Below are 115343 nucleotides of genomic sequence, written 5' to 3' on the forward strand. Positions count from 1 at the left end.
AACGCGGCTTTCAGCTCACCGTTGCGAGGTCCCGTATATTACGTTTTCCTCATTCAGAGTCAAGCGTTTATTTTCACTTTTCTCTGTTGGCGTTCATCTCTGAACCCCGCTAACCCGGCGGCTTGTAAGCCGTTGTTCCGTGTCAGTGGAGGCGCATTATAGGGAGTTCTCAGACGTTGACAACCCCTCTTTTGAAAAAAACTTTCAACCGTCTCTTTTTTGCTCAAAACCGTGCTACAACGCTAGTTTTTCGAGCGTTTCAAAGCCGTAACGATGTAAAACGGGTAAAAGTTGTTCAGTCTCTTTTGTTATCGCCATACAAAAAGCGATATTGGCATCGGTAGATTTTGCATCTGGCGCTTCATGTTCAAGCAGCCAGGCGGTACGACGCGCAATTGCCGCACCGGAATCCACCAGCCGGGTCCCCTCTGGCAGAACCACCAGAAGTTCCTCCTGTAAAAGAGGGAAATGGGTGCATCCCAGAACAACGGTGTCCGGCGGCTCCGGCATCCGCAGCCACGGACGCAAAATGCGGCGCAGCTCTTCCAGCGGAACCGCGTGTCCATGCAACTTCGCTTCCGCCATTTCGACAAGTTCTGCAGAGCCGAGCATCGCAATCTGGCATTCATTAGCAAAGCGGTCGATCAGCTCACGTGTATAAGGACGCTTCACCGTGCCGCGCGTAGCCAGCAAACCGACAATCCCATTCGCCGTCAGACGAGCGGCCGGTTTAATCGCAGGCACAACGCCGACAACCGGGAACGGGAACTTTTCGCGTAATGCGGGGAGGGATACCGTACTCGCCGTATTGCAGGCAATCACTGCCAGCGCCAAAGGGTAGCGCTTTTGCACGGCAGTCACGATTTCAAGGACACGCTCAACAATGAACGCTTCACTCTTTTCACCATAAGGGAAAGCGACGTTATCGAAAGCGTAGATATAGTGGAGATTCGGCAGGAGATGCCGAATCTCATCATAGACCGAAAGCCCACCGACGCCGGAATCAAACACCAGCACGGTGGGACGCGGATCAGAAGGTGTAGCTGCCAGACAAGGTGTATTCCCGTCCTGCAGTTTGATAGCCATAAACTGTCTCGTAATCTTTATCGAACAGGTTAGCTATTTTACCACGAACTGTCAGATGAGAGGTGACAGGATATGAAACTGCGACATCCCACAGACTTACACCGCCCATTTTCACACGTTCTGACGAATAGGTATTCGGATCGATAGCAACGTCATAGCGGGTTCCCAGGTAGCGGTACGCAACGTTCCAGTCGAGGTCCCACACCTGCCAGTCCAGCTGATACTTAACCTGCTGCTTAGAGCGGCGTGCCAGTACTTCGTTGGTTTTCGCATTACGTGGGTCAACATAATCATAAGAAATCTGATGACCTACCGGTCCGGTATCGAACTGTGCCGTCGCTTCCACACCTTTAATGCGCGCTTCGTCAACGTTGTAGTAACGATACGTATGCGGATCGCTGCTAATCAGATTATCAATGTCATTGCGATAACCGGTAACGCGCCAGTTGACCGGCCCCGTCAGACCTTCAAAGCCACCTTCCCACTGCTTACTCTCCTCCGGTTTAAGGTCCGGATTACCGTAAGAGGCACTGTGGATCTGACTCATGGTCGGAGCTTTGAATGCGGTACCGTAGGAGGCAATTATGCGATAACCATCCACAAACTCCCACGCAGCGCTGGTTTGCCATGTTCCGTGGTTGCCAAAGTTGGAGTTATCGTCATTACGCGCCGCGGCTTCGAGCGTCACGCTATTGAACTGCTGCATTGCAGACAAGAACACACCAGTATTGCGCTGCTCGTAGCCTTTATCCAGATAGCCCGTGCCCGCCTGGGTTTTTTGCTTCTGCCAGTCCAGACCCGCGCCGATATTCCCGTGGCCCACTTCAACGGTGTTCAGCCACTGCGTCGTGTACTGCTTCACGTCGTCCATGGTTGCGGAATCAGCATAACGCCCTTTTTTCGGGTCATAGTTCTGATCTTTACTGCGGCCGTAACCTGCCACCAGCTGCGACTGGAAAATCCCCTGGTTATAACGCAGGCCGGTATCCCAGTTTTGGCTGTAGAGCTGGCGGGTATCCGGGCGTCCATCAACCATAAAGTTTGCGTCGTAATGATCGTAGCCGTCATACGCCGTACGGTTGTCGTAGCCAAAACCACGGAAGAAACCGCTTACGCTGTCAGTAATTTGCTGCTCCACAGAGCCATACAGTGACTTACTCATAAAGCCGTCACGATCCGGCTGGCGCGGAGCATCTTTTGCACCGATATCAAAACCGCGGGTATAGGTATAGTTACCCGCCATGGTGATTTTGGTTTTATCCAGTACCTGCTGGAAGGAGCCATCATAGGTCTGGTAGCCCTTAGACCCCACACCCGCAGAAATTTCTGCCCCCGGCTTATCGCGCCCGGTGATGATGTTGATTACACCGCCAATCGCGTCGGAGCCATACAGGGCTGAACGTGGGCCACGAATGTATTCAATACGCTGAATCAGGGACGTCGGGATTTGGCTCAGGTCAGGAACGTTGCTGATCCCTGCATTATTCAGGGGGATACCATCGATCAGCACCAGAACATGACGAGATTCAGTCCCGCGTATAAAGGTAGAAGAGGTCGCGCCCATACCACCGCTTTGCGCGATATCCACGCCCGGCAGTCGTGACATGATTTCAACAACACTCTTTGCCTGCCAGCGTTCAATATCTTCACGCGTCACAACAGATGTCGGAGCCAGAACGGTTTTTGCTGGTTGCTCAAAACGGTTTGCCGTCACCACCAACGAGTCTGCGCTATCCTGCGCCCAGCCCGAAAATGCCGTGACGGAAAACGCCGTCAACAGCGATACTTTTTTAATCATTGTAAAAGCATCCACAATATAAGAAGGATGCCGCAGGCCTCATCTATAGCACGCGATGATGAAACCAAATGCGACGTGATCCCGGCAGGTCTTCGGGCTAGGTGGCGTTTAATGGATGAAGACTTCCCGTTCTCACAGTGTCTACAACTCTCATCCCGCCAGTCTTTACCGCTGCGCGTCAGCTCCAGATTTACACTGGATTCCCTTTTCACTCTCAGGAGACCGGAAACAGAATGCTACAATTAGACACGTATAGATGTCCAGATAGCTATTAGCCATTAAATCTGGACATCCCCTGAACAATGCCTACAATCCCCGCGTAATTCTTTATCACTCAGGACGTATCATGACCCCCGAACACCTCCCGACAGAACAGTACGACGCGCAGCTGGCAGAGAAAGTTGTCCGCCTGCAAAGTATGATGACGCCTTTCAACGCGCCCGTTCCCGAGGTGTTCCGCTCGCCAGTCAGCCACTACCGTATGCGTGCGGAGTTCCGCATCTGGCATGATGGGGACGACCTGTACCACATCATTTTTGATCAGCAGACAAAATCCCGCATCCGCGTAGACAGTTTTCCGGCGGCAAGCGAGCTGATTAACCAGCTGATGACCCTCATTATGGATGGCGTGCGTAGCAACCCGGTGCTTCGCAACAAGCTGTTCCAGATTGACTACCTGACCACGCAAAGCAACCAGGCGATTGTCTCGCTGCTGTATCACAAAGCGCTGAACGACGAGTGGCGCGAGCAGGCTGAATCCCTGCGCGATGCCCTGCGTGCGCAGAATATCAATGTTCACCTTATTGGCCGTGCGACCAAAACCAAAATCATGCTCGACCAGGATTACATCGACGAGCGTCTGCCGGTGGCGGGTAAAGAGATGATTTATCGCCAGGTGGAAAACAGCTTCACCCAGCCAAACGCCGCGATGAACGTGCAGATGCTGGAGTGGGCGCTGAAGGCGACAGAAGGGTCAACGGGCGATCTGCTTGAGTTGTACTGTGGTAACGGCAACTTCTCGCTGGCGCTGGCGCGTAACTTTGAGCGCGTGCTGGCCACAGAAATCGCTAAACCGTCGGTCGCGGCCGCCCAGTACAACATTGCAGCCAACCATATCGATAACGTGCAGATCATTCGTATGGCGGCAGAAGAGTTTACGCAGGCGATGAACGGCGTGCGTGAGTTCAATCGATTACAGGGTATCGACCTGAAGAGTTACCAGTGTGAGACGATTTTTGTCGATCCACCGCGCAGTGGGCTGGACAGCGAAACCGAGAAGATGGTGCAGGCGTACCCGCGTATTTTGTACATCTCCTGCAACCCGGAAACCCTGTGCAAGAACCTGGAAACATTAAGCCAGACGCACAAGGTTGAACGTCTGGCTCTGTTCGATCAGTTCCCATATACGCACCATATGGAGTGCGGTGTACTGCTTACTGCGAAGTAATGAGGTTCCCGTAGGGCAGGTAAGCGAAGCGCCACCTGCCTACAACACCTAATTTACTTACTCTGGCAGCTCGTGCTTACGACCACGCATCCGCGAGCCAATCCAGAATACCAGCGCCACAGACAGCACCGCTGGCAGGAAGTTTGAGCCGATATCCGGGTACTCTGCGCGTACCACAGTGCTGTACAACAACACGCCTAAAATAAAGCAGGCAGCGGCAAGACCCGGCAACCCCACAGGCATCGTGCGGTTCAGATAGCGTTGATGCAGACAGTACACCGTCAGCACCAGTGCAATTAGCGGGAAAATTGAGAATGGTACGATAGAGCTGAAAACAGCCGAAAACGTGCCATTAATTGATAAGCCAGCGATCAATGCCAGCAACAACGTACCTTTATCCTGACCTGACTGTTTCATTACTCACCCTTCACTCATCGGTTTGATGTGCCAACTTTTCTTGTTCACGGCGATACCAGTAATATGCTCCTTTGGAGATCATCCTGAGTTGCAATACCAGTCGCTCTTCGAGCTGCTTGCGCTGTTCAACGCTCACATCCAGTGCTTCGGCACCCGCACTGAAGACAATTGTCACCATCGCCTCGGCCTGCGCTTCAGTGAAGGCACGCGGCATATGGTTTTCGAGTTCAAGATAGTCGGCAAGTTCCGCGATGAAATGCTGAATTTCACGCGCGACCGCGGCACGAAATGCGGCCGATGTCCCGGAGCGTTCACGCAAAAGCAGGCGAAACGCGTTGGGGTTATTGCCGATAAATTCCATAAAGGTCGATACGGACGTGCGGATCACGCTACCGCCTTTTGCGATACGCTGACGTGCCTGGCGCATCAGCTGGCGCAGCATCAGACCACTCTCATCGACCATGGTCAGGCCCAGTTCATCCACATCACGGAAATGACGATAGAAGGACGTTGGCGCAATCCCGGCCTCGCGTGCGACTTCGCGCAGGCTCAAACTGGCAAAACTTCGCTCTGCACTCAGTTGACTGAATGCGGCTTCCACCAGCGAACGCCGGGTTTTCTCTTTTTGTTGTGCTCTTACGCCCATCACGATAGTTGAATCCTTCCAAAGGCCTGATGGCACTATACCAGAGAATAAAATTAATCTGTTTGCCTGGCTTTGTGAATGATTGTTTACGCGCGGTTTGTGCTCCACTGCCCGAAAAAAGCACAACGATAATTGGGTTACTCTGGCAATGATGTTATGATTCTGTTGCTTTTATGTATAAGAACAGGTAAGCCTTGCCATGCCACACACCTACGATTACGACGCAATAGTTATTGGTTCCGGCCCCGGCGGCGAAGGCGCTGCTATGGGACTGGTGAAACAGGGAGCCAGAGTAGCGGTCATAGAGCGCTACCATAATGTTGGCGGTGGTTGCACCCACTGGGGCACCATCCCTTCCAAAGCCCTCCGCCATGCCGTTAGCCGTATTATTGAATTTAACCAGAACCCTCTTTACAGCGACCACTCCCGACTTCTTCGTTCTTCCTTTGCCGACATCCTGAATCATGCGGATACCGTCATTAATCAGCAGACACGTATGCGTCAGGGGTTTTATGAGCGTAACCACTGCGAAATTTTGCAGGGCAACGCGCATTTTGTTGACGAGCACACCTTAGCACTGGAATGCCATGACGGTTCGGTTGAAACCATCACCGCTGAAAAATTCGTGATTGCCTGCGGTTCGCGCCCGTACCATCCGGCCGATGTCGACTTCTCGCACCCACGCATCTACGACAGCGATTCCATCCTCAGCCTGCACCACGAACCACGCCATGTCATTATCTATGGCGCAGGGGTGATTGGCTGCGAATATGCGTCGATCTTCCGGGGTATGGAGGTCAAAGTTGACCTGATCAACACCCGCGATCGCCTGCTGGCCTTCCTCGACCAGGAGATGTCGGATTCCCTCTCGTACCACTTCTGGAACAGCGGTGTGGTGATTCGCCACAACGAAGAGTACGAGAAAATCGAAGGCTGCGATGACGGTGTGATCATGCATCTGAAATCCGGCAAAAAGCTGAAAGCCGACTGCCTGCTGTATGCCAACGGCCGTACCGGTAACACTGATTCGCTGGCGCTGGAAAACATCGGGCTTGAAACCGACAGCCGTGGCCAGCTGAAGGTCAACAGCATGTACCAGACTGCGCTGCCGCACGTTTACGCGGTGGGTGACGTGATTGGTTATCCAAGCCTCGCGTCAGCGGCCTACGACCAGGGGCGCATTGCGGCTCAGGCGCTGGTGAAAGGCGAAGCAACGGCGCACCTGATTGAAGATATTCCAACAGGGATTTACACCATCCCGGAAATTAGCTCAGTCGGGAAAACCGAACAGCAACTGACGGCCATGAAAGTGCCTTACGAGGTGGGTCGTGCGCAGTTTAAACATCTGGCGCGCGCGCAAATCGTGGGAATGAGTGTGGGAACGCTGAAGATTTTGTTCCATCGCGAGACGAAAGAGATCCTCGGTATTCACTGCTTTGGTGAACGCGCGGCGGAAATCATTCATATCGGCCAGGCAATAATGGAGCAAAAAGGTGGTGGTAACACCATCGAGTACTTCGTTAACACCACCTTTAACTACCCGACCATGGCGGAAGCCTATCGGGTAGCAGCACTAAACGGTCTGAACCGTCTGTTTTAACGCGCTGTCAAAATGGCCATCCATGGAACCACGGATGGCCTCAGCCAGCTGCTCATAGCGGCTGCGCAGTGGCGATCCCGGGCGATAAACCAGGCCAATGGTACGACGCGGCTCTGGTTTAATGCACGGCAGATAGACCACACCATCACGTTTACGCTCGCGCGGAACAGCCAGCGCAGGCAGCAGTGTGATACCACTTCCCGCCGCCACCATGTTACGCAGCGTTTCCAGACTGGTTGCGCGGAAATGGGTATCTTCATCCGCACCGGCCTCAAAACAGAAGCCCATCGCCTGATCGCGCAGGCAGTGACCATCTTCCAGCATCAGCAGTTTTTCACCGGCCAGATCGGCCATCGGCACGCGATCGCGGTTCGCCCACGGGTGATCTTCATAGATCGCCAACATCATCGGCTCATCAAACAGCGGCACCTCAATAAAGGCTTCGCTCTCTTTGACCAGCGCCAGAATCGCGCAATCGAGCTTACCGCTATCTAACTGCGCCAGCAGCTGATGGGTTTGCGCTTCATGCAGATACATTTCGAGTTTCGGGAATGTCTGGTGCAGCATCGGAATGATGTGCGGTAACAGGTACGGGCCAACGGTTGGGATCAGGCCAATATGCAGTGGGCCCGACATCGCTTCCCCCTGCTGGCTTGCCATTTCCTTGAGCACTTTGACCTCGCGCAGCACAGTACGCGCCTGATCCACCAGCAAAAGACCTGCCTGGGTGAACAGTACCTTACGACTGGTGCGCTCCAGCAGCATGACGCCCAGCTCATCTTCCAGCTTGCGGATCTGACCGCTCAGCGTGGGCTGGCTGACGTGGCAGGAATCTGCCGCGCGGCGAAAATGACGGTGCTCGGCTAACGCTACCAGGTATTCAAGATCACGAATATTCATTATTCATCCTCCGTCGCCACGATAGTTCATGGCGATAGATAGCATAGCAACGAACGATTATCCCTATCAAGCATTCTGTTGAATAATACACCACATAGACAGGGCGGCACGTGTTTGACCCTTGACGTCCCCGCCACCGTCTGACGAGTTTCTCTCAAAACTCGAACAACTAAAGCCAACGTGAACTTTTGCGGACCCCGTGGTCCGCATTTTTTTTGCGTAAAAAAGCCTGGCGCTAAGCCAGGCTCCGTTTTTCTCCCTCTCCCCGTGGGAGAGGGCCGGGGTGAGGGCACCAGCCCGCACTATTCAAACCAAATTAAACTAACCGTTTTTTCGCATCCGCAATCGCCTGTGCAACCTGCTTAGGCGACACGCCGCCTTTCGCCGCACGCTTATCCAGGCAAGACTGCAACGCCAGAATCGGATAGACATCATCCCCGATAACCGCGCTGAATTTTTGCAGGTCGGTAAGCGTCAGATCTTCCAGCGGTTTACCCTGACGGATCGCTTCCACTACCGCTTCACCCACAATATGGTGCGCTTCACGGAACGGTACGCCTTTCGCGACCAGGTAGTCCGCCAGTTCGGTGGAGTTGGCATAACCCTGCTGCGCAGCTTCCTGGCAACGCGGGCGTTTCACCTGGATACCATCCAGCACCAGTGCGCCCATATGCAGGCAGTCCAGCCAGGTGTCGAGCGCGTCGAACAGCCCTTCTTTGTCTTCCTGCATATCTTTGTTATACGCCAGCGGCAGCCCTTTCAGGGTCATCATCATTCCGGTCAGCGCACCCTGCACACGGCCACACTTACCGCGGATAAGCTCCAGCGCATCCGGGTTTTTCTTCTGTGGCATCAGGGAAGAGCCAGAAGTTACACGGTCAGACAGCTCAACAAAGCCGGCTTCACCGGAGTTGAAGAAGATCAGATCCTCTGCGAAACGCGACAGGTGAACCATGCCGATAGAAGCATTGGACAGCAGCTCCAGCACGTGATCGCGGTCAGACACGCTGTCCAGGCTGTTACGGGTGGCAGAAGCAAAGCCCAGCCAGCCTGCCAGCTGTTCACGATCGATTTCATACGCTGTACCCGCCAGCGCACCGCTACCCAGCGGGCTCACGTCCAGACGTTTCAGGGTATCCTGAAGACGGCTTTCATCTCGTGCCAGCATTTCTACATAGGCCAGGCTCCAGTGCGCAAACGTCACCGGCTGGGCACGTTGCAGGTGGGTGTAACCCGGCATGACCGCATCCTGGTTGTTCTGCGCGGTTTCCACCAGTGCAGCCTGTAACTGACGGTTTGCTGCCAGCAGCTCCACCACGGTGTCTTTACACCACAGTTTCAGGTCAGTCGCGACCTGGTCGTTACGGCTACGGCCGGTGTGCAGCTTTTTACCCAGCTGACCGACTTTATCGATAAGCTTACCTTCCACCCAGCTATGGATATCTTCGGCATCGCTTTTCAGGATCTGCTGCGGGTCCAGACGTACCTCTTCCAGCAGGTTGTTCAGCGCTTCTTCCAGCTGCTGTTGCTCATCTGCGGTCAGTACACCTACGGTAACCAGCGCTTTGGACCAGGCCACAGAGCCGACGATATCTTGTTCGGCCAGGCGGTAGTCGAAGCGCAAAGAGTCGTTAAACTGTTTGAACCGTTGATCCGCTGCCTGTGTAAAACGCCCACCCCAAAGTGCCATAACATGCTTCCTTAATATCTTTGATTTTCATTGCCCGGTGGCGCTGCGCTTACCGGGCCTACAAAACAATAAATCGATTACGCCAGAATACGCGTGCCAATCGGCGTGCCGTTAAACAGCGCCGGGAGTTGCTCCGCGTGACGCCAGGAGGCGATATCCACCGGGCGACCGAGCGTGCGGGCAGCATCCAGCGCTGCGTTCACTTTCACGATCATGCCGTCGGTAATGATGCCCTGCGCAATCAGCTGTTCGGCTTTCGCTGCCGTCATTTCCGCAATACGCTGGCCTTTACCGTCCAGAATACCGCTCACGTCAGAGAGCAGGATCAGGTCTGCACCCAGGGTTGCCGCCAGTGCGGTTGCCGCCTGGTCTGCATTCACGTTCATCAGCTCACCCTCTTCGGTGACACCGATTGAGCTCACCACCGGCAGGAACCCCCCTTCCAGCAGCGTGTTAATCAGCTTAGGCGAACCTGGCTGTGCCAGTCCAACATGGCCGAGCTCTTCATCGAGCTGGGTCACTTTTACGCTATCACCATCGCCCAGATAGAGGCCAACGGAGGCGATATGGTGTTTCTTCGCCCATGCCAGCAGCGTTTTGTTCGCCGTACCTGCCAGCGCACCGGTAATGATGTCAATCTGATCGGCAGGCGTGACGCGCAGGCCATTTTTCTTTTTCACTGGCAGGTTGAGTCCTTTCATCAGCTCATCCACCACGCAGCCACCGCCGTGGACAATCACCAGCGGACGTTGGTGTGATTCACGATAGTTAACCAGTGCGGTAAAAAGACGCTCCAGCGCTTCTTCGCTGTCCAGCAGTACACCACCGAGCTTGATAATTAATGGGTTCATCATCACACCTTAAATAAGAGACTGCGTTTCAGCGAAGCCAAAACGAATGTTTGCACACTGCATTGCCTGGGCGGCAGCGCCTTTGAGTAAGTTATCTTCTGCGGCGACCACAATCAGGTGTTCGCCCTGCACGGCAAAGCCGATATCGCAGAACGGCAGACCGACCACGTTTTTCAGTGCCGGAACGCCTTTTTCATACAGACGCACCAGCGGTTTGTCAGCGTATGCCTGAGTAAAGACCTCGTTCACCTGTTCTTTGGTCACACCCGGTTTCAGACGGCAGGTAATGGTTTCGAGGATCCCACGCGGGAAGCTACCCAGGTGCGGGGTAAAAATGACATCCGCGCCCAGATGAGTGGTGATTTCAGGATGATGACGGTGATTAAACACGCCGTACGGCTGGAGGCTCACTTCGCAGAAGCTATTGGAAATGGCCGCCTTACGCCCTGCACCGCTCACGCCACTGGTGGCGTTGATCACCGGCCACTGATTCAGATCCAGCAGGCCTGCGTCGATCAAGGGCTTCAGGGAGAGCTGCGCCGCCGTTGGGTAGCAACCCGGCACGGCAATCAAATCCGCTTCTTTCAGTTTGTCTGCACTCCACTCCGCCAGGCCATAGACCGCTTTTTCAAGCAGATCCGGGTGCTGATGGGTGAAACCGTAATATTTTTCGTAGAACGCGCCATCGTTAACACGAAACGCACCGGAGAGGTCGAACACGACACAACCGGCCGCCAGGAATTGCGGCGCCAGGTCGTGGCTGACTTCGTGCGCCGTGGCTAAAAACACCACGTCGACGCCGTCGGTGAACTCGCTGATGTCAGACATCGGCTGCAAAGGCATATCGACAATGCCTTTAAGTTGCGGATGTAAATCGGAAATTAACTTTCCTGCATCATTGCTTTGCGCTGACACGGTCAAAGCGGTTATGGTCATATGTGGATGGCGATTCACGTAGCTTACAAGCTCTGCGCCCGCATAACCGCTAGCGCCTACAATCAGCGTATTCAACATCGGGTTCCTTTATGCTCAACGTTAATGTATTTTTATTCACATTTATTGCATGAATATTGATACTATCACGACCTAAGGTGTGTCAACAATGAAAATGAACTTACCGCCATTTATCGAGATTTACCGCGCCCTGATCGCCACACCGTCCATCAGTGCAACCGAAGAAGCGCTGGATCAGAGCAATGAGTCTTTAATCAATCTGCTGGCGGGTTGGTTTAGCGATCTTGGGTTTAACGTTGAGGTTCAGCCTGTCCCCGGAACACGTCATAAATTTAACCTGCTAGCCAGTACCGGACACGGCGCGGGTGGGCTGCTGCTCGCAGGTCATACCGACACCGTTCCATTTGACGACGGCCGCTGGACACGCGATCCGTTCACCCTGACCGAACACGACAACAAGCTCTACGGTCTGGGCACTGCCGACATGAAAGGGTTCTTCGCTTTTATCCTCGACGCGCTGCGTGACGTGGACGTGACAAAACTGAAAAAACCGCTCTATATTCTGGCGACCGCCGATGAAGAAACCAGCATGGCGGGCGCACGTTATTTCTCTGAAAACACCTCTATTCGCCCGGATTGCGCCATCATCGGCGAGCCAACGTCTCTGCAACCCATTCGTGCACATAAAGGCCATATTTCTACCGCAGTACGTGTTCTGGGCCAGTCCGGCCACTCCAGCGATCCGGCGCGCGGCGTGAACGCCATTGAGCTGATGCACGATGCCATCGGCCACATCATGCAGCTGCGTGATTCCCTGAAAGAGCGCTATCACCATGATTCGTTCACCGTTCCTTACCCGACGCTGAACCTCGGTAGCCTGCACGGCGGGGATGCCTCTAACCGTATCTGCGCCTGTTGCGAACTGCATATGGATATTCGCCCGCTGCCGGGTATGACGCTGAGCGACCTGAACGGTTTACTGACAGAAGCCCTGGCGCCGGTAAGCGAACGCTGGCCTGGCCGCCTGACGGTTTCCGATCTGCATCCACCTATTCCGGGCTACGAGTGCCCGCCGGATCACCAGCTGGTCGAAGTGGTGGAAAAACTGCTCGGCGAGAAAACCGACGTGGTGAACTACTGCACCGAAGCGCCGTTTATTCAGACCCTGTGCCCAACGCTGGTTCTTGGCCCGGGCTCCATCAACCAGGCCCACCAGCCGGATGAGTATCTGGAAACCCGCTTTATCAAACCTACCCGCGAACTCATTACCCAGGTTGTGCATCACTTCTGCTGGCATTAATGACCTTTCCCCTCTCGAATGAGAGGGGAAAATCTCGCGATCTTCGTCACATTCCCATAAGCATCACTTATCTGACGCGAAGCGAATTAAATTTCGTAAATTACCCACATTTATTCGTTTGCTGAACCGTTTTCGCAGCAATTGACGACAGGGGTTTTACGTGGCTTTATAAAGGGAGATGACAAAATATTGTCCAAAAGATTTTCGATTGGGCATAAACAAAAATGATGGGGTGACTGGGTTTTTATGAACGAACAATATTCCGCGTTGCGTAGTAATGTCAGTATGCTCGGCAAAGTGCTTGGAGATACCATCAAAGATGCGTTAGGGGAAAATATCCTCGACCGCGTTGAAACCATCCGCAAGCTGTCCAAATCTTCCCGTGCAGGTAACGAGGCCAATCGTCAGGAGCTGCTTACCACCTTGCAGAACCTGTCTAACGATGAGCTGCTGCCTGTTGCACGCGCATTCAGCCAGTTCCTGAACCTGGCGAACACCGCTGAGCAATACCACAGCATTTCGCCAATGGGCGAAGCTGCCAGCAACCCGGAAGTTATTGCCCGTACACTTCGTAAACTGAAAGACCAGCCAGACCTCAACGAAGCGACCATCAAAAAAGCGGTGGAGTCGCTCTCTCTGGAGCTGGTACTGACCGCTCACCCAACCGAGATCACCCGTCGTACGCTCATCCACAAAATGGTGGAAGTGAACAACTGCCTGAAGCAACTGGAAAACAAAGACATCGCCGACTACGAACGTAACCAGCTGATGCGCCGTCTGCGCCAGCTGATTGCCCAGTCCTGGCACACTGACGAAATTCGTAAGAACCGCCCAAGCCCGGTTGATGAGGCAAAATGGGGCTTTGCGGTGGTGGAAAACAGCCTGTGGGAAGGTGTTCCTAACTACCTGCGCGAACTGAACGAACAGCTGGAAGAGAACCTGGGCTACCGCCTGCCGGTGGATTTTGTGCCGGTACGTTTCACCTCCTGGATGGGTGGCGACCGCGACGGTAACCCGAACGTAACCGCAGAGATCACCCGCCACGTGCTGCTGCTAAGCCGCTGGAAAGCCACCGACCTGTTCCTGAAAGATATTCAGGTACTGATTTCCGAGCTGTCGATGGTTGAAGCGACACCAGAACTGCGCGAACTGGCCGGTGAAGAAGGTGCCAGCGAGCCGTATCGCTATCTGATGAAAAAGCTGCGTGGTCAGCTGATGGCAACTCAGGCCTGGCTGGAAGCGCGCCTCAAAGGCCAGCGCCTGCCGAAGCCGGAAGGTCTGCTGAGCCAGAACGAACAGCTCTGGGATCCGCTGTACGCCTGCTATAAATCCCTGCAAGCGTGCGGTATGGGCATCATCGCCAACGGTGAACTGCTCGACACCTTGCGCCGCGTGAAGTGTTTCGGCGTGCCGCTGGTGCGTATCGATGTTCGTCAGGAAAGTACCCGTCACACCGAAGCGCTGGGTGAACTGACCCGCTACCTGGGAATTGGCGACTACGAAAGCTGGTCCGAGGCCGACAAACAAGCCTTCCTGATCCGCGAACTGAATTCCAAACGTCCTCTGTTGCCGCGCAACTGGGAACCTAGCAACGAAACCCGCGAGGTACTCCACACCTGTAAAGCGATCGTTGATGCACCGAAAGGATCGGTTGCGGCCTATGTGATCTCGATGGCGAAAACGCCATCAGATGTGCTGGGTGTTCACCTCCTGCTGAAAGAAGCCGGTATCGACTACGCCCTGCCGGTAGCACCGCTGTTTGAAACCCTTGATGACCTGAACAACGCCAACGATGTCATGACGCAGCTGCTGAACATCGACTGGTATCGCGGCTTTATTCAGGGCAAACAGATGGTGATGATTGGCTATTCCGACTCCGCAAAAGACGCGGGCGTGATGGCGGCATCCTGGGCTCAGTACCAGGCGCAAGACGCACTGATCAAGACCTGTGAGAAAGCCGGTATCGAACTGACCCTGTTCCACGGTCGTGGTGGTTCCATTGGCCGTGGCGGTGCGCCAGCTCATGCGGCACTGCTTTCTCAACCGCCGGGCAGCCTGAAAGGTGGCCTGCGTGTAACGGAACAGGGCGAGATGATCCGCTTCAAGTACGGTCTGCCGGAAGTCACCATCAGCAGCCTGTCGCTCTATACCAGCGCCATTCTGGAAGCCAACCTGCTGCCACCGCCAGAGCCGAAAGAGTCCTGGTGTCATATCATGGATGAGCTGTCAGATATCTCCTGCGATCTGTACCGCGGCTATGTGCGTGAAAACAAAGACTTCGTGCCTTACTTCCGTTCAGCGACGCCTGAGCAGGAGCTGGGTAAACTGCCTCTGGGTTCACGCCCGGCCAAACGTCGTCCGACCGGTGGTGTGGAGTCTCTGCGTGCTATTCCGTGGATCTTCGCCTGGACGCAAAACCGTCTGATGCTGCCAGCCTGGCTGGGTGCCGGTGCGGCGCTGCAAAAAGTGGTGGAAGATGGCAAACAGAGCGAGCTGGAAGCCATGTGCCGCGACTGGCCGTTCTTCTCCACGCGACTTGGGATGCTGGAAATGGTCTTCTCCAAAGCCGACCTGTGGCTGGCGGAATACTACGATCAGCGTCTGGTGAAACCTGAGCTGTGGGCGCTGGGCAAAGAGTTGCGCGAACTGCTGGAAGGCGACATCAAAGTGGTTCTGGATATCGCCAACGACTCGCACCTGATGGCAGACCTGCCGTGGATTGCCGAGTCTATCCAGTTGCGTAATATCTACACTGACCCGCTGAACGTTCTCCAGGCTGAGTTGCTGCACCGCTCACGCCAGGCCGAAGAGGAAGGTAAAGAGCCTGATCCTCGCGTTGAGCAGGCGTTGATGGTAACAATTGCAGGCGTTGCGGCAGGGATGCGTAACACCGGCTAATGCTTGATACCAGGCGGCGCTGCGCTTGCACGGGCCTACGAAAGTAGACCGGGTAAGCGCAGCGTCACCCGGCAATATCTCGGTATCCACACCATGCACCACGACATTACTCAGATCCTGGCTGACCTGATTAACGGTACATTACCGCTGGGTCAGGTGCATTTCTTAAACCAGGCATCCAGTGCACCCGAACTTGCCTTACAGGTCGATTTTCCGCGCCTGGAGATTGTTCTTGAAGGGTCTGTTGAAGATTGCGCGGCCTCCGTTCTACAGCCACGTGATGTCCTCTACGTTCCGCCAGGAGGCTGGAATGACCCGCAATGGCAAAAACCCGCGACAACGCTGAGCATACTGTTTGGTAAACAACAGCTTGGGTTTAGCCTTTTGCACTGGGACGGCGTTGAAATCCGTAATCTGGCGAAGCAACATGTTGCCCGTCGTGGCCCCCGGATTGGCTCCTTCCTGCTGCAAACACTCCATGAAATGCAAATGCAGCCAAACGAGCAACAAACTGCAAGACTGATTGTTGCTAGCCTGCTGAGTCACTGTGTCGACCTGCTGGGCAGTCAGATCCAGACAGCCTCCCGCAGTCAGGCCCTGTTTGAAGCCATTCGTATTTATATTGATGAACATTACGCCGCACCGCTCACCCGTGAATCTGTCGCCCAGGCGTTTTACATCTCACCAAATTATCTGTCGCATCTTTTTCAGAAAACAGGTGCAGTGGGCTTTAACGAATACCTGACTCACACCCGGCTGGAGCACGCACGTCAGTTATTGAAAGGGTATGATTTAAAAGTGAAAGAGGTGGCTCACGCCTGCGGATTTGTCGACAGTAACTACTTCTGCCGGTTATTCCGTAAAAATACGGAGCGCTCACCGTCAGAATATCGCCGCCAGTACCACAGCCAGCTCACCGGAAAAGTGGCTAGTCCAGAATGACCTGAGTATGCTGCGGTGCTGATAACATTTTACGCACCGCAACCATGACCCTCTGCGGATCGCGCAGAAAAGCGTTAATCCCGCACTTCACATAGCGGGTATGTTCAAAACGTTCGCTTCCCGCCAGTTCAATATCAGTGATGAGTAACACCACATCCGCACGGCGAATATCGTCTTCCGTGAGCGCACTTTCAACGCCCAGGGCGCCCTGGGTCTCAATGTGAACGTTCCATTTTTCCTGCTGACATAACTTTTCCAGCCGTTCTGCGGCCATATAGGTATGTGCAACACCGCTGACGCAGGCAGTCACCGCCACCAGATAACGCCCCGTTATCACTGTCATTACTAACCTCCCACGGTGACCTGGAACCCTTCACGTTCAGCCATTTGACGCATCGATGCAACCTCATCTTCTGTCGGAGGAACCACCTGCCGCATCCCCCACTCCTGCCCCAGCAGACGGTATTTTGGTTCTCCGTACTGATGGAAAGGAAGCAGATGCAGTTGCCGTATCCCTGAAGGTATCAGAAACGCGAGCACACGCGCCATGTTGGCGCCGTTGAGCGTATACCCTGGAATAAGAGGCACGCGGGGGATTACGTTCACACCTGCTGTCACCAGTTGTAAGAAGTTATCCAGAACTCTGGGCAAATTGATTGCCAGCAAGGCATGTGCCTGATCGGGGTCCATCATCTTCAAATCAAACAGCACTTCATCGCACTGTCGGGCCAGAGGCAGTAACCGTGACAAAGGCGCATCACCTGCGGTTTCAATGGCGGTATGTACACCATAGCGACGCAGTCGCTGGAAAAAATGGGTTGCAAAAGAGGCCTGCATCAGAACTTCGCCACCGGAAAGCGTGACCCCACCGCCCGAAGAGCGAAAGAAGACATCGTCCTTCATCACCTCATGTTCAAGCTCATCCAGCGTCACATCCCTACCGATACGCTCAAACGCACCTGACGGGCACTCTTCAGCATCACGCAGACAGGGGACACAATGCAGACACTTACTTTCCCGGCGTACCGTCTCGATTTTCGGCGAGATTGATTCCGGATTAGCGCACCAGGGGCACCGGTGCGGGCAGCCTTTAAAAAAGACGACCGTGCGGATACCGCGTCCATCATTTAACGAATAGCGTTGGATGTTGAAGATGCGCGCCACATCGGCGCGCGCTTCCACCACGTTACAGCTGATGCGCTGTACGACGGATAATGTCATCCTGGATCTCCTTCGACAACTCAACAAAGAAGGCGCTGTATCCGGCAACGCGTACCACCAGCCCGGCGAAATCCTGCGGGCGTGACTGCGCTTCTCGTAATGTGTCCGCATTCACCACGTTGAACTGAATATGCTGCAACTTAAGCTGAGTGAATGCTCGCAGGAAGTCAGCCAGCTTTTGCAACCCGGCATCACCTTCCAGTGTCGCAGGGGTAAACTTCACGTTCAACAACGTACCGTTAGATAACAGATAGTTATCCAGCTTACTCACCGATTTCAGTACCGCCGTTGGGCCTTGCATATCTTGCCCGAGCATCGGCGAAAGACCGCCATCTGCCAGTTGCTCACCGGCATAACGGCCATCCGGCGTGGCACCAACGACCGCCCCCAATGGTACATGTGCCGACACGGTATAAGATCCCGGCGTGAACTGCCCACCGCGCGGATTCCGGTATTTTTCAACCTCTTTACAGTAGTGGCGCAGCAGTTCAGCGCTGATGTTATCGACATCATCGATATCATTACCATATTTCTCGAAGCGATTGATCAGGCGGGCACGTACTTTTTCCCCCTCTTGGGTGGCAAAGTTAGCTTTTAACACCGCCAGAAGTTCATCAAAACTTAAGCGCTGCTGTTCAAAGACCAGTCCTTTCAGGGCATGAAGCGAATCGCTTAGATTCGCTATCCCGATCCCCTGAACACCAGAGAAGTTATAGCGCGCCCCACCCTCAGTAATGTCTTTTCCTTTATCCAGACAATCACTTATGAAGGAAGAGAGCAGCGGTACCGGCGCCCAGTCACGATGGCCAATATCACAGATATTGCTTCCCTCAACCATCAGCGCAATGTAGTGATTAATCTTCACGCGAATGTGCTCAAGCAACTCCTCATAAGTCAGCCCGGTATTTCCCTCATTGTCCTGCATGGCAATTTCCATCACTTTCAGCAGGTTAAACATGGCAATATCGTGCAGACCATACGTTTTACCCGGAATCGATAACTCAACACAGCCGACAACCGCGTAATCACGCGCATCCTCAAGCGACACTCCACGATTCAAAAAGGCAGGAACAACAACTTCGTCGTTAAAAATCTGCGGGATACCGGTGCCCAGGCGGATTGTCTCGGCGGTTTTGAGCAGAAATGGCCTGTCAATAAGCTCATTCACCCTTACGCCAAGGTTCGGCTGCGGAAGCTGAATGCTCTGGTAGGCATCCAGACACAGGAAAGAAAGTACGTTAACGGCACTTCGCCCGTTCTCGGTCAGCCCGCCCAATAGCGCGGTATAGCCAGTCGGGAAACCAGCGAAATAACGGGCGCTACTGGTCGAACGTAAGAGCACCACGTCATTGCACTTCACCCACAATGATTCCAGTAGTTCTTTAAGGAATGCAGGCTCTTCGCCCTGCGAAAGTGATGCCTGATAAAACGGCAGCATATACTGGTCAAAACGCCCGATTGAGAGGGAACTGGCGTTGGATTCGTACTGTAAAATGACATTCATATACCAGAATAGCTGACACGCTTGCCAGAAGGTTTGCGGCTTATGATGTGCATTATGACGCGAGATTTCGGCAATCTTCAGTAACTCTTCACGCCGGGTGGTTTCACTGAGTTCGGCCGACTCCTCAGCCAGTAATGCATAACGTAAAATATGACGCTGGGACGCTTCAAGAAGGATTAGCGCCGCAGCATAGAAGGTGTTCCTGGTATCACGGGTGCAGTGATCACGCATTTCTGCCACCAGTGCATCCAGGCCGTTATTCAACAGGCGCGGGTAATCAATAATGATATGCCCCTGCCCTTTATCCGTCTGGTTAACGCTAAAAATCTGCGTCCCCACCGCGGCTTTTACCTCGTCCGTCATCTGGCTGTTGATAAAATCCTTCATCGACCGCTTTTCCCAGTAGGGATAGAGCAGTTCCCGGTAGGTCTGCTTATCTTCATCACTGATGTCGAAGCGGTCCTGTGGCCGGGTAGCAAACTGATCCAGTTCCTGAAGGAGCCAGTAAGGATCCATCTCAGGCGACATAATACCTGCACGCGGTTTGACGGTACGGTTCCCGGCAATCAGTTCCTCATCACGAATCGCGATTTTCACGTGGTCAAGAATGTACGCCGTGGCTTTCGCGCGCCTGATAATCGCTGGCTCACCTTCCGTCTGCTGATGGCTGGCAGTGTAGAGCAAAGCACGTTCTAGTGAGATTTCACGCGGGTTGGAAAAGAGTGCGTCTTTCAAACGCTGGGTACGATTCGTCATGAGGGAACTCCTGTAACGGGAAACCAGCCCGCCCCAAAGGGCGGGAGATCATCAGGCGGTTTGTGCCAGATGGGCATCAATTTTGTGCATGATGGCGTCGGCGCGTTTGACTGCGTCACTGATATTGACGCGAACGATAGTCTTCCCGGCAAAACGCTCTTCAAATTTAATGCCGATATCTTTGGTCAGGATAACCATATCCGCCGCGGCAATATCTTCACTCGTCAGCTCGTTCTCAAGACCAATCGACCCCTGAGTTTCAACCTTCACCTCCCAGCCTTTGGCTTTAGCTGCGCTCTCCAGCGCTTCAGCAGCCATGTAGGTATGGGCAACGCCAGACGGACATGCTGTTACTGCAATAATTCGAGCCATGTTCTCTTCCTCACTCAGTTAATTTCAAAATCCAGATCCAGGTCGTCCTCTTTTACTTCGCCCTGTTTCGTGTTCTTACGGGCAATGCTTTTCAGCACGTTGACGCTGATTGCTGTCACAACTGAACCCACCGCCACCGCAGCGATATAGCCCAGCTTGCCCTCCACCACAGGAAGTACGATCAGCCCCCCCCAACCGGCATAACACTGCGCGCCCATCACCGCCGCCGTTACAGCGCCACAGGCCGAGCCGAGCATGATGGAAGGAATCACGCGCAGCGGATCGGCAGCCGCAAATGGAATCGCGCCTTCGGTCACGCCGACACACCCCATAACCAGCGCGGCTTTACCCGCTTCGCGCTCTTCACCGGTAAAGTTCTTACGGTTAATCAGCGTCGCCAGACCTAAACCCAGAGGTGGCACGCAGATACCCACCGCAGCAATCGCCACCACGGTATAGACTCCCTGCGCAACACAGATGAGCATGAAGGCATAAGCGACTTTGTTGATTGGGCCGCCCATATCAAAGGCCAGCATGAGCCCCATAATGACCGCCAGCACCACAATGCTGCCCTGCTGCATTCCCTGCAGCCACTGGGTTAGGCCCGTCGTCAACGCCCCCACAGGTTCACCCAGCCCCCACATCATGATCCCTGCGGTGATAAAGGTGCCAATGACAGGAATGATGAAAATAGGCATGACCGAACGCAGGACTTTCGGGACCGGCAGTTTTTTCAAATACCAGACAACAATCCCGCCAAGTATCCCGGCAATAATCGCGCCAAAGAAACCCGCACCGAAACTGTTGCCTACCCACGCGGCAATGGCACAGGGCGCCAACGCGGCACGTTCAGCAATGGAATAACCAATATAGGCAGCCAGGAAAGGCACCATCAGCGTTAACCCGGCAACACCGATGTCGAAGAGTTTTTTCAGGTTCGGGTCGGTTGCCGCATCCGGTACCGCGCCTTTGCCGTACAGCATGACCGAGACCGCCAGCAAAATACCACCCGCGACCACGAACGGGATCATATGCGACACCCCGGTCATCAGATGCTGCCGCGTGTTCTTGAGAATATGCACCAACTCTTTCATATGCCGCTCCTGGACTATATCCATAAAGATGTTGTGGCAAACAATAGGCAATCAGGAAGAGGCCGGACAGGAGACAAAAAGGCCATTTACTGGATTTTTGTAATGTCGAAATAAAAATGCGATCCGCCTCGACATTTCAGACCCAGGTCTTATTACGCAAACTGTCACAACCTGTGAGTCAAATCTCACTTTCGGAGGGATATTACATTTGTCCAGCTTTTGGCAGATTTGTCACATGGCGCTCTTCATCACCACACTCGTATGCTGTCTGCAATAAATGACTATTGGTTTCAGGAGTGTGTGTATGGCTCTGGTAGTGGAATTTACCTGTGAACTGCCTAACGGCGTTCACGCGCGTCCGGCAAGTCATGTTGAAACGCTGTGCAATACGTTTATCTCGCAAATTGAGTGGCACAACCTGCGAAACGACCGTAAAGGCGATGCCAGGAGTGCACTGGCTCTTATTGGCACCGATACCCTGGCAGGCGATGCCTGCCGTCTGATTATCCACGGTGAGGATGAACAAAGCGCTCATCAGCGGCTTGCACAGTGGCTGCGGGATGAGTTTCCGCACTGTGATGCCCCGCTTGCTGAAGCCATCAATACCGAACTTGACCCATTGCCAGAATCACTCACCCGCCTTAACCCCACGCTGTTCCGTGCCCTGCCCGTATGCAGCGGCAGTGCACAGGGTATCCTGACATTATTAACGTCGCTGGATCTCAACGCCCTGTCCGATTTACCCGATGCAAAAAGCCCGGAAGAAGAACAGTCTGCACTGGATAGCGGCCTGACTCTGCTGGTGAAAAACATTGAGCTGCGTGCGCTGGACACAGACAGTACTGCCAGCGCCATTCTGGAAGCACATCGTTCACTGGCTACGGACACGTCGCTGCGCCAACACCTGCTGGCAGGAGTGAATCAGGGGTTGAGTTGTGCGATGGCAACTATCGCAACAGCAAACCATTTCTGTGGCGAGTTCTCCCGTTCCAGCAGCAGTTATTTGCAAGAACGTGTGCTGGATGTCCGCGATGTCTGCTATCAGCTTTTACAGCAGATCTACGGGGAACAGCGTTTCCCGACGCCAGGACAACTCATTCAGCCGACCATTTGCCTTGCGGATGATCTGACGCCCGGCCAGTTTCTGGAACTTGATAAAACCATGCTCAAAGGGCTGCTGCTAAAAAGCGGCGGAACAACCTCGCATACCGTGATCCTTGCGCGTTCTTTTAATATCCCGACGCTGGTCGGCGTTGATAGTGAAAGCTTGCTTCAGTGGCGTAACCAGCCTGTCTTTGTGGATGGCAATGCTGGCGCGGTTGTGGTCAACGCCAGCGATGCAGTGGCACGCTACTACCGCCAGGAAGAGCGCGTGCAACAAAAGATAAGCGAGCAGCAAAGTCTCTGGCTTAGCCGTGAGGCCAGAACAGCCGATGGACTGCGAATCGAGATTGCCGCCAACATTGCCCATGCGGCAGAGGCTCAGGCGGCATTCGGTAACGGCGCAGAAGGGGTTGGCCTGTTCCGCACCGAAATGCTGTACATGGATCGCACCAGCGCACCCGGCGAAAACGAGCTATACAACATTTTCTGTCAGGCGCTTGAATGTGCAAACGGGCGCAGCATTATTGTGCGAACCATGGATATCGGCGGCGACAAGCCGGTGGATTACCTGAACATTCCGGCAGAGAACAACCCCTTCCTCGGCTACCGTGCCGTGCGCATTTATGAAGAGTACTCTGTGCTTTTCGCTACCCAGCTGCGGGCAATCCTACGTGCCTCCGCGCATGACAAATTAAAAATCATGATCCCGATGATCTCCTCCATGGAAGAGATCCTGTGGGTAAAAGAAAAACTCACCGAAGCGAAACAACAACTTCGCGCTGAACATATTCCATTTGATGAGAAAATCCCTCTCGGCATCATGCTGGAAGTGCCATCAGTGATGTTCATCATTGACCAGTGCTGTGAAGAGATTGATTTCTTTAGCATCGGCAGCAATGACCTGACGCAGTATCTTCTGGCTGTCGACCGCGACAACGCCAAAGTCACACGCCATTACAACAGCCTGAATCCAGCATTTCTTCGGGCGCTGGATTACGCCGTGCAGGCCGTTCATCGCCAGGGAAAATGGATTGGCCTGTGTGGTGAATTGGGAGCGAAAGGCTCGGTGCTGCCACTGCTGGTTGGCCTGGGGCTAGACGAACTCAGCATGGGCTCGCCTGCCATCCCTGCCACCAAAGCCCGTCTGGCACAACTTGATAGCCGCGCCTGTCGGCAGCTGCTGAACCAGGCGATGGCTTGTCGCACTTCACTTGAAGTAGAACATTTGCTGGCGCAGTTCCGCATGAATCAACAGGACACGCCATTGGTGACGCCGCGCTGCATTTCACTGCATAACGACTGGAACAGCAAGGAAGAGGTCATGAAAGGAATGACCGACAACCTGCTGCTCGCAGGGCGTTGCCGCTATCCCCGTAAGCTGGAGGCCGATTTGTGGGCACGGGAGGCCGTATTCTCCACCGGGCTTGGCTTTAGTTTCGCCATTCCGCACAGCAAATCCGAACATATTGAGCAATCCACCATCAGCGTTGCACGCCTGAAATCCCCGGTTATGTGGGGCGATGAAGAAGCGCAATTCATCATTATGCTCACACTGAACAAACATGCCGCAGGCGACCAGCACATGCGTATTTTCTCCCGTCTGGCTCGTCGCATCATGCATGAAGATTTCCGCAGCGCACTGGTTAACGCCAGCTCAGAAGAGGCAATCGCCTCTCTGTTACAACACGAATTAGAACTTTAACGAGGAAGAGTAATGGAACTGTATCTGGATACCGCCAACGTGGCGGAAGTTGAACGCCTGGCGCGCATCTTCCCGATTGCGGGTGTGACAACCAACCCAAGTATTGTGGCCGCCAGCCGTGAATCCATCTGGGACGTGCTACCACGTCTGCAAAACGCCATCGGACCGGAAGGTACGCTGTTCGCCCAGACCATGAGCCGTGATGCAGAGGGCATGGTGGCGGAAGCCAAACGCCTGAGTAACGCCATACCGGACATCGTAGTGAAAATTCCGGTTACCGCTCAGGGACTTATCGCGATCAAAGCACTGAAAAAAGAGGGAATTACCACACTGGGTACCGCTGTTTATAGCGCCGCGCAGGGCTTACTGGCGGCGATAGCGGGGGCGAAATATGTCGCACCGTATGTTAACCGTGTTGATGCACAGGGCGGGGACGGCATTCGTATGGTCCAGGAGCTGCAAACCCTGCTGGAGCTACACGCGCCAGAAAGCATGGTGCTGGCCGCCAGCTTTAAAACACCACGACAAGCGCTGGACTGCCTGCTGGCCGGATGTGAAGCAATCACACTTCCTTTAGATGTAGCGCAACAAATGCTCGGCACTCCGGCGGTAGAGTCAGCTATAGAGAAGTTCGAGCAAGACTGGAAAAACGCGTTTGGTAACCTCAACCTCTAAGGGAGAAATGTTATGGACCGTATCATTCAATCGCCGGGGAAATACATCCAGGGCGCTGATGTTCTCACCCGTCTGGGCGACTATCTGAAACCGCTGGCAAAACGCTGGCTGGTGGTTGGCGATAAATTTGTGCTGGGTTTTGCCGAAGAGACCCTGCGTGAAAGCTTCAAAAAAGCGGAACTGCACGTCGAAATTGCACCATTTGGCGGCGAATGTTCGCAAAATGAAATCGACCGTCTGAAAAAGCTGGCCGATAGCGCCGACTGCCTGGCGGTTCTGGGTATCGGCGGTGGTAAAACGCTGGATACTGCTAAAGCGCTGGCCCACTTTATGGACGTGCCGGTTGCTATCGCCCCAACCATTGCCTCCACCGATGCCCCTTGCAGTGCCCTTTCCGTTATATATACCGACAGCGGTGAGTTCGATCGCTACCTGATGCTGCCACACAACCCAAACATGGTGATTGTCGACACCAAAGTGGTGGCGGGCGCACCTGCGCGACTGCTGGCTGCGGGTATTGGCGATGCATTGGCCACCTGGTTTGAAGCACGCGCCTGTTCACGCAGTGGTGCAACCACTATGGCAGGCGGCAAATGCACCCAGGCAGCTTTAGCGCTGGCGGAACTGTGCTACAACACGCTAATTGAAGAGGGTGAAAAAGCGATGCTGGCAGCGGAGCAGCACGTCGTGACACCTGCTCTGGAACGCATCATCGAAGCCAATACGTATCTCAGCGGTGTCGGTTTTGAAAGCGGCGGACTGGCAGCTGCACATGCCATTCATAACGGGATGACGGCAGTACCAGAAGCGCATCATTTCTATCACGGTGAAAAAGTGGCGTTCGGTACACTCACGCAGCTGGTTCTGGAAAACGCGCCGGTTGAAGAGATAGAAACCGTTGCCGCACTTTGCCACAGCGTCGGGCTGCCAATCACCCTGGCGCAGCTGGATATCAAAGAGAATATTCCGGCGAAAATGCGTCTGATCGCTGAGGCGGCTTGTGCAGAAGGTGAAACCATTCACAACATGCCTGGCGGTGTGTCGCCGGATCAGGTTTACGCCGCACTGCTGGTTGCAGACCAGTACGGACAGCGGTTCTTGCAGGAGTGGGAGTAACGAAAATTGCCGGGTGGCGTAGGTCGCCCCCGGGCAAAAAAATCCCCGCCGAAGCGGGGATTTTTATTTACTTCAGGTCAAAACGATCCAAATCCATCACTTTCGCCCATGCCGCAACGAAGTCGCGAACGAACTTCTCGCTGGCATCGCTGCTGGCGTAAACTTCAGCCAGTGCGCGCAAGACAGCGTTAGAACCGAAGACCAGGTCGGCGCGGGTTGCCGTGTATTTCACGTCACCGCTGGTGCGATCGCTACCGGCAAACAGCTCTTTTGACTCATCCGTCGCTTTCCACTGGGTATTCATATCCAGCAGATTCACGAAGAAGTCATTGCTCAGCACACCTTCACGGTCAGTGAACACGCCGTTTTTGCTGCCATCAAAGTTAGCACCCAACACACGCAAACCACCCACCAGCACCGTCAGTTCAGGCGCAGTCAGCGTCAGCTGCTGGGCTTTATCAATCAGCAGCGATTCTGTTGTCGCAGCGTCTACCTGCGCACGATAGTTGCGGAAGCCGTCAGCAATCGGTTCAAGCAGGGTAAACATCTCGATATCCGTCTGGTCCTGACGCGCATCAACGCGGCCCGGCGTAAACGGTACGGTCACGTAAACCCCTGCGGCTTTCGCCGCCTGCTCAACACCTACCACGCCCGCCAGTACGATGATGTCGGCCAGTGAGGCTTTATTGGTGGTGCGCTGAATAGCTTCCAGCGCTGGCAGGGCACGAACAGCAGCAGCGTTAACATCCCAGTCGCGCTGTGGTGCCAGCGCCAGGCGTGCACCGTTGGCACCGCCACGCTTATCACCACCACGGAAGGTCGATGCAGACGCCCAGGCAACAGAAACCAGTTCACTGATGGACAGCCCGGATGCCGCGATTTCCGCTTTCAGGCTCTCAATGTCTTCTTTCGAAGGATTGAACACCGCCTGCGGCAGCGGATCCTGCCAAATCAGATCTTCTTTCGGAACTTCCGGGCCAATGTACCGTGATTTTGGCCCCATATCGCGGTGAGTCAGCTTGAACCACGCACGGGCAAAGGCTTCATTGAAGGCCTGCGGATCGTTGAGGAAGCGACGAGAGATCTTCTCGAATTCCGGGTCAAAACGCAGGGTCAGGTCGGTGACCAGCATGGTTGGTTTGCGTTTTTTTGACGGGTCGAACGGGTCAGGCATAATGTCTGGCGCGTTAACGGCTTCAAACTGAATCGCCCCCGCCGGGCTGCGGGTCTGCACCCACTCGAATTTGAACAGGTTCTCGAAGAAGTAATTACTCCACTGGGTCGGGGTTTGCGACCAGATAACTTCCAGGCCGGAGGTGATGGCGTCAGCGCCAACCCCGGTGCCGTGCGTACTGGCCCAGCCCAGCCCCTGCGCTTCAATTGGTGAGGCTTCCGGGTCAGTGCCGACGTGCGTTGCTTCACCGGCACCGTGTGTTTTACCCAGCGTATGGCCGCCAGCAATCAGGGCGACAGTCTCTTCGTCGTCCATTCCCATGTTGCCGAAGGTTGCGCGAATAGCCGCAGCCGCTGACAGCGGTTCGCCGCTGGCATTTGGCCCTTCCGGGTTGACGTAAATCAGGCCCATTTCAGTGGCAGCCAAAGGACGTTTTGCCAGCGCTTCAGGATCGCGGTGGGTCAGCCAGGCTTTTTCATCGCCCCAGTTCACATCCTGATCTGGCTCCCAGACGTCTTCACGCCCGGCACCAAAACCAAAGGTACGGAAGCCCGAGTTTTCCAGCGCCACGTTACCCGCCAGGATAAACAGGTCAGCCCAGGAAATTTTCTGCCCATATTTCTGTTTGATAGGCCACAACAGGCGGCGTGCTTTATCCAGGCTCACGTTATCTGGCCAGGAGTTCAGCGGCGCAAAGCGCTGTTGACCGCGTCCTGCACCACCGCGTCCGTCAACGGAGCGATAAGTACCAGCACCGTGCCAGGCCATGCGAATAAACAGGCCCGCATAGCTGCCCCAGTCGGCAGGCCACCACGGTTGAGAGTCGGTTAAGAGTGCTTTGAGATCGCCCTTGAGGGCTGAGTAATCGAGTTTGCTGAATTCTTTGCGGTAGTCGAAGTCTTCACCCAGTGGGTTAGAACGGCTGGAATGTTGATTCAGAAGATCGACACGAAGTTGCTTAGGCCACCACTCTTTACTGCCGGTGCCAGCACCTGCGCTAAGATCAACGCCGCCCTGATGGAACGGACACTTACCGGCTGATGCCGCTTTATTGGTATCGTCTGACGTGCTCATCGTTGTGCTCCCTTTACAGTATTACAGTTACGATATACGCCCTTATTGATAAGGTATAGTTGGGATAACCCACAGATTCGATAGTTAATTCCGTTTAATTTCACATGGAAAATATGTGACTTTTGTACGTCAAAGGCAGCATTGCTGAAATGGCAGGAAAATAAAACCCTTATAAATCAAAAAACCCTCCGAAGAGGGCTTTTTTTTGTTACACGCCAGGTCGAACACCGAGCGTGTGGCAAATGGCGTAACTCATTTCCGCGCGGTTCAGAGTATAGAAGTGGAAGTCCTTCACCCCTTCACGACTTAAGATCTTCACCATGTCCATCGCGATATTTGCGCCCACCAGCTTGCGTGTTTCCGGGTCATCGTCCAGCCCTTCGTACATTTTAGACATCCAAAGCGGAATGCGCACGTTGGTCATATCCGCGAATTTTTTCGCCTGTTTGAAGTTAGATACCGGCAAAATGCCTGGAATGATTTCAACGTCGATGCCCGCAGAAACGCAGCGGTCACGAAAACGCAGATAACTTTCTACGTCGAAGAAGAACTGGGTAATGGCACGGTTTGCCCCGGCATCCACTTTACGTTTCAGGTTGAGCAAATCCGCCTGCGCGCTTTTCGCTTCCGGGTGAACTTCCGGGTACGCAGCAACGGAGATATCAAAGTCTGCCACCTCTTTCAGCAGCGTCACCAGGTCTGCCGCATACATTTCAGGTTTACCGCTGCCCGGAGGCAGGTCGCCGCGCAGGGCGACGATATGCCGAATACCGTTGTTCCAGTAGTCCTGGGCGATGGCGCGCAGCTCATCTCGGGTAGCATCGATGCAGGTCAGGTGCGGAGCCGCTTCCAGACCGGTTCTGTCTTTAATGCCCTTGATAATGCTGTGCGTGCGGTCACGCTCACCGGAGTTTGCCCCGTAGGTCACGGAGACAAATTTCGGTTTCAGGCTGCTCAGGCGATCGATAGAGCTCCACAAGGTTTGCTCCATTTCACTGGTGCGCGGCGGGAAAAATTCAAAAGAGACGTTAATCTGGCCGTTTACTTCGGCCAGGCTCTGATTCAGGGCTTCCCGCTGGTTGGCGTGAAAAAAGCTCATACCTTACCTCATCAATCGCGTGTCGTTGTTTGTTGTGATTCGAACTTCTATACGTTTAGACGTCCAGATGTAAAGATGACGGAAAAGCGAAGTGGCGTCAACAGAAATAATCAACAATAACGGTGAGGAATGCTCAGGGAAGATGAGGGTAATTCATGATGGAGGGTGAGAAGGCCCCTCACCCCGGCCCTCTCCCCAAAGGGGCGAGGGGGGAAAATACCGCACCGAGCAGTCCCCTCTCCCCTTTGGGGAGAGGGTTAGGGTGAGGGGTTACAGCAGCTTAGCCAGACGGTTGATGTCAGACTGGATTGCACCGGCGGTCACATCACGCCCAGCGCCCGGGCCACGGATCACCAGCGGGTTATCGCGATACCAGCGGCTTTCAATCGCAAAAACGTTGTCGCACGGCAACAGCGCCGCCAGCGGGTGCTCGGGACGTACCGCCTCGACACCAACACGCGCTTTACCGTTCGCCTCGAAGCGCGCCACATAGCGTAACACCAGGCCCATTTCTTGCGCCGCTTCCAGACGTTGCACCATCTGGTCATTCAGCTCATCACCGTTTTCGAAGAAGTGGTCAACAGAGCCTTCTTCACAGCCCGCAGGGACCAGCGACTCTACACGCACCGCGCCAGGCTCGATGTCATAACCCGCTTCACGCGCCAGGATAACCAGCTTACGCATAACGTCTTTCCCGGAAAGGTCAACACGCGGGTCTGGCTCGGTCAGCCCTTGTTGCCACGCCTGATCCACCAGGTCAGTAAATGGAACGGTGCCATCAAATTGCAGGAACAACCAGGAGAGCGTACCGGAGAAAATACCGCTCAGCGCCAGAATGCTGTCACCGCTTTCAATCAGATCGCGCACGGTATGGTTAACCGGCAGACCCGCGCCAACAGTGGCGTTATACAACCAGTGACGGCCCGTTTTCTCAAACGCGTCATGGATTTGACGGTATTTATCCGTGCTGCTCGCGCCCGCCAGTTTATTGGCACTGATGACGTGGAAACCGTGGCTGGCGAAATCCAGATACTGATCGGCAAGCTGTTCACTGGCCGTGACGTCCAGCACCACCAGGTCATCATACGGGTGCGCACGCATCCACAGGAACAGTGATTCTTCATCCTGTTCAACCGCTTCATCATTAAAGAACGCAAGCGCGCGGCTGGCATCCAGGCCTTCGTAGTTCAGCAAGCTACGGCGGCTGTCCACCACGCCCGCGAGAATAAATTCAAACCCGGTACGCGCTGAAAGCGTCTCTTGTTCACGCGCGAACAGTTCCAGCCAGCGAGAACCGATATTCCCTTTGCCGAACAGCACCAGGCCGATACGCTTTTCCGCGCGGAACAGGGAGGTGTGCAGACCCTGAATCAGGCTTTCCGTTGGCCCTTTACGCAGAACGGCCACCAGGCTGATGCCCTCTTCCGACTGCCAGGTAAACTCAACCGGCTGGCCTTTCAGCTGCTGCCAGAAACGGTGGCAGTGCAGCGGGTTACGGGTGACGCCCGCGCCCACCATCGCCACCAGCGCCAGCCCCTGACGCAGGCGAAGTTCACCCGGCAGGCCAGCTTCATCAAGAATTTTCAGTGCGCTATCGGCAACTTCTGCGGTATAGCAGAATTGCAGCAGCTGGCGATCGTTATGCACGCCAATGGCTAACGGACGCACCTGCGCACGTTTCAGAATAAGGTCGATGTCTTTGTGTGCCAGTTTGAAGTCCTGGCCGGCTGGCACCTGGAACTCAATCAGGCAAATGTCGTCATGGCTGGTGACGATACGCGCGCCCGTGCCGGAAGCCAGCACACGCTCAATGCGGGTAGACCCTTGATCCGGGGTGTAGCTACAGCGCAGTTGCAGGTCAATATCACTGCCCGAAACAGGCTGAAGCGTACGGGCGTGCAGTACCGGAGCGGCCAGACGTGCCAGCTCGCTGGCTTCATCCAGACGCAGCAACGGCAGCAAGCAGGCATCTTTCACTTTGCGCGGGTCAGCGCTGTAGACACCTGCGACGTCACTCCAGATAGTCACACGGGAAACACCGGCCAGCGCACCAATTTGCGTTGCAGAGTAGTCAGAGCCATTGCGCCCCAGCAGCACGGTTTCGCCCGCGTTACTGCGGCTGATAAAGCCCGTCACCACAATGCGTTTGCCCGGATGCTGCACCAGCAGCTGTTGCAGCAGCGGATAAGACAATCCTTCATCTACCTGCGGCTGGGCAGCACGTTCGGCGCGCAGGAAATCACGCGCGTCGAGCCAGGCTGCTTCAACCCCCAGATGTTGCAGTACTGCAGCCATCAGGCGTGCAGACCACACTTCACCGTGACCCACCACTTCGGCATACACCGCATCGGTAATTCCGCTGTCCAGCAGTGCAGCCAGACGTTCAAGATCGTGAGTGAAGGCGCTAATCAGCCCGTCCGCCACGTCTGCAGGCAGCAAACCGGCAATCAGCTCGCTCTGGTAACGACGTAAAGACTGTTGCACCTGATGCGCAGAAAGGCGATCGGTCTGGCTCAGTTTCAGCCAGCTAATCAACTGGTTGGTGGTGCTGCCCGCCGCCGAGACAACCATCATGTCACCCGGCTGTGAATACTCGGTCATGATCCCTGCGACACGCAGGTAACACTTCACATCAGCAAGACTACTACCACCAAACTTGTGCAGTTGACGACCCTTCGCCCCTGCCTGCGCTATCACACTCATGATTACCCCTTGGCTGCGACCCGGAAGCCATTTTCCAGATCGGCAATTAAATCTTCAGAATCTTCAATACCGGTCGAGATACGCAGCAGCGTCTCTGAAATACCGGCGGCGGCACGCGCTTCCGGTGCCATACCTGCGTGCGTCATGGTTGCGGCGTGGGAGATTAAGCTTTCAACCCCACCTAATGATTCCGCCAGCGTAAACAATGACAACCCGCTCAGGAAGCGACGCAGCGTTTGCTCGTCACCTTCCAGTTCAAAACTTAACATCGCGCCAAATCCTTTCTGCTGACGCGCAGCAATCTCGTGTCCCTGGTTTTCCGGCAGCGACGGGTGGTAGAGCTTCTTCACCAGCGGCTGGGTTTGCAGGAAATCAACAATCGCCTGGGCATTGCGCTGCGCGACTTCCATGCGCGGCGACAACGTGCGGATGCCGCGTAACAGCAGATAGCTGTCAAAAGCGCCCGCGGTGACGCCAATGTTATTGGCCCACCATGCCAGTTCGGTGACAACGTCGGGATCTTTTGCAATCACCACGCCCGCCACCACATCAGAATGACCGTTCAGATATTTAGTACATGAATGCAATACCAGATCTGCACCCAGTGCCAGTGGGTTCTGAAGGGCCGGACTGAGGAATGTATTATCCACTACACTTATCGCTCCCGCATCCCTTGCGAGCTGACAAATTTTCGCAATGTCGACAACGCGCAACAATGGATTGCTTGGACTTTCCACCAGAACCAGCTTCGGCTGCTCTGCCAGCGCCTGTTTTAGCGCCTGTTCGTCGTTTTGATCGACAAACAGCACGCGATAACAGCCGCGCTTTGCCAGGCTATCAAACAAACGATAGCTACCGCCGTAGCAGTCGTGCGGCGCAACCAGCAGGTCGCCAGGTTTCAGGAACACCGTGGTCACCAGGTGAATGGCAGACATCCCTGTATTGGTCAGGACGGCTCCCGCACCGCCTTCCAGTTCCGCCAACGCGCGCTGGGTAACATCACGCGTAGGGTTACCACGACGCGAGTAGTCGTGCGCACGGGGTTCATTAAATCCGGTGAAATTGTAAGTACTGGAAAGATGAATCGGCGGGACAACACAGCCGTACTGCTCGTCATCATTCAATCCGCTACGCACTGCGATGGTGGCCTGTTTACGCGTCATGGTGAAGGCTTCCTGGCTTATTAGGTGAAAAGTCAGGCATCAGAGTAAACATTGAAAGTATGGACGTCAATACATCTGGACATCTAAACTTCTTTGCGTATAGATTGAGCAATGCGCAAATAGCCGTTAAAATTATATGCTTTAGTGCACGCTGCAGCGGCAATATCCGTGCCACGGTATCGTCTCTACGGTAAACTAGGCAAGATTACGGTTCGAAACTGGCAGTTATCGGTTTTGCACCTTTAGATAAATGACTGAGAGGATTAAAGGTATCTCATGGCTGAATGGAGCGGCGAATATATCAGCCCATACGCTGAGCACGGTAAGAAGAGTGAGCAAGTAAAGAAAATTACGGTTTCCATTCCTCTGAAGGTGTTGAAGATCCTCACCGATGAACGTACGCGTCGTCAGGTGAACAACCTGCGTCACGCGACCAACAGTGAACTGCTTTGCGAAGCGTTCCTGCATGCGTTTACTGGTCAACCGTTGCCGAACGATGAAGATCTGCGCAAAGAGCGCAGTGATGAAATCCCGGAAGAGGCGAAGGTGATCATGCGTGAACTGGGTATCGACCCGGATACGTGGGAATACTAACGCTACGGCGGACTCCCGCTGAGTGTGCTCAGCGGGATGGTTTCTTAGAAGTTGTACCCTAACCCGACACGCAGACGCGTCTGGCGATCGTCACTGGTGGCGGTGTTATAGCCCGAAGAGACATTACCCACTTCCACAAACGGGATCCACGAGTCGATGTTATACGCCACGCGGAAGTTATATTCGTAATCTTCTTTTTTATTGTTGTACAGATCTTCATTATCGGCAAACTTATAAATACCGTTTAACTCGAACATCCAGTTATCAATATTATAACCCAGCCACATTTCCGGGCGATAAACCATACGGTCGTCTTTGCCATCCGCATTACGACGGGTGTATTCAGTACGGTAACGGAACGCCGTCCACCAGCTATCATTAATATTATATTGTACGCGCAAATACGGCTTATAGATGGCCATATCATCGCCCATTTCCACGGCAACACCTGGCTGCCAGATAAAACCCTGCCAGGTGAATTGGTAACTGGCAGTATATTCATTACTGTTACTTTCCATATTATTAAGCGCATCGTTCGATTGCGCATTATCGGAACGCGAAACTGCCTCTACTGCCACACCAAAGCCGGTGCCAAAGCGGTGCGACATGTACACACGATCATAGTTACGCCCATCGTCATAATACTCGTGTCGGTAATCTACGTATCCCGCCTGTGCCGCACAGGATATTAATGGCAGCACAAATAAAAGGTGCTTCATTTTCATAACATTTCCCTCGAAGTAAACACGCCCTGAAAGCCATTATGAATAAAATGGCAAATACGAATTTAAGACGAGCGAAGTGTAATTTTACAAACAGAGGGAAACCTTTTATTTTTTGACACACAAAGAAAAACAGTGGCAAAGAATTAAAGATAATGAAGATGCAGTTCACTATCCACCAAAGAATAGACCAGACAAATATATTTAATACAACAGCGGGTAATTAATTATTCTTAGATAATTTGAAATACTAATTTCAGCGATAAATATAATATTGAGATTTATTGAGATGGGATATTGCAGGCACAAAAAAACCGCCCGAAGGCGGTTTCTTCTGGATGCTTATTTAGCGCCCGGGATGCTGAAACGCTTGTTGAAGCGGTCAACACGGCCACCGGTTGCAACATCACGCTGCTTACCAGTGAAGAACGGGTGGCATTTACCGCACACGTCCAGGTTCAGATCGTGACCCACGGTGGAGCGGATCTGGATAGAGTTACCGCAAGAGCAGTTTGCAGTAATCATTTCGTATTTCGGGTGAATATCTTTTTTCATGGGAGAACCTCAGTTAAGGCCGCGTCGCTCTTCCAGCCCTAACGCCAGACACCACGCGATGTTAATAGTATAGGTTTTGACGCTGCATAAAGCGCATCAAAGGCGGCGAATCATACAGAATTTGACCTGTGTATGCAAACTGATCCGCACGCCGCTTTTACTAATGTGTATACTAACGCGCCACTTTTCAAGTCAGGAAGATTCGATGCCCGTCGCTCACGTTGCCCTGCCCGTTCCGCTTCCCCGTACCTTTGACTATCTGCTGCCCGACAGCATGAATGCCAAAGCCGGCTGTCGCGTGACCGTGCCCTTTGGCAAGCAGCAGCGCGTGGGGATTGTGGTGTCCATCAGTGATAAAAGTGAGCTTCCCGTTAATGAGCTGAAAGCCGTTGCCGAAGTGCTGGATACCGAGCCGGTCTTCTCAACGAGCACCTGGCGGCTGTTACTGTGGGCTGCAGAATACTATCACCACCCGATAGGTGATGTGCTGTTTCATGCCCTGCCGATTTTACTGCGCCAGGGGAAGAGCGCCAGCCACGCGCCGATGTGGTACTGGTTCGCCACCGAACAGGGACAAGCGGTAGACATTAACAGCCTGAAGCGTTCTCCTAAACAGCAACAGGCGCTGGCCGCCCTGCGCCAAGGGCGTATCTGGCGTCATCAGGTTGAAGAGCTGGACTTTAATGACGCAGCACTTCAGGCACTGCGTAAAAAAGGATTGTGCGAGCTGGCAAGCGAAGCACCCGCCCTTTATGACTGGCGCGACAGTTTTTCCGTTTCCGGGGATCGCTTACGCCTGAATACCGAACAGGCGACCGCGGTGGGGGCGATCCACAGCGCCGCTGACCATTTCTCCGCCTGGCTGCTGGCGGGTGTGACGGGCTCCGGCAAAACTGAAGTCTATCTTAGCGTGCTGGAAAATGTGCTCTCCCAGGGCAAGCAGGCGCTGGTTATGGTGCCGGAAATTGGCCTTACGCCGCAAACCATCGCCCGGTTTCGTGAACGTTTTAACGCGCCGGTGGAAGTGCTGCACTCCGGTCTGAACGACAGCGAGCGACTTAGCGCGTGGCTCAAAGCGAAAAACGGTGAAGCCGCCATTGTCATTGGTACGCGCTCGTCGCTGTTCACCCCGTTTAAAAATCTGGGCGTCATTGTCATAGATGAAGAACATGACAGTTCCTATAAACAGCAGGAAGGCTGGCGCTACCATGCCCGCGACCTGGCCGTTTATCGCGCCCACAGCGAGCAGATCCCGATTATTCTCGGCTCCGCCACGCCTGCGCTGGAAACGCTGCACAACGTTCGCCAGCGTAAATACCACATGCTGCGCCTGACGCGCCGCGCGGGGAATGCCCGTCCGGCCATTCAGCATGTGCTGGATTTAAAAGGTCAGCAGGTGCAGGCCGGATTAGCACCGGCGTTGATCACCCGGATGCGCCAGCATTTGCAGGCCGGAAATCAGGTGATCCTGTTCCTGAACCGACGCGGATTCGCCCCGGCGCTGCTGTGCCACGACTGCGGATGGATTGCGGAATGCCCGCGCTGTGACCACTACTACACGCTTCATCAGGCACAACGTCATTTACGCTGCCACCACTGCGACAGCCAAAGGCCTATCCCGCGCCAGTGCCCGTCGTGCGGTTCGACGCACATGGTGCCGGTCGGTCTGGGGACGGAACAACTGGAGCAAGCGCTGACACCGTTCTTCCCGGATGTCCCCATTTCCCGTATCGACCGGGACACCACCAGCCGCAAAGGCGCACTGGAGCAACAGCTCGCGGAAGTGCATCGCGGCGGCGCACGTATATTAATTGGGACTCAGATGCTGGCCAAAGGGCACCACTTCCCGGATGTCACGCTGGTCGCCCTGCTGGATGTGGATGGCGCGTTGTTCTCTGCCGATTTCCGCTCCGCCGAACGTTTTGCTCAGCTCTATACCCAGGTGGCGGGCCGCGCCGGTCGCGCCGGGAAGCAGGGAGAAGTGGTGCTACAAACTCACCACCCGGAACATCCTTTGCTGCAAACCTTGCTGCATAAAGGGTATGACGCGTTTGCCGAACAAGCGCTGGCTGAGCGTCAGACTATGCAGCTGCCGCCGTGGACCAGCCACGTGATCATCCGCGCAGAAGATCATAATAATCAGCAGGCGCCGCTGTTCCTCCAGCAGCTCCGCAATCTGCTGCAAGCCAGCCCCCTGGTGGATAACCAGCTGTGGATTTTAGGGCCTGTTCCTGCCCTGGCACCCAAGCGGGGCGGGCGTTTCCGCTGGCAAATTTTATTGCAGCACCCCTCGCGTATACGCTTACAACATATTGTCAGCGGCACGCTGGCATTGATAAATACCCTGCCGGAAGCGCGTAAGGTTAAGTGGGTCCTGGATGTTGATCCCATTGAAGGCTAAGCCTCTGTTGCGAGACGGATCGAAAAAATTCAACCTTCCTCACACTTTTTATGAAAATTCTGTAACCGCTCTCATAAACTATCTGTAAAAATGAGGTGTCAGAAGTTCGGTGTTCATGCGAGGAGAAGACGTGAAGTCCAGGAAAGAGGTTGCCACGGCGACCATGAAAGACGTTGCCCAGAAAGCTCAGGTATCTACGGCAACCGTGTCCCGCGCATTAATGAACCCGGATAAAGTCTCCCAGGCGACCCGCAATCGGGTAGAACAGGCGGCGCTGGAGGTCGGCTATTTCCCGCAGGCAATGGGACGTAACGTTAAGCGCAATGAATCGCGCACGATACTGGTGATAGTGCCGGACATCTGCGATCCCTTCTTTAGCGAAATCATCCGTGGCATTGAAGTCACCGCTGCCGAACAAGGCTATCTGGTGCTGATTGGCGACTGCGCTCACCAGAATCAGCAGGAAAAAACCTTTATCGACCTCATTATCACCAAGCAGATCGACGGTATGTTACTGCTCGGCTCGCGCCTGCCTTTTGATGCCAGCATTGAAGAGCAGCGCAATTTACCGCCGATGGTGATGGCGAACGAATTTGCCCCTGAGCTGGAACTGCCGACGGTGCATATCGACAACCTCACCGCAGCCTTTAACGCGGTGAACTATCTTCAGGAGCTGGGGCACAAACGTATTGGCTGTATCGCCGGGCCTGAAGAGATGCCGCTGTGTCACTACCGCTTGCAGGGCTACGTTCAGGCACTGCGCCGTACCGGCGCAACGGTCGACCCACATTATATTGCGCGCGGTGATTTCACCTTCGAAGCCGGTGGGCTGGCCCTGGAAAAACTGCTGGCGCTGCCGGAACCGCCAACGGCAGTGTTCTGCCACAGCGATGTGATGGCGCTGGGTGCACTTTCTTATGCCAAACGCCGCGGTCTGCGCGTGCCAAAAGATTTGTCGATCATCGGGTTCGATAATATTTCTCTTTCAGAATTTTGCGATCCGCCACTCTCAACCGTCGCGCAACCCCGCTACCAGATTGGCCGAGAAGCGATGCTCCTTCTGCTGGATCAGCTGCATGGTCAAACAGTTAGCAGTGGGTCACGTTTGCTGGATTGCGAACTGATTGTGCGCGGCACAACCCAGGCATTGACTTAAAGTAAATACCTTTAGGACACCCTTATCTGGTCAAAGCCCCGCCGCTTAAGTAACATGGCGGGCTGACGAACGAATAAATACAGCGAAACGATAGTGGCACAACGAGATTATGTACGTCGCGGCCAGCCGGCACCTTCGCGACGCAAAAAGAGTAGCTCAAGGAATAAGCAACGTAGCCTGCCTGCTGTCTCCCCGGCGATGGTCGCTATTGCCGCGGCCGTAGTGGTAGCCTTTATCGGTGGCCTGTACTTTATTACTCACCATAAGAAAGAAGATTCCGAGGCGCTTCAGGGCAACAAGGTTGCCGGTAATGGCTTACCGCCAAAACCTGAAGAGCGTTGGCGTTATATCAAAGAACTGGAAAGTCGCCAGCCGGGCGTACGCGCACCGACTGAGCCTTCTGCCGGTGGCGAAGTTGTGAACGCGAATCAGCTGACTGATGAACAGCGTCAACTGTTGGCTCAGATGCAGGCCGACATGCGCCAGCAGCCGACACAGCTGAACGAAGTGCCGTGGAATGAACAAACGCCAGCGCAACGCCAGCAAACGCTGCAACGTCAGCGCCAGGCACAGCTGCTGAGCCAACAGCAACAGCAGCAGCAACCACAACAGCAGTGGACACAGACTCAGCCGGTGCAGCAGCCTCGCACGCAACCGCGTGTGACCGAGCAGCCTTACCAGCAGCCGCAGCAGCAAACGCGCACCGCACAGACGCAACCTGTTCAGGCGCCTAAAGCTCAAACGCAGAAGCAGGCGACGCAAGCCCAGGCGTATCAGGATCTGTTGCAGACGCCTGCGCACACCACGGCACAGCAGCCGAAGGCGCAACAGGCGGCCCCGGTCACGAAAGAGACGGAAGCACCTAAGCAAACGGCTGAGAAAAAAGACGAGCGCCGCTGGATGGTTCAGTGCGGTTCGTTTAAAGGTGCAGAGCAGGCCGAAACGGTACGTGCTCAGCTGGCATTTGAAGGATTTGATTCACGCATCACCACCAACAATGGCTGGAATCGCGTGGTGATTGGCCCGGTCAAAGGCAAAGAAAATGCCGATGGCACTATCTCCCGATTGAAGGTTGCCGGTCACACAAACTGCATTCGACTCGCTTCCGGGGGTTGAAACCCCCAAATTCCCCCCCATCTATCATTCTATTCAGCCCTGAGCACAGGCTCAGGGCTACTGTTTCCCGAATCTGTAACCAGGGGGTCTGCTCGTGACAACAATAGTAAGTGTACGCCGTAACGGCCAAGTGGTAATCGCCGGTGATGGCCAGGCCACGCTGGGTAATACCGTCATGAAAGGCAACGTGAAGAAAGTCCGTCGTTTGTACAACGACAAAGTGATCGCCGGTTTTGCAGGCGGCACCGCTGATGCCTTCACGCTGTTTGAACTGTTTGAACGCAAACTGGAAATGCACCAGGGTCATCTGGTGAAAGCCGCCGTTGAGCTGGCGAAAGACTGGCGTACCGACCGGATGCTGCGCAAGCTCGAAGCCCTGCTGGCTGTGGCCGATGAAACCGCTTCGCTGATTATCACCGGTAACGGTGACGTTATTCAGCCCGAAAATGACCTGATTGCTATCGGCTCTGGCGGCCCGTACGCCCAGGCAGCTGCCCGCGCGCTGTTGGAAAATACCGACATGAACGCACGCGATATCGCGGTGAAGGCGTTGGATATTGCAGGTGATATCTGCATCTATACCAACCACAACCACACCATCGAAGAATTGACCTCCAAAGCGTAAGGATCTCCCATGTCTGAAATGACCCCACGCGAAATTGTCAGCGAACTGAACAAACACATTATCGGCCAGGATAACGCTAAGCGTTCCGTGGCGATCGCCCTGCGTAACCGCTGGCGTCGTATGCAGCTCGATGAAGAGCTGCGTCACGAAGTGACCCCAAAAAATATTCTGATGATCGGTCCGACCGGTGTCGGTAAAACCGAAATCGCCCGCCGTCTGGCGAAACTGGCCAACGCACCGTTCATCAAAGTTGAAGCGACCAAGTTCACCGAAGTGGGCTATGTCGGCAAAGAAGTGGATTCTATCATCCGCGATCTGACCGACTCCGCAATCAAGATGGTGCGCGTCCAGGCCATTGAGAAAAACCGCTATCGTGCCGAAGAGATGGCCGAAGAGCGCATTCTCGACGTGCTGATCCCACCGGCTAAAAACAACTGGGGCCAGGCTGAACAGCAGGCTGAGCCATCCGCCGCACGCCAGGCATTCCGCAAAAAACTGCGTGAAGGCCAGCTGGACGACAAAGAGGTTGAGATCGATCTTGCTGCCGCGCCGATGGGTGTTGAAATCATGGCTCCTCCAGGTATGGAAGAGATGACCAGCCAGTTGCAGTCCATGTTCCAGAACCTGGGCGGCCAGAAGCAGAAAGCGCGTAAGCTGAAAATCAAGGACGCGATGAAGCTGCTTATCGAAGAAGAAGCGGCAAAACTGGTGAACCCGGAAGAGCTTAAGCAAGATGCTATCGATGCGGTTGAGCAGCACGGTATCGTGTTTATCGACGAAATCGACAAAATCTGTAAGCGTGGCGGCAACAGCTCCGGTCCGGATGTGTCTCGTGAAGGTGTCCAGCGCGACCTGCTGCCTTTGGTTGAAGGCTGCACCGTCTCCACCAAGCACGGCATGGTGAAAACTGACCATATCCTGTTTATCGCCTCAGGCGCATTCCAGGTTGCCAGCCCGTCCGATCTGATCCCGGAATTGCAGGGTCGTCTGCCAATTCGTGTCGAGCTTCAGGCACTGACCACCGAAGATTTCGAACGTATCCTGACCGAGCCAAACGCCTCTGCTACCGTACAGTACAAAGCGCTGATGGCGACCGAAGGGGTGAACCTTGAGTTCACCGAAGACGGTATCAAGCGTATCGCCCAGGCCGCATGGCAGGTGAACGAAACCACCGAGAACATCGGTGCGCGTCGTCTGCACACCGTGCTGGAACGTCTGGTGGAAGATATCTCTTATGATGCGAGCGACCTGAACGGTCAAAGCATTACCATTGACGCAGAATATGTGAGTAAACATCTGGATGCGTTAGTGGCAGATGAAGATCTGAGCCGTTTTATCCTATAATCGCGGTTACTGCATTCTCATCACTGTTAATGGGGCTGAAAAGCCCCATTTTTATTGGCTAAATAACTATGACTGATATCAGCCGTACTCAGGCGTGGCTCGAAAGTCTGCGCCCTAAAACGCTTCCTCTGGCCTTTGCCGCGATTGTCGTGGGTTCCGCCCTCGCCTGGTGGCAGGGTTATTTCGATCCGCTTGTCGCTGGCCTGGCACTCATCACCGCCGGCCTGCTGCAAATCCTCTCTAATCTCGCCAACGATTATGGTGATGCCGTAAAAGGCAGCGATAAACCCGATCGCATTGGGCCGCTGCGCGGGATGCAAAAGGGGGTGATCACTCAGGCACAGATGAAACGCGCGCTGATTATTACCGTCGTACTGATTTGTTTGTCTGGCCTGGCACTGGTGTCTGTCGCCTGCAAAACCACGGCTGATTTCATTGGTTTTATGGTGTTGGGTTTACTCGCCATTATTGCCGCCATTACCTACACCGTCGGCACCCGCCCTTACGGTTATATTGGCTTGGGTGATATTTCCGTGCTGGTGTTCTTCGGCTGGCTTAGCGTAATGGGAAGCTGGTATTTACAGGCGCATACGCTCATCCCTGCTCTGTTCCTGCCTGCTACGGCATGTGGCCTGCTGGCGACAGCGGTACTCAATATTAATAATCTGCGCGATATCGACAGTGACCGTGAGAACGGAAAAAACACCCTGGCGGTTCGCCTGGGGCCGGTTAATGCACGTCGTTACCACGCCTGCCTGCTGATTGGCGCGCTGGTGTGTCTGGCGTTGTTTAACCTGATTTCACTGCACAGCCTGTGGGGCTGGATGTTTATTCTGGCCGCACCGATGCTGGTAAAACAGGCACGATTTGTCATGCGCGAACATAACCCGGCCGCAATGCCGCCCATGCTCGAACGCACGGTAAAAGGGGCGTTACTCACTAACCTGTTGTTCGTAGTGGGTATTATTATGAGCCAGCTGCTCCGTTAACTGACAAATATCAATTAACAATTGATGATTTTGCCAACAACGCATTTCGCACGATATACTGAACACATTCGCAGCAACAGAGCGTTAACCCTATGAAATACGATACCTCCGAGCTTTGTGACATCTACCAGGAAGATGTCAACGTCGTTGAACCGCTGTTTTCCAACTTTGGTGGACGGTCGTCGTTTGGCGGACAAATCATCACGGTGAAATGTTTCGAGGATAACGGGTTGCTGTACGATCTGCTCGAACAGAACGGTCGTGGTCGTATCCTGCTGGTCGATGGCGGCGGTTCAGTGCGCCGTGCCCTTATTGACGCCGACCTTGCCCGCCTGGCCATGCAAAACGAGTGGGAAGGGATAGTGGTGTACGGCTCAGTGCGCCAGGTCGATGACCTGGAAGAGCTGGATATCGGTATTCAGGCCATCGCAGCTATCCCGGTGGGTGCTGCGGGTGAAGGCATCGGTGAAAGCGACGTTCGCGTCAATTTCGGCGGCGTGACCTTCTTCTCCGGCGACCATCTCTATGCCGATAACACCGGCATTATCCTTTCCGAAGACCCGCTGGATATCGAGTAATAAAATCGTAATTGTGAAGCATAAAAAAACCGCCAACAGCAATGTGGCGGTTTTTTTGTCCCTCGGGATTCGCGGTCCGTTGGGAGGATTTACAGCTCCACACCAGGGACTTTTATCATACCCCTCAATAAACACCAGGCAATCCCTTAGACCCTTTATAAAATCCTAATTTTCTCTGAACATCTTAACGGCGTGGTTGATGTTAATTATGATGCTGCGTCCCTTTCCGCCATCTCGCAAATGGGCATCGGTCCAGGGAAAGGTGTATCAACGCCGTAAACAGCCCACACCGGGGCTTGTGTCCACTGGTTTATCACCGGTGGTGAACGGTGGAGCGGTTAGTCGCAGGGACCGCATAATGAAACGCTATATATGCATCGCGTTCATTGTCGCCAGCGTGCTCGTTGTAAAGAGTGATGAACCGAATGTGTTTGTTGCTTTTGTTACGATAGCGCAGGACAAGTAGCGTTAAGGCCGCCTCGTGCGGCCTTTTTTATGGCTTATCCACGGTGAGTAACAACCATAAAAAAAGCCGGGTAGCGATAACGCCATACCCGGCCTGTTCAGTTCATTCCCGACAGGAATTAAACTTCTTCCATACGTCCCAGCAGTGCCTGTAAGCGATCCTGCCAGCCGTTCTGCTGTTCGCGCAGCTGGTTGTTTTCGCGTTCCAGTTCTTCACGGCCGTGCTGAGCGGTCTGAACTTCCTGTGCCAGGCTGTTGTTCTTCTCTTTCAGCTCTTCAATTTCCATTTGCAGCAGCGTGATGGTGTCAATCGCCTGCTGTACTTTCGATTCCAGTTTCTCAAACACTTCTAAAGACATGATCCTACCTCTCCTGAATTGCAAGGCGACGCTTTAACGTAAACGCGCACAACATATATGCCGATTGTATGAAGCCCCGCCGCCCCTGTCCAGCGACATGCCGCGCAGATCGCGGTTTGCAACACTTTTCGGCCTCGTCCTGGTGCGTTCGCGGCATATACCCCTAAATTGTTAACTCTTTAGTTAATGAAATGATTCAGCTCTCATTTCGCTGTTGCGTTAAAAATGCGCTTTGTGGCGCGAAAACGCTCATTTTATTGACGAAGTACACACATTTTGATTTCGATATTTCTCGTTTTTGCTCGTTAACGATAAATTAACACTATGTCTACAGGACATCGTGGCTGTCACGGGCGGCCATGCTAACAATAAACATTCATTTTTCTTCAGGATTCCGATTATGAGTCAGACATCAACCTTAAAAGGCCAGTGCATCGCCGAGTTCCTTGGTACCGGGTTGTTGATATTCTTCGGAGTGGGCTGTGTCGCTGCACTGAAAGTGGCGGGTGCCAGTTTTGGTCAGTGGGAAATCAGTATCATCTGGGGTCTGGGCGTGGCGATGGCCATTTACCTGACCGCAGGCGTTTCTGGTGCACATCTTAACCCGGCGGTGACTATCGCGTTGTGGCTGTTCGCGTGCTTCGATGGACGCAAAGTTGTCCCTTTCATCATTTCTCAATTTGCTGGCGCGTTTTGCGCAGCAGCATTAGTTTACGGGCTTTATTACAATCTTTTCATCGACTTCGAACAGACGCATCATATGGTGCGCGGCAGCGTCGAAAGTCTGGATCTGGCTGGCATCTTCTCAACCTACCCGAACCCGCATATCAATTTTGTGCAGGCGTTCGCAGTTGAAATGGTGATTACCGCTATTCTGATGGGCGTCATCATGGCGCTGGGCGATGACGGCAACGGCATTCCGCGTGGCCCACTGGCACCGCTGCTGATTGGCCTGCTGATCGCCGTCATCGGTGCTTCTATGGGCCCGCTAACCGGTTTTGCGATGAACCCGGCGCGTGACCTGGGGCCAAAAACCTTCGCCTTCTTTGCAGGATGGGGCGACGTGGCCTTCACCGGTGGCAAAGATATTCCTTACTTCCTGGTGCCGCTGTTCGGGCCAATCGTAGGGGCGGCGCTGGGCGCATTCGGCTACCGCAAATTAATTGGTCGCCACTTACCGTGCGACACCTGTGTGGAAGAAGAGAAAGAAACCACTTCCGCCACGCAGCAAAAAGCTTCGCTGTAATCTGACTACGGGACTCAAACCATGACCGAAAAAAAATATATTGTTGCGCTCGACCAGGGCACTACCAGCTCCCGCGCTGTCGTAATGGATCATGACGCGAATATCGTCAGCGTGTCACAGCGCGAATTCGAGCAAATCTATCCTCGTCCAGGCTGGGTTGAGCACGACCCAATGGAAATCTGGGCAACGCAAAGCTCCACGCTGGTAGAAGTGCTGGCGAAAGCCGATATCAGCTCCGACGAAATTGCCGCCATCGGTATCACCAACCAACGTGAAACCACCGTGGTGTGGGAGCGCGAAACCGGCAAGCCGATTTACAACGCGATCGTCTGGCAGTGTCGCCGTACCGCAGAAATCTGCGAACAGCTCAAGCGCGACGGCATGGAAGAGTACGTGCGAAGCGCAACCGGCCTGGTGGTTGACCCGTATTTCTCCGGAACCAAAGTGAAATGGATCCTCGACCACGTGGAAGGCTCACGTGAACGTGCGAAACGCGGCGAACTGCTGTTCGGTACCGTCGATACCTGGCTTATCTGGAAGATGACCCAGGGACGTGTCCACGTGACCGACTATACCAACGCTTCGCGCACCATGCTGTTCAACATCAACACCCTGGAGTGGGATGACAAGATGCTGGACGCGCTGGACATCCCCCGCGCCATGCTGCCAGAAGTGCGTAAGTCTTCAGAAGTGTACGGCCAGACCAACATCGGTGGTAAAGGCGGCACGCGTATTCCTATCTCCGGTATCGCCGGTGATCAGCAGGCGGCGCTGTTCGGCCAGCTGTGCGTCAAGGAAGGGATGGCGAAGAACACCTACGGAACAGGCTGCTTCATGCTGATGAACACCGGCGAGAAAGCGGTGAAATCAGAAAACGGTCTGCTGACCACCATCGCCTGCGGCCCACGCGGTGAAGTGAACTATGCGCTGGAAGGTGCGGTGTTCATGGCGGGTGCGTCAATCCAGTGGCTGCGTGACGAGATGAAGCTTATCAGCGATGCGTTCGACTCCGAATACTTCGCCACCAAAGTGAAGGACACCAACGGCGTGTACGTGGTGCCTGCGTTCACCGGCCTCGGTGCACCATACTGGGACCCGTACGCTCGCGGCGCGATTTTCGGCCTGACGCGTGGTGTGAACTCCAACCACATCATCCGCGCCACGCTGGAATCCATCGCCTACCAGACACGCGATGTTCTGGAAGCAATGCAGGCTGACTCCGGTATTCGTCTGCACGCCCTGCGCGTGGACGGTGGCGCGGTTGCCAACAACTTCCTGATGCAGTTCCAGTCCGACATTCTGGGTACCCGTGTAGAGCGCCCGGAAGTCCGTGAGGTGACTGCACTGGGTGCGGCATACCTGGCGGGCCTGGCGGTGGGCTTCTGGCAGAACCTGGACGAGCTTCAGGAAAAAGCGGTAATCGAACGTGAATTCCGTCCTGGCATCGAAACCACCGAGCGTAACTTCCGCTACAGCGGCTGGAAGAAAGCGGTGAAACGCGCCCTGGCGTGGGAAGAGCACGAAGAGTAAGACAAACACCCCCTCACCCTAACCCTCTCCCCTTTGGGGAGAGGGCCGGGGTGAGGGGCTCAGACCGCACCACCCCGCACCCTCCCCACTCTGTGATAAACTTCGTGCAATTCCTTTTGATTGCACGAGTACCTCATGAAACGTGAACTTGCTATCGAGTTTTCCCGCGTAACCGAAGCCGCCGCGCTGGCGGGCTATAAATGGCTGGGTCGTGGCGACAAAAATACCGCAGACGGTGCGGCTGTCCATGCCATGCGCATTGTGCTTAACCAGGTCAATATCGACGGCACCATTGTGATTGGCGAAGGCGAGATCGACGAAGCGCCGATGCTCTACATCGGTGAAAAAGTCGGGACCGGCAAAGGCGATGCCGTGGATATTGCGGTCGACCCTATTGAAGGCACCCGCATGACGGCCATGGGCCAGGCCAACGCACTGGCCGTACTGGCGGTGGGTGATAAAGGCTGCTTCCTTAACGCGCCCGATATGTATATGGAAAAGCTGATTGTCGGCCCCGGTGCGAAAGGCGCTATCGACCTCAGCCTGCCGCTGGACGAGAACCTGCGTAATATCGCTGCCGCTCTGGGTAAACCGCTCAGCGAGCTCACCGTCACCATTCTGGCGAAACCACGCCACGACGCCACCATTGCGCAGATGCAAAAGCTTGGCGTGCGCGTGTTCGCCATTCCGGACGGCGACGTTGCCGCCTCCATTCTGACCTGTATGCCGGACAGCGAAGTGGATGTGCTTTATGGCATCGGCGGCGCGCCTGAAGGCGTAGTGTCCGCTGCGGTGATCCGTGCGCTGGATGGCGATATGCAGGCCCGACTGCTGCCGCGCCATGACGTTAAAGGCGATAACGCGGAAAACCGTCGTATTGGCGAAGAAGAACTGGCTCGCTGTGAAGCCATGGGTATTGAAGCCAATAAGATCCTGGCGCTGGGTGAAATGGCCCGCAGTGATAACGTGGTCTTCTCCGCAACCGGGATCACCAAAGGCGACCTACTGGACGGCATCACCCGCAAGGGAAATATGGCCACCACCGAAACGCTGCTGATCCGGGGCAAATCGCGCACCATTCGCCGTATTCAGTCCATTCATTATCTCGATCGCAAAGACCCGGACGTGCAGACCCACATTCTGTAAAACCGTTTGATCGATAGAGCTTTCCGGCCCGAACGGGCTGGAAATTTTCGCCACAAGTACGGAAGATAGAAGAGAGAAACAGCACAGGAGAAGACCATGGCGGACTGGGTAACAGGTAAAGTCACTAAGATACAATTCTGGACCGATGCGCTATTTAGTCTCACCGTCCATGCCCCTATCCACCCGTTTACGGCCGGGCAGTTTGCAAAGCTGGGGCTAGATGTCGATGGCGAACGCGTGCAGCGCGCTTACTCTTACGTCAACGCGCCAGATAACCCGGATCTTGAGTTCTATCTTGTCACCGTCCCGGACGGCAAACTCAGCCCACGTCTTGCTGCGTTGAAACCCGGCGATGATGTACAAATTGTGAGCGAAGCGGCGGGCTTCTTCGTGCTGGACGAAATCCCGGAGTGCGACACTCTCTGGATGCTGGCCACCGGCACGGCAATTGGCCCCTATCTTTCTATCCTGCAATACGGCAAAGATCTGGAGCGCTTTAAAAATATCGTGCTGGTTCATGCCGCGCGTTATGCCGCTGATTTAAGCTATTTGCCGCAGATGCAAGAGCTGGAACAGCAGTATGGCGGGAAACTGAAAATTCAGACCGTAGTCAGTCGCGAAACTGCAGCAGGCTCGCTCACCGGGCGGGTTCCGGCGTTAATCGAAAGTGGCGCACTGGAAGAAGCGGTTGGTTTGCCGATGAACACCGAAACCAGCCATGTGATGTTGTGTGGTAACCCGCAGATGGTCCGGGATACGCAACAGCTTCTGAAGGATACCCGGCAGATGACGAAACACCTTCGCCGCCGACCGGGCCATATGACTGCCGAACACTACTGGTGATCAGCGGTACTTCACCTCAAGGGTGTCTTTCCCGTACTTGTTCTCGCTCTGGGTGCCGATAAACGCGCCCAGATCGACAATCATCATGACAAAGATAATGGATGGCAACAGCCGCCCCACAACCCAGGGGAGGATAGACGGCAGAATCGCCCAGTTACCGGCCACCAGCATCCACGCCAGAATAATCAGAAATGCCCATGCGCCGGAGCGGCCACGATCGTGCAGGCGTTTTACCACCACGGCCGCTGTTGGCCACAACAGACAGACCAGGGCAAATGCCGCGGTTTGGGTGCTCAGCCATGCATTGTAGGCAACGAAAAACAGAAGCAGCATGGCAACGACCCACGTCACCATCCAGATCCAGAAATCACGGCGTCCAATACGCCCTTTGAATGAAAACAGCCACTGCTGTATGGTCATGTAAGGTTCCTTCATTATTATATAGCGCGCATTTTACCCTGGAGTTGTGACCTTTTGACAAGCCGACCAGATATCGTTTTAATCATGAGCAATTACGGCCAGGGGCAATATTGATGAAAATTTCGGCTTACTCCCTTTTATTATGTTTAGCCATGCCAGGCGCCAGCCTCTCTCTGCACGCCGCCGAAACCACTGCTCCTGCCACTGCACCGTATCTTCTGGCGGGGGCACCGTCGTTCGACCAGTCGATTAGCGAGTTTCGCGAAACCTTCAACCATAACAACCCAACGCTGCCACTGGATGAATTCCGCGCGATTGATAGCGCTCGCGATACGCCAACGCTGACACGCGCCGCCAGTAAAATTAACGAAAATCTGTATGCCTCTACTGCGCTTGAGCGTGGCACGTTGAAAATCAAAAGTATGCAGATAACCTGGCTGCCAATTCAGGGGCCAGAGCAAAAAGCGGCAAAGGCCAAAGCGCTGGAGTACATGAGCGCCATCCTGCAAGCCTTTACCCCTGCACTGACAAAAGCGCAAAGCCAGCAAAAGCTGCAAAAACTGCTGACTGCCGGTAAAAACAAGCGCTATTACGCCGATACGGAAGGCGCTATTCGCTATGTTGTCGCAGATAACGGCGAAAAGGGACTGACCTTCGCTGTTGAACCGATTAAGCTGACACTATCTGACTCACTCGGAGGGGCGAATTAATGACAAAAAGCAAAGCCTTTCGAGGGAAAATCTCTATACTGATTCACAGACCATGCTGCCCGTGAGGGTGGCCATATTCCTTAATTCGCTTATTTAGCGTGGAGAATTGAAATGCGACATCCTTTAGTGATGGGTAACTGGAAACTGAACGGCAGCCGCCACATGGTAAACGAACTGGTTGCTAACCTGCGTAAAGAGCTGGCTGGCGTAACTGGCTGCGCGGTTGCTATCGCTCCGCCTGATATGTACCTGGATCTGGCTAAACACGCGGCTGACGGCAGCCACATCGTTCTGGGTGCACAGAACGTTGACGTTAACCTGTCTGGCGCATTCACCGGTGAAACTTCCGCTGAAATGCTGAAAGATATCGGCGCGAAATACATCATCATCGGTCACTCAGAGCGTCGTACCTACCACAAAGAATCCGACGAGTTCATCGCGAAGAAATTCGCTGTGCTGAAAGAGCAGGGTCTGATCCCGGTTCTGTGCATCGGTGAAACCGAAGCAGAAAACGAAGCAGGCAAAACTGAAGAAGTGTGCGCACGTCAGATCGACGCAGTGCTGAAAACTCAGGGCGCGGCAGCGTTCGAAGGCGCAGTCATTGCTTACGAGCCAGTCTGGGCTATCGGTACCGGCAAATCAGCAACCCCTGCGCAGGCTCAGGCTGTTCACAAATTCATTCGTGACCACATCGCTAAAGCAGACGCGAAAGTGGCTGAACAAGTCATCATTCAGTACGGCGGTTCCGTAAACGCGGCTAACGCTGCTGAGCTGTTCACCCAGCCAGACATCGATGGCGCGCTGGTTGGCGGCGCATCCCTGAAAGCTGACGCTTTCGCGGTGATCGTTAAAGCAGCAGAAGCGGCTAAACAGGCGTAATTGCCCTTATGTTTTGTGGCGGGTGGCGCTTCGCTAACCCGCCCTACGGTTCTGTAGGCCCGGTAAGCGCCAGCGCCGCCGGGCTTTTTTACAGCCGTCCCAGCAAGCTAAACCACAGATAATCCAGCGGCAGCAGCACCAGATACGTTGCAATCGCCAGCGCCAGACAGAGCAGCATCCCCGCCCTTGCAGGCACCTTCCCTAACCCCATAGCCACCACAATCGGCGATGCCTGATACGGCAGCAACGGCGTGGAATAGCCCAGCACCTGAATCATAATTACCGACAGCAGCGGGAAGCCGGTTGCGTCCGAGAAACTCTGCGCCAGCGTGGTATACAACGCCGGCACGCCGTTGGCGGTCATGATGAAGTTGAGCGCCGTGGTGATCCCCGTCAGCGCCAGGAAACTGGTGAAGGGTTTATCGGCATCCAGCGGCATGACCCGCAGCAAGGCTTCGCCAACGGCGGTGCCAATCCCGGTCTGCGTCACGACAATCGCCAGCCCAAGAATGCCCGCTACATAAATACAGGTGCGCATATTCACACCTGTCGAAAACTCTTCCCCGGTGATAAAGCCAACGCGCGGCAGCAGCACAATCACCGATGCCGCCAGCCCCGTCCAGGCTGGCCCAATACCGTGCCAGCTCTCGGTAACCCACATGACCAGCACCACCGCCAGCAGCCAGGCGAGACGCTTTTCATCCCGCCCCATCGGTTCAGACGGCGTCATATCCCGCGCGGGTTTTGGGCTCCCCGGGAATAACCAACAGATAAGGGCAATCAGAATTAACCCTTTCAGAATACCGAGCACCGGCGTATGCAGCAGCAGATACGGCACATAGTTCAGATGAATACCGTATGAGCCTTCGGCCGCACCGCTCATCACCAGGTTCGGCACGTTAGCCGGCAAAATGGTGGCAGAAAGCTGGAAGGTACCAAACCCAACGGCCAGCGCCAGGCCAAACCACGCCCGCGAACCGTCAGCGATACTCGCCCTTTTTGCCATCGCGGCAACGATAGGCATCAGCAGCGCGATTCGCCCCATATTCGACGGCATAACAAACGCCAGCGCGTAACTCAGCAACACCACGCTTGCCACCATCAGCACCCAGGAATCGGTCAACTTTGCAGAAAGCGCCCGCGCGGCCCTGTCAGCCAGACCGGTTTTACGGATCGCCACGCCGAGCACAAAACCGCTGAACACCAGCCAAAACGCCGACGAAGCAAAGCCGCCGAAGATCACCTCCGGCGGGGCAATTTTGGCGGTCATCGCCGCCGTGAAAAACAGCAGCGCGGTGATAAATTCCGGCAGTAGCGACGTCGCCCACAGCACGATGGTGACGCCAACAATCAATGAGGGAAGAAGCAGAGGGTGAGCTAACCAGAGCGACATACCTGTCTCCTGTAGATTTTTTCAGCAAGTCTACGGCGACAGGCAGGCCGAGTAAACGCTATTTATGGTGGGGTCAATTCAGGATAGCGCATTGATGATCCTGGAGTTCTTCGGCCGATGCGCGATTAAGGGTGAGCAGATTGCGCTCGGTCGCCAGCAGAACGAAAGATCCGTCGGACTGTTGCGCCATCGCCAGTGCAAAGCGCCCCATATGATCGCGCGCTTCTGGCAGCTCTTCCGCCAGCATCATAAACGGGCTGCGCTTTACCAGTTCGTTCTCCGTCACTCTGCGGGCCAGATACTCATGCCCTTCCAGCCCGCCGGGGAACGGCAGCCATTGGGTGCCAATCTGCCCCTGATTCGCATTGAGCTTTTCACGTACGTCTGCACGCAGGCAGGAAATATGGATATGAAAATGGTTCTGCGTGCGCCCGGTTGGGGAGTTGATGGTCAGCGAAATTGCGCTGTCCGGCACGTCAGCACCACGTCTGAGAGCCATAAAGCTACGCGACTGCCACGCCAGCCAGAAGAAATTCGGCGTGTGAGGCTCAGTTAACAGCGGGCTTTCCGTGCCGTTGATCCGGTACGTTGGCATCAGCAGATATTGCAGCGGCCCATTGCGATCTTTAAACACCACGTATCCCGCATCCGGCTTCACCTGCGCACAGGGCGCCGGGTTTCGATGTTGTATCTGGTTAGGCACACACTGATCAAGAACGATATGGCGTAAGGCGTCCGGGTTACCGGACTTCATCCAGAACCAGCCACCCGCAGCAAGCGCGAGGACAATCAGCACCAACAGAATGATTTTTTTCACAACGCGTTCCCTGTATCCATATGAAGTGAAAGAGTAACGCAAAATGATGACCAAATAAAAAACCCGGTGGATTTCTCACACCGGGTCACCGTGTCGTTCTTTGCGAAACGCTTAGCGCTTGCTGATCTGATCGAAGGTACCGCCGTTAGAGAAGTGCTCTTTCTGCGCTTTCGTCCAGCCGCCGAACTCGTCATCAATGGTGAAGAGCTTCAGTTTCGGGAATTCGTTTTCGTATTTCTTCGCGACAGCCGGGTCACGTGGGCGATAGAAGTTTTTCGCCGCAATTTCCTGGCCTTCTGGCGAGTAGAGATACTTCAGGTAGGCTTCAGCCACCGCTTTGGTATCTTTCTTCTCAACCACTTTGTCGACCACAGAAACGGTCGGCTCCGCGAGGATAGATTCGCTTGGGGTCACAATTTCGAATTTGTCTTTACCCAGTTCGTTGGTGGCCAGCAGGGCTTCGTTTTCCCACGCAATCAGCACATCACCAATACCGCGCTCAACGAAGGTGTTGGTTGCGCCACGCGCGCCGGAGTCCAGCACTTCGACGTTTTTAAACAGCGCTTTCACGAACTCCTGCGCTTTCGCCTGGTCACCGTTGTTGTGGTGCAGGGCATAGCCCCAGGCTGCCAGGTAGTTCCAGCGTGCACCACCAGAGCTTTTCGGGTTCGGGGTGATGACAGAAACGCCCGGCTTAATCAGGTCGTTCCAGTCATGAATTTGTTTCGGATTGCCTTTACGTACCAGGAAAACGATGGTCGAGGTATATGGCGCGGAGTTGTCCGGCAGGCGTTTGATCCAGTTTTTATCAATACGGCCACGTTCAGCAATCGCGTCAACATCATAGGCCAGCGCCAGGGTGACCACATCAGCTTCAATACCGTTGATAACCGAGGTTGCCTGTTTGCCGGATCCGCCGTGAGACTGGCGCACCACGACGTTGTCGCCGGTTTCCTGTTTCCAGTGTGCCGCAAATGCCTTGTTGTACTGCTCGTAAAGTTCACGCGTCGGGTCGTATGACACGTTCAGTAACTGGATGTCCTTAGCCAGAACGCTGGTCGATGCCAGCAATAATGTTAAACCCACGCCCCATTTATTCATCGCCCAGCTCTCTTGTGTAGTGTTTTGATGAATGCAGCGTGCCAGAAAGATAACCAATGATTAAAGAATAAAAAAAGATTGGCTATAACGTAGAGGAATAAAAAGAAGCATGAGCGGCCTGATGCCCTCACCCCAACCCTCTCCCACGGGAGAGGGAGCAAACAAAAAAAAACGGCAACCCAAAGGTTACCGTTTCGCATTTACCTTGCCGCCACCCGGCACGATACACACGCCGATCAGTACAGTTTTTTCGCGCAGTCCAGCCAGTCACCTTTGAACGGACGCTTCATGTTCTCAATGGCATCGATGATGTCATGGTGAACCAGTTTTTCGTTCTGAATACCGACGCAACGGCCGCCAAAGCCCTGCAACAGCAGCTCGATAGCATATGCACCCATACGGGATGCCAGGATACGGTCGTACGGGCCAGGGGAACCACCACGCTGAATGTGACCCAGTACAGTTGCACGGGTTTCACGTTTGGTTTCGGTTTCGATGTATTTCGCCAGCTCGTCAACGTCACAGATGTGCTCGGTGATGGCGACGATCGCGTGTTTCTTACCTTTCGCGATACCGGCTTTGATTTCGTTAACCAGGTCTTCACGGCTGAATTCCACTTCAGGAACCACCACGAACTCACAACCACCGGCGATAGCCGCAGCCAGAGTCAGGTCACCACAGTAACGGCCCATCACTTCAACGATGGAGATACGCTGGTGGGAAGAAGAGGTGTCACGCAGACGGTCAATCGCTTCAACAACAGTACCCAGCGCGGTGAAGTAACCGATGGTGTAGTCAGTGCCTTTGATGTCGTTGTCGATAGTACCTGGCAGACCGATGCACGGGAAGCCCATCTCAGTCAGACGTTTTGCACCCATATAGGAGCCGTCACCACCGATAACAACCAGTGCGTCCAGGCCGCGTTTCTTCATGTTCTCGATAGCCACTTCACGAACGTGTTCGTCGCGGAATTCCGGGAAGCGTGCGGAACCGAGGAAAGTACCGCCACGGTTAATCATGTCTGACACGCTGTAGCGGTCGAGCTGTACCATGCGGTCTTCATACAGACCCAGATAACCGTCATAGACGCCAAAAACTTCCAGACCTTCCGTCAGCGCTGCACGGACAACACCACGAATTGCCGCGTTCATGCCCGGCGCATCACCGCCGCTTGTCAACACACCGATTTTCTTAATCATGACTACCTCTGAACTTAGGAATGCAAAATTGAAATCTGTTGCTGGAAGAAATTGTTCGACCAACGAATACTGCAAATAGTATATCAATCACTTCCAGCTGAATTGATTCAGGTCAGACCAAATGGCGGTAATTTATACACAAAATGCCGGTCTGGCTCACTTTTTTACAACGAATTACGAAAGCTCAAAATGTCTGGGTACAACCGAGCAGGGATCCTGGTGAATGATGACGTCTGAACCAGGAAAACGCTGCAAAATTGCCTGCTCGACTTGCTCAGCGATGACGTGAGCCTGAACCAGCGGCAGGTTGTCTTCCATTTCCAAATGAATCTGAATAAAGCGGGTCGGCCCTGACTGCCGCGTACGAAGATCGTGCGCACCGCTGACGCCAGGCCAGGAGGTCACGATAGTAAAAATTTCATCACGTTCTGCATCGGGAAGTGCGCGATCAAGCAGCGATTGCACCGCTTCGTACCCCATCCGCAAGGCGCTATATAAAATATAGATCCCAATCCCTAACGCGAATAACGCATCGGCACGATGCCAGCCATACCAGGCAAGGCCGAGCGCAATAAGAATAGCGCCATTCATCATAACATCAGACTGATAATGAAGCATATCTGCCCGTACTGCCTGACTTTGCGTTTTGCGAACCACCCAGCGCTGGAATGTGACCAGAACCAGCGTACTGATAAGCGCAATCACCGTGACGGCCACACCCACACCCGGATCGTTCATTTGCGTGGGGGAAACCAGATGCTGAATGCCGGTTAAAAACAGAAACAGCGCAGAGCCTGAAATAAACATGCTTTGCGCCAGCGCGGCCAGCGATTCCGCCTTACCGTGCCCAAAGGTATGTTCTTCATCTGCCGGTTGCAGCGAATAGCGCACCACCAGCAGGTTCGTCAGCGAGGCGGCAATATCGACCAGCGAGTCCACCAACGCCGCCAGAATACTGACCGACCCGGTGTACCACCACGCGAAAATCTTGATTATCAGCAAACACGACGCCATGACCGTCGCCGCAATCGCTGCCCGGCTAACCAGCCGTCCATAGGATTGATTCATAAACACTCCTGTCATGCCATGCCGCTAGTATAACGGATGCTTAGGGAGTCAAAGGATGAATAAACGGTTAACAACGGTGATTGAAGGGCAAAAAAAACCCCCACATCATGTGGGGGAAGACAGGGATGGTGTCTATGGCAAGGAAAACAGGGTTTACTGGTTACTACGGGTATTGCTACTGAAAAGCGTCATTTCTGAGCTTCGTTGCATCCGTGCAACCTCACGCAACTGGTCCATTCGTTGCTGATGTTTCTCGTTCAAAACCGCTTGCTGCTCAGGGGATAACAGGTGGAACATTTGGTTGCGAACCCTGGCCATCTCGACCTGGCGGGCAACCTGTATTTGTGCCATTTTTTCTGCCTGAGCGCGTACAGCGCTTTCGTCAAAATTTTCTGCGGTGACAAGGCGGTGCATTGTCTCCATTTCGCTAACATTAACAGGGGGCTGATCTTGTCTTGCCCTCTGCATCAGATCTCGCATCTGTTGACGCTGATGTTCGGTTAAACTTATGCCGTCAAACATATGGCTTTGGCCGCTGTGCTGCGCTTCACTCTCTCCAGAGAGTCCGTTGTCGCCGATGATAGCTACGGCAGCCTGGCTAAACGCACTGAACGCCAGCGTTGAGGCCATGACGGCAGCGGTAACTTTGCGCATCACTTGCTCCCAAAATCTTTCGTGTCGCGATTCAACGAGAGACAGTCTACGATTCAGGCTGCAAACATGCGTCAGGGGGTGTAAAACAACGTAAAGTCATGGATTAGATAGCCTTGATGTCGTAATTTCTGCCTCGGAGGTATTTAAACAATGAATAAAATCCTGTTAGTTGATGATGACCGAGAGCTCACATCCCTTTTAAAGGAGTTGCTCGACATGGAAGGTTTCAACGTTCTGGTTGCCCATGATGGCGAGCAGGCGCTGAGTCTCCTTGACGACAGCATCGATTTACTTTTGCTCGACGTCATGATGCCGAAGAAAAACGGCATTGATACGTTGAAAGAGCTTCGCCAGACACACCAGACCCCCGTCATTATGCTGACCGCACGCGGCAGTGAACTTGACCGTGTACTCGGCCTTGAGCTGGGCGCGGATGACTATTTACCGAAACCGTTCAACGACCGTGAACTGGTTGCCCGTATTCGCGCTATCCTGCGTCGTTCCCACTGGAGCGAACAGCAGCAGAATACTGACAACAGCTCGCCAACGCTGGAAGTGGATTCCCTGAGCCTGAACCCAGGCCGCCAGGAAGCCAGCTTCGACGGCCAGACGCTGGAACTGACCGGCACCGAGTTCACCCTGCTGTATCTGCTGGCGCAACATCTGGGCCAGGTGGTATCGCGTGAACATTTAAGCCAGGAAGTGCTGGGCAAGCGCCTGACGCCGTTTGACCGTGCTATCGATATGCATATTTCTAACCTGCGTCGTAAACTGCCGGAACGCAAAGATGGTCACCCATGGTTTAAAACCCTGCGTGGTCGTGGTTATCTGATGGTTTCCGCTTCATGATAGGTAGCTTAACCGCCCGCATCTTCGCCATCTTCTGGCTGACGCTGGCACTGGTTTTAATGCTCGTTTTGATGTTGCCAAAACTCGACTCACGCCAGATGACGGAGCTTCTCGACAGTGAGCAACGTCAGGGCGTGATGATCGAGCAGCACGTAGAAGCCGAGCTGGCAAACGATCCGCCGAACGATTTAATGTGGTGGCGCAGGCTGTTTCGCGCTATCGACAAATGGGCGCCACCGGGGCAACGCCTGTTGCTGGTCACCAGCGAAGGCCGCGTCATTGGGGCCGATCGCAATGAAATGCAGATTATCCGCAACTTCATTGGCCAGGCAGATAACGCCGATCACCCTCAGAAGAAAAAATATGGTCGGGTAGAAATGGTTGGCCCCTTCTCCGTGAGAGATGGGGAAGATAACTACCAGCTCTATCTGATTCGTCCTGCGAGCAATTCCCAGTCTGACTTTATCAACCTGCTGTTTGACCGTCCGCTGCTGCTGCTGATTGTCACGATGCTGGTCAGCTCACCGCTGTTGCTCTGGCTGGCGTGGAGCCTGGCAAAACCGGCGCGTAAGCTGAAAAATGCCGCCGACGAAGTGGCTCAGGGTAACCTGAGGCAGCACCCTGAGCTGGAATCCGGGCCGCAGGAGTTCCTTGCCGCAGGTGCCAGTTTTAACCAGATGGTGAGCGCGCTGGAGCGCATGATGACAGCGCAGCAACGGCTGCTCTCGGATATCTCGCACGAGCTGCGCACACCACTCACGCGACTCCAGCTTGGCACCGCGCTGCTGCGTCGCCGCAGCGGTGAAAGCAAAGAGCTGGAACGAATCGAAACGGAAGCGCATCGTCTGGACAGCATGATCAACGACCTGCTGGTAATGTCGCGTAATCAGCAGAAAAATGCGCTGGTCAGCGAAACGGTGAAAGCCAATCATCTGTGGCATGAGGTGTTAGACAATGCCGCATTTGAAGCAGAGCAGATGGGCAAATCGTTTACCGTCAACTTCCCGCCGGGGCCATGGCCGCTGTACGGTAACCCCAACACGCTGGAAAGCGCGCTGGAGAATATCGTGCGGAACGCCCTGCGCTATTCGCATACGAAGATTGAGGTGGCGTTCTCGGTGGATAAAGACGGGATCACCGTCATTGTCGACGACGACGGTCCAGGCGTAAGCCCGGAAGATCGCGAGCAGATTTTCCGTCCGTTCTACCGTACCGACGAAGCGCGTGACCGTGAATCTGGCGGTACAGGGCTGGGTCTGGCAATTGTTGAAACCGCCATGCAACAGCACCGCGGTTGGGTGAAAGCCGACGACAGCCCGCTGGGTGGGTTGCGGTTAACGCTCTGGCTGCCGCTGTACAAGCGTTCGTAACCCCCTCACCCCGGCCCTCTCCCCAAAGGGGCGAGGGTGAAAAGAGCGCACAGAGCCGTCCCCTCTCCCCTATGGGGAGAGGGTTAGGGTGAGGGGCTGTTATTTCCCCCACAATCTCCGCGAATTATCCTCGATCTCACCGCTAATGCGGCGCTTCTGCATCGTTCTGGTCCAGCTGGTCGATAACCCCGCTGCCGACAGCAGGCGATGATATTGTTCATCGTCGAACGGCATATGCCAGGCAATCGCACAGGCGTCGTACACCGAGACATCACTCAGGCGTGACGCCAGCTCCAGCGGCGCGTCGGCAGAAACCTGCCCTGCCAGCACCACGCGGTACAGCCAGCCGGTTTTGCCCGCCGTTTGCAATCGGGCCGACATATCGCTGATGCCGAAATGGTAATTCAGTTTGAAGCACGGTGAACGCGGTTGCGTCACCTGAATCAGGGCATCGCCCCAGCGGAAAATATCACCGATAAAGACGTTGTTCTCGGTCAGCCCTTCGGTCGAGAGGTTCTCACCAAACGCCGGTGCCACAAACAGATCTTCCTGTTCGGGGAACTCGGTAATCCAGTGCTGATAGTGTTCGCGCGGATAGTGGCACAGCGCGCGCTCAGGCCCGCCGTGGATTTTCTTTTCGGCCTGCTCGTCACCCGCCAGCCCGAGGTCGGTTAGCGTCAGTTCTCCGTCAACCTGTACCTTGGCGATGGCGCTCGGACGGCTGCCATCGTAATCCCTTACCTTGCCTGTAAATACATTCACCGGGTAGTGCATCCTGGCTCCTTTATATGCCCTAAATAATTCGAGTTGCAGGAAGGCGGCAAGAGAGTGAATCCCCAGGAGCTTACTCAAGTAAGTGACTGGGGTGAGCGAGCGCAGCCAACGCACCTGCAACGTGAAGTATGACGGGTATACAGATACAAAAAAAGCGAGTCATCAGACTCGCTTCTCACAGGCGTCAATGCAACCTTATTTTTTAGCGGCGAAACGCGCTGCAGCTTCGTCCCAGTTAACCACATCCCAGAATGCTTTGATGTAGTCAGGGCGACGGTTCTGGAATTTCAGGTAGTAAGCGTGTTCCCACACGTCCAGGCCCACGATTGGGAAGCCGGATGCGCCAGAAATTGCTTCACCCATCAGCGGGGAGTCCTGGTTTGCGGTAGAGACAACAGCCAGTTTGTCGCCTTTCAGTACCAGCCACGCCCAGCCAGAGCCGAAACGGGTAGCAGCAGCTTTTTCAAACTCAGCTTTGAAGTTGTCTACAGAGCCGAAATCGCGCTCGATAGCTGCTTTCAGGTCGCCTTGCAGGGTCGTGCCGGTTTTCAGGCCTTTCCAGAACAGGCTGTGGTTAGCATGACCACCTGCGTTGTTACGCAGAACGGTTTTCTTGTCAGCTGGCAGCTGGTCAAGTTTGGTGATCAGCTCTTCAGCAGACAGGTTTGCGAATTCTGGCAGGCTTTCCAGCGCTGCGTTCGCGTTGTTCACATAAGTCTGGTGATGTTTAGTGTGATGGATTTCCATCGTCTGCTTGTCGAAATGCGGTTCCAGTGCGTCGTAGGCATACGGCAGGGATGGCAGTGTATAACTCATAATCCTCTCCATTAGTGTCGGGCGGCACAGCTGTTAATGCCGCGTAAGCAGTTGGTTCATTATAGTTAATTAAATGATATTGAAAATGATTATCAATGCCGTAGTTTTTATAAGGTTATTCGCCTTTCGCAACAATCCCGAAATTGTGAGTCTGCTCACGCGGTTAACGCGTTCATTGCCATTTAAAACCAAATTGCGGCAACCTTCTGAAGGTTCCCAAACCGCCTAATTTTTACACTCATCAAGTCGGCGGGAAGCCTCCGACATATAAAAACGATGAGGATGTAAAAATGAATCATGCGATTACGATGGGTATTTTCTGGCATCTGATAGGCGCAGCCAGTGCAGCCTGTTTCTATGCCCCGTTTAAAAAGGTTAAACACTGGTCGTGGGAAACCATGTGGTCCGTTGGGGGGACCGTCTCCTGGCTTATCCTGCCCTGGACCATCAGCGCCATATTGTTGCCCGATTTCTGGGCTTACTACTCTTCTTTTAACGCCTCCACGCTGCTGCCGGTGTTTCTGTTCGGTGCGATGTGGGGTATCGGTAACATCAACTACGGCCTGACCATGCGCTATCTCGGTATGTCGATGGGCATTGGCATTGCCATCGGTATTACGTTGATTGTCGGTACGCTGATGACGCCGATCCTCAACGGCAATTTCGATGTGCTGATCCACACTCAGGGCGGGCAGATGACGCTGCTTGGCGTGCTGGTTGCGGTGATTGGCGTGGCTATCGTGACCCGCGCGGGCCAGCTCAAAGAGCGCAAAATGGGCATTAAGGCCGAAGACTTCAACCTGAAGAAAGGTCTGGTGCTGGCAGTGATGTGCGGCATTTTCTCCGCAGGCATGTCCTTTGCCATGAACGCGGCCAAACCGATGCATGAAGCTGCTGCCGCGCTGGGTGTAGACCCGCTGTACGTCGCGCTGCCAAGCTACGTGGTGATCATGGGCGGTGGCGCACTGGTAAACCTGGGCTTCTGCTTCATTCGTCTGGCAAAAGTGAAGAATTTGTCGGTAAAAGCAGACTTCTCGCTGGCAAAACCATTGATCATCACCAACGTGCTGCTTTCTGCTCTCGGTGGCCTGATGTGGTATTTGCAGTTCTTCTTCTACGCCTGGGGCCACGCCAGTATTCCAGCGCAATATGACTACATGAGCTGGATGCTGCACATGAGCTTCTACGTGCTGTGCGGCGGGCTGGTGGGTTTGATCCTGAAGGAGTGGAACAATGCCGGGCGTCGTCCGGTGGGTGTACTGAGCCTGGGTTGCGTGGTGATTATTATCGCCGCCAACATCGTTGGCCTCGGCATGGCGAACTGATTACGCCGCCTTTCGACTGCGATGACGCCACTGAACCGGCGTCATCCCCACTTCACGGTTAAACACCACCGAAAAGTAGTTACTGTCCTCAAAGCCACAACGCATCGCCACTTCGCTCACCATCAGCTCCGTGTGTTGCAGCAGATACTGAGCATGGCAGATGCGCAGCTGACGCAGATAGTGGTTCACCGTCATCCCCGTCTGAGTGCGAAACTGCTGGCGCAGCGCGCGCTCGCTGCACTGCTCCTGCTCGCAGAATTTCTCCAGCACAAAGCTCTTGTTCAGGCTGCCCGCCAGGGTAGTAATCAGCTTATCCAGCAGCGCTTCCTGTTCACTCGCAGAAGGGTTATCAGTGGCGTAGCGATAGCGTTTGAGCGTCATGACCAGCTGGGCGAAAAGCAGTTCCGCCATCTGGTTGGCAAGCGGATCGGCCTTCTGACTCTCTTGTTCTAGCTGGGAAATCACCTGCCGCACCGGGTTCATACCGTTGCTGCTTAAACGCCAGTGAGGTGTGCTGTTGGCATTGTTAAACCCGGGGATATGCGCAGCCCAGTCGACGTTGAGCTTGAGCCTGTCAGGGCAGTAAATCACGTTCTGCAACACCAGATCGTTTACTGAAGCGTAGGAGTGTTTGTCTTCGGCGCGGATATAAAACAGGTCACCGCGCGTAATGCGGTAAGGGCGGTCGTTGAGAACGTGTAAGCCATTTCCCCGCCACACCAGCACCAGCTCGCAAAACTCATGCGTGTGTTCGGCAAAAACATTTTGCGGATAGCGATCGGCCACCGCAACAGACTGGCTGGCGGAGGCAAAAAAATCATTTTTGCGAAGGATTAACTGAGCAGCCACACCACAACCTCAACGGCGAATAACCTGACATTATTAGCCTTTTTGCGGCATAAAAACGGTGACTGCCCTCGCGTTACTGAAGTGATGCGTCCTTACCCTGGCGAATATCGCGCGGCGACCAGTTAAATTCCCGGCGAAACAGGGTCGAAAAATGATTACTGTCGCCGAAACCGCAGCGATACGCGATATCCGTAACGCTTTCGTCAGTGTGGCGCAGCAGGTGCCGTGCTTTGATCAGGCGCAGGCGGTTGAGGTAGCGCTGCGGCGTGAGTCCGGTGTGATGTTTGAGCTGACGATGCAGCGTCCGCAGCGATAACGAGAAATCATCTGCCAGCGTTTCCCAGCTAATATCCTCGGCAAAGTGATCTTCCAGCCAGGCCATCAGTTGATTCAGCCGCGCGTCGTTATTTTCCAGCCCTTCCACCAGGCTACTGCGGCGCAGGAGGACCAGTAACTGCATAAACAGCATCTCGCGGGTGGCGATGACATGTGTCTCGTGCCCGTCTTCACTTTTTTCCATCTGATTAACCAGCTGGCGCACCTGTTGCAGCGTGGCCTGATTCACCCGCCAGTGCGAAGGATAGTGTCCGTCCTTCTCCTGTGGCAGCAGCTGGTTAAGCCCTGAAAGAAACTGGAACGCATCCGGTGAACGGTAAAGAACATTGGTCAGACACAGGTTGTCCGTATGTTCATACAAGTGCCTGTCGTGGTCACGCACAAAGCACACCGTACCGCCGCTGATGGTGTACGGCTGGCCGTTAAACACGTGGATCCCCGTGCCGTGTTCAACAATCACAATTTCATGGAAATCATGATAATGCTCCGGAAATGCAGCCTGTGGGAGCCGTGGTTCAATTGCAACAGGCGAACTGCCCGAAGGAAAAAAATCCACGCTGTGTAGTACGGTCATAGCAGCCCCCACCGATGAGAAATGTTCTCAAAATAGTAATTAAGGCTCTTCAGACTCACCTTAAATTTTCGGCAGCAAACCTCGCAAAAGCTGTCCGTTTTTCAAGAAACAGATGGAAAGATCAGGAAATGCGGCAAGCGTCACATTGCCTGCAAAGCCCGCCATTACTGGAAACTGTGAACTCCCTCACGTTCATCTTTGCTTTCTTGCCAGCCCCGGTTTTCGCCTGTCAGTAACGAGAAGGTGACTTTTTCTTCCCTTTCTTACACTCATCCCCAATGACTTAAAGAGGGACCCGAACATGACATTTCGCCATTGTGTGGCAGTCGATTTAGGCGCATCCAGCGGCCGCGTAATGCTGGCCACATATGACTGTACCCAGCGCACACTTTCGCTTCGTGAAATGCACCGCTTTGTTAACTGCCTGCAAAAGCAGGATGGTTTTGACACCTGGGATATTGACGGCCTGGAAGCCGAGATCCGCATCGGGCTGACGAAAGTCTGCGATGACGGGATCCGTATCGATAGCATCGGCATTGATACCTGGGGCGTGGATTATGTGCTGCTTGGCAACAACGGCGAGCGTGTTGGCCTGCCCGTGTCGTATCGTGACAGTCGTACCGATGGCGTAATGATGCAGGCCATCGAACAGCTCGGCATGGCGAATATCTATGCCCGCTCAGGCATTCAGTTCCTCCCTTTCAATACGCTCTACCAGCTGCGCGCGCTAGTCGGCATGCAGCCGGAGCTGGTAGCAAATGTCGCCCATGCTTTGATGATCCCGGATTACTTCAGCTACCGCCTGACCGGCAACATGAACTGGGAATACACCAATGCCACCACGACTCAGCTGGTCAACATCAATTCCGATAACTGGGACGAGCACCTGCTGAACTGGACGGGCGCATCCGCATCCTGGTTCGGCACACCAACCCATCCCGGTAATGTGATCGGTCAGTGGATGTGCCCGCAGGGAAATAAAATCCCGGTGGTGGCCGTTGCGAGCCACGATACCGCCAGCGCGGTGATTGCCTCGCCGCTCGCCAGTAAGGATTCTGCCTACCTCTCTTCCGGCACCTGGTCGCTGATGGGCTTTGAGAGCAAAACGCCGTATACCAGCACCGCCGCTCTGGCGGCAAACATCACCAACGAAGGCGGTGCGGAAGGCCGTTATCGGGTGCTGAAAAACATCATGGGTCTGTGGTTGCTTCAGCGCGTGCTGAAAGAGCAAAACATTACCGACCTGCCGCGCCTTATCGCCGATACCGGCGCGCTGCCGGCATGTCACTTCCTGATTAACCCGAACGATGACCGTTTTATTAACCCGGCGCACATGAGCGCGGAGATCCAGGCCGCCTGCTTCGAGGCCGGACACGCCGTGCCATCCAGCCCCGCTGAGCTGGCGCGCTGCATATTCGACAGCCTGGCGCTGCTGTATGCCGATGTGCTGAGCGAGCTGGAAGCCCTTCGCGGTAAGCCATTCAGCCAGTTACACATCGTGGGTGGTGGCTGCCAGAACCAGCTTCTGAACCAGCTTTGCGCCGATGCCTGCGGCATCACCGTGGTGGCAGGCCCAGTTGAAGCCTCCACGCTCGGCAATATCGGCATTCAGCTGATGACGCTGGATGAGCTATCAAACGTTGACGATTTCCGCTCGGTGGTGACGGCGAACTACAGCCTGACCACCTTCACACCCAATCCCTGCAATGAAATTGCCCGCTACCGGGCCCAGTTTCAGCAAAAACGACTGACTAAGGAGCTTTGCGCATGACCACTCAACTTGAACAAGCCTGGGACCTGGCTAAACAGCGTTTCGCCGCCGTTGGCGTGGATGTCGAAGAGGCGCTGAGCCAGCTCGACCGCTTGCCTGTCTCTATGCACTGCTGGCAGGGCGATGACGTTGCTGGTTTCGAGAATCCAGGCGGTTCCCTGACGGGGGGCATTCAGGCGACCGGTAACTATCCTGGCAAAGCGCGTAACGCGACCGAACTGCGTGCCGACCTGGAGCTGGCGCTGAGCCTGATCCCGGGGCCAAAACGCCTGAACCTTCATGCGATTTACCTCGAATCAAGCGAGCCGGTTGCGCGTAACGAGATCAAACCAGAGCACTTTAAGAACTGGGTTGAGTGGGCGAAAACCAACAAACTGGGGCTGGACTTTAACCCGTCCTGCTTCTCGCACCCGCTGAGCGCCGATGGTTTTACCCTCGCCCATGCGAATGATGAAATTCGTCAGTTCTGGATTGACCACGTGAAGGCCAGCCGCCGCGTCTCGGCTTATTTCGGTGAACAGCTTGGCACGCCCTCGGTGATGAACATCTGGATCCCGGACGGCATGAAAGATATCACCGTTGACCGTCTGGCTCCGCGTCAGCGCCTGCTGGCCGCACTGGATGAGGCTATCAGCGAAAAACTGAACCCGGCGCACCATATCGACGCAGTAGAGAGCAAGCTGTTCGGCATTGGCGCAGAAAGCTACACCGTTGGCTCTAACGAGTTCTACATGGGTTACGCCACCAGCCGCCAGACCGCGCTGTGCCTGGACGCCGGTCACTTCCATCCAACAGAGGTGATCTCCGACAAAATTTCCGCCGCCATGCTTTACGTGCCGCGCCTGCTGCTGCACGTGAGCCGCCCGGTTCGCTGGGACAGCGACCACGTGGTGCTGCTGGATGACGAAACCCAGACCATCGCCAGCGAAATCATTCGCCACGATCTGTTCGACCGCGTGCACATTGGCCTCGACTTCTTCGATGCCTCCATCAACCGCATCGCGGCATGGGTTATCGGTACCCGCAACATGAAGAAAGCGCTGCTGCGTGCGCTGCTGGAACCAACCGATGCACTCAAACAGCTGGAAGCCAACGGCGACTACACTGCCCGTCTGGCCCTGCTGGAAGAGCAGAAATCCCTGCCATGGCAGGCGGTCTGGGAGATGTATTGCCAGCGTAACGATGCTCCGGCAGGCAGCCAGTGGCTGGACAACGTGCGGGCGTATGAGAAAGAGATTTTGAGCAAACGTGGATGAGTCATCCCGGCAAGAACCGACTGCACCAGGTAAACGCCCGGTGCAGTCGGCGTGAGATCTGTACCAATAAAAACATCGCGTCCCGCTGATTCAGACGGGACGAAAACCACCTGCAATCCCTACAACTAACTCAATTCAGTGGAGTAAAAGCAATGAAAATAAAGACAAGCTTGATCCTCACCGTTGCCGCTCTGGCGTTGTCCAGTTCCGCTTTAGCAGAAGTCAAAATCGCCCTGGTGGCGAAATCACTAGGAAATGGATTCTTCGAGGCAGCGAACGTTGGCGCGCAGGAGGCAGCCAAAGAGTTAGGCGATGTAAAAGTCATTTATACCGGCCCAACCACAACCACCGCTGAGGCGCAGATCGAAGTGCTGAACGGGCTGATCGCCCAGGGCGTTGATGCGATCGCAATTTCCGCGAACGATCCGGATGCGCTGGTGCCGGTACTGAAGAAAGCGATGCAGCGCGGGATCAAAGTTGTTTCCTGGGATTCCGGCGTGGCAAAAGCCGGACGTCAAATCCACCTGAACCCGTCCAATAACGCCCTGATTGGCGAAACCAACGTCAAGCTCGCTGCCGATGCGCTAAAAGCGCTGAACGTGGATAAAGGCGAGGTGGCCGTGCTGAGCGCCACGCCAACCTCCACCAACCAGAACACCTGGATTGCAGAGATGAAAAAGGTGCTGCCGCAGTACCCGTCCGTCAATCTGGTGACCGTGGCGTACGGTGACGATCTCTCTGACAAGAGCTACCGCGAAGCGGTCGGCCTGCTGAAAACCTACCCGGATCTGAAAGTGATTGTTTCGCCATCGTCTGTCGGCATTGTGGCCGCAGCGCAGGCGGTCAAAGACCAGGGCAAGATTGGCAAAGTGTACGTCACGGGTTTAGGGCTGCCGTCTGAAATGGCAGGCGCGGTGAAATCGGGTGCCAGCAAAAGCTTTGCCATCTGGAACCCCATCGATCTGGGCTACGCAGCAACCTATTTAGCGGATGACCTGGTGAAAGGAACAGCAACAAAAGACGAAGCCAGCATGGGTAAACTGGGCAAAGTGAAGCTGGATGCCGACGGTAACGGGGCGATGGCTGAGCCGTTCGTCTACGATGCCAGCAATATTGATAAGTTCTCGAAGATCTTTTGATCCTTTCCCCCCCCCCTCTCCCCAAAGGGGCGAGGGGCTCGATCGGTTCCCTCTCCCCTCCGGGGAGAGGGTTAGGGTGAGGGGTAATCTATGGAGAACTATCATGACCCCATTGCTACAGCTTTCCGGCATCACCAAGGTTTTCCCTGGTGTGCGTGCCCTTGAGAACGTCCAGCTTGAGCTCTGGCCCGGCAAAGTCACCGCCCTTATTGGTGAGAACGGTGCGGGCAAGTCAACGCTGGTCAAAGTGATGACCGGCATTTACCAGCCTGAAGAGGGCGAAATCCTCTATAAGGCAATCCCTATTCAGCTCCCGACGCCGGAATCGGCGCACAAGGTTGGGATCACCGCCATCCATCAGGAAACCGTCCTGTTCGATGAACTGTCGGTCACCGAAAACATTTTCGTCGGGCAATACCTCTACACAGGCTTTTTCAAAAAGCTCGACTGGCCAGAGATGCACCGCCGGGCGCAGGCCATCCTCACCCGTCTGGAAGTCCCAATCGACCCACGCGCCACGCTGAAAACCCTGAGTATCGCCCAGCGTCATATGGTGGCGATAGCTCGCGCGCTGTCGTTTGAGGCGCAGGTGGTTATTCTCGACGAACCCACGGCGGCGCTATCGCAACACGAAATCCTCGAGTTTTACCAAATCGTTGAGCGCTTAAAGCAGGAAGGCAAAGCCATCCTGTTTATTTCGCACAAATTTGACGAGATCTTTGAGCTTGCCGATCACTACACCATTTTGCGCGACGGCGTCTTTGTGGGTGCTGGTGCGATGAGCGAGATAACCGAAGAGCGGATGGTATCGATGATGGTCGGGCGCGCCATTACCCAGACCTTCCCGAAAGTCGACTGCGAAAAAGGCGCAACGGTGCTGGAGGTAAAAGACCTGTGTCACCCGACTGAGTTCGCCAATATCAGCTTCTCCCTGCGGAAAGGGGAAATTCTTGGCTTCTATGGGCTGGTGGGCGCCGGTCGTACCGAACTGATGCAGGCGCTTTCCGGCGTCACGCGGCCGTCGTCGGGGGAGATTGTCCTGAACGGTCACGCCCAGCACTTCCGCCAGCCTGCCGATGCCATCAAAGCCGGTATCGTCTGCGTACCGGAAGAGCGTCAGAAGCAGGGTGCGATTATCGAATTGCCGATTGCGCAGAACATCAGCCTGCCGCAACTCAGCAAGCTCAACCCGAATGGCGTGCTGCACGATGACCGTGAATGGCAACTGGCCGACGAGTACGCAAAGCGTTTGCAGGTCAAAGCCTTTAGCTGGAAACAGGCGGTTGAAACCCTCTCCGGCGGCAACCAACAAAAAGTGGTGATCGGCAAATGGCTGGCCACGCATCCTGACGTGATCATCCTCGATGAGCCAACAAAAGGCATTGATATCGGCTCAAAAGCGGCCGTTCATCAATTTATGTCCGAACTGGTTGGGCAGGGGCTGGCGGTGATTATGGTGTCGTCCGAGCTGCCGGAAGTGATGGGCATGGCAGACAGAATAATCGTCATGCACGAAGGGCTGATGGTGGCGGAATACCAGGCGGGCGACGCCACGGCGGAAACCATCGTCAGCGCCGCCAGCGGTGCAAAACAGGAGGCAGCGTAATGTTGAACTCACTGCTTAAACACCGTGAAGCCCTGCTGGGGGCGGTCATTATCCTGATGGTGATTGCCATTGGCAGCCGCGTGCCGTCGTTTATCGCGCCGGGAAACCTGGTGGAGATGTTTAACGACACCTCCATTCTGGTGATCCTCGCACTGGGGCAGATGATGGTGCTGCTGACCAAAGGCATTGATTTGTCGATGGCGGCGAACCTTGCATTGACCGGAATGATAGTCGCGCTGATTAACTTCCATTACCCGGACGTTCCCGTCTGGACGCTGCTGATCCTCGCCACCGCGCTGGGCCTGCTGATGGGCGTCATCAACGGCCTGCTGGTGTGGAAGCTGGGCATTCCGGCGATTGTCGTGACGCTGGGCACCATGAGCATTTACCGCGGGATCATCTTTTTGCTCTCCGGCGGCGGTTGGGTCAACTCCAACCAGATGGGGGCAGATTTTCTCGGCCTGCCGCGCGCCTCTGTGCTGGGGTTACCGGTGCTGAGCTGGTGTGCTATCGCCGCACTGCTGCTGGTGGGGTATTTCCTGCGCTACAGCCGCACAGGACGGGCGCTCTACACCGCGGGCGGTAACGCCACAGCGGCCTACTACACCGGGATCAACGCCGGAAAGATGCAGTTTGTCAGCTTCTGCCTGTCGGGGCTGCTGGCCGGGTTCTGCGGCTATCTGTGGATTTCACGTTTCGCAGTTGCTTATGTCGATGTTGCCAACGGCTTTGAGTTACAGGTAGTGGCGGCGTGCGTCATTGGCGGGATCAGCACCATGGGCGGTACCGGGCGAGTGCTCGGCTGTCTGTTTGGGGCCCTGTTCCTCGGCGTCATCAACAACGCCCTGCCGGTGATTGGCGTCTCTCCATTCTGGCAAATGGCGATTTCCGGCACGGTTATCGTGATTGCGGTTCTGCTTAACGAGCGCGGCAATAAACGTAAAGGCCGCCTTATCCTGCGCGACGCCGCGCTGGCACGTCAGAAAATGGCGGTGAAATCATGAGCAAAATGATGACCTCTGAAGAGATCAAAAACGAGCCGGCTCCGGCGGGCATTTTCCAGCGCCTGCTGTGCTGGGAAGGTTTTCTGCTGGCGGTCACGCTGGCGGTGTTTGTGGTGAATGCCCTCGCCTCGCCTTATTTCCTCAACATCTGGAACCTCTCGGATGCGACATTCAACTTTACCGAAAAAGCGATCATCGTGCTGCCAATGGCGATGCTGATTATCGCCCGGGAAATTGATCTGTCGGTGGCCTCCACCATCGCGCTCAGCTCCACGGTAATGGGCTTTTGCGCGGCGGCGGGCGTGGATACGCCACTGCTGGTGTGCGTGGGGTTAGGCGTGGGGCTGCTGTGCGGGTTATTCAACGGCATCCTGGTGACGCGCTTTAACCTGTCGTCCATCGTCATCACCATCGGCACCATGAGCCTTTATCGCGGTATCACTTACATCCTGCTCGGCGATCAGGCGCTGAACAGCTACCCGGACAGCTTCGCCTGGTTAGGGCAAGGCTATGTCTTTGGCGCGCTGTCCTTTGAGTTTGCCCTGTTCATCGTGCTCGCGGCGGTGTTTGCCTTTGTGCTGCACCGTACTAACTTTGGCCGCCGCACCTACGCCATCGGCAATAACCCCACCGGCGCGTGGTATTCGGGCATTAACGTCAAACGCCATAACCTGATCCTGTTTGCTCTGGTGGGGCTGATGTCCGGTCTGGCATCGGTGCTGCTGACCTCGCGTCTGGGCAGTACCCGCCCGACGATTGCGATGGGTTGGGAGCTGGCAGTGGTGACGATGGCGGTGCTCGGTGGGGTCAATATTCTGGGTGGGTCCGGCAGCATGGTGGGCGTGATTATCGCCGCCTTCCTGATGGGTCTGGTGACCTTTGGCCTGAGTCTGCTTAACGTGCCCGGCATCGTGATGTCGGTGATTATCGGCGCGATGCTGATCGTGGTGATTTCACTGCCCATTATTACGCGCCGGATGATGCAACGAAGACGGATTTGAGTTTCGCAATATCAATATTAAGGAGAATTATCATGAGCTTTATGTTGGCACTTCCAAAAATCAGCCTGCACGGTGCGGGCGCAATCGGCGATATGGTTAATCTGGTGGCAAACAAACAGTGGGGTAAAGCACTGGTTGTCACCGACGGCCAGCTGGTAAAACTCGGCCTGCTGGATAGCCTGTTCTCCGCGCTGGACGCCCATCAGATGTCATATCATCTGTTTGACGAGGTATTCCCGAACCCGACGGAAGCCCTGGTGCAAAAAGGATTTGCCGCTTACCAGGACGCAGAGTGTGATTACGTGATCGCTTTTGGCGGCGGTAGCCCGATTGATACCGCCAAAGCGATCAAGATCCTCACGGCTAACCCTGGCCCGTCAACCGCGTATTCTGGCGTGGGCAAGGTGAAAAACGCGGGCGTGCCGCTGGTGGCGATTAATACCACCGCCGGTACGGCGGCAGAGATGACCAGTAACGCGGTCATCATCGATTCCGCGCGCCAGGTGAAAGAGGTGATCATCGACCCGAACATCATCCCGGATATCGCCGTGGACGATGCCAGCGTAATGCTTGATATTCCTGCCTCCGTCACCGCTGCTACCGGTATGGATGCGTTAACCCACGCCATTGAAGCCTATGTCTCCGTTGGCGCTCACCCACTGACCGACGCCAATGCGCTGGAAGCCATTCGACTGATCAACCTGTGGCTGCCAAAAGCGGTCGATGATGGTCATAACCTGGAAGCGCGCGAGCAAATGGCGTTCGGTCAGTATCTGGCGGGCATGGCGTTTAACAGCGCCGGTCTGGGTCTGGTTCACGCCCTGGCGCATCAGCCGGGGGCAACGCACAACCTGCCACACGGTGTGTGCAACGCCATCCTGCTGCCGATCATCGAAAACTTTAACCGCCCTAACGCTGTCGCACGCTTTGCCCGCGTGGCGCAGGCGATGGGTGTCGACACGCGCGGCATGAGCGATGAAGCGGCCAGTATGTCGGCCATTCAGGCGATCCGCGACCTGAGCTCCCGGGTTGGCATTCCGTCTGGTTTCAGCCAGCTTGGCGTGACCAAAGCGGATATCGAAGGCTGGCTGGATAAAGCCCTCGCCGACCCGTGTGCGCCATGCAATCCACGCACTGCCAGCCGCGATGAAGTCCGCGAGCTGTATCTGGAGGCATTATGATCCGTAAAGCCTTTGTGATGCAGGTTAACCCCGACGCGCACGAAGAGTATCAGCGTCGCCATAACCCCATCTGGCCGGAGCTGGAAGCCACGCTGAAAAGCCACGGTGCGCACCACTACGCCATTTATCTCGACAAGGTTCGCAATCTGCTGTTTGCGACCGTAGAGATTGAATCGGAAGAGCGCTGGAACGCGGTGGCGAACACCGACGTTTGCCAGCGCTGGTGGAAACATATGCGAGACGTGATGCCGTCGAACCCGGACAACAGCCCGGTGAGCGCGGAATTAAAAGAGGTGTTTTACCTGGACTAATACGTTAACGCTGCCGCATTCGCGGCAGCGTCATTTGCCTAGTTAGCCTCCACCGTATTACTGCGCGCGGCAATCTCCTGCCTGCTGCTCAGCGTAAACGCCGACACCACCGTAATCGCCAGCACAAAGCAGCCCAGCATCAGGTAAGTATCCTGGAAGCCGATCCGGTCATACATATTTCCGGCAAAGGCGGACAGAAAAATGGCCGCCGACTGTTTCGCAAACTGGAAGCCAATCAGATAGATAGTGGCAGACAAGCGGGTATCGAACACCCCGGTGATGTACTTGAATGCGCCCACCAGCAGGAATGGCACCTCCAGCGCGTGCAGCATCTTCAGGGCAATCACTTCCACGGCGGTGGTGGCAAATGACGAGCCAATAATGCGCGTCGCCATAATCAGCCCGGCAATCAGCAGCGTATTTTTCGCGCCAATGCGGTTAATGATCCACGGCGAACAGAACATGATGATGGCATTACAAATTTCCCCTGCCGTGGTGGCAAAACCGAATGCACGCGTCCCTTCCTGCGGTGTGGCAAAGAAGGTTTTGAAGAAGGTCGCGAACTGCTGGTCGAACACGTCATACACGCAGGCCACGCCAATCACATACAGAATGAACATCCACATTCTGCGCTGGCGGAACAGATTGAAGACGGTTTTCGCCGTGATTTGCGGCTGATTGGCACCCAGAGCATTCATCACCTGGGCGGTTTGATTCGGTTTCGGTTTTGCGACCACCAGCAACAACATAAGCAACAGCGCCGCTGCCGACCCCATCCAGAAAACATATGATGGGTCGATGCCAAACAAGATCCCGCCCGTCGAGGCACACAGCCCCCAACCCAGACAGCCGAACATGCGTGCCTTACCGTATTCAAAGAAGCTGTTGCGGCTCACGCGTTCAATGTAAGCCTCAATCGCCCCAGATCCCGCCGAGAAGACGAACCCGATGAACAGCCCACCGCTCAATGCCCCCAGCCAGATATTCGCTTTAAGCAGTGGCGCAAAGACGAACAGGAAGAAGGGTGCGAATAAAAACAGCAGCACCGCGATAATCCACAGCAGATGTTTTTTCAGCCCCAACTTATCTGAGATAACCCCCAGCACCGGCTGAAATGCGATAGCCGAAAGCGAAATGCAGGAGAACACAATCCCGGTATGGGTTTTGTTCAGGCCGATGATGTCCGACAGCCAGATCGGCAGGAACGGAAAGCAGGTGGCCATGATGAAGAAGTAGAGAAAGAAGAACAGCCCGAAGATCCAGAAATTAGGGTTGTCTTTGTGGGTACAGGTTGTTGTGTTCATTATTTTTATCCTCAACGGAGGGCCGGTTGCCCGGCCCATCACCCTTATACGCGTTCTACGCCAATCAGAATGGCGGTTTCCGGGTCCAGGATCGGCAGCGCGATCCCCGCCTGCATCAGCCACTCGCCGCTCACCGTTTGTGGTGTTTCCATCCATACCGGCAACTTGCGCATGGTGTGCCCACCCTTGCCTGTGATTTGAATGTTTGGGTGATCGAGCAGAGTGATGCGATATTGCGCGCTGGCCTCCAGCCCCGGCATTCGCAGCGGCATCATCAGGGCGTAATCCGGCATTGCCAACTGGCTGACAATAAACAGCCCCTGCGTTTTGTCTTCGCTCACTATACCCTGCGCCAGGGTGCTGCTGTCCGGCATATCCACCCGCCACTGGGTACCGTGATGGATAACCTCGCGCCACTGTTTATGCAGCGCCGCGTAATGGCGATACCCTTCGCGCTCCTGTTCATCGACGGTGAGCGGATCCAGCTCCAGCCCCATATGGCCAAACAGCGCAGTCAGGCCACGGAATGCGATGCTGTGCTGGCGGAAGGTGGCATGGCATTTATGATGACCGATATGCGCGCCCATCACCTCCGGCGGGAAGAAATAGCTCATGCCGCGCTGAATGGTGTTGCGCTCCAGCGCGTCGTTATTATCAGAAGCCCAGAAACGGTGGCTGCGGGTCAACACCTCATAGTCGATGCGTCCGCCGCCTGAAGAACAGGATTCAAATTCAATATGCGGGAAGCGCCCACCCAGCACATCCAACAGACGATAGAACTGGCGCGTTTGTGCATCGGCGGCCGCTCTACCTTTGTGCCCCGGCTGCACCAGCTCGCGGTTCATATCCCATTTCACGTAGTCGACCGCATGTTCACCCAGCAGCCAGCTCATACGTTCTACCAGATAATCAAAAGCTTCAGGGATGTTGAGATTAAGCACGAGTTGATGGCGCCCCGTCGCTTGCGTGTAACCCGGTAGCGCCAGCACCCAGTCTGGATGTGCACGGTAAAGATCCGAATCAGGGTTAATCATCTCCGGCTCAACCCAGATACCAAATTCCATGCCGAGACTTTTCACATGGTTAATCACCGGTGCCAGCCCGTTCGGGTATTTCTTCTCGTCCAGATACCAGTCACCCAGCGCGGCATGGTCATCGTTACGGCCTTTGAACCAGCCGTCGTCGATGATAAAGCGCTCGACGCCCAGCGCGGCCGCTTCATCAGCCATCCGCATGATGTAGTCTGGGTCGTGGTTGAAGTAGATCCCCTCCCAGGTGTTGAGATGCACCGGGCGCGGTTTGTTTTCCGGGAAGCGGATAATGTTGTCACGCAGGTAGCGATGAAACTGCTGGCTCATGCCGTTCAGCCCTTTCGCGGAGTAACTCGCAAACAGGCGCGGCGTCCAGAGTGTTTCCCCTTCGTTAATCGCCATTTCCCCTGGCAGATAGAGCGCTTCGGCCTGGAGATAACGGCGTCCGTCCGTTTTGGCTTCGGCACGCAGACGGTGGTTACCGCTCCAGCCCAGATGTACGCCCCAGACGTCACCCTGCATTTCACTGAAAGACGAGGTGCCTGAGATCAGCGCCGGGAAATGCTCATGGGATGTTTTTCCGCGACGGTTTTCTATCACAAAACTGTTGTGCTCAAGCGTTACGCGGTGTGGCTGAAATTCGTGGATCCAGCGCCCGTGGAAAGCCATAACCTCCTGCGCACGCTCGGCCACCGGCAGCGTCACGGCGAAGCGATCCACCTGCCAGGGCTGCGCTTTCAGGTTAGTCAAACCATGACGCACCACCAGCACGCCACTGGCATCCAGCGCCAGCTCACTGGTCAGACGCAGGCCTGCGTGTTCATCTTCTGCGGTCACCGTCAGGGTTTGCCCCTGTAGTTGCACATCAGAGGTCTTGAATACCGGGGAGCCGTCCAGCCCCTGCCGATGCCCCTCAATCCCGGGCGAGCCAAATAAACCGTGGCCCAGCTCCGCCATCAGCGTGACAGGGGAATCCACATCCAGCCTGCCGTTGGCCACCGGTCGCGAGAGACTTGCGACATCCTGTGGTGAAAAGTGGCCAAGATGCGGCCCCCAGTAGATAATTTCGGCGAACGGGTGAGTTTTGATCACCACGTCAACCGTCTTGCTTTCGAGTCGTAAAATGAAATCTTGCATCAGACATCTCCTGTCATCGGGATGTCCTGAGTGTTGATCCGAAACGTTTCGGATGAGAACCAAAACGTTTCGGATTTGTGATCGGGTTTGGAAATTTGCTGTATTTAGGCCGTCTGACCTGGGGAGAATTCCGGCTGCCAGAGCACCTGAAGCTGAGCGATATCGTCGCCGTTAATCAGCTGGCGCACCATATCTGCAATCTGTATTCCCACGCCCTGACGCGTTGACTGAATAACCGATGCCACGTCGATCTCCACGATGCTGTCCTGCGGCAAACCGTCGTAGACCACCAGCGACACAGCGTTTTCGCCTGTTAAGCGGCCACGCTGTGCCAGTGCCATGGCCGCGCCGTCGCCGTGGGTGTTGCAGTCGGTAATGATGGCTGTAGGCGGTTGTGGCAAAGAGAGGAGTTCATTCGTGGTGGCATAACCCACGCGGCGCGATGGCGGCATGGCACGTAGCCATTCGCTGGAAAGGCCTGCTTCCCGCAATGCGTCCAGAAAGCCCTTCCGACGCTGCGTAATAAAAGCCTGATTGTTGCTCTCGCCCAAAAACGCAATCCGCTGATGGCCCTTTTCGATAAGCCAGCGTGTCGCCTGATACGTACCGGCATAATTGTCGAAATCAAACCATGCATACGGCTGCGGCAACTGGCTACGCCCGAGGGCCAGGAAGGGGAACCCGGCGGCCTGGAGCTGCTCCAGACGCGGGTCATGATCCAGCGTGTGCGCCACAATTAACGCATCCACGCGGCGGCTTTGCACCATGCGCATGTAGCTGTGCTTATCGGCCAGGTCGTCATCGGCAATCAGCAGGAGATCGATTTCATGTCGCGCAAGTTCATGGCTAATCTCGCCGACCATGTCCATAAATACGCTGTTATTGAGCGGAACAGGATGAACCGGAAACACCAGGCCGACGGCATCGATTTTACCCATCTTCAGACGTCGGGCGAAGGTATTCGGCCGGTAGCCCCGGCGCTGGGCCTCCGCTTCAACGCGGGTGCGCGTTTCACTGGAGACGTCGTCATATCCGTTCAGGGCACGGCTGACGGTGGTAACAGACAGCCCCAGTTCTTTGGCAATGGCTTTAAGCGACATGATTTTCCGTAACTTCGTTAGTTTTGTTCCGCAACCAGCAGCGCATGGGTATCCGGCTCCAGCGCCTTAAATATGTGCGGCAAATCGGCGGGATAACAAATGTAATCCCCCGGCCCCAGCTCCTCTGGCGCATCCGTCAGGCCAACCAGCGCCCGGCCTTGCGTCACAATAATATGCTCAACCGAACCCGGCGGATGCGGCTGTGAAATGCGGTCCGCGCCTGGCTGCGTCAGCAGTAAATAGACATCCCGACGAGCGCCCGGCGGGCACGCGGCCAGCAAAATCGCCTGATAGTTTGCCTGTTCAGCAATCACTTTGGTGCCTTCACCACGGCGGATGACCTGCGTGGTGGGTTGTTGCGGCTCCAGCAAGCGGGCAAACGGAATGCCCAGGGCAACACACAACGACCAGAGCGTCTCCAGGCTTGGGTTACCGTTACCGGATTCCAGCTGCGAAAGCGTGGACTTGGCGATCCCGGCACGGCGGGCAATCTCCGCCAGTGAAAGCCCGGTTCGCAGGCGTTCTCGCACCAGACTTTTGGCGATCACGCTGATTGGCTGCGTCATAAAACGGCCTCTGTTCTATAAATCGAACGAATCGTTCATCTTGAAAAACGATCCTGATGCGTTCATTATAATGGAAACACGTTCGATATGGCTAAAATTGTATGAAGCATCACCTCTCCTGTCTTAAAGGCGACACGATAAAAGCAATCATCCTGGTGTGCCTGGCCGTTGGCGTTGTCGGGATGTCATACGGCTCGCTGGCGATGGCGTATGGTTTCCCGGTCTGGGTGCCGTTTGTGCTCTCTATCACCGTGCTGGCGGGCGCGTCTGAATTTATGTTTATCGGCATTGTGGCCAGTGGCGGTAATCCGCTGGCGGCGGCCGCTGCGGGCTTACTGGTCAACGCGCGCCATGTCCCGTTTGGCGTAACAGTGCGTGAACTGGTGGGTAAGCGCGGCCTCAGCCTGCTCGGATGCCACATCATGAACGATGAAAGTGTGGTGTTTGGCCTGTCGCAAAAAACGCCTGAACAACGAAAAGCCGCCTACTGGTTGTGCGGCCTTGGCGTGGCGCTCATCTGGCCGCTTGGCGCGTTGCTGGGGGCGATGGTGGGCAAACTCTTACCCGCACCGGAAACCATCGGGCTGGACGCCGTGTTCCCGGCCATTTTACTGGCGCTGGTGGTTCCGGCATTTAAAAACCGCACCACGCTTATCCGCGCCTGTAGTGGTGCAGTGTTGTCACTGGCCGCCGTGCCATTTGCGCCGGTCGGTTTGCCGGTTCTTCTTTCTTTACTGGGCCTGGCGGCGAGGAAAAAATAATGGGAAACATGACATTCTTTATTCTGGGTATCGCCATCTTATCGGCAGGGACGTATCTAATGCGTCTTGGCGGTGCGAAACTGGGCAGCCGGCTGGCACTGTCAGAGCGTTCACAGGCGCTGCTTTCTGACGCGGCAACGGTCTTACTCTTCTCCGTGGCGCTGGCGACAACCTTTTATGAAGGGGAACACTTTGCGGGAATGGCGCGCGTTCTGGGCGTGGCGTTTGCCGTATTCCTTGCCTGGCGCAAAATGCCATTAATTGTGGTGATCGTTGCGGCTGCGGTGGTGACAGCGCTGCTGCGCCTGGCGGGGATCCAATAAAAAAAGCGCCCCGGGGGCGCTCTTTCGACGGTAAAGCGGGATTATTTGTTCAGTTCAGCCGTCATATGTACGCGGTTACCCGAGAATGCCTGAGTAATTTTGTAAGATGACGCGCCAGCTTCCTGGGCCTGTGCTGCGATTTTCGCTTCTGCGCCATCGATGGTAGAGGCGGTTGCGGTAACAGTCTGTGCAGCAAAAGAACCGAAAGAAGTAGCCAGTGCGATTACTGCGACAAAAGTTTTGATGCTTTTCATGATGTAAACCCTTTCATTTAGTTGTTTAGGTAAGGCGCCGTGCATTGATGAGATAAATACTAGACCTCATCACGAACAACTAAAAGCGGAAGGATTTGCTAATATCATTCAAAATTACTGATCAACAATTAACCGCTGAGGATGGGTATAAATCGTCGCCCTTCCCGGCTTACAGAATCCGACCAGCGTCAGGTTACAGCGCTCTGCCACTTCCACAGCCAGCGTGGTCGCCGCTGACACCGCAAACAGAATTTCAATGCCGCACATCGCCGACTTCTGCACCATCTCATAGCTGGCCCGGCTGGACACCAGCGCTGCACCCTGTTTCCAGATATCGCTCTCGCGCGCCCGGCGGCCCAGCAGTTTATCCAGTGCCACATGGCGACCCACATCCTCATGCCCACCAGCAATTTTACCTGATGGCAGCACCCAGGCCGCGGCATGTGTACACCCGCTCAACTGGCCAATGGGCTGGACATCGTTCAGGTGCTCAAGAGCGTTATCGAGATACGCCAGGTTAAATGTCTGGGTAAACGGCAGCGGGGATATCGGTTTGCCAATATCGTTAAGCTGCTCAACGCCGCAGACTCCACAGCCTGTGCGGCCTGCCAGTGCGCGACGGCGCTCTTTCAGCCCCATAAAGCGGCGACTGGAAAGCTCGATTTGCACTTCAAGACCATTACAGGCCTGAACCACGTCCATGCCGTAGATATCCTGCGGGTGCTCAATGATGCCTTCCGAAAGGGAAAAGCCGATGGCGAACAGGTCGAGATCTTTGGGCGAGGCCATCATCACAACGTGCGAGATACCGTTGTAGACCAGGGCAACAGGGACTTCCTCCGCCAGAAAATCGGGAGTGACGCGGGTAATGTGGGGCGGTCTGTGTACCGACAGTTCCACAATGCCCGCAGGCAGTGGCGACGCGTGGGTAGCACGGTTTTGTTTAGACACAACGGTATTCCTGAACAACCACAGAAGCAGGTCTGCTATTGCAGCATAAACGGCAGACCTTACGCATAGTATGGATCAACTTTTCAGCACCCATCCTCATCAAGTTTATCTACTCATTCAGGAGGGGGGCAACCAAAGCCATGATACACCCCTTTAACATGGGTGGCCGATAATGTGATTAATATCACACTTTATAATCAATACAGTGATAATACGTTCACTTTGTATTAACGCAGTTCAAACAGGCTTACCAACATTGTGGTATTCTGATGATATCCCTCGCGGAATTGAGGGATTAACTCAAATTTTCTTCTTTGCGGGCAAAAAACGACCGCGAAGTTAAGACTCTATAAGTAAGCAATGTCGAAACAAGGAGTGACCCATGCAGGTCAGCAGAAGGCAGTTCTTTAAGATCTGCGCTGGCGGTATGGCAGGCACCACGGCAGCGGCATTGGGCTTTGCGCCCGGTGTAGCGCTGGCGGAAACGCGGCAGTACAAACTGCTGCGTACCCGTGAAACCCGTAATACCTGTACGTACTGCTCTGTCGGTTGCGGGCTGTTGATGTATAGCCTCGGCGACGGTGCGAAAAACGCCAAAGCGTCTATCTTCCACATCGAAGGCGATCCGGATCATCCGGTCAACCGCGGTGCGCTGTGCCCGAAAGGCGCAGGTCTGGTGGACTTTATCCACTCAGAAAGCCGCCTGAAATTCCCCGAATACCGCGCTCCAGGCTCCGACAAATGGCAGCAAATCAGCTGGGATGATGCGTTTGACCGCATCGCAAAACTGATTAAAGAAGACCGCGATGCCAACTTCATCGACAAGAACGCCGACGGCGTCACGGTGAACCGCTGGCTCTCTACCGGGATGCTGTGTGCCTCTGCCTCCAGCAACGAAACCGGTTATTTAACCCAGAAATTTACGCGTGCACTCGGTATGCTCGCGGTCGACAACCAGGCGCGTGTCTGACACGGACCAACGGTAGCAAGTCTTGCTCCAACATTTGGTCGCGGTGCGATGACCAACCACTGGGTCGACATCAAGAACGCCAACCTCATCGTGGTGATGGGCGGTAACGCCGCTGAAGCGCACCCTGTCGGGTTCCGCTGGGCGATGGAAGCCAAAATCCACAACGGCGCAAAATTGATTGTTATCGATCCCCGCTTTACGCGTACTGCGTCAGTGGCGGATTTCTACACCCCTATTCGTTCAGGTACTGACATCACTTTCCTGTCAGGCGTATTGCTGTACCTGATGACCAACGAAAAATATAACCGCGAATACACCGAAGCCTATACCAACGCCAGCCTGATCGTGCGCGAGGATTATCACTTCGAAGATGGCCTGTTCAGCGGTTATGACGCCGAAAAACGCAAGTACGACAAAACCAGCTGGAACTACGAGCTGGATGAGAAAGGCTTTGCGAAGCGCGACACCACGCTGCAACACCCGCGCTGCGTGTGGAACCTGCTGAAGGAGCACGTTTCCCGCTACACGCCGGATGTGGTTGAAAACATCTGCGGTACGCCGAAGGCGGACTTCCTGAAAGTCTGTGAGCTTATCGCCGAAACCAGCGCGAAAGATAAAACCGCGTCGTTCCTGTATGCACTCGGCTGGACGCAACACTCCATCGGTGCGCAGAACATCCGTACTATGGCGATGGTGCAGTTGCTGCTCGGTAACATGGGGATGGCAGGCGGCGGCGTAAACGCCCTGCGCGGTCACTCCAACATCCAGGGTCTGACCGACCTCGGCCTGCTGTCTCAGAGCCTGACGGGTTATATGAACCTGCCAAGCGAGAAACAGCCTGACCTGCAAACCTATCTGACAGCCAGCACACCAAAACCGCTGCTGGAAGGCCAGGTGAACTACTGGGGCAACTATCCGAAGTTCTTCGTCTCGATGATGAAAGCGTTCTTCGGCGACAAAGCAACGGCTGAAAACAGCTGGGGCTATGACTGGCTACCGAAGTGGGACAAAGGTTACGACGTTCTTCAGTACTTCGAGATGATGAACCAGGGCAAGGTCAACGGCTATCTGTGCCAGGGCTTTAACCCGGTTGCCTCGTTCCCGAACAAGAACAAGGTTGTTGCATCCCTGTCAAAACTGAAGTTCCTGGTAACGATTGACCCACTCAATACCGAAACCTCGACCTTCTGGCAGAACCACGGTGAATCGAACGATGTCGATCCATCGAAGATTCAGACCGAGGTGTTCCGTCTGCCATCAACCTGCTTCGCGGAGGAGAACGGTTCTATCGTTAACTCCGGGCGCTGGTTGCAATGGCACTGGAAAGGCGCAGACGCCCCGGGGCTTGCCATGAACGATGGCGAGATCCTGGCTGGCATCTTCTTACGCCTGCGTAAGATGTACGCAGCCGAAGGCGGCGCCAACCCGGAACCGGTTCTGAACATGTCCTGGAACTACTCAACGCCGGAAAATCCATCTGCGGAAGAAGTGGCGATGGAAAGTAACGGTAAGGCGCTGGCGGATGTTATCGACCCGGCTACCGGTGCGGTTCTGGCGAAGAAAGGCGAACAGCTCAGCACCTTCGCACACCTGCGTGATGACGGTACAACATCCAGCGGTTGCTGGATCTTCGCTGGTAGCTGGACGCCGAAAGGCAACCAGATGGCCAACCGCGATAACGCCGACCCATCGGGTCTGGGTAATACGCTGGGCTGGGCATGGGCATGGCCGCTTAACCGCCGCATTCTGTATAACCGCGCCTCAGCAGACCCGCAGGGTAACCCGTGGGATCCGAAGCGTCAGCTTCTGAAGTGGGACGGAGCGAAGTGGGGCGGCGTGGATATTCCGGACTACAGCACTGCCGCACCAGGCAGCGATGTCGGGCCGTTTATCATGCAGCCTGAAGGGATGGGACGTCTGTTTGCTATCGATAAGATGGCAGAAGGGCCGTTCCCGGAACACTACGAGCCGTTTGAAACGCCGCTGGGTACCAACCCGCTGCACCCGAACGTGGTCTCTAACCCGGCAGCCCGTATCTTCAAGGGCGATTTCGAAGCGCTGGGTAAAAAAGACAAGTTCCCGTATGTGGGTACAACCTATCGTCTGACCGAACACTTCCACTACTGGACCAAGCACGCGCTGCTTAACGCCATCGCGCAGCCGGAACAGTTTGTGGAGATCGGCGAGAAGCTGGCGAACAAGCTCGGCATTGCCCACGGCGATACCGTGAAAGTCTCCTCTAACCGTGGCTATATCAAGGCCAAGGCAGTGGTGACCAAGCGTATTCGCACGCTGAACGTTCACGGTCAGCAGGTGGACACCATTGGTATTCCTATCCACTGGGGTTACGAGGGCGTGGCGAAGAAAGGGTTTATTGCTAACACCCTGACGCCGTTCGTCGGTGATGCGAACACGCAGACGCCGGAGTTTAAGGCCTTCCTCGTGAACGTGGAAAAGGTGTAACGGAGACGACTTATGGCTTATCAATCGCAAGACATTATTCGTCGTTCCGCGACTAACGGTTTCACTCCCGCGCCTCAGGCGCGGGACCACCAGCAGGAAGTGGCGAAGCTTATCGACGTGACCACCTGTATCGGCTGTAAAGCCTGTCAGGTGGCCTGTTCGGAGTGGAACGACATCCGTGATGAAGTCGGTCACAACGTCGGGGTGTACGACAACCCGGCGGACCTGACCGCCAAGTCCTGGACGGTAATGCGTTTCTCGGAAGTGGAGCAGAACGACAAACTGGAATGGCTTATCCGCAAAGACGGCTGTATGCACTGTGCGGATCCGGGTTGCCTGAAGGCGTGTCCGTCAGAAGGCGCTATCATTCAGTATGCCAACGGTATCGTCGACTTCCAGTCTGAGCAGTGCATTGGCTGCGGCTACTGCATTGCCGGCTGCCCGTTCGACGTGCCGCGACTGAACCCGGAAGACAACCGCGTCTACAAATGTACGCTGTGTGTTGACCGCGTAAACGTCGGCCAGGAGCCAGCCTGCGTGAAAACCTGCCCAACTGGGGCTATCCACTTTGGTTCCAAAGAGGATATGAAAACGCTGGCGGCAGAACGCGTGGGTGAGCTGAAAACCCGTGGTTACGACAACGCAGGCCTGTACGATCCGGCCGGAGTTGGCGGTACGCACGTGATGTACGTGCTGCACCACGCCGACAAGCCGAATCTGTATCACGGCCTGCCGGAGAACCCGGAAATCAGCGCGACCGTTAAGTTCTGGAAAGGCATCTGGAAACCGCTGGCAGCGGTCGGTTTTGCTGCCACCTTCGCGGCAAGCATCTTCCACTACGTCGGTGTCGGCCCGAACCGCGCGGAAGAGGAAGACGACAACCTGCATGAAGAGAAAGACGAGGTGCGCAAATGAGAAAACGTGACACCATCGTGCGCTATACCGCGCCGGACCGAATCAACCACTGGGTCACCGCCTTCTGCTTCATGCTGGCGGCGATAAGCGGACTGGGGTTCTTCTTCCCGTCCTTCAACTGGCTGATGCAGATCATGGGGACACCACAGCTGGCGCGTATACTGCACCCGTTTGTTGGCGTCATCATGTTCGCGTCGTTCATCATCATGTTTTTCCGATACTGGCACCATAACCTAATCAATCGGGATGATATCTTTTGGGCGAAGAATATTCGTAAGATCGTCGTCAACGAGGAAGTGGGTGATACCGGGCGTTATAACTTCGGCCAGAAATGCGTATTCTGGGCGGCGATTATCTTCCTGGTGCTGTTGCTGGTGAGCGGTGTGATCATCTGGCGTCCGTATTTTGCGCCTGCTTTCTCAATCCCGGTGATCCGATTTGCGCTGATGCTGCATTCATTTGCCGCAGTGGCGTTAATTGTGGTTATCATGGTGCATATTTACGCCGCCCTTTGGGTGAAAGGCACCATTACCGCGATGGTGGAAGGATGGGTAACCAGTACGTGGGCGAAGAAACACCACCCGCGCTGGTACCGTGAGGTCCGCCAGAAACAGGAAAAGTCATCTGAATGAGTATTCGCATAATCCCGCAAGATGAGCTGGGTTCGAGCGAAAAACGTACGGCGGAATATATTCCGCCGTTGTTATTCCCCAGACTCAAGAACCTCTATAACCGCCGCGCAGAGCGTCTGCGCGAGCTGGCAGAGAACAATCCTCTGGGCGACTTTTTGCGCTTTGCCGCGCTGATTGCCCACGCACAGGAAGTGGTGCTGTACGACCACCCTCTGCAAATGGATCTCACCGCGCGCATCAAAGAAGCCAATGAGCAGGGTAAACCGCCATTGGATATTCACGTGTTGCCGCGCGACAAACACTGGCACAAGCTGCTGCATTCGCTGATTGCCGAGCTGAAGCCGGAGATGAGCGGCACTGCGCTGGCAGTGATCGAGAACCTGGAAAAAGCGTCTGACATGGAGCTGGAAGAGATGGCGAGCGCGCTGTTTGCTTCCGATTTTACGCTTGTCAGCAGCGATAAAGCCCCGTTTATCTGGGCTGCGCTGTCGCTTTACTGGGCGCAAATGGCCAGCCTGATCCCGGGTAAAGCCCGCGCTGAATACGGCGAAGCGCGTCAGTTCTGCCCGGTGTGCGGTTCAATGCCGGTGTCCAGCATGGTGCAGATCGGTACGACCCAGGGGCTGCGCTACCTGCACTGCAACCTGTGCGAAACCGAATGGCACGTGGTGCGCGTGAAGTGCAGCAACTGCGAGCAGACCCGCGATCTGAACTACTGGTCGCTGGAAAACGAAGAAGCGGCAGTAAAAGCCGAAAGCTGCGGCGACTGCGGCACTTACCTGAAGATCCTGTATCAGGAAAAAGACCCTAAAGTCGAAGCGGTTGCCGACGATCTCGCCTCGCTGATTCTGGACGCAAAAATGGAGCAAGAGGGCTTTGCCCGTAGCTCTATCAACCCGTTCCTGTTCCCGGGTGAAGGGGAGTAATCTCCTGTGACAGTGCCGGGCGGCGTAAGCTTGCCCGGCCTACAGATGATAGGGTGAGATAACCCCAACAATTCCCGCAAAATCTTTCGTATTACGTGAAATCAATGGGCAATTTCTACTCTGGGCTGTGGCCAGAATGATGGCATCAGGCAGTTTCATCCCGTGTTCCTCACGGAGTAAAACGCTTCTTTCCGCGATATCACGCGACACATCGATAATCTCAAAAGCCCTCATCACAGCCGCCGTTTTTGCTTCATGACCGTGCCTGCGCGCACCGACCATCACTTCCATCCAGGTAATCAGGCTGATCGCCCGGCGCGATGCTGTGTTTTCAATCGCATTCGCTGCCTCAGTGCGATTATTAAAGAGATCGATAAGAATGTTGGTATCAAACACGGCCATGTGTTCCACAATTACCACTCCTCACGCAGCTTGCGTTCGTACTCAAGCCCATCTTCTTGCTGGTTCCCCCACAGACCCAGCGCATCACGAATAACCGAAGTGCTTTGCTGGTCGAGATACTGTTCTATCGCTTCGCGCAGCAATTCGGCACGAGGTTGATTCCGCAGCTGTTTGAGGTTATCCAGCCGTTGAATGACATCATCCGACAAATCGATCAGTATTCTGCCCATATCAAGGTTCACCAAAAGACTCATATATCATCCTAGTATATCATCAATGGTTAATTTTCAGACAAAATACTCCTTATCATTTTAAGGTCAAAGCTCATTTTAAAAATCGCGACCACTTTTGCGAACCGCTTTCCAGAATACACTTCCCATGTAAATCCTCTGTTTTCTTCTGCGATAATCCAGGTTATAACACTGTATATCCATACAGATTAAAGGTATTCACATGGCGCTGGAAAAGGGGATAGATAAACTGGTTCAGGATTTTATTGCCTCAGGAAGGCCCTCTTCGAGTAGCCAGAGTATTGATGACCGGAGGGAGGGATATCTCGCCAGTACGGTGCTCGCCGGGGAGACAGAAACGCGCATAACGGTTGAAAAACTTGAACGTGAAGGTATGACTTTCCAGGTCTACTCACCACGTAACGCGGCCAAATTACTGCCCACCGTTATTTATTATCACGGTGGCTGTTTTATCAGCGGCGGGTTTGAGACACATGACAATCAGCTCCGCCAGCTGGCGTATTACGGTAACTGTCGCGTGATTGCCATAAAATACAGGTTGGCGCCAGAACATACCTTTCCGGCAGCACATGATGATGCGGAAAAAGGGGCAAACCTGGTACGGAAGTACGCGGATACGTTTGGGGTGGATACAAACCGGATCACCCTCTGCGGAGACAGTGCAGGTGGCCATCTGGCACTGGTGACGTCACTACGGCTCAAGAAGGCCGGAGTCTGGTTACCCGCACAGCTGATTCTTATCTACCCCATGCTTGATGCTACCGCCAGGTCTGAAAGCTACACCCGCAATGGCATGGATTATGTCATCACCCGCGATACGCTGTTGAGCGGCTTTGAAATGTATCTGGCCGATACCGAAAAACTTCATCCTGAAGCCAGCCCGCTATGGCGAGATGATTTGAACGGTCTGCCGCCTGTACACATTATTACTGCCGAATTTGACCCGCTATGCGATGAGGGAGAAACACTCTATCAATATCTGACAGAACAAGGCGTGGTGTGTACGGCTCAGCGCTGGTTGGGCGTGATCCACGGCTTCTACCAGCTTGGCGGTATCAGCCAGTCAGCACGGGATGTCATACGAGATATCGCACGGCGAATTCATTCAGCCCGGCAATAAACCGGGCTGAATGAGGTTACTCTTCCTCGTTCCCACCCTCTTCATACGCGCCAAACGGCTTCGCAGGGAGAACGATGTAAGTACCTTCAAATACCGCACCCGATGTTTCGTCACCAAAAAGCTCAACCTGCATCTGCACGCGGGCTTTGCGGCCACGTGCCAGGCGGTCAAGATCGCCGCCGAGTGACCCCAGATCGGCAACGGCACTTGGCTTGCCGCTTATTGGGGCGCTATAGCGAATGTGGGCATCAGCAAGAATGATGGTGCCACCAAGATGGCGCTCGCGCAGCATCAGCCAGATAAGCCCCCAGCCAGTGAGCGTGGCCAACGAGAAAAGGCTGCCAGCAAACAGCGTATGGTGTGGGTTTTGATTGCCGATTTCCGGCATCGTGGTGATGAATTTTTGCCCCGTATACTGCTGGATACGAACACCCATTTTTTCACTCAGCGGGATGTGCTGATACCAGGCCTGTTGTAGCTGCCCGCACCAGTCTGCGCGATGCAAAATATCATCCAGCGTGGCAACGGGTTTAATCATCAGGAAATGGCGAACCGGAGTGGTTTGTGGTGTCGTGATTTCACCCTGGTTAACAAAACCCAGCTTAGCGAAAAACTCCACGGCATCTTCACGGGCGCTGCAGGTCACGCGCTTTACACCTTCCTGACGGGCGACGGACTCCAGCGTCATCGCCATCAGCGTGCCCAAACCTTTATCCTGTACTGAAGGATGCACTGCCATAAAACGAATGGAGGCTTCATTATCGGCGTTAATGTACAAACGCCCAACGGCGACGAGGTTACCCTCTTCATCCACCACCATCTGGTGATGCGCCATTGCATCCCAGGCGTCACGTTCAGAGCCCTGAGGCTGATGTAATGGCTTACGTAGCATTTCCCAGCGGAAATGGTAGTAAACGTCTAACTCTTCTTCTGTTTGCGGTACTCGAAGGTGATACATAGCTGTACTCTCTCTTGTTACCCGCGGCCACGCCGCCAGCTGGCTCATACCTGGAGCCAGAAAGTGACGGGGCCATCGTTCACCAGCGAAACCTGCATATCCGCAGCGAATCGTCCGGTTTGCGTATTCATTTCCTGTTGGCGACAACGCTCAACAAAGTACTCATAAAGCGCTTCTGCACGATCCGGTGCTGCTCCTCTGGAGAACCCCGGACGCATTCCGCGCTCGGTGTCCGCAGCAAGCGTAAATTGCGACACCACCAGCACGCTGCCTCCCGCCTGCTGGACATTGAGATTCATCTTCCCTTCTGCATCGCTAAAGATGCGGTAGCCCAGCACACGCTCACACAAGCGGTTGGCTTTTTGTTCGTCATCTTCCTTTTCGACACCTAACAACACTAAAAGTCCAGGGCCAATTTCACCCGTCACCTCTCCCTCCACGGTGACGCTGGCACGGGTTACGCGCTGAATCAATGCAATCATGGTTGGTCTGCTTCTTGTTGTTTTTCAGCTTCTGCTGTTTTTTTGAGTTCGCGATATATTCCGAGAGTGACAGTTATTTCGGCGCCAAGCAAGACGATACACCAGGTCCAGTACACCCAGACAAACAAAATGGGGATCACCGCCAGCACACCGTAGATCAGCTGATAAGACGGGAACATGGTGATATAGAGAGCAAATCCTTTTTTCCCCAGTTCAAAAAGCACTGCCGCCACCAGCGCGCCTAACACGGCATCGCGATTGGGTACGCGTGTGGTCGGAACCACGCTGTACAGCAGCCAGAACGAGAGCCAGGACAATATCAGCGGGAAAAGCCGCAGCGCATTGTCGATAACACCATTTAGCTCACTGGCCCAGCGCAACGAGAGCAGATACGAGCTTATCGCCAGGCTCGCCCCCGCAAGCAGCGGCCCAAGTGTCAAAATCATCCAGTAAACGGCAAAAGAGTACACTCTGGGTCGAATCCGCTTACTGCGCCAGATAGTGTTCAGCGCACTATCAATGGCATACATCAGCAGTAACGCCGTCACTATCAACCCACAGGCCCCAACGGCGGTCATCTTGTTGGAATTAGCAACAAACTGCTCGATGTAATTCTGAATCACATCCCCGGTGGCCGGAATAAAGTTAGCAAAGATGAAATGACGCAGCTGTAGGCTCACATCTGCAAACATCGGGAATGCAGAAAAAAGGGCAAAAACAACCGCCACCAGCGGCACTAACGAGAGCAACGACACGTAGGCAAGGTTGCCCGCCAGTGTCGTCATGTTGTCCTCATCAATGCGATGCCAGAGAAGTTTCAGCCACGACCTGAGCGGGCGGGTATGGTGAGCGGCTTTTTGATGAACGTTTTTTAGCATAACTGCTTCGCGAAATAGTTGGGTATCGTCTCTTTTCCGGTCACCAGAATTGACGTGATACCTAACTGGTTAGCTCCCTCTATATTATCGGCGTTGTCGTCAAAAAAGACCGCATCCGCCGCTGAGTATCCTTCTGCCTGCAATACAGCCTGATAAATTCGCGCCTCAGGTTTGCGCATTCCCATCTCCTGGGAGAGATAGACGTGATCCGCTGCGGCATTTACCTCAGGGTATTCATCTGGCCAGAATGTCGTGTGCAGACGGTTGGTATTTGACAGGACCACCACACGGTGCCCTTGTTTGCGAAGTTTGTTCATGATGTCTGTGACTTCCGGGCGGATCGCCACAAAGACAGCCTGCCAGCCGTGAGCAAACTGCTCGTAACTTAATGACAGGTCCATTTCGTGACAAAAGCGCTCGGCAAACTCTTCATCACTGATTTCACCGCGCTCATGCTGATGGAAAGTCTCACTCATCGCGAAGCTCTGTTTTAATGTCGCCAGCGGAACGCGGCTAAAGTCGCTCCATGCGCCCAGCACCCGATTAAAATCGATATCGACGATTACATTTCCTAAGTCAAAGATATAAAGCATGTTTATCTCCTTTCGCCGTGGAAAAGTAACTGTAGCGGGAAAGATAAGCTTTGGCTATGCGCCAGATTCAGCTTAGAGAAAGGAACAGCCCAAACCTGAACGTCGGGCTGTAGAAGGATTAATCCACCTGCTATTCGTCGTTTGAAATGACTTCAACGATTTCAACTTTGCTGGATTTAAGATGATTTTGCAGGGCTGAACCTGGAAGTTCATCAGTAAAGAGGGCCGTCGCCTGCGCCACATTACCAATTTCAACAGCGGCAGACGCGTGATATTTCGTATGATCAGCCGCCAGTAAAATATGCCGCGAGTGAGCCATCATGGTTTTCACTACGCTGGCTTCGTTGACGTCAAACTCCATCATTGCGCCGTCGTGTTCAATTGCTCCCACACTGGTCACCAGGTAATCAGCGCGGAAACCAGACACAAACGTAGTCGCCGCAGGCCCGATAATGCCCCCATTGTGCGGTCGCAGTGTGCCGCCAGGCACCATCACTTCAAAGCGCGGATTCTTATAAAGAATGTGCGCAACCCGTAGGCTGTTGGTGATGATGCGCAGATGATTATGGTTAAGCAGCGCGCGCGCAACATGTTCCACCGTGGTACCAATAGTGATGAATATTGTGGAACCATCAGGAATGTAGTCGGCAATGGCTTCAGCAATCGCCTGTTTTTCTTCCGTCAGTGAAACCTCGCGCTGCTCGAAGGCGGTATTCACCACACTAGATGCCCTGCCCGCGCCACCGTGGTGGCGGGTTATCAGCCCCTGCTCGCTCAACTTACGGATATCCCGACGCACCGTTTGCGTTGAGACATCCAGCAATTGTGCCAGTTCATCAATGTTCATATAGCCACGTTCAGCAATCAGCGTAAGCAACTGATCGTGCCGCGGGTTGCCTGTCATCTCGGTAAGGCTCATGGGCTGTCCTCTGAATACCATCACGCCCCGCATTTTATACAAAAAGTGACAAAAAAGAGCGGGTTTGATCACAGTCGGGTATACCTGCGCGTCCTCCAGGTTTTGTGCATTTCAGTGCTGCGACAGCACTGGCGAAACGCACAGCATCCCGTGAAGGCTCCTGTTGCCCCAGGCTGACAGCCAGCGCACCGTGAAAAACATCACCGGCCCCCGTAGTATCAACCACTTCAACGGTAAATCCGGGCTGATGGCAGAGCTCATCATTTTCCAGCCAGTAGCATCCTTCCCGGCCCTGCGTGACATAAACATGTCCATTTGTGAGCGTTTGTGCTTTTTTCAGTGCATCGATGGGATTATCCATCTGTGTCAACCGCTGCAGTCCCGGTGCGGAAAAGGCCGCGTGATCGCTTAACGCGATGAGTTCCGCGATATCTTGCGGGGTGACATCCGCATCAAGTAAGGTCTGCACGCCCTGCAGGCGCGCAAGGGTGAATGCCTGTTTTGCACCGTCATGCCAGCGCACATCGGCAAGTACAATATCCCATTGAGAGAAGTCGATATCCTGGAGCCAATCCGCCTCTGCAGGCAGATCGGGGCTGGGGTAGTTAGCAATCACACGCTCCCCACTAGCATCCACCATGACAGCGGATTGCGAAGAACGCGCACCTTTAATAATACGAGTGTATCGGGTATTCACCCCCAGGGATTCCAGCTCCGTGAGCAGTCTTGCCCCGGTATCGTCATCACCCACTCGGCCAATAAAATCCACTTTTGCCCCCAACTTTGCAGCAGCCACTGCTGCAGTTGCCGCAGGGCCGCCGCCCACTTCCGTATAGTCTTTTGCGACATACTTTCCACCTTCTTTCGGTAATTCATCGAGATACCAGATGCGATCCAGCACAGTGATGCCGACACAAACAATGCGAGTCATGGTGATTCCTTCTGCGTTTTCTGATGCTCTCATTTTAATTTCACAAAATGTTTAAAAAGTGACCCGTGTCAATTTTTTGACCATAAATTACAAATACGATCAAAAACAGACAATACAAACGCTCAATAATTGACACGATGTGACAGTACAGGAGAAAGGCATGTCAGCAATCGCATTTATCGGTTTAGGGCAGATGGGCGCGCCAATGGCGAAGAATCTGCTGAAACAGGGCCACCAGCTACACGTCTTTGATGTGAACCCGCAGGCGGTAAAGGTTCTGGTAGAGAGTGGCGCACAAGCGGCGGCCACACCCGCACAGGCAGCCACGGATGCTGAATTTGTTATCACCATGCTGCCAAACGGCGACCTGGTTCGTGCAGTTCTTTTCAGCGAGCATGGTGTCTGTGAAGGGTTATCCCGCGAAGCGCTGGTCATTGATATGTCGACCATTCATCCACTTCAGACCGATGGACTGATCCAGGAAATGGCGGAACGGGGCTTCAGCCTGATGGACGTCCCTGTAGGGCGCACGTCGGACCATGCTATCGCCGGAACGCTACTCCTTCTGGCAGGCGGTACGTCGCAGCAGGTCGAACGTGCAACACCTGTACTCATGGCGATGGGTAATGAGCTAATTAACGCTGGCGGGCCAGGTATGGGTATCCGCGTGAAACTTATCAATAACTACATGAGTATCGCCCTGAACGCACTTTCCGCAGAGGCGGCCGTGCTGTGCGAAGCCCTTGGCCTCTCCTTTGATGTGGCGCTAAAAGTGATGAGCGGTACCCCAGCAGGCAAGGGCCACTTCACGACATCATGGCCGAACAAGGTGCTGAAAGGCGATCTCACCCCGGCCTTTATGATCGACCTTGCGCATAAGGATCTCGGGATCGCACTGGACGTGGCAAATCAGCTTCATGTCCCAATGCCGCTCGGTGCAGCCTCCCGCGAAGTCTACAACCAGGCACGTGCCGCCGGACGCGGGCGTGAAGACTGGACAGCCATTCTTGAACAAGTTCGCGCATCCGCCGGGCTGAAATAATCAAACAGATAAGTAAGGAATAAGGAATGACGATGTACTCCCTGAAAGATATCACCCGACCTTCCGGCGGTTTTGCGATGCTGGCCGTTGACCAGCGCGAAGCAATGCGCCTGATGTTTGCTGCAGCAGGTGCACCTGTACCCGTCACCGATCAGCACCTCACGGATTTTAAGGTGAACGCTGCCAAAATCCTGTCGCCGTATGCCTCCGCCATTCTGGTCGACCAGCAGTTCTGCTATCGCCAGATTGTCGAGCAACAGGCCGTCGCCAAAAGCTGCGCGATGATTGTTGCCGCCGACGAGTTTATTCCGGGGAACGGTATTCCGGTCGATAGCGTGGTGATTGATAAAAACATTGATGCCCGGGCGGTCAAACGTGACGGCGGCAAGGCACTGAAGCTGCTGGTGCTGTGGCGCAGCGATGAAGATCCGCTGCAGCGTCTGGAGATGGTGAAAGCGTTCAACACGCTGTGTCACGACAATGGGCTGCTCAGCATCATTGAACCCGTGGTGCGTCCACCGCGTCGCGGTGCCACGTTTAACCGCGAGCAGGCCATTATTGATGCCGCCAAAGAGCTGGGTGACAGCGGGGCGGATCTCTACAAAGTGGAGATGCCGCTGTTGGGTAAAGGCACGCAGCAGGCGCTGCTGGCCGCCTCGCAAAAGTTGAACGAGCAGATCAACATGCCGTGGGTGATCCTCTCTTCCGGCGTGGATGACAAACTCTTCCCGCGGGCGGTGCAGGTTGCCATGCAGGCAGGCGCTTCAGGCTTTTTAGCCGGTCGTGCCGTCTGGTCGTCCGTGGTGGGGCTGCCGGATACTGAAATGATGCTGCGCGACGTCTCTGTGCCGAAACTGCAGCGTTTGGGTGAGATCGTCGACGAAATGATGGCCCGCCGTTAAGAAAGGACCCGAACATGAAATGGTTTAACACCCTGAGCCATAACCACTGGCTCGAACAAGAGACCGACCGTATTTTCGATTTCGGTAAAAACGCCGCCGTGCCGACCGGCTTTGGCTGGCTGGGCAATAACGGCCAGGTGCGTAGCGATATGGGCACCCATCTGTGGATCACCGCCCGTATGCTGCACGTGTACTCGGTGGCGGCGAACATGGGGCGTCCCGGTGCGTATGCTCTGGTTGAGCATGGCATCAATGCCCTCAACGGCCCTCTGCGCGACAAGCAGCACGGCGGTTGGTACGCCTGCGTAAACGATGAAGGCGTAATTGATGCCTCCAAGCAGGGCTATCAACACTTCTTCGTGCTGCTGGGCGCGGCGAGCGCCGTCACCACCGGCCATCCGCAGGCACGCAGGCTGCTGGACAACGCCATCGAGGTGATTGAGCGCTACTTCTGGAGCGAGGAAGAACAAATGTGCCTCGAATCCTGGGACGAGGCCTTCAGCAAAACCGAGGATTATCGCGGTGGTAACGCCAACATGCACGCCGTGGAAGCCTTCCTGATCGTCTATGACGTGACCCACGATCGTAAATGGCTCGACCGCGCCCTGCACATCGCCTCGGTGATTATTCACAACGTGGCGCGCAAAGGTGAGTACCGCGTTAACGAGCATTTCGACGCCAACTGGAACCCGATCCGCGATTACAACATCGACAATCCTGCACACCGCTTCCGCGCCTACGGCGGTACGCCGGGCCATTGGATTGAGTGGGGCCGTCTGATGTTGCACCTGCGCGCCGCGCTGGAAGCCCGTTTTGAAACCCCGCCTGAGTGGCTGCTTGAGGATGCGAAGGGTCTGTTCCACGCCACCATCCGCGACGCCTGGGCGCCAGACGGGGCCGATGGTTTTGTCTACTCCGTGGGCTGGGACGGCAAGCCTATCGTGCGCGAACGCGTGCGCTGGCCGATTGTCGAGGCAATGGGCACCGCCTATGCGCTGTACACCGTCACAGGAGAGGCGCAGTACGAAACCTGGTATCAGAAGTGGTGGGATTACTGCATTAAGTACCTGATGGATTACGAGAACGGTTCCTGGTGGCAGGAGCTGGATACCAATAACGAAGTGACCACCAAGGTCTGGGACGGCAAGCAAGATATTTACCATCTGTTGCACTGCCTGGTGATCCCGCGTTTGCCTCTGGCGCCAGGGTTAGCCCCTGCCGTTGCCGCCGGGTTACTGGATAGTCAGGCCAAATAATAAAGACGGAGATCTTATGCGTACCCTACACAATATTATTCTGAAAAATAACGAAAATGGTTTCACCCTGAGCTGGCAGGACCGCCTGATTTTGTCTCACTCCATTGATGCTCCTTGCCTGTGGATTGGCGCAGGTACTGCGGACATCGACATGTTCCGCGGCAACTTCAGCATCAAGGATAAGCTCAACGAAAAGATTGCGCTGACGAAAGCCACCGTCTCGCAGCAAGGCACTGGCTGGGCGATTCGCTTCACCCGAGGCGACGCGGTGAGCGCCACATTGCGGGTGGGTCTGGACAATGAAGGCCGGCTGGAGCTGAAACTAAAAAACGATGCTATCCACCATAATCGCATCTGGCTGCGACTGGCTGCTCAGCCAGACGACCATATTTACGGCTGCGGAGAGCAGTTCTCTTACTTTGACCTGCGCGGCAAGCCCTTCCCCCTATGGACCAGCGAACAGGGCGTGGGACGTAATAAGCAGACCTACGTGACCTGGCAAGCTGACTGCAAAGAGAATGCGGGCGGCGATTACTACTGGACCTTCTTCCCGCAGCCCACGTTCGTGAGTACACAGAAATACTACTGCCACGTTGATAACAGCTGCTACATGAATTTCGACTTCAGCGCGCCGGACTTCCACGAGCTGGCCTTCTGGGAAGATAACGCCACACTGCGCTTCGAATGTGCTGAAACCTACGTCGATCTGCTGGAAAAACTGACGGCACTGCTGGGCCGCCAGCCCGAGCTTCCGGACTGGGTTTACGGCGGCGTTACGCTGGGCGTTCAGGGTGGCACCGAGGTCTGTCAGCAGAAGCTCGACACCCTGCGCAATGGCGGAGTGAAGGTAAATGGTATCTGGGCGCAGGACTGGTCCGGCATCCGTATGACCTCCTTCGGTAAACGCGTGATGTGGAACTGGAAATGGAATAGCGAACTTTATCCGCAGCTTGATGAACGTATTGTGCAGTGGAAACAAGAAGGTGTGCAGTTCCTCTCCTACATCAACCCTTATGTCGCCAGTGATAAAGATCTCTGCGAAGAGGCAGCCAAACGCGGCTATCTGACCAAAAACGCAGAAGGTGAGGACTACCACGTTGAGTTCGGCGAATTCTACGCGGGCGTTATCGACCTGACCAATCCTGAAGCCTACGGTTGGTACAAAGAGATCATCAAAAAGAACCTAATCGAGCTGGGCTGCGGGGGCTGGATGGCCGATTTTGGGGAATATCTGCCGACTGATACTTTCCTGCACAACGGCGTTAGCGCAGAGATCATGCACAACGCCTGGCCAGCCCTGTGGGCCAAATGTAACTACGAGGCACTGGAAGAGACCGGCAAACTTGGCGAGATCTTGTTCTTTATGCGTGCGGGTTATACCGGCAGCCAGAAGCACTCAGTGATGATGTGGGCTGGCGATCAGAACGTCGACTGGAGCCTGGACGACGGTCTGGCGTCGGTAGTTCCGGCTGCACTGTCTCTAGCGATGACCGGACACGGCCTGCACCACAGCGATATCGGCGGCTATACCACGCTCTTTGAGATGAAACGCAGTAAAGAGCTGCTGCTCCGCTGGTGTGATTTCAGCGCTTTTACACCGATGATGCGCACCCATGAAGGCAACCGTCCTGGCGATAACTGGCAGTTTGACGGCGATGCGGAAACCATCGCGCACTTCGCGCGTATGACCACTGTTTTCACCACCCTGAAACCCTACATCAAAGCTGCCGTCGCACAGAATGCGAAAACCGGCCTGCCGGTGATGCGCCCGCTGTTCCTGCACTACGAGGACGATGCGCGCGCCTACACGCTGAAATACCAGTATCTGTTTGGCCGCGATCTGCTGGTAGCGCCCGTTCACGAGGAGGGGCGCACCGACTGGACGCTCTATCTGCCGCAGGATAGCTGGGTGAATGCGTGGACCGGGGAATGCTGCCAGGGCGGAGACGTGACCGTAGATGCCCCGCTCGGCAAGCCGCCGGTCTTCTGGCGCCAGCACAGCGAATGGGCAGATCTGTTTAGCACCTTACGTCATATCTGATAAGGCTCGCCCGCAGGGAAACCTGCGGGCAGACGGAGAACAATAATGAGTCAACATACTTCCGATCCGGCAACCCTGCGCCTGCCGTTTAAAGAAAAACTCGCCTACGGGATGGGCGACCTCGGCTCTAACATCCTGCTGGATATCGGCACGCTGTATCTGCTGAAGTTTTACACCGACGTGCTGGGCCTGCCGGGCACCTACGGCGGGATCATCTTCCTGATTGCGAAGTTCTTTACCGCCTTTACCGACATGGGCACCGGGATCATGCTCGACTCCCGGCGCAAGATTGGCCCGAAAGGAAAATTCCGCCCGTTCGTGCTGTACGCCGCCTTCCCGGTGACCCTGCTGGCGATAGCCAACTTCGTCGGCACGCCGTTTGAGATCACCGGAAAAACAGTGATGGCAACGGTGCTGTTCATGCTGTATGGCCTGTTCTTCAGCATGATGAACTGCTCCTACGGCGCGATGGTGCCAGCCATTACCAAAAACCCAGACGAGCGCGCCTCGCTGGCCGCCTGGCGTCAGGGCGGTGCCACGCTGGGCCTGCTGCTCTGTACCGTGGGCTTTGTTCCGGTGATGAACCTGATCGAAGGCAATGATCAGCTTGGGTATGTCTTTGCCGCCACCCTCTTCTCGCTGTTCGGACTGTTCTTTATGTGGTGGTGCTACAAAGGCGTGACCGAACGTTACGTCGAAACGCAGCCCGCCAATCCGGCGCAGAAGCCTGGACTACTGCAGTCGTTTCGCGCCATCGCCGGAAACCGACCGCTGTTTATCCTGTGTATCGCCAACCTGTGTACGCTAGGCGCTTTCAACGTCAAACTCGCCATTCAGGTTTACTACACACAGTATGTGCTTAACGACCCGATTCTTCTGTCGTATATGGGTTTCTTCAGCATGGGCTGTATTTTTATCGGCGTCTTTATGATGCCCGGTGCGGTACGGCGCTTCGGTAAGAAAAAGGTCTACATCAGCGGATTGATGATTTGGGTGGCTGGCGATCTGCTCAATTATTTCTTCGGCGGCGGATCGGTGAGCTTTGTGGCGTTCTCCTGTCTCGCGTTCTTCGGCTCCGCGTTTGTGAACAGCCTGAACTGGGCGCTGGTCTCCGACACCGTGGAATACGGTGAGTGGCGCACCGGCGTGCGCTCAGAGGGAACGGTCTATACCGGCTTTACCTTCTTCCGCAAGGTATCCCAGGCGCTGGCGGGCTTCTTCCCGGGCATCATGCTCACTCAGATCGGCTATGTGCCCAACGTGGTGCAATCCGCCGGCACGGTTGAAGGGCTGCGGCAGCTGATATTTATCTACCCGAGCCTGCTGGCGGTCATCACCATCGTGGCGATGGGCTGCTTCTACAACCTCAACGAGAAGATGTACGTGCGCATTGTGGAAGAGATAGAACTGCGCAAGCGTCCGGCCTGAATGACTTTAAAATAGCGCCCGACGGGGCGCTATGAGGATCGACCATGAACCACAACACAGATCCGTTAACCCTGAAGCTGAGCCTGCGTGAGAAGTGCGCCTATGGGATGGGCGATTTTGGCTCAAACCTGATGCTCTGTATTGGCACGCTGTACCTGCTGAAGTTTTACACTGACGAACTGGGCATGCCCGCGTTCTATGGCGGCATTATTTTCCTTGTCGCTAAATTCTTTACCGCGTTTACCGACATGCTGACCGGCGTGCTGCTGGACTCCCGGCGTAACATCGGTGCGAGGGGAAAATTCAGGCCGTTTATTCTTTACGCCTCCGTTCCGGTGGCGCTAGTCGCGACGGCGCAATTTATGGCCAACGACTTTAGCCTGACGGTGAAAACGGCCCTCGCTACTGTGCTCTTTATGCTGTTCGGGCTGTGCTATAGCCTGATGAACTGCGCATATGGCGCGATGGTGCCCGCCATCACCAAAAACCCCAACGAGCGCGCGCAGCTGGCGGCGTGGCGTCAGGGTGGTGCAACGGTCGGGTTGTTGCTCTGCACCGTCGGCTTTATGCCCATTCAGGCGCTGTTCGTCCACCAGCCCTCTCTCGGCTATCTGGTTGCCGCGCTGATTTTCGTTACGGGCGGACTGTTCTGCATGTGGTGGTGCTACAGCGGCGTGAAGGAGCGCTACGTGGAGGTCACGCCCGATCATCACAAACCCGGCATCCTGAAATCGTTCTGCGCGATTTTCCGCAACCCGCCGCTGCTGGTGCTGTGCATCGCCAATCTGTGCACCCTCGCCGCGTTTAATATCAAGCTGGCGATTCAGGTCTATTACACCCAGTACGTGCTCAACGATCTCCATCTGCTGTCCTGGATGGGTTTTTTCAGTATGGGTTGCATTCTGGTAGGCGTGTTTCTGGTGCCGAGCGCGGTTAAGCGTTTTGGCAAGAAGCCGGTTTATCTGAGCGGGCTGGCGCTGTGGGCGGTAGGCGACGTGCTGAACTTCTTCTGGGGAACCAGCTCCCTGCTGTTCGTGCTCTTTTCCTGCATGGCCTTCTTTGGCACGGCGTTTGTGAATAGCCTCAACTGGGCGCTGGTGCCGGATACCGTCGACTACGGCGAGTGGAAAACGGGCATCCGCGCCGAAGGGTCGGTGTATACCGGCTATACCTTCTCGCGCAAAATCTCCGCAGCCCTCGCCGGGTTCCTGCCGGGAATTATGCTGACCCAGATTGGCTATATTCCCCATGCCGTGCAGAGCGCTGGCACGCTGCTGGGCTTACGTCAGCTTATTTTCCTTTGGCCTTGCGGCCTGGCAATTGTCGCCGCCATCACTATGGGACTCTTTTATAAACTCAACGAAGCGCGCTTCGCTTTCATAATAGAGGAGATTGGTAAACGGAAAAAACAACCCGCAAATACCTCAAAGATAACAACCAACAATAAAGCGTCAGCAGTCACTTTATAACAATAAATCCGGCCACGACTCCCTTCCTGTTTACAGGAGGGGCGGCCCTTCTGTACCTGATACATGGATAAATTATGAAAAGAATTGCAACTGCACTGATCGCGTCGTCTGTGTCCTGTTCGTCATTTGCCGGTGCCTATGTCGAAACGCGTGAAGCTTATAATACGGCTTCAGAGCTACACGAAGTTATTCTGCGCGCAGGCTATAACTTCGATATGGGTGCGGGGCTGATGTTTACCAACGCCTATAACGTCGGGAAATGGGATGAACTTAAGCACAGCTATAACGAAATAGAGGGGTGGTATCCGCTCTTTAAGCCCACTGACAAACTGACCTTCCAGCCCGGTGGGTTAATTAACGACAGCAGCGCGGGCTCCGGCGGTGCCGTTTACCTGGACACCAATTATAAATTCATCGACTGGTTCAATCTGACGTTTCGCTATCGTTATAACCACAACAATTACGATACGCCGGACTTTAACGGGCAGATGGATAAAAACGATACGCACGAGTTTGCTAACTACTGGAATTTTAAAGTCACGGATGCCTTTTTCTATACCTTTGAACCGCACTTTTTCCAGCGCGTGAATGATTACCACAGTAAAAACGGCAAAGATCATCACTGGGAAATCACCAATAAATTCAGCTATAAGATCGACAAAAACTGGCTACCGTATCTCGAGCTACAGTGGCTGGATCGGTGGAATGATTACAACCGCGAGCAGTACCGCATTCGCTTAGGATTGCGGTATTCGTTCTAATAAAAAAGCCGCTGAATATCAGCGGCTTTTTACTTGCCGGGTGAAGCTTACGCTTACCCGGCCTTCGGATGGACCGTATTAGTCTTCTTTAGGACCGCGCATCGCACGTTTACGATCGTTCTCGGTCAGGTGACGTTTACGGATACGAATTGACTGTGGCGTCACTTCTACCAGTTCGTCATCATCGATGAATTCCAGAGCTTGCTCCAGGGTCATCTTGACTGGTGGAACCAGAACCGTTGCTTCGTCAGTACCTGACGCACGCATGTTGGTCAGTTTCTTACCGGTCAGGCAGTTTACAGTCAGGTCGTTAGAACGACTGTGAATACCGATGATCTGGCCTTCGTAAACTTCAGCACCGTGACCCAGGAACAGCTTACCGCGGTCCTGCAGGCTGAACAGTGCAAACGCAACCGCTTTACCCTGACCGTTGGAGATCAGAACGCCGTTGTTACGCTGGCCCACGTCGCCTGGACGAACGTCGTCGTAGTGGCTGAAGGTGGAGTACAGCAGACCAGTACCAGAAGTCATGGTCATGAACTCTGAACGGAAGCCGATCAGACCGCGGCTTGGGATCACGTAGTCGAGACGTACGCGGCCTTTGCCATCTGGATTCATGTTTTTCAGGTCGCCTTTACGCTCACCCAGAGCCTGCATCACAGAACCCTGATGCTGCTCTTCAACGTCCAGCGTTACGTTTTCGAACGGCTCTTGTTTGCGGCCATCGATTTCGCGGAAGATAACTTTCGGACGGGAAACCGCCATTTCGAAACCTTCACGACGCATGTTTTCGATAAGAACAGACAGGTGCAGCTCACCACGACCGGAAACGCGGAATGCGTCTGCATCCGGAGTTTCTTCAACGCGCAGCGCAACGTTGTGCACCAGCTCTTTGTTCAGGCGGTCAAGGATCTGACGAGAGGTAACGAACTTACCTTCTTTACCACAGAACGGAGAGGTGTTGACGTTGAAGAACATGGAAACGGTTGGTTCATCAACGGACAGTGCTGGCAGCGCTTCAACGTTCTGCGGATCGCAGATGGTGTCGGAGATGTTCAGCTCACCCAGACCGGTGATGGCGATGATGTCGCCAGCTTCAGCAACGTCACTCTCGATACGCTCAAGACCCAGGTGAGTCAGTACTTTACCGACTTTACCGTTACGGGTTTTGCCTTCGCTATCGATGATAGTCACCTGCTGGTTAGGCTTAACTTTACCGCGCTTGATACGACCAATGCCGATTACGCCAACATAGTTGTTGTAGTCGAGCTGAGAGATCTGCATCTGCAGGGTGCCGTCGAGATCAACGCTTGGTGCAGGAACACGGTCAACAATCGCCTGGTACAGCGGGGTCATGTCTTCAGCCATGTCTTCATGGTCCAGACCGGCGATACCGTTCAGCGCAGAAGCGTAAACGATAGGGAAGTCCAGCTGCTCGTCGGTCGCGTCGAGGTTTACGAACAGGTCGAATACCTGGTCAACAACCCAGTCAGGACGCGCGCCAGGACGGTCAACTTTGTTAATTACAACGATTGGCTTCAGACCGTGGGCAAATGCCTTTTTGGTCACGAAGCGCGTCTGCGGCATTGGGCCATCCATTGCGTCAACGACCAGCAGAACGGAGTCTACCATGGACATTACACGTTCAACTTCACCACCGAAGTCGGCGTGCCCTGGGGTATCAACGATGTTGATACGGTAGTCATTCCATTTAATCGCGGTGTTTTTCGCGAGGATGGTAATCCCACGCTCTTTCTCCAAATCGTTGGAGTCCATCACGCGTTCTTGGGTTTCGGCACGAGCATCAAACGTACCGGATTGCTGCAGCAGCTTATCAACCAGGGTAGTTTTACCATGGTCAACGTGCGCGATGATGGCGATGTTACGCAAATTTTCGATCACAACTTTGCCTCAGGCATTTAGAAATAGCGCGTTATTGTACACGGATTAATCGCACTACAAAACAGGATCACAAACATCCCCCGCAAACAAGTATTGCAGAGATGCTTTGTGATCGCTTTCACGGAGCGGTAAAAGGGCTCTTTAACGTAAATTGCACCAATATGGTGCTCAATGTTCACATTGAAGCACTATACTGGTGCAACAAATCCATTGTGGTGCAGCCCTTTTGCACTATGGTGCGCATGATAACGCCTTTTTGGGGTGTTTTAAAAGTTGGCACAGATTTCGCTTTATAAAAAACATGGCAACACAGCCAGTACAAGACAGAAATTGAAGACCTCGTTACCACGACGACAATGACCAATCTGGAGAGTTAAGTATGTCCGCTGAACACGTTTTGACGATGCTGAACGAACATGAAGTGAAGTTTGTTGATCTGCGCTTCACCGATACCAAAGGTAAAGAACAGCACGTCACTATTCCTGCTCATCAGGTGAACGCCGAATTCTTTGAAGAAGGCAAAATGTTTGACGGCTCCTCCATTGGTGGCTGGAAAGGCATTAACGAATCCGACATGGTTCTGATGCCGGACGCTACTACTGCGCTCATTGACCCGTTCTTCGAAGAGCCAACTCTGATCATCCGTTGCGATATCCTCGAGCCAGGTACACTGCAAGGTTACGACCGTGACCCACGCTCTATCGCTAAGCGCGCAGAAGAGTACCTGCGTTCTACCGGCATCGCAGACACCGTTCTGTTCGGGCCAGAGCCAGAATTCTTCCTGTTTGACGACATCCGTTTTGGTGCTTCAATTTCTGGTTCCCACGTTGCTATCGATGACATCGAAGGCGCATGGAACTCCTCCACCAAATACGAAGGTGGTAACAAAGGTCACCGTCCAGGCGTGAAAGGCGGTTACTTCCCGGTTCCTCCGGTCGATTCTTCACAGGACATCCGTTCTACCATGTGTCTGATCATGGAAGAGATGGGCCTGGTTGTTGAAGCTCATCACCACGAAGTGGCAACTGCTGGCCAGAACGAAATCGCAACCCGCTTCAACACCATGACCAAAAAAGCGGATGAGATTCAGATCTACAAATACGTTGTGCACAACGTTGCGCACCGTTTCGGTAAAACCGCGACCTTCATGCCAAAACCAATGTTTGGCGACAACGGTTCCGGTATGCACTGCCACATGTCTCTGTCCAAGAACGGTACCAACCTGTTCTCTGGCGACAAATATGCGGGTCTGTCTGAGCAGGCGCTGCACTACATCGGTGGTGTTATCAAACACGCTAAAGCGATCAACGCCCTGGCGAACCCAACGACCAACTCCTACAAGCGTCTGGTCCCAGGCTATGAAGCACCAGTAATGCTGGCTTACTCTGCCCGTAACCGTTCTGCTTCTATCCGTATCCCGGTGGTTGCGTCTCCGAAAGCACGTCGTATCGAAGTTCGCTTCCCGGACCCGGCAGCTAACCCATACCTGTGCTTCGCAGCTCTGCTGATGGCTGGTCTTGACGGTATCAAGAACAAGATCCACCCAGGCGAAGCAATGGACAAAAACCTGTACGACCTGCCGCCAGAAGAAGCGAAAGAGATCCCACAGGTTGCCGGTTCTCTGGAAGAAGCACTGCAAGCGCTGGACGCAGACCGCGAGTTCCTGACTGCGGGTGGTGTGTTCACTGATGAAGCTATCGATGCTTACATCGCGCTGCGTATCGAAGAGAACGACCGCGTGCGTATGACTCCGCACCCAGTTGAATTCGAACTGTACTACAGCGTTTAAGTTTTAACGGGTTTCGCGCGACCTTTTCCGCGCGAATCCGAAAGCTGTTTTTTTGTTGCCGTGGAAACTTTCAGCCCATCTTCGGATGGGCTTTTTTCTCCACCAACAAACTGATCTCACGCGCTTTTTACGCCGAAAAAGCTATACTGCACTAAATTAGTGCAAACAACTCCAGGAGACTGCTGAATGGCAACTGGCACGCTGCCCGATGCTGGGCAGATCCTCAATTCTTTAATTAACAGTATCTTGTTGGTCGACGACGAGCTGGCCGTGCATTATGCCAACCCGGCGGCGCAGCAACTGCTTGCCCAGAGCGCACGCAAACTGTTTGGTACACCGCTCCCGGAATTGCTGAGCTACTTTTCACTGAATATTGGCCTGATGCAGGAAAGTTTGCAGGCCGGTCAGGGGTTCACCGATAACGAAGTGACGCTGGTGATAGACGGGCGTTCCCATATTCTTTCGCTGACGGCACAACGCCTGCCTGAGGGGCTTATTCTGCTCGAGATGGCGCCGATGGATAATCAGCGTCGCCTTAGCCAGGAACAGCTCCAACATGCCCAGCAGATCGCTGCCCGGGATTTGGTGCGCGGCCTGGCCCATGAAATCAAAAATCCGCTGGGTGGTTTGCGCGGAGCGGCGCAGCTGTTGACCAAAGCACTCCCCGACCCTGCGCTTGCCGAGTACACCAACGTCATCATTGAGCAGGCAGATCGTCTGCGCAATCTGGTCGACAGACTGCTTGGGCCGCAGCAACCGGGAATGCATGTATCCGAAAGTATTCATAAAGTGGCCGAGCGGGTGGTGAAACTCGTGTCGATGGAGCTTCCTGAAAACGTCACGCTGGTGCGCGATTACGATCCAAGCCTGCCAGAACTGGCGCACGACCCTGACCAGATTGAACAGGTTCTTCTGAATATCGTGCGTAATGCCCTTCAGGCGCTGGGGCCTGATGGCGGTGAAATTATTCTGCGTACCCGCACCGCTTTCCAGTTAACACTGCACGGCGTGCGCTACCGACTGGCTGCGAGAATCGACGTTGAGGATAACGGGCCTGGCATCCCATCGCATCTCCAGGACACCTTGTTCTACCCGATGGTGAGCGGCCGCGAAGGCGGTACAGGGCTGGGGTTATCCATTGCCCGTAATTTGATCGATCAACACTCTGGCAAAATTGAATTTACCAGTTGGCCAGGTCATACCGAGTTTTCGGTTTACCTGCCAATTAAAAAATAAAGGTGACGTGTATGCAACGAGGGATAGTCTGGGTAGTCGATGACGATAGCTCCATCCGTTGGGTGCTTGAACGCGCACTCACGGGAGCGGGATTAAGCTGCACGACGTTTGAGAGCGGCAGCGATGTGCTTGATGCACTCACCACCAAAACCCCGGATGTTTTGCTGTCAGATATTCGGATGCCGGGCATGGACGGGCTGGCGCTCTTAAAGCAGATCAAACAACGCCACCCAATGCTTCCGGTCATCATAATGACAGCCCACTCCGATCTGGATGCCGCCGTCAGCGCGTACCAGCAAGGGGCATTCGATTATCTGCCAAAACCATTTGATATCGACGAAGCGGTCGCTCTGGTTGAGCGCGCCATCAGCCACTACCAGGAGCAGCAACAGCCCCGCAATGCGCCCGTTTTTGGCCCGACGACGGACATCATTGGCGAAGCGCCTGCCATGCAGGATGTTTTTCGCATTATCGGTCGCCTGTCTCGCTCTTCCATCAGCGTATTGATTAACGGTGAATCGGGAACCGGTAAAGAGCTGGTCGCCCATGCGTTACACCGGCATAGCCCGCGGGCGAAAGCGCCGTTTATCGCCCTGAATATGGCGGCAATCCCGAAGGATTTGATTGAGTCAGAGCTGTTCGGTCATGAAAAAGGGGCCTTTACCGGCGCGAACACCATTCGCCAGGGTCGCTTTGAACAGGCCGACGGCGGGACACTTTTCCTGGATGAAATCGGCGATATGCCACTGGATGTTCAGACCCGCCTGCTTCGCGTGCTGGCTGACGGGCAGTTCTACCGTGTGGGGGGTTATGCTCCCGTAAAAGTAGACGTGCGTATTATTGCCGCCACGCACCAGAACCTGGAGCAGCGCGTTCAGGAAGGTAAATTCCGTGAAGACTTGTTCCATCGTCTGAACGTGATCCGCGTACACCTGCCGCCGCTGCGCGAGCGTCGCGAGGATATTCCTCGTCTGGCACGCCACTTCCTCCAGGTTGCTGCGCGTGAGCTGGGTGTGGAGGCTAAACAGCTCCACCCGGAAACCGATGCCGCCCTCACCCGCCTGGCCTGGCCGGGCAACGTGCGTCAGCTTGAAAATACCTGTCGCTGGTTGACGGTCATGGCCGCCGGCCAGGAAGTGCTGATTCAGGATTTACCGGGCGAGCTGTTCGAAGCCACCGCCCCGGAAAGCAGCACCGGACACGCGCTGCCAGACAGCTGGGCAACACTTCTGGCGCAATGGGCAGACCGCGCGCTGCGTTCCGGTCATCAAAACTTGCTTTCAGAGGCTCAGCCAGAGATGGAGCGCACGCTGTTAACCACTGCGCTTCGTCATACTCAGGGCCATAAACAGGAAGCGGCTCGTTTACTGGGATGGGGACGCAATACCCTGACACGTAAGCTGAAAGAGCTGGGAATGGAGTGATTTTTACCGTTGTGTAAAGATGACTAATTGAGCGCAAATTGCTGTTATTTTGCGCTTTACTGTTCCGATGAGTTTTGTATGATCGTGCCCGGAAATGGGGGGATCATCATGCTGGAATCATTAGTGAATTTGCTCTCGAGCGGAGCAGCCGAAAGCCACACGCCGCAAACTGCCGTTGCTGCGGTATTGTGTGCGGCGCTGGTTGGGCTGTTGAGCTAGCGAGTTTGAACGTAAAAGCCGGGTGGCGGCTACGCCTTACCCGGCATACGTTCCAACGCAATGCTGTGCGTATTAAATCACCCGCGAGAACTGTTGCAGACGCGCCTTCTGACGCAGGTACGCGTCGAAGCACATGCAGATATTACGAATCAACAGACGCCCTTTTGGCGTAACCTCAATCGCACTCTCCGAGACATCCACCAGCCCATCTTTCGCCAGCGGAGCAAGCAGCTTCAGGTCTTCGGCAAAGTAATCGCTAAATTGCAGATCCCATTGCGCTTCCACGTCGCTAAAGTCGAGACGGAAGTTACAGATAAGCGCCTTAATCACATCACGGCGAATACAGTCATCGCGGGTTAGCGCGATGCCGCGCCACAGGGCATTACCGGTTTCATCCACCTGCTGATAGTACTGCTTTAACTCTTTCTGGTTCTGCGCGTAGCAATCACCAATCATGCTGATGGCTGAAACGCCCATCCCCAGTAAATCGGTATCGCCCTGGGTGGTGTAGCCCTGGAAGTTGCGGTGCAACACGCCTTCACGCTGGGCAATCGCCAGCTCATCGTCCGGGCGGGCAAAGTGATCCATACCAATAAACTGATAACCGGTATCGGTCAGCGAAGTGATGGTTTCCTGCAAAATATCCAGCTTCTGCTGGGCGGAAGGCAGATCCGCATCCTTGATTTTGCGCTGCGCGGCAAACAACGTCGGCAGGTGCGCATAGTTAAAGACGCTGAGGCGATCGGGATTGAGCTCGGCCACACGCTTCAGCGTAAAGGCGAAGCTCTCTGGCGTCTGTTTTGGCAGGCCATAAATCAGGTCAATGTTGGTCGACGTAAAGCCGATTTCACGCGCATGGTTCAGCAAGGCAAAGATAAAGTCTTCATCCTGCTCACGGTTCACCAGACGCTGCACTTCTTTGTTGAAATCCTGCACGCCCATACTCAGGCGGTTGAAACCTTCAGCGCGTAAGTGATCCAGTACATCCAGCTCAATTTCACGCGGATCGACTTCGATCGAGATTTCAGCGTCATCGTTAAAACTGAAGTTGCCGCGCAGCAATGTCATCAAACGGCTGATTTGCGCTTTATTGAGATAGGTTGGTGTACCGCCGCCCCAGTGCAGCTGGCTGACGTGGCGTCCGGCAAAGAGAGGCGCACGATGCAGGATTTCCTGTTCGAGCGCATCCAGGTATTGATCGGCCTTGTGCTGCTGGCGGGTAACAATTTTATTGCAGCCGCAGAAGTAGCAGAGCTTATGGCAGAACGGAATATGGACGTAGAGCGAAAGCGGGCGCTCAGGATAGCGCGCAACGGCCTGAAGAAATTCAGGTTCGCCGAAGGTATCGGTAAACTCCAGCGCGGTTGGGTATGACGTATAACGTGGCCCGGAATAGTTATATTTCTGGATTAGGGCCAAATCCCAGTCGATAGATGGTACAGACATGCTCACTCCTTCCGTTGGTGTCGCGTTCGTATACGGCGGCCCGTTCTGGCCCCGTTGTGGGCCATCATTCGGGTGCGCAGCCACTTATGTCGCCGCGACAACCGCCGTAGTTTAACGAATAACCACACCAGATAACATATAACCGGAAGGGTTATAAGCAGGACTATCGTACCTGCCGGGTGCAAATGTTAGTTTCCACCCTTCAGAAGACGCATCATATCTTCCTGCTTTTCTTCTTCTTCTTCGTCATCTTCATCGTCGTAAGACAGACCAAGTTTCTGCATCAGCTCATCGATACGATCCAGTTTGGCATCAACCCAGGACTGCTCTTCAGCGGTCAGGGCTTCTCCCTCTTCAAGACGTTCCAGCAGCGCATCCAGGCGCTCATCGTTCTCCAGCATATCCAGCTCAGCCTGCGGTGAAAGCATAGGTTTCTCGCTCTTTGGTTTGTGCTGCTTAGTGACCGGGGTGTCTGTCACGCCCAGTTGAATGGGAGTTTTACTGCCGATACGCGGATCTTTCTGCTGCTTGTTTTTCGCAGAAGAAGACGATGCACCGCTACCGCTCGCACGGCTACCCGCAGCGTGACCACGATGCTTTTTATCGCGTTTGCGATCGCGCGCTTCCTGGTTCAGTTCTTCGCGCGTTTTACGGCGTGCTTTTGCAGGACGTTTAGCGCCTGCTGCGGAGGTCGGTTTTTTCATGGTGTATTGTCTTTAAGCCGTTTTCATCAGTATAGAATTGCGGCGAAATCTAGCAGAAAGCAAGCAAAGAAAAAAGGCGACAGAGCAATCTGTCGCCTTTTTTCCTGACTCACAACCCTTAACGGGTCAGACATTCCATGTTTGCCAACAACAAACCCTGTTTATCCTTTGGCTGATACCGTCCGTGATACGGTTCCCTTTCCTGTTTTAAACGCCTCCAGGCGCTCGTCATCCTGACAATCCTGAGTCTTCGCCTCCTGGCGCTCCTGACCCTTATCCTTAAGTCGTTATCCTGTTGGCATCCTCGCCTTGCCGCACACTTTACCTTGTTCCATTAAACTAACAAGCAACAGAAAGGTACAAAAGTGGATTTTAAGAAAATTACCTATATTTAACTTTATGATTTTAAATAGTTTGTGTTTTTTCACACCTGCGATTTCTCTGAGATCTCCCATAGCATCTATGGCAGATTTCCTACACGTGTTGTGGTTATGGCCTACAGGGTTATCACGATGAGAAAAGCCTTTTGCCCGCATTCAGGTATAATCCCCCACAGATTACGACTTTTGGAGACGACCACGTGACTACCTGGAACTACCAACAGACGCATTTTGTCACCAGTGCGCCTGATATTCGCCACTTACCTTCTGATACAGGTATTGAAGTGGCATTTGCTGGCCGCTCCAATGCGGGGAAATCCAGTGCCCTGAATGCGCTGACCAATCAGAAAAGCCTGGCGCGTACGTCAAAAACGCCTGGCCGTACTCAGTTGATTAACCTGTTTGAAGTGGCAGACGGCAAACGTCTGGTCGACTTGCCAGGCTATGGTTATGCGCAAGTACCGGAAGAGATGAAGATCAAATGGCAACGCGCGCTGGGTGAATACCTGGAAAAACGCCAGTGCCTGAAAGGTCTTGTGGTACTGATGGATATTCGCCATCCACTGAAAGACCTCGATCAGCAAATGATCGACTGGGCTGTAGCGAGTGAAATTGCAGTGCTCGTGCTGCTGACGAAAGCAGACAAACTGGCGAGCGGCGCACGTAAAGCACAGGTGAACATGGTTCGCGAAGCGGTGCTGGCGTTCAATGGCGATGTGCAGGTTGAGCCATTTTCCTCGCTGAAAAAGCAGGGTGTCGACAAACTGCGTCAGAAGCTTGATAGCTGGTTCAACGAGCTGGAGCCCGCGACAGAAGCGGAAGAAGAGTAATAAAGCGCGCGGCAATGTCCGCGCTTTTTTTTGCCCGTAATTTTCTTTGGCGCAATAAAAAACGCCCCAGTCATTACTGACTGGGGCGGCTAAAATATTCAGCCAAATCCGATTACGTGAAGTAAAAGGTCTGAAAGATAGAACATCTTACCTCTGTACCCTACGTCGTTAACTCTACTCTTTTTTTAGCGATCGAAAAAGCACTTTTCGTAGTTTTTTTTCATTCTTTACATAGGGAATTCTAATGATCATCACAAAACGCACCTGGTTATGTTGCTAAGTTACATAAAAAGCGCGTTATTCGCCTGACCCTTAGTGAGCTTGATCCCAGTTTTCCCCACTCCCCACTTCCACCAGCAATGGCACATCCAGCTTCATGCTGCTTTCCATCAGTTCGTGGATCTTTTTCGAGACAGCGGCAAGGTCATCTTTATGCACTTCGAACACCAGTTCATCGTGCACCTGCATGATCATACGCACACGCGGTTTCTCGTGTTCCAGCCAGGCATCAACGGCAATCATTGCCCGTTTAATGATGTCAGCCGCTGTACCTTGCATTGGGGCATTGATCGCTGCACGCTCTGCTCCGGCACGGCGGGCAGCATTGCTGGATTTGATGTCTGGCAGATAAAGACGACGGCCTTCCAGCGTTTCAACGTAGCCTTTCTCTTTCGCCTGGGCGCGGGTACGCTCCATATAGTCCAGCACACCCGGGTAACGCTCAAAGTAGAGATCCATATACTTCTGCGACTCTTTACGCGGAATGTTGAGCTGACGTGAAAGCCCGAATGCGCTCATGCCATAAATCAGACCGAAGTTGATCGCTTTTGCACTACGGCGCTGCTCGTTGGTCACGCTTTCCAGCGGCAGGCCAAACACCTCTGCTGCGGTAGCGCGGTGGATATCCTTCCCTTCGGCAAACGCAGTCAGCAAACCTTTGTCACGCGACAGATGCGCCATAATACGCAGTTCAATTTGCGAGTAGTCCGCAGAGACAATCAGGTAATCATCCGGGGCGATAAACGCCTGGCGAATACGACGCCCCTCTTCATTACGAACCGGGATGTTTTGCAGGTTTGGATCGGTCGATGAAAGTCGCCCGGTCGCCGCAACCGCCTGGTGGTAGGAGGTATGCACGCGTCCAGTTTTCGGGTTAATCATCAGCGGCAGCTTATCGGTATAGGTCGATTTAAGCTTCGCAAGCCCACGATACTCGAGGATCACTTTCGGCAACGGATAATCCAGCGCCAGCTCCTCAAGCACTTCTTCAGAGGTCGATGGTGCGCCGCCTGGGGTTTTCTTCAATGGCTTGATACCCTGTTTTTCAAACAGGATCGTTTGCAGCTGTTTAGGCGATGAAAGGTTAAACGCCTCGCCGGCCAGCTCATGCGCTTTTTGCTCAAGCTCGGTCAGACGTTGCGCCAGCTCACCCGAGTGGTTATGCAGCACCGTTGGGTCAATTTTCACGCCGTTGCGTTCAATACGGGACAACACCGGTACCAGCGGCATTTCGATATGCTGGAATACGTTCAGCGGGCCTTCGTTCTTCTGGAGCTTTGGCCACATCTTCAGATGCAGTTGCAGCGTTACGTCGGCATCTTCTGCCGCATAGCGGCCTGCTTCTTCCAGCGCAATCTGGTTAAAGGTCAGCTGGTTTTTACCCTTCCCGGCAATCTCTTCAAAGGTAATGGTTTTGTGCTTCAACCAGCGATCGGACAAGGAGTCCATATCATGACGGCCTGCAACGCTATCCAGAATGTAGGATTCCAGCATGGTGTCGAAGGCGATACCGCGCAGCTCAATACCGTAGTTTTGCAGGATGCCACGGTCATATTTGAGGTTTTGCCCCACTTTAAGGGCTTTTTCGTCTTCAAGGAGAGGTTTGAGCAATTCCAGCACGCGCTCGCGAGGAATTTGATCCGGTGCGTCCAGGTAGTCATGCGCCACAGGAACATACGCCGCCAGACCCGGCTCCGTTGCAAACGAGAGACCCACCATATTGGCTGAGATGTTGTCGAGGCTGTCCGTCTCAGTATCGAACGCGAAGACCGGAGCCTTCTTCAGCTTTTCAATCCATGCAATTAACTGTGCTTCTTCAAGCAGGGTTTCATAGTGTTCAGAAGACAGGGCGTTCACCTGCTCTTCTTCCACTTCAACCTCAACCTCGATGGTTTCTTTTGGTTTTGCCGCAGGTTTAGCACCCTTCGCCTGCATCCATTTACCTGCTTCTACGTCTGTCGTCCAGCGTTTGAATTCGTATTTTTTAAACAGACTGAGCAGATCGTCCGCTGATGGTTGCTGCACTTCAAGTTGCTCGCAGCCCAGCTCCAGCTCAACGTCCGTTTTGATGGTTGCCAGTTTATAAGAGAGGTAAGCCAGATCTTTATTTTGCTCAAGCTTAGCCGCTATCGTCTTCGCGCCGCGGAATGTCAGGCTCGCAATTTTATCTGATTCGCCGTAAAGCGTGTCCAGCCCGCCAAGCCCTTGCAACAACGCCTGAGCCGTCTTTTCACCCACACCCGGTACGCCCGGAATGTTATCGGAGGAGTCGCCCATTAAAGCGAGGAAATCGATGATCAACTCTGGCGGCACACCGTATTTGGTGACCACTTCTTCCGGCCCCAGAATGGTGTTCGTCATGGTGTTAATCAGGGTGATCCCTGGGGTCACCAGCTGCGCCATATCTTTATCGCCGGTGCTGATAAGCACAGGACGGCCCAGCTTTTCGGCCTCACGCGCCAGCGTGCCGATAACGTCATCAGCCTCTACCCCGGACACCGCCAGCAGCGGCAAACCCATCGCTTTCACCATTGTGTGCAGCGGCTCTATTTGTGCGCGCAGATCGTCAGGCATTGGCGGACGATGAGACTTGTAGTCTTCGAATAATTCATCACGGAAGGTTTTCCCCTTCGCATCAAAAACAACGGCCGCATGGGTTGGTTGATACTGAAGGATCAGGCTGCGCAGCATGTTTAACACGCCGTACATCGCGCCGGTAGGCTCTCCTGCGCTATTGGTCAGAGGAGGAAACGCATGATACGCCCGATAAAGGTAAGAAGAGCCGTCGACGAGAATAAGAGGGTTTTCTGGGATCTGAACCATAATGTCCGTGCCTTTAATCAATTTATGGGTAAAGGATGCCACAGAAGGATGAAAACATCAGTTTTTAGCGCCGATTACAGAAAAAGATTTTGCGATCGTGAGGATCGCTCGCAAATTTCAATCTGTGGATAAGTTTGTGCATATTTTTGCTTCATATGAATAAGAGCCATAAAAATTATATCCAGCA

General features: G+C 54.5%; 102 protein-coding genes and 1 riboswitch. Of the genes, 52 read left to right on the forward strand and 50 right to left on the reverse strand.

Annotated elements, in window-relative coordinates; translation table 11 throughout:
• Positions 1–234 precede the first annotated feature (234 nt).
• Positions 235–1086 (reverse strand): glutamate racemase, encoded by an 852-nt coding sequence (gene murI, locus M987_RS05095; RefSeq protein WP_014072315.1) that lies wholly within the window; start codon positions 1084–1086, stop codon positions 235–237.
• Entirely contained in the window at positions 1031–2884 is a 1854-nt protein-coding gene (btuB, locus tag M987_RS05100; RefSeq protein ID WP_014072316.1) for a TonB-dependent vitamin B12 receptor BtuB, read from the reverse strand. The genes murI and btuB overlap by 56 nt, the downstream gene beginning before the upstream one ends.
• Positions 2885–2950: 66 nt before the next feature.
• Positions 2951–3126, reverse strand: a riboswitch (cobalamin riboswitch).
• Positions 3127–3230: 104 nt separating this feature from the next.
• Between btuB and trmA the strand changes: the two genes are divergently transcribed.
• Complete coding sequence (gene trmA / locus M987_RS05105; protein WP_014072317.1) at positions 3231–4331, forward strand: tRNA (uridine(54)-C5)-methyltransferase TrmA; 1101 nt, start codon at positions 3231–3233, stop codon at positions 4329–4331.
• A gap of 57 nt (positions 4332–4388) precedes the next feature.
• On the opposite strand, the gene M987_RS05110 is transcribed toward trmA, so the two are convergent.
• Together M987_RS05110 and fabR are read right to left on the reverse strand one after the other, a co-directional pair.
• Positions 4389–4748, reverse strand: a complete 360-nt coding sequence (locus M987_RS05110) for a YijD family membrane protein (RefSeq protein ID WP_014072318.1) — start codon at positions 4746–4748, stop codon at positions 4389–4391.
• 10 nt (positions 4749–4758) lie between these two features.
• Complete coding sequence (gene fabR / locus M987_RS05115; RefSeq protein ID WP_014072319.1) at positions 4759–5397, reverse strand: HTH-type transcriptional repressor FabR; 639 nt, start codon at positions 5395–5397, stop codon at positions 4759–4761.
• A gap of 196 nt (positions 5398–5593) precedes the next feature.
• Here fabR and sthA point away from each other — a divergent pair, with 196 nt between their 5' ends.
• On the forward strand, positions 5594–6994 hold the full coding sequence (gene sthA, locus M987_RS05120) for a Si-specific NAD(P)(+) transhydrogenase (protein ID WP_014072320.1): 1401 nt from the start codon (positions 5594–5596) through the stop codon (positions 6992–6994).
• Here the strand turns inward: sthA and oxyR are convergent.
• The 4 genes from oxyR to argC all read right to left on the reverse strand — a co-directional run bounded on the left by oxyR (position 6968) and on the right by argC (position 11449).
• Positions 6968–7894: a DNA-binding transcriptional regulator OxyR gene (oxyR, locus tag M987_RS05125; RefSeq protein WP_014072321.1), complete on the reverse strand. Its 927-nt coding sequence runs from the start codon at positions 7892–7894 to the stop codon at positions 6968–6970. The two genes, sthA and oxyR, sit on opposite strands and share 27 nt — an antisense overlap.
• Before the next feature lie 316 nt (positions 7895–8210).
• Positions 8211–9584 carry an argininosuccinate lyase gene (gene argH, locus M987_RS05130; protein WP_014072322.1) on the reverse strand — a complete coding sequence of 458 codons (1374 nt, stop codon included), beginning with the start codon at positions 9582–9584 and terminating at the stop codon, positions 8211–8213.
• A gap of 77 nt (positions 9585–9661) precedes the next feature.
• Complete coding sequence (gene argB, locus M987_RS05135) at positions 9662–10438, reverse strand: acetylglutamate kinase (RefSeq protein ID WP_098946274.1); 777 nt, start codon at positions 10436–10438, stop codon at positions 9662–9664.
• 6 nt (positions 10439–10444) lie between these two features.
• Positions 10445–11449 (reverse strand): N-acetyl-gamma-glutamyl-phosphate reductase, encoded by a 1005-nt coding sequence (argC, locus tag M987_RS05140; protein WP_014072324.1) that lies wholly within the window; start codon positions 11447–11449, stop codon positions 10445–10447.
• A gap of 88 nt (positions 11450–11537) precedes the next feature.
• Here argC and argE point away from each other — a divergent pair, with 88 nt between their 5' ends.
• From argE to M987_RS05155, 3 genes are all read left to right on the forward strand, one after another.
• Positions 11538–12689 carry an acetylornithine deacetylase gene (gene argE / locus M987_RS05145; protein WP_014072325.1) on the forward strand — a complete coding sequence of 384 codons (1152 nt, stop codon included), beginning with the start codon at positions 11538–11540 and terminating at the stop codon, positions 12687–12689.
• A 246-nt stretch (positions 12690–12935) separates the two neighbouring features.
• Positions 12936–15587, forward strand: a complete 2652-nt coding sequence (ppc, locus tag M987_RS05150) for a phosphoenolpyruvate carboxylase (RefSeq protein WP_014072326.1) — start codon at positions 12936–12938, stop codon at positions 15585–15587.
• Between the two features lie 93 nt (positions 15588–15680).
• Positions 15681–16529, forward strand: a complete 849-nt coding sequence (locus M987_RS05155) for a helix-turn-helix transcriptional regulator (RefSeq protein WP_014072327.1) — start codon at positions 15681–15683, stop codon at positions 16527–16529.
• On the opposite strand, the gene M987_RS05160 is transcribed toward M987_RS05155, so the two are convergent.
• The 5 genes from M987_RS05160 to M987_RS05180 are packed head-to-tail and all read right to left on the reverse strand — an operon-like array spanning position 16516 to position 21476.
• Entirely contained in the window at positions 16516–16872 is a 357-nt protein-coding gene (locus M987_RS05160; RefSeq protein WP_014072328.1) for a PTS fructose-like transporter subunit IIB, read from the reverse strand. The two genes, M987_RS05155 and M987_RS05160, sit on opposite strands and share 14 nt — an antisense overlap.
• A gap of 2 nt (positions 16873–16874) precedes the next feature.
• Positions 16875–17750 carry a [formate-C-acetyltransferase]-activating enzyme gene (locus M987_RS05165; protein WP_014072329.1) on the reverse strand — a complete coding sequence of 292 codons (876 nt, stop codon included), beginning with the start codon at positions 17748–17750 and terminating at the stop codon, positions 16875–16877.
• Complete coding sequence (locus M987_RS05170; protein WP_014072330.1) at positions 17716–20010, reverse strand: formate C-acetyltransferase; 2295 nt, start codon at positions 20008–20010, stop codon at positions 17716–17718. The genes M987_RS05165 and M987_RS05170 overlap by 35 nt, the downstream gene beginning before the upstream one ends.
• 51 nt (positions 20011–20061) lie before the next feature.
• The gene (locus tag M987_RS05175) at positions 20062–20382 is read right to left on the reverse strand and encodes a PTS fructose-like transporter subunit IIB (protein WP_014072331.1); all 321 of its coding nucleotides are present in this window, start codon (positions 20380–20382) and stop codon (positions 20062–20064) included.
• 14 nt (positions 20383–20396) lie between these two features.
• Positions 20397–21476: a PTS fructose transporter subunit EIIC gene (locus tag M987_RS05180; RefSeq protein WP_014072332.1), complete on the reverse strand. Its 1080-nt coding sequence runs from the start codon at positions 21474–21476 to the stop codon at positions 20397–20399.
• Positions 21477–21780: 304 nt separating this feature from the next.
• Between M987_RS05180 and ptsP the strand changes: the two genes are divergently transcribed.
• The 3 genes from ptsP to gldA are packed head-to-tail and all read left to right on the forward strand — an operon-like array spanning position 21781 to position 26073.
• Complete coding sequence (gene ptsP, locus M987_RS05185; RefSeq protein WP_014072333.1) at positions 21781–24282, forward strand: phosphoenolpyruvate--protein phosphotransferase; 2502 nt, start codon at positions 21781–21783, stop codon at positions 24280–24282.
• A gap of 12 nt (positions 24283–24294) precedes the next feature.
• On the forward strand, positions 24295–24957 hold the full coding sequence (fsa, locus tag M987_RS05190) for a fructose-6-phosphate aldolase (protein ID WP_014072334.1): 663 nt from the start codon (positions 24295–24297) through the stop codon (positions 24955–24957).
• Positions 24958–24969: 12 nt separating this feature from the next.
• The gene (gldA, locus tag M987_RS05195; protein ID WP_014072335.1) at positions 24970–26073 is read left to right on the forward strand and encodes a bifunctional L-1,2-propanediol dehydrogenase/glycerol dehydrogenase; all 1104 of its coding nucleotides are present in this window, start codon (positions 24970–24972) and stop codon (positions 26071–26073) included.
• A gap of 67 nt (positions 26074–26140) precedes the next feature.
• On the opposite strand, the gene katG is transcribed toward gldA, so the two are convergent.
• The 4 genes from katG to metB form a co-directional block, all read right to left on the reverse strand.
• Positions 26141–28321: a catalase/peroxidase HPI gene (gene katG / locus M987_RS05200; protein ID WP_014072336.1), complete on the reverse strand. Its 2181-nt coding sequence runs from the start codon at positions 28319–28321 to the stop codon at positions 26141–26143.
• 208 nt (positions 28322–28529) lie between these two features.
• Entirely contained in the window at positions 28530–29420 is an 891-nt protein-coding gene (gene metF / locus M987_RS05205; RefSeq protein ID WP_014072337.1) for a methylenetetrahydrofolate reductase, read from the reverse strand.
• 270 nt (positions 29421–29690) lie between these two features.
• Positions 29691–32123, reverse strand: a complete 2433-nt coding sequence (locus M987_RS05210; RefSeq protein WP_014072338.1) for a bifunctional aspartate kinase/homoserine dehydrogenase II — start codon at positions 32121–32123, stop codon at positions 29691–29693.
• Positions 32124–32125: 2 nt separating this feature from the next.
• Positions 32126–33286, reverse strand: coding sequence for a cystathionine gamma-synthase (metB, locus tag M987_RS05215; RefSeq protein ID WP_014072339.1), 1161 nt, complete (start codon positions 33284–33286; stop codon positions 32126–32128).
• Positions 33287–33562: 276 nt separating this feature from the next.
• Between metB and metJ the strand changes: the two genes are divergently transcribed.
• The gene (gene metJ, locus M987_RS05220; protein ID WP_007369220.1) at positions 33563–33880 is read left to right on the forward strand and encodes a met regulon transcriptional regulator MetJ; all 318 of its coding nucleotides are present in this window, start codon (positions 33563–33565) and stop codon (positions 33878–33880) included.
• A gap of 44 nt (positions 33881–33924) precedes the next feature.
• On the opposite strand, the gene M987_RS05225 is transcribed toward metJ, so the two are convergent.
• Together M987_RS05225 and rpmE are read right to left on the reverse strand one after the other, a co-directional pair.
• Complete coding sequence (locus tag M987_RS05225; protein WP_014072340.1) at positions 33925–34605, reverse strand: oligogalacturonate-specific porin KdgM family protein; 681 nt, start codon at positions 34603–34605, stop codon at positions 33925–33927.
• Positions 34606–34944: 339 nt separating this feature from the next.
• A complete protein-coding gene (gene rpmE / locus M987_RS05230; protein ID WP_014072341.1) occupies positions 34945–35157 on the reverse strand; it encodes a 50S ribosomal protein L31 in 213 nt (70 codons plus the stop codon).
• Between the two features lie 205 nt (positions 35158–35362).
• Between rpmE and priA the strand changes: the two genes are divergently transcribed.
• From priA to rraA, 7 genes are all read left to right on the forward strand, one after another.
• A complete protein-coding gene (gene priA, locus M987_RS05235) occupies positions 35363–37558 on the forward strand; it encodes a primosomal protein N' (RefSeq protein ID WP_014072342.1) in 2196 nt (731 codons plus the stop codon).
• Positions 37559–37688: 130 nt separating this feature from the next.
• A complete protein-coding gene (gene cytR, locus M987_RS05240; protein ID WP_014072343.1) occupies positions 37689–38714 on the forward strand; it encodes a DNA-binding transcriptional regulator CytR in 1026 nt (341 codons plus the stop codon).
• Between the two features lie 93 nt (positions 38715–38807).
• A complete protein-coding gene (gene ftsN / locus M987_RS05245) occupies positions 38808–39830 on the forward strand; it encodes a cell division protein FtsN (RefSeq protein ID WP_014072344.1) in 1023 nt (340 codons plus the stop codon).
• A gap of 94 nt (positions 39831–39924) precedes the next feature.
• On the forward strand, positions 39925–40455 hold the full coding sequence (gene hslV / locus M987_RS05250; protein ID WP_014072345.1) for an ATP-dependent protease subunit HslV: 531 nt from the start codon (positions 39925–39927) through the stop codon (positions 40453–40455).
• A gap of 9 nt (positions 40456–40464) precedes the next feature.
• Positions 40465–41799 (forward strand): ATP-dependent protease ATPase subunit HslU, encoded by a 1335-nt coding sequence (gene hslU / locus M987_RS05255; RefSeq protein WP_014072346.1) that lies wholly within the window; start codon positions 40465–40467, stop codon positions 41797–41799.
• A gap of 62 nt (positions 41800–41861) precedes the next feature.
• A complete protein-coding gene (gene menA / locus M987_RS05260) occupies positions 41862–42788 on the forward strand; it encodes a 1,4-dihydroxy-2-naphthoate polyprenyltransferase (RefSeq protein WP_162271216.1) in 927 nt (308 codons plus the stop codon).
• Between the two features lie 92 nt (positions 42789–42880).
• Complete coding sequence (gene rraA, locus M987_RS05265; RefSeq protein ID WP_014072348.1) at positions 42881–43366, forward strand: ribonuclease E activity regulator RraA; 486 nt, start codon at positions 42881–42883, stop codon at positions 43364–43366.
• Between the two features lie 584 nt (positions 43367–43950).
• Here rraA and zapB read toward each other — a convergent pair.
• The gene (gene zapB / locus M987_RS05270; RefSeq protein ID WP_014072349.1) at positions 43951–44190 is read right to left on the reverse strand and encodes a septal ring assembly protein ZapB; all 240 of its coding nucleotides are present in this window, start codon (positions 44188–44190) and stop codon (positions 43951–43953) included.
• A gap of 400 nt (positions 44191–44590) precedes the next feature.
• On the opposite strand from zapB, the gene M987_RS05275 reads away from it, so the two are divergent.
• From M987_RS05275 to fpr, 4 genes are all read left to right on the forward strand, one after another.
• Positions 44591–45436 (forward strand): MIP/aquaporin family protein, encoded by an 846-nt coding sequence (locus M987_RS05275; RefSeq protein WP_014072350.1) that lies wholly within the window; start codon positions 44591–44593, stop codon positions 45434–45436.
• A 21-nt stretch (positions 45437–45457) separates the two neighbouring features.
• A complete protein-coding gene (gene glpK, locus M987_RS05280; protein ID WP_014072351.1) occupies positions 45458–46966 on the forward strand; it encodes a glycerol kinase GlpK in 1509 nt (502 codons plus the stop codon).
• A gap of 135 nt (positions 46967–47101) precedes the next feature.
• Entirely contained in the window at positions 47102–48112 is a 1011-nt protein-coding gene (glpX, locus tag M987_RS05285) for a class II fructose-bisphosphatase (RefSeq protein WP_014072352.1), read from the forward strand.
• 96 nt (positions 48113–48208) lie between these two features.
• Positions 48209–48955, forward strand: a complete 747-nt coding sequence (fpr, locus tag M987_RS05290; RefSeq protein ID WP_014072353.1) for a ferredoxin--NADP(+) reductase — start codon at positions 48209–48211, stop codon at positions 48953–48955.
• Here fpr and M987_RS05295 read toward each other — a convergent pair whose 3' ends face one another.
• On the reverse strand, positions 48956–49375 hold the full coding sequence (locus tag M987_RS05295; protein ID WP_014072354.1) for a DUF805 domain-containing protein: 420 nt from the start codon (positions 49373–49375) through the stop codon (positions 48956–48958).
• Between the two features lie 113 nt (positions 49376–49488).
• Here M987_RS05295 and M987_RS05300 point away from each other — a divergent pair, with 113 nt between their 5' ends.
• Both M987_RS05300 and tpiA read left to right on the forward strand, forming a co-directional pair.
• A complete protein-coding gene (locus M987_RS05300) occupies positions 49489–50085 on the forward strand; it encodes a DUF1454 family protein (protein ID WP_014072355.1) in 597 nt (198 codons plus the stop codon).
• A 111-nt stretch (positions 50086–50196) separates the two neighbouring features.
• Positions 50197–50964, forward strand: a complete 768-nt coding sequence (gene tpiA / locus M987_RS05305; protein WP_010436926.1) for a triose-phosphate isomerase — start codon at positions 50197–50199, stop codon at positions 50962–50964.
• Between the two features lie 88 nt (positions 50965–51052).
• On the opposite strand, the gene M987_RS05310 is transcribed toward tpiA, so the two are convergent.
• From M987_RS05310 to cpxP, 6 genes are all read right to left on the reverse strand, one after another.
• Complete coding sequence (locus M987_RS05310) at positions 51053–52357, reverse strand: SLC13 family permease (protein ID WP_014072356.1); 1305 nt, start codon at positions 52355–52357, stop codon at positions 51053–51055.
• A gap of 73 nt (positions 52358–52430) precedes the next feature.
• Positions 52431–53174 (reverse strand): CDP-diacylglycerol diphosphatase, encoded by a 744-nt coding sequence (locus M987_RS05315; protein WP_014072357.1) that lies wholly within the window; start codon positions 53172–53174, stop codon positions 52431–52433.
• Between the two features lie 111 nt (positions 53175–53285).
• Positions 53286–54275 (reverse strand): sulfate ABC transporter substrate-binding protein, encoded by a 990-nt coding sequence (locus M987_RS05320; protein ID WP_014072358.1) that lies wholly within the window; start codon positions 54273–54275, stop codon positions 53286–53288.
• Positions 54276–54511: 236 nt separating this feature from the next.
• On the reverse strand, positions 54512–55474 hold the full coding sequence (gene pfkA / locus M987_RS05325; RefSeq protein ID WP_014072359.1) for a 6-phosphofructokinase: 963 nt from the start codon (positions 55472–55474) through the stop codon (positions 54512–54514).
• 174 nt (positions 55475–55648) lie between these two features.
• The gene (fieF, locus tag M987_RS05330) at positions 55649–56542 is read right to left on the reverse strand and encodes a CDF family cation-efflux transporter FieF (protein ID WP_014072360.1); all 894 of its coding nucleotides are present in this window, start codon (positions 56540–56542) and stop codon (positions 55649–55651) included.
• Between the two features lie 153 nt (positions 56543–56695).
• Entirely contained in the window at positions 56696–57196 is a 501-nt protein-coding gene (gene cpxP, locus M987_RS05335) for a cell-envelope stress modulator CpxP (RefSeq protein WP_014072362.1), read from the reverse strand.
• 150 nt (positions 57197–57346) lie between these two features.
• Between cpxP and cpxR the strand changes: the two genes are divergently transcribed.
• Entirely contained in the window at positions 57347–58045 is a 699-nt protein-coding gene (gene cpxR / locus M987_RS05340; protein ID WP_006179159.1) for an envelope stress response regulator transcription factor CpxR, read from the forward strand.
• Positions 58042–59415, forward strand: coding sequence for an envelope stress sensor histidine kinase CpxA (gene cpxA / locus M987_RS05345; protein ID WP_014072363.1), 1374 nt, complete (start codon positions 58042–58044; stop codon positions 59413–59415). Before cpxR ends, cpxA begins: the two co-directional genes overlap by 4 nt.
• Positions 59416–59514: 99 nt before the next feature.
• On the opposite strand, the gene yiiM is transcribed toward cpxA, so the two are convergent.
• Positions 59515–60189 (reverse strand): 6-hydroxyaminopurine reductase, encoded by a 675-nt coding sequence (gene yiiM / locus M987_RS05350; RefSeq protein ID WP_014072364.1) that lies wholly within the window; start codon positions 60187–60189, stop codon positions 59515–59517.
• Positions 60190–60384: 195 nt separating this feature from the next.
• Complete coding sequence (sodA, locus tag M987_RS05355; protein ID WP_010436906.1) at positions 60385–61005, reverse strand: superoxide dismutase [Mn]; 621 nt, start codon at positions 61003–61005, stop codon at positions 60385–60387.
• 290 nt (positions 61006–61295) lie between these two features.
• On the opposite strand from sodA, the gene rhaT reads away from it, so the two are divergent.
• Positions 61296–62330: an L-rhamnose/proton symporter RhaT gene (rhaT, locus tag M987_RS05360; protein ID WP_014072365.1), complete on the forward strand. Its 1035-nt coding sequence runs from the start codon at positions 61296–61298 to the stop codon at positions 62328–62330.
• Here rhaT and rhaR read toward each other — a convergent pair whose 3' ends face one another.
• Both rhaR and rhaS (M987_RS05370) read right to left on the reverse strand, forming a co-directional pair.
• Positions 62331–63179 carry an HTH-type transcriptional activator RhaR gene (gene rhaR / locus M987_RS05365; RefSeq protein ID WP_014072366.1) on the reverse strand — a complete coding sequence of 283 codons (849 nt, stop codon included), beginning with the start codon at positions 63177–63179 and terminating at the stop codon, positions 62331–62333.
• Positions 63180–63252: 73 nt separating this feature from the next.
• Positions 63253–64089, reverse strand: a complete 837-nt coding sequence (gene rhaS, locus M987_RS05370) for an HTH-type transcriptional activator RhaS (RefSeq protein ID WP_014072367.1) — start codon at positions 64087–64089, stop codon at positions 63253–63255.
• A 301-nt stretch (positions 64090–64390) separates the two neighbouring features.
• Here rhaS (M987_RS05370) and rhaB point away from each other — a divergent pair, with 301 nt between their 5' ends.
• The 8 genes from rhaB to rhaM all read left to right on the forward strand — a co-directional run bounded on the left by rhaB (position 64391) and on the right by rhaM (position 73358).
• Positions 64391–65860: a rhamnulokinase gene (rhaB, locus tag M987_RS05380; protein WP_014072368.1), complete on the forward strand. Its 1470-nt coding sequence runs from the start codon at positions 64391–64393 to the stop codon at positions 65858–65860.
• Positions 65857–67116, forward strand: a complete 1260-nt coding sequence (gene rhaA / locus M987_RS05385; protein WP_014072369.1) for an L-rhamnose isomerase — start codon at positions 65857–65859, stop codon at positions 67114–67116. The genes rhaB and rhaA overlap by 4 nt, the downstream gene beginning before the upstream one ends.
• Positions 67117–67268: 152 nt before the next feature.
• Positions 67269–68255 (forward strand): rhamnose ABC transporter substrate-binding protein, encoded by a 987-nt coding sequence (gene rhaS / locus M987_RS05390; RefSeq protein WP_014072370.1) that lies wholly within the window; start codon positions 67269–67271, stop codon positions 68253–68255.
• A gap of 103 nt (positions 68256–68358) precedes the next feature.
• Entirely contained in the window at positions 68359–69861 is a 1503-nt protein-coding gene (locus M987_RS05395) for a sugar ABC transporter ATP-binding protein (RefSeq protein ID WP_014072371.1), read from the forward strand.
• Positions 69861–70865 (forward strand): ABC transporter permease, encoded by a 1005-nt coding sequence (locus M987_RS05400; RefSeq protein ID WP_014072372.1) that lies wholly within the window; start codon positions 69861–69863, stop codon positions 70863–70865. The genes M987_RS05395 and M987_RS05400 overlap by 1 nt, the downstream gene beginning before the upstream one ends.
• On the forward strand, positions 70862–71866 hold the full coding sequence (locus M987_RS05405) for an ABC transporter permease (RefSeq protein WP_041162158.1): 1005 nt from the start codon (positions 70862–70864) through the stop codon (positions 71864–71866). The genes M987_RS05400 and M987_RS05405 overlap by 4 nt, the downstream gene beginning before the upstream one ends.
• 32 nt (positions 71867–71898) lie before the next feature.
• Positions 71899–73047, forward strand: coding sequence for a lactaldehyde reductase (fucO, locus tag M987_RS05410; RefSeq protein ID WP_014072374.1), 1149 nt, complete (start codon positions 71899–71901; stop codon positions 73045–73047).
• Positions 73044–73358: an L-rhamnose mutarotase gene (rhaM, locus tag M987_RS05415; protein WP_014072375.1), complete on the forward strand. Its 315-nt coding sequence runs from the start codon at positions 73044–73046 to the stop codon at positions 73356–73358. The genes fucO and rhaM overlap by 4 nt, the downstream gene beginning before the upstream one ends.
• A gap of 38 nt (positions 73359–73396) precedes the next feature.
• On the opposite strand, the gene M987_RS05420 is transcribed toward rhaM, so the two are convergent.
• From M987_RS05420 to M987_RS05435, 4 genes are all read right to left on the reverse strand, one after another.
• On the reverse strand, positions 73397–74662 hold the full coding sequence (locus M987_RS05420; protein WP_014072376.1) for an MFS transporter: 1266 nt from the start codon (positions 74660–74662) through the stop codon (positions 73397–73399).
• A gap of 44 nt (positions 74663–74706) precedes the next feature.
• On the reverse strand, positions 74707–76830 hold the full coding sequence (locus tag M987_RS05425) for an alpha-galactosidase (RefSeq protein WP_014072377.1): 2124 nt from the start codon (positions 76828–76830) through the stop codon (positions 74707–74709).
• A 104-nt stretch (positions 76831–76934) separates the two neighbouring features.
• Complete coding sequence (locus M987_RS05430; protein ID WP_014072378.1) at positions 76935–77930, reverse strand: LacI family DNA-binding transcriptional regulator; 996 nt, start codon at positions 77928–77930, stop codon at positions 76935–76937.
• Between the two features lie 17 nt (positions 77931–77947).
• Entirely contained in the window at positions 77948–78496 is a 549-nt protein-coding gene (locus tag M987_RS05435; protein WP_014072379.1) for a helix-turn-helix domain-containing protein, read from the reverse strand.
• 101 nt (positions 78497–78597) lie between these two features.
• On the opposite strand from M987_RS05435, the gene M987_RS05440 reads away from it, so the two are divergent.
• Positions 78598–79257, forward strand: coding sequence for an AzlC family ABC transporter permease (locus M987_RS05440; RefSeq protein ID WP_014072380.1), 660 nt, complete (start codon positions 78598–78600; stop codon positions 79255–79257).
• Positions 79257–79580, forward strand: a complete 324-nt coding sequence (locus M987_RS05445; protein WP_014072381.1) for an AzlD domain-containing protein — start codon at positions 79257–79259, stop codon at positions 79578–79580. The genes M987_RS05440 and M987_RS05445 overlap by 1 nt, the downstream gene beginning before the upstream one ends.
• 41 nt (positions 79581–79621) lie before the next feature.
• Here the strand turns inward: M987_RS05445 and M987_RS05450 are convergent, their stop codons facing one another.
• Entirely contained in the window at positions 79622–79834 is a 213-nt protein-coding gene (locus M987_RS05450) for a YdgH/BhsA/McbA family protein (protein ID WP_014072382.1), read from the reverse strand.
• A 114-nt stretch (positions 79835–79948) separates the two neighbouring features.
• Entirely contained in the window at positions 79949–80785 is an 837-nt protein-coding gene (gene fdhD, locus M987_RS05455) for a formate dehydrogenase accessory sulfurtransferase FdhD (protein ID WP_014072383.1), read from the reverse strand.
• 382 nt (positions 80786–81167) lie between these two features.
• On the opposite strand from fdhD, the gene fdnG reads away from it, so the two are divergent.
• The 4 genes from fdnG to fdhE are packed head-to-tail and all read left to right on the forward strand — an operon-like array spanning position 81168 to position 86691.
• On the forward strand, positions 81168–84218 hold the full coding sequence (gene fdnG, locus M987_RS05465) for a formate dehydrogenase-N subunit alpha (protein ID WP_088201878.1): 3051 nt from the start codon (positions 81168–81170) through the stop codon (positions 84216–84218).
• A gap of 12 nt (positions 84219–84230) precedes the next feature.
• The gene (gene fdxH, locus M987_RS05470) at positions 84231–85133 is read left to right on the forward strand and encodes a formate dehydrogenase subunit beta (protein ID WP_014072386.1); all 903 of its coding nucleotides are present in this window, start codon (positions 84231–84233) and stop codon (positions 85131–85133) included.
• Positions 85130–85765, forward strand: coding sequence for a formate dehydrogenase cytochrome b556 subunit (fdoI, locus tag M987_RS05475; protein WP_014072387.1), 636 nt, complete (start codon positions 85130–85132; stop codon positions 85763–85765). The genes fdxH and fdoI overlap by 4 nt, the downstream gene beginning before the upstream one ends.
• Positions 85762–86691 carry a formate dehydrogenase accessory protein FdhE gene (gene fdhE / locus M987_RS05480; RefSeq protein ID WP_014072388.1) on the forward strand — a complete coding sequence of 310 codons (930 nt, stop codon included), beginning with the start codon at positions 85762–85764 and terminating at the stop codon, positions 86689–86691. Before fdoI ends, fdhE begins: the two co-directional genes overlap by 4 nt.
• Positions 86692–86730: 39 nt before the next feature.
• On the opposite strand, the gene M987_RS05485 is transcribed toward fdhE, so the two are convergent.
• Positions 86731–87102, reverse strand: coding sequence for a type II toxin-antitoxin system VapC family toxin (locus M987_RS05485; RefSeq protein WP_014072389.1), 372 nt, complete (start codon positions 87100–87102; stop codon positions 86731–86733).
• A gap of 2 nt (positions 87103–87104) precedes the next feature.
• On the reverse strand, positions 87105–87347 hold the full coding sequence (locus tag M987_RS05490) for a ribbon-helix-helix protein, CopG family (protein WP_014072390.1): 243 nt from the start codon (positions 87345–87347) through the stop codon (positions 87105–87107).
• 199 nt (positions 87348–87546) lie between these two features.
• On the opposite strand from M987_RS05490, the gene M987_RS05495 reads away from it, so the two are divergent.
• On the forward strand, positions 87547–88464 hold the full coding sequence (locus M987_RS05495) for an alpha/beta hydrolase (protein WP_014072391.1): 918 nt from the start codon (positions 87547–87549) through the stop codon (positions 88462–88464).
• Between the two features lie 16 nt (positions 88465–88480).
• Here the strand turns inward: M987_RS05495 and fabY are convergent, their stop codons facing one another.
• From fabY to M987_RS05525, 6 genes are all read right to left on the reverse strand, one after another.
• Entirely contained in the window at positions 88481–89422 is a 942-nt protein-coding gene (gene fabY / locus M987_RS05500; RefSeq protein ID WP_041162159.1) for a fatty acid biosynthesis protein FabY, read from the reverse strand.
• Between the two features lie 44 nt (positions 89423–89466).
• The gene (dtd, locus tag M987_RS05505) at positions 89467–89904 is read right to left on the reverse strand and encodes a D-aminoacyl-tRNA deacylase (protein ID WP_014072393.1); all 438 of its coding nucleotides are present in this window, start codon (positions 89902–89904) and stop codon (positions 89467–89469) included.
• Positions 89901–90782: a virulence factor BrkB family protein gene (locus M987_RS05510; RefSeq protein ID WP_014072394.1), complete on the reverse strand. Its 882-nt coding sequence runs from the start codon at positions 90780–90782 to the stop codon at positions 89901–89903. The genes dtd and M987_RS05510 overlap by 4 nt, the downstream gene beginning before the upstream one ends.
• Positions 90776–91375, reverse strand: a complete 600-nt coding sequence (gene yihX / locus M987_RS05515; protein ID WP_014072395.1) for a glucose-1-phosphatase — start codon at positions 91373–91375, stop codon at positions 90776–90778. The genes M987_RS05510 and yihX overlap by 7 nt, the downstream gene beginning before the upstream one ends.
• 130 nt (positions 91376–91505) lie before the next feature.
• Positions 91506–92294: a DeoR/GlpR family DNA-binding transcription regulator gene (locus M987_RS05520; RefSeq protein ID WP_014072396.1), complete on the reverse strand. Its 789-nt coding sequence runs from the start codon at positions 92292–92294 to the stop codon at positions 91506–91508.
• Positions 92295–92328: 34 nt separating this feature from the next.
• Entirely contained in the window at positions 92329–93225 is an 897-nt protein-coding gene (locus tag M987_RS05525; protein ID WP_014072397.1) for a sugar kinase, read from the reverse strand.
• Between the two features lie 160 nt (positions 93226–93385).
• Here M987_RS05525 and yihU point away from each other — a divergent pair, with 160 nt between their 5' ends.
• The 7 genes from yihU (at position 93386) to ompL (ending at position 102124) form a co-directional block, all read left to right on the forward strand.
• A complete protein-coding gene (yihU, locus tag M987_RS05530; protein WP_014072398.1) occupies positions 93386–94267 on the forward strand; it encodes a sulfolactaldehyde 3-reductase in 882 nt (293 codons plus the stop codon).
• 26 nt (positions 94268–94293) lie between these two features.
• On the forward strand, positions 94294–95169 hold the full coding sequence (gene yihT, locus M987_RS05535) for a sulfofructosephosphate aldolase (protein WP_014072399.1): 876 nt from the start codon (positions 94294–94296) through the stop codon (positions 95167–95169).
• Positions 95170–95183: 14 nt separating this feature from the next.
• Positions 95184–96425, forward strand: a complete 1242-nt coding sequence (yihS, locus tag M987_RS05540; RefSeq protein ID WP_014072400.1) for a sulfoquinovose isomerase — start codon at positions 95184–95186, stop codon at positions 96423–96425.
• 16 nt (positions 96426–96441) lie between these two features.
• Positions 96442–98466 (forward strand): alpha-glucosidase, encoded by a 2025-nt coding sequence (locus tag M987_RS05545; protein WP_014072401.1) that lies wholly within the window; start codon positions 96442–96444, stop codon positions 98464–98466.
• Positions 98467–98511: 45 nt separating this feature from the next.
• Positions 98512–99894, forward strand: coding sequence for an MFS transporter (locus M987_RS05550; RefSeq protein ID WP_014072402.1), 1383 nt, complete (start codon positions 98512–98514; stop codon positions 99892–99894).
• A 44-nt stretch (positions 99895–99938) separates the two neighbouring features.
• On the forward strand, positions 99939–101363 hold the full coding sequence (locus M987_RS05555) for an MFS transporter (RefSeq protein ID WP_014072403.1): 1425 nt from the start codon (positions 99939–99941) through the stop codon (positions 101361–101363).
• Between the two features lie 74 nt (positions 101364–101437).
• Positions 101438–102124, forward strand: coding sequence for a porin OmpL (gene ompL, locus M987_RS05560; protein WP_014072404.1), 687 nt, complete (start codon positions 101438–101440; stop codon positions 102122–102124).
• 78 nt (positions 102125–102202) lie between these two features.
• Here the strand turns inward: ompL and typA are convergent, their stop codons facing one another.
• Complete coding sequence (typA, locus tag M987_RS05565; RefSeq protein ID WP_014072405.1) at positions 102203–104026, reverse strand: ribosome-dependent GTPase TypA; 1824 nt, start codon at positions 104024–104026, stop codon at positions 102203–102205.
• Between the two features lie 379 nt (positions 104027–104405).
• Between typA and glnA the strand changes: the two genes are divergently transcribed.
• From glnA to M987_RS24615, 4 genes are all read left to right on the forward strand, one after another.
• The gene (gene glnA, locus M987_RS05570) at positions 104406–105815 is read left to right on the forward strand and encodes a glutamate--ammonia ligase (protein WP_014072406.1); all 1410 of its coding nucleotides are present in this window, start codon (positions 104406–104408) and stop codon (positions 105813–105815) included.
• 186 nt (positions 105816–106001) lie between these two features.
• On the forward strand, positions 106002–107051 hold the full coding sequence (gene glnL, locus M987_RS05575; RefSeq protein ID WP_014072407.1) for a nitrogen regulation protein NR(II): 1050 nt from the start codon (positions 106002–106004) through the stop codon (positions 107049–107051).
• An 11-nt stretch (positions 107052–107062) separates the two neighbouring features.
• Positions 107063–108475: a nitrogen regulation protein NR(I) gene (glnG, locus tag M987_RS05580; RefSeq protein WP_014072408.1), complete on the forward strand. Its 1413-nt coding sequence runs from the start codon at positions 107063–107065 to the stop codon at positions 108473–108475.
• A gap of 108 nt (positions 108476–108583) precedes the next feature.
• Positions 108584–108694 (forward strand): YshB family small membrane protein, encoded by a 111-nt coding sequence (locus tag M987_RS24615; protein WP_041162160.1) that lies wholly within the window; start codon positions 108584–108586, stop codon positions 108692–108694.
• 72 nt (positions 108695–108766) lie between these two features.
• Here M987_RS24615 and hemN read toward each other — a convergent pair whose 3' ends face one another.
• Positions 108767–110140 carry an oxygen-independent coproporphyrinogen III oxidase gene (gene hemN, locus M987_RS05590; RefSeq protein WP_014072410.1) on the reverse strand — a complete coding sequence of 458 codons (1374 nt, stop codon included), beginning with the start codon at positions 110138–110140 and terminating at the stop codon, positions 108767–108769.
• Between the two features lie 188 nt (positions 110141–110328).
• Positions 110329–110844 (reverse strand): Der GTPase-activating protein YihI, encoded by a 516-nt coding sequence (gene yihI / locus M987_RS05595; protein WP_014072411.1) that lies wholly within the window; start codon positions 110842–110844, stop codon positions 110329–110331.
• A 580-nt stretch (positions 110845–111424) separates the two neighbouring features.
• On the opposite strand from yihI, the gene yihA reads away from it, so the two are divergent.
• Entirely contained in the window at positions 111425–112054 is a 630-nt protein-coding gene (yihA, locus tag M987_RS05600) for a ribosome biogenesis GTP-binding protein YihA/YsxC (RefSeq protein WP_014072413.1), read from the forward strand.
• A 98-nt stretch (positions 112055–112152) separates the two neighbouring features.
• Here yihA and spfP read toward each other — a convergent pair whose 3' ends face one another.
• Positions 112153–112200, reverse strand: a complete 48-nt coding sequence (gene spfP / locus M987_RS25360) for a small protein SpfP (protein WP_071892919.1) — start codon at positions 112198–112200, stop codon at positions 112153–112155.
• Between the two features lie 166 nt (positions 112201–112366).
• Positions 112367–115156: a DNA polymerase I gene (polA, locus tag M987_RS05605; RefSeq protein ID WP_014072414.1), complete on the reverse strand. Its 2790-nt coding sequence runs from the start codon at positions 115154–115156 to the stop codon at positions 112367–112369.
• Positions 115157–115343: the final 187 nt, after the last annotated feature.

Origin of the sequence: Enterobacter soli ATCC BAA-2102 (assembly GCF_001654845.1) — a bacterium.
In the GTDB taxonomy this organism is placed as follows: Bacteria; Pseudomonadota; Gammaproteobacteria; order Enterobacterales; family Enterobacteriaceae; genus Enterobacter; species Enterobacter soli.

Bases quoted from the DNA above. Each gene is read 5' to 3' on its own strand.
- murI (WP_014072315.1), bottom strand. From the start codon at position 1,086: ATGGCTATCAAACTGCAGGACGGGAATACACCTTGTCTGGCAGCTACA.
- btuB (WP_014072316.1), bottom strand. From the start codon at position 2,884: ATGATTAAAAAAGTATCGCTGTTGACGGCGTTTTCCGTCACGGCATTT.
- trmA (WP_014072317.1), top strand. From the start codon at position 3,231: ATGACCCCCGAACACCTCCCGACAGAACAGTACGACGCGCAGCTGGCA.
- M987_RS05110 (WP_014072318.1), bottom strand. From the start codon at position 4,748: ATGAAACAGTCAGGTCAGGATAAAGGTACGTTGTTGCTGGCATTGATC.
- sthA (WP_014072320.1), top strand. From the start codon at position 5,594: ATGCCACACACCTACGATTACGACGCAATAGTTATTGGTTCCGGCCCC.
- oxyR (WP_014072321.1), bottom strand. From the start codon at position 7,894: ATGAATATTCGTGATCTTGAATACCTGGTAGCGTTAGCCGAGCACCGT.
- argH (WP_014072322.1), bottom strand. From the start codon at position 9,584: ATGGCACTTTGGGGTGGGCGTTTTACACAGGCAGCGGATCAACGGTTC.
- argB (WP_098946274.1), bottom strand. From the start codon at position 10,438: ATGATGAACCCATTAATTATCAAGCTCGGTGGTGTACTGCTGGACAGC.
- argC (WP_014072324.1), bottom strand. From the start codon at position 11,449: ATGTTGAATACGCTGATTGTAGGCGCTAGCGGTTATGCGGGCGCAGAG.
- argE (WP_014072325.1), top strand. From the start codon at position 11,538: ATGAAAATGAACTTACCGCCATTTATCGAGATTTACCGCGCCCTGATC.
- ppc (WP_014072326.1), top strand. From the start codon at position 12,936: ATGAACGAACAATATTCCGCGTTGCGTAGTAATGTCAGTATGCTCGGC.
- M987_RS05155 (WP_014072327.1), top strand. From the start codon at position 15,681: ATGCACCACGACATTACTCAGATCCTGGCTGACCTGATTAACGGTACA.
- M987_RS05160 (WP_014072328.1), bottom strand. From the start codon at position 16,872: ATGACAGTGATAACGGGGCGTTATCTGGTGGCGGTGACTGCCTGCGTC.
- M987_RS05165 (WP_014072329.1), bottom strand. From the start codon at position 17,750: ATGACATTATCCGTCGTACAGCGCATCAGCTGTAACGTGGTGGAAGCG.
- M987_RS05170 (WP_014072330.1), bottom strand. From the start codon at position 20,010: ATGACGAATCGTACCCAGCGTTTGAAAGACGCACTCTTTTCCAACCCG.
- M987_RS05175 (WP_014072331.1), bottom strand. From the start codon at position 20,382: ATGGCTCGAATTATTGCAGTAACAGCATGTCCGTCTGGCGTTGCCCAT.
- M987_RS05180 (WP_014072332.1), bottom strand. From the start codon at position 21,476: ATGAAAGAGTTGGTGCATATTCTCAAGAACACGCGGCAGCATCTGATG.
- ptsP (WP_014072333.1), top strand. From the start codon at position 21,781: ATGGCTCTGGTAGTGGAATTTACCTGTGAACTGCCTAACGGCGTTCAC.
- fsa (WP_014072334.1), top strand. From the start codon at position 24,295: ATGGAACTGTATCTGGATACCGCCAACGTGGCGGAAGTTGAACGCCTG.
- gldA (WP_014072335.1), top strand. From the start codon at position 24,970: ATGGACCGTATCATTCAATCGCCGGGGAAATACATCCAGGGCGCTGAT.
- katG (WP_014072336.1), bottom strand. From the start codon at position 28,321: ATGAGCACGTCAGACGATACCAATAAAGCGGCATCAGCCGGTAAGTGT.
- metF (WP_014072337.1), bottom strand. From the start codon at position 29,420: ATGAGCTTTTTTCACGCCAACCAGCGGGAAGCCCTGAATCAGAGCCTG.
- M987_RS05210 (WP_014072338.1), bottom strand. From the start codon at position 32,123: ATGAGTGTGATAGCGCAGGCAGGGGCGAAGGGTCGTCAACTGCACAAG.
- metB (WP_014072339.1), bottom strand. From the start codon at position 33,286: ATGACGCGTAAACAGGCCACCATCGCAGTGCGTAGCGGATTGAATGAT.
- metJ (WP_007369220.1), top strand. From the start codon at position 33,563: ATGGCTGAATGGAGCGGCGAATATATCAGCCCATACGCTGAGCACGGT.
- M987_RS05225 (WP_014072340.1), bottom strand. From the start codon at position 34,605: ATGAAAATGAAGCACCTTTTATTTGTGCTGCCATTAATATCCTGTGCG.
- rpmE (WP_014072341.1), bottom strand. From the start codon at position 35,157: ATGAAAAAAGATATTCACCCGAAATACGAAATGATTACTGCAAACTGC.
- priA (WP_014072342.1), top strand. From the start codon at position 35,363: ATGCCCGTCGCTCACGTTGCCCTGCCCGTTCCGCTTCCCCGTACCTTT.
- hslU (WP_014072346.1), top strand. From the start codon at position 40,465: ATGTCTGAAATGACCCCACGCGAAATTGTCAGCGAACTGAACAAACAC.
- rraA (WP_014072348.1), top strand. From the start codon at position 42,881: ATGAAATACGATACCTCCGAGCTTTGTGACATCTACCAGGAAGATGTC.
- zapB (WP_014072349.1), bottom strand. From the start codon at position 44,190: ATGTCTTTAGAAGTGTTTGAGAAACTGGAATCGAAAGTACAGCAGGCG.
- M987_RS05275 (WP_014072350.1), top strand. From the start codon at position 44,591: ATGAGTCAGACATCAACCTTAAAAGGCCAGTGCATCGCCGAGTTCCTT.
- glpK (WP_014072351.1), top strand. From the start codon at position 45,458: ATGACCGAAAAAAAATATATTGTTGCGCTCGACCAGGGCACTACCAGC.
- glpX (WP_014072352.1), top strand. From the start codon at position 47,102: ATGAAACGTGAACTTGCTATCGAGTTTTCCCGCGTAACCGAAGCCGCC.
- fpr (WP_014072353.1), top strand. From the start codon at position 48,209: ATGGCGGACTGGGTAACAGGTAAAGTCACTAAGATACAATTCTGGACC.
- M987_RS05295 (WP_014072354.1), bottom strand. From the start codon at position 49,375: ATGACCATACAGCAGTGGCTGTTTTCATTCAAAGGGCGTATTGGACGC.
- M987_RS05300 (WP_014072355.1), top strand. From the start codon at position 49,489: ATGAAAATTTCGGCTTACTCCCTTTTATTATGTTTAGCCATGCCAGGC.
- tpiA (WP_010436926.1), top strand. From the start codon at position 50,197: ATGCGACATCCTTTAGTGATGGGTAACTGGAAACTGAACGGCAGCCGC.
- M987_RS05310 (WP_014072356.1), bottom strand. From the start codon at position 52,357: ATGTCGCTCTGGTTAGCTCACCCTCTGCTTCTTCCCTCATTGATTGTT.
- M987_RS05320 (WP_014072358.1), bottom strand. From the start codon at position 54,275: ATGAATAAATGGGGCGTGGGTTTAACATTATTGCTGGCATCGACCAGC.
- pfkA (WP_014072359.1), bottom strand. From the start codon at position 55,474: ATGATTAAGAAAATCGGTGTGTTGACAAGCGGCGGTGATGCGCCGGGC.
- fieF (WP_014072360.1), bottom strand. From the start codon at position 56,542: ATGAATCAATCCTATGGACGGCTGGTTAGCCGGGCAGCGATTGCGGCG.
- cpxP (WP_014072362.1), bottom strand. From the start codon at position 57,196: ATGCGCAAAGTTACCGCTGCCGTCATGGCCTCAACGCTGGCGTTCAGT.
- cpxR (WP_006179159.1), top strand. From the start codon at position 57,347: ATGAATAAAATCCTGTTAGTTGATGATGACCGAGAGCTCACATCCCTT.
- cpxA (WP_014072363.1), top strand. From the start codon at position 58,042: ATGATAGGTAGCTTAACCGCCCGCATCTTCGCCATCTTCTGGCTGACG.
- yiiM (WP_014072364.1), bottom strand. From the start codon at position 60,189: ATGCACTACCCGGTGAATGTATTTACAGGCAAGGTAAGGGATTACGAT.
- sodA (WP_010436906.1), bottom strand. From the start codon at position 61,005: ATGAGTTATACACTGCCATCCCTGCCGTATGCCTACGACGCACTGGAA.
- rhaT (WP_014072365.1), top strand. From the start codon at position 61,296: ATGAATCATGCGATTACGATGGGTATTTTCTGGCATCTGATAGGCGCA.
- rhaS (WP_014072367.1), bottom strand. From the start codon at position 64,089: ATGACCGTACTACACAGCGTGGATTTTTTTCCTTCGGGCAGTTCGCCT.
- rhaB (WP_014072368.1), top strand. From the start codon at position 64,391: ATGACATTTCGCCATTGTGTGGCAGTCGATTTAGGCGCATCCAGCGGC.
- rhaA (WP_014072369.1), top strand. From the start codon at position 65,857: ATGACCACTCAACTTGAACAAGCCTGGGACCTGGCTAAACAGCGTTTC.
- rhaS (WP_014072370.1), top strand. From the start codon at position 67,269: ATGAAAATAAAGACAAGCTTGATCCTCACCGTTGCCGCTCTGGCGTTG.
- M987_RS05395 (WP_014072371.1), top strand. From the start codon at position 68,359: ATGACCCCATTGCTACAGCTTTCCGGCATCACCAAGGTTTTCCCTGGT.
- M987_RS05400 (WP_014072372.1), top strand. From the start codon at position 69,861: ATGTTGAACTCACTGCTTAAACACCGTGAAGCCCTGCTGGGGGCGGTC.
- M987_RS05405 (WP_041162158.1), top strand. From the start codon at position 70,862: ATGAGCAAAATGATGACCTCTGAAGAGATCAAAAACGAGCCGGCTCCG.
- fucO (WP_014072374.1), top strand. From the start codon at position 71,899: ATGAGCTTTATGTTGGCACTTCCAAAAATCAGCCTGCACGGTGCGGGC.
- rhaM (WP_014072375.1), top strand. From the start codon at position 73,044: ATGATCCGTAAAGCCTTTGTGATGCAGGTTAACCCCGACGCGCACGAA.
- M987_RS05420 (WP_014072376.1), bottom strand. From the start codon at position 74,662: ATGAACACAACAACCTGTACCCACAAAGACAACCCTAATTTCTGGATC.
- M987_RS05425 (WP_014072377.1), bottom strand. From the start codon at position 76,830: ATGCAAGATTTCATTTTACGACTCGAAAGCAAGACGGTTGACGTGGTG.
- M987_RS05430 (WP_014072378.1), bottom strand. From the start codon at position 77,930: ATGTCGCTTAAAGCCATTGCCAAAGAACTGGGGCTGTCTGTTACCACC.
- M987_RS05435 (WP_014072379.1), bottom strand. From the start codon at position 78,496: ATGACGCAGCCAATCAGCGTGATCGCCAAAAGTCTGGTGCGAGAACGC.
- M987_RS05440 (WP_014072380.1), top strand. From the start codon at position 78,598: ATGAAGCATCACCTCTCCTGTCTTAAAGGCGACACGATAAAAGCAATC.
- M987_RS05445 (WP_014072381.1), top strand. From the start codon at position 79,257: ATGGGAAACATGACATTCTTTATTCTGGGTATCGCCATCTTATCGGCA.
- M987_RS05450 (WP_014072382.1), bottom strand. From the start codon at position 79,834: ATGAAAAGCATCAAAACTTTTGTCGCAGTAATCGCACTGGCTACTTCT.
- fdxH (WP_014072386.1), top strand. From the start codon at position 84,231: ATGGCTTATCAATCGCAAGACATTATTCGTCGTTCCGCGACTAACGGT.
- fdoI (WP_014072387.1), top strand. From the start codon at position 85,130: ATGAGAAAACGTGACACCATCGTGCGCTATACCGCGCCGGACCGAATC.
- fdhE (WP_014072388.1), top strand. From the start codon at position 85,762: ATGAGTATTCGCATAATCCCGCAAGATGAGCTGGGTTCGAGCGAAAAA.
- M987_RS05490 (WP_014072390.1), bottom strand. From the start codon at position 87,347: ATGAGTCTTTTGGTGAACCTTGATATGGGCAGAATACTGATCGATTTG.
- M987_RS05495 (WP_014072391.1), top strand. From the start codon at position 87,547: ATGGCGCTGGAAAAGGGGATAGATAAACTGGTTCAGGATTTTATTGCC.
- fabY (WP_041162159.1), bottom strand. From the start codon at position 89,422: ATGTATCACCTTCGAGTACCGCAAACAGAAGAAGAGTTAGACGTTTAC.
- dtd (WP_014072393.1), bottom strand. From the start codon at position 89,904: ATGATTGCATTGATTCAGCGCGTAACCCGTGCCAGCGTCACCGTGGAG.
- M987_RS05510 (WP_014072394.1), bottom strand. From the start codon at position 90,782: ATGCTAAAAAACGTTCATCAAAAAGCCGCTCACCATACCCGCCCGCTC.
- yihX (WP_014072395.1), bottom strand. From the start codon at position 91,375: ATGCTTTATATCTTTGACTTAGGAAATGTAATCGTCGATATCGATTTT.
- M987_RS05520 (WP_014072396.1), bottom strand. From the start codon at position 92,294: ATGAGCCTTACCGAGATGACAGGCAACCCGCGGCACGATCAGTTGCTT.
- M987_RS05525 (WP_014072397.1), bottom strand. From the start codon at position 93,225: ATGACTCGCATTGTTTGTGTCGGCATCACTGTGCTGGATCGCATCTGG.
- yihU (WP_014072398.1), top strand. From the start codon at position 93,386: ATGTCAGCAATCGCATTTATCGGTTTAGGGCAGATGGGCGCGCCAATG.
- yihT (WP_014072399.1), top strand. From the start codon at position 94,294: ATGACGATGTACTCCCTGAAAGATATCACCCGACCTTCCGGCGGTTTT.
- yihS (WP_014072400.1), top strand. From the start codon at position 95,184: ATGAAATGGTTTAACACCCTGAGCCATAACCACTGGCTCGAACAAGAG.
- M987_RS05545 (WP_014072401.1), top strand. From the start codon at position 96,442: ATGCGTACCCTACACAATATTATTCTGAAAAATAACGAAAATGGTTTC.
- M987_RS05550 (WP_014072402.1), top strand. From the start codon at position 98,512: ATGAGTCAACATACTTCCGATCCGGCAACCCTGCGCCTGCCGTTTAAA.
- M987_RS05555 (WP_014072403.1), top strand. From the start codon at position 99,939: ATGAACCACAACACAGATCCGTTAACCCTGAAGCTGAGCCTGCGTGAG.
- ompL (WP_014072404.1), top strand. From the start codon at position 101,438: ATGAAAAGAATTGCAACTGCACTGATCGCGTCGTCTGTGTCCTGTTCG.
- glnA (WP_014072406.1), top strand. From the start codon at position 104,406: ATGTCCGCTGAACACGTTTTGACGATGCTGAACGAACATGAAGTGAAG.
- glnL (WP_014072407.1), top strand. From the start codon at position 106,002: ATGGCAACTGGCACGCTGCCCGATGCTGGGCAGATCCTCAATTCTTTA.
- glnG (WP_014072408.1), top strand. From the start codon at position 107,063: ATGCAACGAGGGATAGTCTGGGTAGTCGATGACGATAGCTCCATCCGT.
- M987_RS24615 (WP_041162160.1), top strand. From the start codon at position 108,584: ATGCTGGAATCATTAGTGAATTTGCTCTCGAGCGGAGCAGCCGAAAGC.
- hemN (WP_014072410.1), bottom strand. From the start codon at position 110,140: ATGTCTGTACCATCTATCGACTGGGATTTGGCCCTAATCCAGAAATAT.
- yihI (WP_014072411.1), bottom strand. From the start codon at position 110,844: ATGAAAAAACCGACCTCCGCAGCAGGCGCTAAACGTCCTGCAAAAGCA.
- polA (WP_014072414.1), bottom strand. From the start codon at position 115,156: ATGGTTCAGATCCCAGAAAACCCTCTTATTCTCGTCGACGGCTCTTCT.